The following is an 86,184-nucleotide window of genomic DNA, read 5'->3' on the forward strand; positions in this document are numbered from 1 at the left end:
CCGTCACGGCGATCCGTTCGGCAAGCTTGCGCTCCTGTTCGCGCCGCCATGCGAAGACCGCGTCGAACGAGGGGGCGGCGATCATCAGCAACAGGTCAAGCTCCGCGAACAGTGCCTGATAATCGTCGGCGAGGCGGGCGTTGACCGCGCTTCGCCAGAGCTTTTCGGTATCCTCGTCGCGCTCCAGCGCGTTGACGGGTTCGGCGAGCGCGGCCTCGTCCTGGGGGCGGGCGCCGACGCACCAGCCTTCGAGCAGGATGATGTCCGGCCGACCGTCGAAGACCGGCCAGCCATTCGCGGGAACCACGTCGTCGGTCGCCTTGTCGAAACGGGGCAGCTTGACCGTCGATCCGTCGGACGCGGCACGCAACTGTCCGATCGTGTCCATCGCCAGCGCCACATCATGCGTGCCGGGCACGCCGCGCGCGGCGAACAGCGGATGGATGTCTGCCGCCAGCATCGCGCGGATCCTGCGCGACACGTAGAAATCGTCGATCGAGAGATTGGCGACCCTGAGCCCGGCCGCCCGGTCGAGCGCGGCGGCGAGCGCGAGGCTCATCGTCGATTTGCCGCTGCCCTGCGCGCCGCAGATCCCCAGGATCAGCGGTCCGCTCCAGCCTGCGCGCTTCGCCGCCAGCCAGTCCGCGATCGCCAGATAATCGGGCAGGATCGCCGCGCCGTCGGCGGGATCGATGCGTTCGGCGGCGAAGACCGCGCGTATTGCCGTGGCCGCGGTTTCGCTCGATATGCCCATCATTCCTCCACTGCACGGATCACGCGATGACCGCTTCCATCCTCGTTACCCGGAAATGGCCGGCCGAAGTAGAGTCGCTGTTGGCCGAACGTTTCGGCGCCGCGCTGAACGATGCGGACATGGCGATGACGGCGGCGGCGCTGGGCGAGGCGATGACGCGCCATGACGTGATCTGCCCGACGGTGACCGACCGGATCACCGCCGACATGCTCGACCGGCCGGACCGGCGGGTGACGCTGCTGTGCAATTATGGCGCGGGCGTCGATCATATCGATCTCGATGCCTGCCGCCGCAACGGCGTGATCGTCACCAACACGCCCGACGTGCTGACCGAGGCGACCGCGGAGATCGCGATCCTGTTGATGCTGATGGCGGCGCGGCGCGGCGATGAGGGCGCGCGCGAGCTGCGCGAGGGACGTTGGACGGGATGGCGGCCGACGCACATGATCGGCACGCAACTGGCGGGCAAGACGCTGGGGCTGATCGGCTTCGGCCGGATCGCGCAGGCGACGGCGCGCAAGGCGCGGGCGCTGGGCATGGCCATCGTCTATCACAGCCGCCGCCGCGCCGATCCCGCGATCGAACAGGCTCTGGACGCGCGGTTCGAGGGCGAATTGGGCGGGCTGCTCGCGGCGGCGGACATGGTGTCGCTGCACATGCCCGGCGGTGCTGCGACCGAGCGTTTCATCGGCGCGGCCGAACTCGCGGCGATGAAGCCGACGGCGATTCTCGTGAACACCGCGCGCGGCAGCGTGATCGACGAGGGCGCGCTGGTCGCGGCGCTGAAGAGCGGCGGAATCGCGGGTGCCGGCCTCGACGTCTTCGTCGGCGAACCGAATATCGGGCCCGCGCTTCTCGACGCACCCAACCTCGTCATGCTGCCGCACCTCGGCAGCGCGACGCGAGAGGCGCGGGCGGCGATGGGCATGCGCGCGATCGCCAATCTGGATGCGTGGCTGGCGGGGGATGAGCCGGCGGATCGCGTGGCTTGATCCGCCATGTTGTCGTTCCGTGCGCTTCCACTGACCCGCTCATCCTGAGGAGCCGTTGAGCGAAGCCGAAACGGCGTCTCGAAGGACCTGACTGGATCCTGCGTCCTTCGATATGAGCCTTCGCTACGCCGCTTTGCGGCTACTCAGTCTCTACTCAGGATGGGCGGACAGGGATGACACCCTACCCCCGATCCGCGCCCATCGCCGGATAGCGATAGTCGGTCGGCGGCGCGAAATTCTCCTTGATCGTGCGCGGCGACACCCAGCGCGCCAGGTTCCACATCGATCCGGCCTTGTCGTTGGTGCCCGATGCGCGCGCGCCGCCAAAGGGCTGCTGGCCGACGACCGCGCCCGCCGACTTGTCGTTGACATAGACATTGCCCGCCGTGTGGCGCAGCCGGTCCAGCGCGGTGGCGATCGCGCCGGCGTCGCGCGCGAAGACCGATCCGGTCAGGCCATAGGCGCTGCCCCTGTCGATCGTGTCGAGCATGTCCTCGAACGCGTCGTCCTCATAGACGAAGGCGGTGACGATCGGGCCGAAGAACTCCTCTGTCATGAAGCGCGAGGCGGGATCGCTGGTCTCGATCAGCGTTGGCGGCACGAAATAGCCGACGCGCATGTCGGGCACGCCGCCGGCGATCAGCGCCTCGCTCGCCGAGCGTTCCGCCGCCTCGCGCGCGGCGGCTTGTTTGTGCCACGATTTCTCGTCGATCACCGCGCCCATGAAATTGGTGAAATCGGCGACGTCGCCCACGCGGATCGTCTCGATATCGGCGACCAGACGGTCGCGCAGCGCGGGCCATAGCGAGCGGGGCGCATAGACGCGCGAGGTCGCCGAGCATTTCTGCCCCTGATATTCATATCCCCCGCGCACGATCGCGGTGGCGAGCGCGGCGATGTCCGCCGAGGGGTGGGCGAGCGTGAAATTCTTGCCGCCGGTCTCGCCGACGATGCGGGGATAGTTGCGATATTTCCGGCCCGCCACGTCGCGCAGGATCGCATCGAACACGCCCGTCGATCCGGTGAAGTGAATGCCCGCCAGCTCCGGATCGGCCAGGATCTGCGCGCTCGTCGCGGCGGCGTCGCCATAGATCAGGTTGATCACGCCATCGGGCAGGCCGGCCTCCCGCAGCAGCGCCATCACGAAATGCGCCGAATACTTGGCGGTGGCGGAGGGTTTCCAGACCACCACATTGCCCATCAGCGCTGGCGCTGCGGGCAGGTTGCCGGCGATCGCGGTGAAGTTGAACGGCGTGATCGCGTAGATGAAGCCTTCGAGCGGGCGATAGTCGAGCCGGTTCCACACGCCATCCGACGACAGCGGCTGCTCGCCATAGATGCGCAGCATGAAAGACACGTTGAAGCGGAAATAATCGGCGAGTTCGGCGGCGGAATCGATCTCGGCCTGGGGCGCGGTCTTGGACTGGCCGAGCATCGTGGCGGCGTTGAGCCGGTCGCGCCACGGGCCGGAGACGAGATCGGCGGCCTTCAGGAAGATCCGCGCCCGCGTTTCCCACGGGGTGCGCGACCAGTCGTGCCAGGCGGCCTTGGCTGCGGCGATCGCCTGGCCGACCTCGTCCGCGCCCGCCAGATGCGCGTCGGCCAGGACATGCGCATGGTCGTGCGGGCTGATCGCGGCTTCGAGCCGGCCGGTGGTGACCGCCCTGCCGCCGATCACCAGCGGCAGCTCGATCCGGTCGCCCGACATGGCGGAGAGCGCGGCGCGCAGGCTGTCGCGCTCCGGCGATCCCGGCGCATAGCCGCGCACCGGTTCGTTGCGGACGTCGATCGAAGGCGAGATTGCGAACATCAATGGGCTCCTGCGCAGCGCCGAAACGCGATTCCGGCGCTTATCCAGTCTGCCGCGTCATCGCCGTCAAGTCTCGCGCGGATATCGATGCGGCCGGGCCGGATATCGCGGCATCCGGGCCTTTCTGACCCGCCGGCGACGAACTTAGTCCTGATGCGGAAGGCGGGTGACGCCGCGATCGTCGATAAGGGCGCTGCATGGCATGGCATCGGGGGCTGGAGCGGATATCGGATGACGAGCCTGACGGAGACCGGGGCAGGGCGCGTGGCAAGCTGGCCGCCGATTGTCAGCATGTGCCCCGGCGCGTGGCGATCCTCGCCGACGATTATCCGCCGGGGCATCGCGATCCGGTCCACAGGCATCGGCGCGGGCAGCTCATCTACGCGATGGACGGGGTGATGGCGGTCACCACCGACGATTTCAGCCTGATCGTGCCGCCGCAGCGCGCGGTGTGGGTGCCGCCGGGGATCGATCACACGCTGCGATGCATGGGGCCGGTCTCGCTCAGGACGCTCTATGTCGATCCCGCTGAGCGATCGCTGCCGCCGATGTGCCGCGTGATCGAGGTGTCCAAGCTCTTGCGCGAGCTGATCCTGGAGGCGGCGCGCATCCCCGTGCTGTATGACGAGGCGGGGCGTGACGGCCGGCTGGTCGCGCTGCTGCTCGACGAGATCGTCCGCACCCCGGTCACGCCGCTGTCGGTGCCGATGCCGCGCCGCGCCTGCCTGGCGCGGATCTGCCGGACGTTGCTCGACGATCCGGCGCAGGACGCGGCGCTCGATCGCTGGGCGGCGGCGGCGGGGATGAGCCGCCGCAATTTCACGCGCGCGTTCCGCGAGGAGACCGGCATGGCCTTTTCGGCCTGGGTCCGCGACGTGCGCCTGCTGAAAGCGCTGTCGCTGCTCGCCATGGGCCAGAGCGTGACGCGGGTGGCGTTCGACGTCGGCTATGGCAGCGCCAGCGCCTTCACCGAGATGTTCACCCGCACGCTCGGCCGCTCGCCGAGCCGCTATGTCGAATCCTTCGCAGGCGAATAACCACGCCGTCTTGCAAGTTCCGGCGGGCGAGCACATGGCGGCGGCGATGACCGCGCGCGACCTTCAGGAGCTTCTCGTCACCATGCTCACGCGCGAGGGCGGCAACCGCCGGCGCTGGCGGATCGTGGTCGGCGATGTGCGCGTCTACAGCCTGTCGACCCATCCCCATTGCAACTGGTCGATCACGCCCGACGGCAATGCGGGTGAGGTCGCGCGAGTGGAACGGCTGCTCGACACGCTGCGCCTGAGCCACCCCATCGTCCAGTAGAACCGGGCGCGCCGGCCGCGCGGCGGCGGCGGTAGGGGAAACTCCGTATATCTGGAACGCCGCGCCGGGATCATGAGCGGACCCGAGGGGCTGGAGCGACACCGCGTCCGGTGTGAGCGGCCCCGGGCGACCGGATCATGACCATAGAGACACTGGCTGCCGCGCAGGCACAGGCACCCGTCACCACCCGGTCGGGCTGCGACGACTGCGTCCTGAAAGTGGGCACCTTGTGCCGGCGGCTCGACCATGACGCGCGCGAGGCGCTGCACCGCTATGGCCGCCGCCGCACGCTCGCCAAGGGGCAGACCATCACCTGGCAGGGCGAGCCCGCGAGCCATGTCGCCAATGTGCTGAGCGGCGTCGTCAAGCTGAGCGCCACCACGTCGGACGGCCGCGAACAGATTCTCGACATCGTCGGGCCGGGCGGATTCCTTGGCCGGATCGACGAGCGCGCCAGCGCCTTCTCCGCCATCGCGCTCGGCCCCGTCGAGATCTGCCTGTTCCCGCGCGAGAGCTTCCTCGCCGCCGTCGAGGACAGCGCGGAGGCCGGGGCGGCGATGCTGGAACGCGCGCTGGAGGATCTGGATCGCACGCGCCGCTGGCTGCTGATGATCGCGCGCGGCACCGCGATCGAGCGCGTCGCCACGCTGCTGCTCGCCTTCGCCGAACGCGATACGTCGCCGCGCCACGTCTTCGCGCTCACGCGCGGACAGATGGCGGACCTGGCCGGCCTCACCATCGAGACGGTGAGCCGCCAGATCGGCCGGCTGAAGGCGAGCGGCATCATCGCGCTGCCGACGCGCGACAGTTTCGAGATCCGCGACGCGGAGACGCTGCGGGCGATCGCGGGCGAACAGCCCGGCAACCGCACGCATTGAACAACGCCGCGCAGAGGGAGCCGGTCGATGGATAATCTGGTGATGAAGAGCGGGGGCTGGATGCTTGTCGTCCTGCTCGCGATCGCGGGGTTCGCGCTGTCGCACGATCCCGGTTTCTCGGTGCATATGGTGATCGTCGGCCTGGCCGCGATGATCGCGCTGTGGGCGGGGCTGAGGCGCGCGGACTATGCCGCGCTGGCCAGCGGCATCCTGCCGAAGCCGGCGGACGAGGGCGTCTATGACGACGATCCGATCCGCTGGGGCGTGATCGCGACGGTCTTCTGGGGGCTCGCGGGTTTCCTCGCCGGGCTCTACATCGCGTTGCAGCTTGCCTTTCCCGCGCTTAATCTGGGGATCGAATATACCAGCTTCGGCCGGCTGCGCCCGCTGCATACATCGGCGGTGATCTTCGCGTTCGGCGGCAACGCGCTGATCGCGACCAGCTTCTATGTCGTCCAGCGCACCTGCCGCGCGCGGCTGGCCTTCCCGACGATGGCGCGCTTCGTCTTCTGGGGATACCAGCTCTTCATCGTGCTCGCCGCCACCGGCTATGTCATGGGCGTCACCGAGGCGAAGGAATATGCCGAGCCCGAATGGTATGTCGATCTGTGGCTCACCCTTGTCTGGGTCTGCTACCTGCTCGTCTTCGGCGGCACGCTGCTCCGGCGCCGGGAGCCGCATATCTATGTGGCCAACTGGTTCTACCTGTCCTTCATCATCACCATCGCGATGCTGCACATCGTCAACAATCTGGCGATCCCGGTCAGCATCGTCGGCTCCAAGAGCTACAGCGCGTTCGCGGGCGTCCAGGATGCGCTGACGCAGTGGTGGTACGGCCACAACGCCGTCGGCTTCTTCCTGACCGCCGGCTTCCTGGCCATGATGTATTATTTCGTGCCGAAGCAGGCGGAACGGCCGGTCTATTCCTATCGCCTGTCGATCATCCACTTCTGGTCGCTGATCTTCCTCTACATCTGGGCGGGTCCGCACCATCTGCACTACACCGCGCTGCCCGACTGGGCGCAGACGCTGGGCATGGTCTTCTCGGTCATGCTGTGGATGCCAAGTTGGGGCGGCATGATCAACGGCCTGATGACGCTCAACGGCGCATGGGACAAGATTCGCACCGATCCGATCATCCGGATGATGGTGATGGCGCTCGCCTTCTACGGCATGAGCACCTTCGAAGGGCCGCTGATGTCGATCAAGGCGGTCAACAGCCTGTCGCACTATACCGACTGGACGATCGGCCATGTCCATTCCGGCGCGCTGGGCTGGAACGGCATGATCACCTTCGCCGCGCTCTATTATCTGGCGCCGCGCCTGTGGGGTCGCAGCCGGCTCTATTCGCTGCGCATGGTCAACTGGCACTTCTGGCTCGCGACCGTTGGCATCGTCCTTTACGCCGCGTCGATGTGGGTCGCCGGCATCATGCAGGGGCTGATGTGGCGCGAATACGGGGCTGACGGCTACCTGGTCTACGCCTTCTCCGAAGTCGTGAGCGCGATGTTCCCGATGTACGTGATCCGCGCGGCGGGCGGCCTGCTCTACCTGGCCGGCGCGCTGGTGATGGCCTTCAACATCTGGATGACGATCGCCGGCCGGCAACGCGCCGAAAAGCCGATGCGCGACGCCGCCTATGATCCCGCGAAGGATCGCCCGCTGCCGGCCCCGGCCGCCGTTCCCGCCGAATAAGGACCCCAGTCATGGCGAGCAAATTCTTCAGCCACGCGAAGATCGAACGCAACGTCACGCTGCTCGGCGCGCTGTCGCTGGTGGTGGTCGCGATCGGCGGCATCGTCGAGATCGCGCCGCTCTTCTGGATCGACAGCACGATCGAGAAGGTGGAGGGCGTGCGGCCCTATACCCCGCTCGAACAGGCCGGGCGCAACATCTACATGCGCGAGGGCTGCTACAACTGCCACAGCCAGATGATCCGCCCGTTCCGCGACGAGGTGGAGCGCTACGGCCATTACAGCCTGGCGGCGGAAAGCATGTACGATCACCCCTTCCAATGGGGATCGAAGCGCACTGGCCCCGACCTGGCGCGCGTGGGCGGCCGCTATTCGGACGAATGGCATGTCCAGCACCTGAAGGATCCGCAGTCGGTGGTGCCGGAATCGATCATGCCCTCCTATGCCTTCCTGGCGGAGCGTGAGCTGAAGGCGGGCGACATGCGCCAGCATCTGCGCGCGCTCTACCGGGTCGGCGTGCCCTATACCGACAAGGCGATCTCGGCGGCCAATGACGACCTGCGCGCGCAGGCCGATCCCGACTTCGAATCCGAAGGCTTCAAGGATCGCTATCCCAAGGCGCAGGTCCGCGATTTCGACGGCAAGCCGGGTACGCTGACCGAGATGGACGCGCTGGTCGCCTATCTCCAGATGCTGGGCACGCTCGTCGATTTCGAGGCCGCCGCCCCGCAGGAGCAGGCGCGATGAGCCTGTACGACACCCTTCGCCACTTCGCCGATAGCTGGGGCCTTGTCTTCATGAGCGTGCTCTTCGTCACGTTCGTCGGCTGGACCTTTCGCAAAGGCGCTTCCGCCCGCCACCGCGACGCGGCGCACATGATCTTCGAGGATCGTCACAATGGCTGAAAAACGCATCGACGAAGCCACCGGCACCCAGACCATGGGGCATGAATGGGACGGGATCGAGGAACTCGACACGCCCATGCCGCGCTGGTGGCTGTGGACCTTCTACGCCAGCATCGCCTTCGCGGTCGGCTATACCGTCGCCTATCCCGCCTGGCCGCTGATCGACCGCGCGACCGGCGGCACGCTCGGCTGGTCGAGCCGCGGCGATTTCGAGAGAGAGATGGCGGCGGAGGCGAAGAAGCGCTCCCCGATCATGCTGGCGCTCGCCGCCACGCCGATCGACCGGCTGCCAGACAATCCGGAGCTGATGCACGCCGCCGTCGAGGGTGGGCGCGCCGCGTTCAAGGTGCATTGCGTCCAGTGCCACGGATCGGGCGCGGCGGGATCCAAGGGCTATCCCAACCTGAACGACGACGACTGGCTGTGGGGCGGCGACATCAAGTCGCTGCAATATACCATCGAGCACGGCATCCGGAATCCGGATCACGATCAGACCCGCATGTCGCTGATGCCCGCCTTCGGCCGTGACGGCATATTGAAGCCGGCGCAGATCGACGATCTCGCGGCGCATGTCCGCGTCATCTCCGGACAGGAGAAGCCGGGTGCCGCCGCGCGCCGGGGCGCGACGCTGTTCGCCGACAATTGCGCGGTCTGCCACGGTGCGGACGGCAAGGGGCTGCGTGATTTCGGCGCGCCCAACCTGACCGATCCGATCTGGCTCTATGGCGGCAGCCGCGAGGATATCGCGGCGACCATCACCACCGCGCGCTACGGCGTGATGCCGCGCTGGGGCGAGAAGCTGGGGCCGGTGACCGTGAAGATGCTCGCCGCCTATGTCCATTCGCTGGGCGGTGGAGAGGCGCTGCCCGCGCTCGGCGCGCTGCCCGTCTCCGATGCGCCCGCGACCCCCGTCGCGGATGCGGCGAAGTCAGATGTCAAGCGCTGAGCCGGCCGCGCCGTCGCTCTACGAGAAGCGCAAGGCCGTCTATCCCAAGGCGGTCGATGGTTTCTATCGCCGCCTGAAATGGGCGATCATGGCGGTCACCCTCGCCATCTACTACGTCACGCCCTGGCTGCGCTGGGATCGCGGCCCCTATGCGCCCGACCAGGCGGTGCTCGTCGATCTCGCCAATCGCCGCTTCTACATGTTCGCGATCGAGATCTGGCCGCACGAATTCTATTATGTCGCCGGGCTGCTGGTGATGGCGGGGATCGGGCTGTTCCTCGTCACCTCGGCGGTGGGGAGGGCCTGGTGCGGCTATGCCTGTCCGCAAACGGTGTGGACCGATCTGTACCAGCATGTCGAACGCTTCATCGACGGCGATCGCAACGCCCAGTTCCGGCTCGACAAGGCGCCATGGGGTCCGGCCAAGATCGCGAAGCGGCTGACCAAATGGAGCATCTGGCTGCTGATCGCGGTGGCGACGGGCGGCGCCTGGGTCTTCTACTTCGCCGACGCGCCGACCTTGCTGAAGGATCTGCTCGCGCTCGACGCCGCGCCGGTCGCCTATGGCAGCATCGCGGTGCTGACCGCGACCACCTTCATCCTGGGCGGCTTCATGCGCGAGCAGGTGTGCATCTATATGTGCCCCTGGCCGCGCATCCAGACCGCGATGCTCGACGAGAAATCGCTGATCGTCACCTACAAGGACTGGCGCGGCGAACCGCGCGGCCATGGCATCAAGAAAGCGCAGACGGTCGGCCTGGTCGAGACCGGCGACTGCATCGATTGCCTGCAATGCGTGTCCGTCTGCCCCACCGGCATCGACATCCGCAAAGGACCGCAGATCGGCTGCATCACCTGCGCGCTGTGCATCGACGCGTGCGACAAGGTGATGGCGCAGATCGGCAAGCCGCGCGGCCTGATCGACTATGCCTCCGCCGAGGATGCGGACCGCGAACGCGCGGGCGCGCCCGCGCGGCCGGTGATCCGGCTGCTGCTGCGGCCGCGCACCATCGCCTATCTGCTGGTCTGGACCGGAATCGGCGCGGCGATGCTGTTCGCGCTGGGCACGCGCACCCGGCTCGACATCAGCGCGCAGCAGGATCGCAACCCGCTCTACGTGCGGCTGGCCGATGGCACGATCCGCAACAGCTTCACCGTCAAGGTCCGCAACATGGAAGCGCGCCCCCGCACCGTGGAGATCGGCATGGACGGGCTGGCGGGCGCGGTGCTGTGGACGGGCGGCGCCCGCCCGGCACATGCGCGCACGCTCCGGCTCCAGGTGCCGGCGGACAGCGTCGCCAAGCAGCGCGTCTTCGTCGGCGCCGCGGCGTCGGGCACCGTCCGCGAACCCTTCGGCTTCACTGTCCGCGCGCTCGACGCCGAGGGCGGGCACGGCCGCAGCGATGCCCAGTTCGAACGTCCGGAGGCCACGCCATGACCCGTCCCGTCAATGCCCGCCCCTTCACGGGCCGCCACATGGCCGCGATCCTCATCGCCTTTTTCGCGGTGGTCATCGCGGTCAATATCACCATGGCGCGCCTCGCCGTCGGCAGCTTCGGCGGCACCGTGGTCGACAATAGCTATGTCGCCAGCCAGAAGTTCAACGGCTGGCTGAAGGACGCGGCGGCGCAGAAGGCGCTGGGCTGGACGGTGGCGATGTCCCTCGACGCGCAGCGCCATGTCCTGATCGATATCGACGCACCGGGCGCGCACGCCACCGCGACCGCGCGCCATCCATTGGGCCGCGCGCCCGATATCGCACTCGATTTCGTGCCCGTTGCACCCGGGCGGCTGCGCGCCACCCGGCCGCTGCCCGATGGGCGCTGGCTGCTGCACGCCACCGTCGGCCGCGACGGCCGTGACTTTCATGCAGTGGAGACCCTGAAATGAGCGTGGTCGATCGCCCGGCCGGCGCCGCGCCGCTCAGCGAAACCGTCTTCTCCGTGCCGGGCATCCACTGCGCCGGCTGCATCTTCAAGCTGGAGGACGGGCTGGCGCTGACCGCCGGGATCGCGGCGGCGCGCGTCAATTTCACCACGCGGCGCGTGACGATCAGCCATTTGCCCGAACTCACCATTCCCGATCTGGGCGACGCGATCGGCGCGCTCGGTTTCGAGGCGCAGCCGCTGGGCGACGCCGTGGCGGAGGCGGACGACGGCGAAAGCCGCGCACTGCTGCGCGCGCTGGCGGTTGCGGGCTTCGCGTCGATGAACGTGATGCTGTTGTCGGTCTCGGTCTGGTCGGGCGCGCAGGGTGCGACGCGCGACCTGTTCCACTGGCTTTCCGCGATGATCGCGCTGCCCACCGTCGCCTATTCGGGGCGGCCCTTCTTCAAGTCCGCCTGGACCGCGCTTCGGCACGGCCGCACCAACATGGACGTGCCGATCGCGATCGGCGTGCTGCTGACCTGCGCGATCAGCCTGTTCGAGACGATCAACAGCGGGCCGCACGCCTATTTCGACGGCGCGGTGATGCTGCTGTTCTTCCTGCTGACCGGACGCGTGCTCGACAGCGTGATGCGCGATCGCGCGCGCGACGGCGTCACCGCGCTGCTCAAGCATCGGGCGGCGGGCGCGCTCGTGCTCAACAAGAGCGGCGGCACCAACTGGCGCGACGCGCAGAGCCTGGCGCCCAACATGCGGATGATCGTCGCGGCGGGCGAGCGGCTGGCCGCCGACGGCGTGATCGAAAAGGGCGCGAGCCGCTTCGATGTCGCGCTGCTGACCGGCGAAAGCGCGCCGCAGGCGGCGGGGGAGGGCGATGCCGTCCATGCCGGCACGCTCAATATTGACGCGCCGGTGACGGTGCGGATCACCGCCGCCGGCCCGGATACCGCGATCGCCGATATCGCGCGGATGATGGAGAACGCCACCCAGTCGCGCTCGCACTATGTCCGCCTCGCCGATCGCGCGGCGCGCTATTACGCGCCCGCCGTCCACCTGCTGGCGCTGCTCAGCTTCGCGGGCTGGATGATGGCCGGGGCGGGCTGGCACCAGTCGCTGATGATCGCGGTGGCGGTGCTGATCATCACCTGCCCCTGCGCGCTGGGGCTGGCGGTGCCGGTTTCGCAGATCGTCGCGTGCGGCGCGCTGATGCGCGCGGGCGTGCTGGTGAAGGACGGGTCCGCGCTCGAACGGCTGGCGGAGGCCGATCGCGCGGTGTTCGACAAGACGGGCACGCTGACGCTCGGCAGGCCAGAGCCCGTCAACCTCTCCGTGCTGGACTGGCGGCAGAAAAGCGTGATCCTCGGCCTGGCGCGCAACAGCCGCCATCCGCTGAGCCAGGCGCTGCGCAAGGCGATCGAGCGCGAGGGCATTCCCGCCGCGCAGGTGGACGCGATCGGCGAGACGCCGGGCATGGGGCTTAGCGGGTTGTTCGAGGGCGAGGCGGTGGCGCTGGGCCGCGCGGACGAGGCGGGGGAGGCGATGGCCTGCCGCTTCGGGATTGAGGGCGAGGAACCCGTGACGATCCTGTTCGAGGATCGCCTGCGCCCCGGCGCGGAGGCGCTGCCCGCCGAACTGGCCGCGCTGGGCATCCAGAGCTCGATCCTGTCTGGCGACCGCGCCGCCGCCGTGCTGCCGGTCGCGCGCGCGCTGGGGCTGACCGCGCAGACCGGCATGCTGCCGCAGGACAAGCTCGACGCACTCGCGCGGCTGTCCGCCGGCGGCGCGCGGGTGCTGATGGTGGGTGACGGGCTGAACGACGGGCCGGCTCTCGCCGCCGCCCATGTCTCGATGGCGCCGGCCTCGGCCAGCGATGCCGGGCAGAGCGCCGCCGATACGGTGTGGCTGGGCGACGGGCTGGCGCCGGTGCCCATCGCGATCCGCGCGGCGCGCGCGACGATGCGCGTGGTGCGCCAGAATTTCGTGCTCGCGATCGGCTATAATGTGGTCGCGATCCCGCTGGCGATCGCCGGCCATGTGACGCCGCTGATCGCGGCGCTCGCCATGTCCGGATCCTCGATCATCGTCGTCGCCAACGCCCTGCGTTTAAGGAGTGCCGCCCGATGAACGGTCTTGCCCTGCTGATCCCGATCGCGCTGTCGCTGGGCCTTGCCGGGCTCGCGGCGTTCTTCTGGGCTTTGCGCGGCGGCCAGTTCGACGACATGGACGGCGCCGCGCTCCGCATCCTGATCGACGAGGACGAACCCCGCGCATAAAAAAATGGGCCGGCGAGGATCGCCGGCCCAGTTGGGAGAGCTCGTTCTGGCGGTCAGAGCCGGAAGCCGACTCCCACGCCGATGACGACGGGATTGAGATCGATCTTCACCTTCTGGGTGCCGGCGGCGGTGGTGCGCAGTGTCGCGACCGTCGAGATATCGAGATATTTGGCGTCGAGATTGAGGAAGATCTTCTTGTTGAGATCGATATCCACGCCCGCCTGCAAGGCGTAGCCGACGCTGTCGGACATCGAGACCTTCGTCTTGCCGACCGCCGCTTCCAGCCCCTTGGACGCGTCCTCCGCATAAAAGAGCGTATAGTTGATGCCGGCGCCGACATAGGGGCGCACCGGGCCGTTCGCGATCGGGTGGTATTGCACCGTCAGCGTCGGCGGCAGCACCCAGGTGGAGGCGAGCCTGCCGATGGTGCCGGTGGTGCCCGTGCGGCCCGAGGCGGCATGTTTGGTGGTCGCCGCGATCAGCTCGACGCCGACATGGTCGGTCACCATGTGGGTCACGTCGATTTCGGGCATCACGCTGTCGTTGACGCGGACTTTCTCGCCCGGAAAGCCTGGCAGCACGCTGCCCGAACGCTCGGTGGGCGTGACGGCGATGCCGCGGATACGCAGATAGGTGTCGCCCTTTTCGGCGAGGGCGGGGGGAGCGATCAGGCCGGCGGCGATCACCGGCAACACGATCAGTTTCCTCATGACACGATGGTCCTTCCTTGCTTGGTCCCCCATTCATGGGCGGACCGGGCCGGCCCTTCCTTGATCCTGGCCAAGAAGCTTTTTGACCTGCGTCAAATGCGCGCCCGCGCGCGCGCGATAGGGTGCCGGCATGTGGACCCATCACCCCGATCTGCTCGCCACGCCGGTGCCGCGCTACACCAGCTATCCCACCGCCGCCGAATTCCATGACGGCCCCGACGCGGCGGCGCTGGAGGGCGCGCTCGCGGCGATCGGGCCGGACGCGCCGGTCTCGCTTTACGTGCACATCCCCTTTTGCCGCGAGATCTGCTGGTATTGCGGCTGCAACACCGGCGCCGCGAACCGGGACCGGCGGCTCACCGCCTATCTGGAGGCGCTGACCGCCGAGATCGCGCTGGTGGGCGATCGGCTGGGCGGGCGCGGGCGGTTGCAGCGCATCTCGTTCGGCGGCGGCAGCCCCAATGCGATCGCGCCGACGGATTTCATCGCGCTGGTGGAGGCGCTGCGCGTCGCGTTCGGCGCACCGGAGGACGGGCTGTCGGTCGAGATCGATCCGCGCGGCTTCTCGCACGAATGGGCCGGCGTGCTCGGCGCGATGGGCGCCGAACGCGTCAGCCTGGGCGTGCAGACTTTCGCAGAGCCGGTGCAGCGCGCGATCGGCCGCGTCCAGCCCGCCGGGCTGATCGAGCGCACGACGCGCTGGCTGCGCGACGCGGGGATCGGCTCGATCAATTTCGACCTGATGTACGGCCTGCCGCATCAGGGGCTGGAGGAACTGGCCGAGACGCTGGAGATGGCGGTGGCGATGCAGGCCGACCGTATCGCGCTGTTCGGCTATGCGCATGTGCCGCACCTGATCCCGCGCCAGCGCCGGATCGACGGCGCGGCGCTGCCCGATGGAACGCTGCGGTTCGCGCAGGCCGGGCTAGGCCACCGCTTGCTGGCGGAAAGCGGCTATGCGCCGATCGGCTTCGATCATTTCGCGCTGCCCGCCGATCCGATCGCGCGCGCCGCGCGGGCGGGAGTGCTGCGCCGCAATTTCCAGGGCTTCACCGACGATCCCAGCGAGGTCGTGATCGGCCTGGGCGCCAGTTCGATCAGCATGTTCCCCGATCGCATCCTGCAGAACGAGAAGAATGCCGGGCGCTATCGCATGATGGTGAGCGCCGGGCGGCTGCCGGTTTCGCGCGGGCTGTTCCGCACCGCCGAGGACCGGCTGCGCGGGCGTATCATCGAGGCGCTGCTGTGCGCGGGTGCGGCCGATACCGCCGGCCTTTCCGATCGCGGCGAGACGGAGGCGCGGATCGCGCCCTTCGTCGCGCGCGGGCTGGCTGAATGGACGGGCACGACGCTGCGGCTGTCGGAGGACGCCGCACCCTATGCCCGCGCGATCGCCGCCGGTTTCGACACCTATCGCCAGCCGGACGCCCGGCGGTTCAGCAATGCCATCTAGATCCGGGTCGGTCGCCGCTCTCGTCGGCCTCGTCATGCTGGCGGTGCCGGCATCGGCGCTGCCGCAACGCATGGTGATGACGCGCATCTGCAGCGAAGCCGGCGCGCGGATGATGGCCTTGCCCGTCCCGGACGAAAAGCCAGCGCGCGACGAATGCATGAAGGCGTGCCACGCCACGTGCGAGGGGCGAAAAAGGGCGGGGAAGCGGCCGGGGGCTCTCTAACCCGCCATCCGGAAGAACGGCCTCGTCATCGACGGAGTCAGATCACGCCCGCGAAGGGGGACGGATCAAGCCCCGGCCTGGCCTCCGGCATCCGCCGCCGCGAAGGCGATGCGCAGCGCTTCGGACAGGCTTTTCACCTCCAGCTTGGCCATCACATTGGCGCGGTGGATCTCCACGGTGCGCGGGCTGATTCCCAGGTCATAGGCGATGGTCTTGTTCGGCAGCCCCTCCACCAGCCCGTCGAGCACGTCGCGTTCGCGCGGCGTCAGCACCTTCAGCCGCATGGCCGCTTCCTCCGCGCGCAGCAGCCGCCGGTCCGATTGTTCGAGCCTTTGCCACGCCTGTTCGAGCGCGGACATCAGCACCGCCTTTTCAAAGGGCTTCTCGATGAAATCGACCGCGCCGGCCTTCATCGCGCGCACCGCCAGATTGATGTCGCCATGCCCGGTCATGATCACCACCGGCATCGCGATGCCCTGCGCGTTCAGCCGCGCCTGCACCTCCATGCCGTCGGTGCCGGGCATGCGGATGTCGAGCAGCACGCAGCCGGGCGCGAGGCTGCCCGCCGCCTTCAGGAACGCGTCGCCCGATTCGAAGGCCTCCACCTTGTGGCCGGACGTGCGCAGCATGAATCCCGCCGAACGGCGGATCGCGTCCTCGTCATCGACCAGATAGACGATCTTCTCAGTCATTCGCGGCCTCCGCAGGCGTGCTGGCGATCAGCGTGAAGTGAAAGGCGGTGCCGCCCAGCGGCGAGGGTTCGGCCCAGATCCGCCCGCCCTGCGCCTCTATGATCGTGCGGCAGATCGACAGGCCCAGCCCCATGCCGCCATCCTTGGTGCTCAGGAACGGTTCGAACAGGCGGGCGGCGACGTCGGGATCGAGCCCGCTGCCGCTGTCCGCCACCATCATGTGGACCAGCGATTCGCCCTGCGCGCGCGATGTGATCTCCAGCCGGCGGACAGGGGCGTCGTGCATCGCCTCGATCGCGTTGCGGATCAGGTTGAGCAGCACCTGCTGCACCTGGATGCGATCGACCAGCACCTGATCGGCGGAGGGATCGAGCGACACCGTCACCTCGATGCCCTGTTCGCCCGCGCCGACCAGCGCCAGCGCATTGGCCTCGGTCACCAGCTTGCTCAGGCTCTCGATGCGTTTCTCCGCCTCGCCGCGCGCGATGAATTCGCGCAGCCGGCGCACGATCTGCCCGGCGCGCACCGATTGCTGCGCCGCCTCGTCCAGCGCCTCGCGGATCATCGCGACGGTTTCGGGATCGGTCGCACCGACCAGGTCGCGCGCGCCCTCCATGTAATTGGCGATGGCGGTCAGCGGCTGGTTCAGCTCGTGCGCGAGCGCCGCGGCGAGCGTGCCCATCGCGCTCACGCGCGAGACATGGGTGAGTTCGCCCTGCAGGTCCTGAAGCCGGCGCTCGGTCTTTTGCCGTTCGGTCAGGTCGCGGATGAAGCCGGTGAAGATCTGCCCGTCCTCCGATCGCGCTTCGCCGATCGACAGCTCGATCGGAAAGGTCGATCCGTCTCGCCGCCGCGCGGTCGTCACGCGGCCGATCCCGATGATGCGGCGTTCGCCGGTCTGGTGATAGCGTTCCAGATAGCCGTCATGCCGCTCGCGGTCTGGCGAGGGCATCAGGATGCTGACATCCTCGCCCACCACCTCATGCTCGGCATAGCCGAACATCGCCTCCGCCGCGCTGCTGAACGACAGGATCAGCCCGCGATTGTTGATCACGACCATGGCGTCGGGCACGGTGGAAAGGATCGAGCGCAGATGCGCTTCACTGATGGTTCGGCCCGTACTCACGCCCTCCTTCTAAACACGAAATCGTGCCGCTCAATGCGCAAGGAACAGCGGCAGCGGCGCATGGGCGATCAGATCGCGCGTCACCCCGCCCAGGATCGCCTCGCGCAGCCGCGAATGGCCATAGGCGCCCATGACGAGATAGCCCGCATCGACCGCGGACGCGGCGTCGCGCAGCGCCTGTCCGATGCCGCCCGCGGGCGCTTCGGCCGCCGTCAGCGCCGCGGTGACGCCGTGGCGCTGGAGATAGGCGGCGGCCAGCAGCGCCGGGAAATCCTCGTCCGGCTGGCCCACCTCGATCAGATGGACCGCGCCGGCGAGGCGGAGCAGCGGCACCGCCGAGCGCAGCGCGTGCGCGGCCTCATAGGAACCGTTCCAGGCGATCGCCACGGCGCGGCCGGCCTCGAAATAGCCCCGGTCGTGCGGCACCGAGAAAACCGGCGTGCGCGAATGGATCGCGACATCGCTCACGATATCGTCGGGCCGGGTCAGCACATTGCCGCCCAGATCGGCGCGGCTGACGATGATCGCATCGGACAGGCGGCCCAGCGCCATCAGCATATGGGCGATATCGCCGTCCTGGCTGGTCCAGTCCCAGGACAGCCCCTCCTGGGCGAGGCGCGTCTCGACCCGCGCGCGCTCCAGTTGCTCGGCCTCGCGCAGTTCCTCCAGCATCACTTCGGACACATGGACGCCGCCAAAGGTGTCGATGCCCACGAAACGGTCGAACGGGGTGATCTGGGCGCAGCGGATATGCGCGCCGGTCGCTTGGGCGAGGTCGATCGCGAAATCCAGGCGCGATGCCAGCCCCGGATCGGTCTGAATGTGCAGCAGGATCGATTTCATGGCGCATCTCCATCGAAAAGGCGGCGATGGCGACAAGGATATCGCGCCTGCCATCGCCCCGTCTCTACGCATGTTTACGGAAACGCTTGGGAGGGGGTGGCCGCATCGGCCGGCGCCGGAGCCTCCGTATCTATCCGTATTACGCGGCGGCGGGCGCTCGGGCATGCCGGAGGATATGAGCTGGAAGACCGTCCGCCTGGAACTCGCGAAAACGCCCGGATATCCGAACGGATCGGCGGTGCGCGCCTATCTGCTGCGCCTGCCGCTCGACGATGCCGGGCGGATCGACCTTGGCGAATTCCGCTCCAATCCCAAACATGCCACCGTCCGCCGCTACTGGCCCAACGAGCCCGACCGGCTCGGCCAACTCCGCCGTACGCAGGCGGGCTGGATCCTCTCCTATGGCCGTGACGGCACGGGCGGGGAGGCGGTGCTCGACACCGGATCGCAGCCGATCGTGCCCGAGGCGATATTGGGCATCACCGAGGCGGGAAGCGACGCCCTCAGCTTCCGCGTCGCGCGCTGCGAGCGGTGAGGGTCTGGCCTGCGCCGGAGGCGGGTGGCGGGATGGCGCATCAGCGCCCCCAAGCCCGAACGGTGAAGGGGGTCGCACGCTATCCTGACGCATGTCATGATCGTACCGTCCTCAAGGCAAGCGGCTGATCGTCGCGGTGCCCGTCACTTCGGTCAGCATGTACAGACCCGATCCGGTCACATGGACGCGGCCGTGCTGCGCGTGCTGGATCTCGGCCTTCAGCAGGAAACCCTTTTCGCGGCGCTCGGCGATCGCCTTGCGCGCGGCGGTCACCACCTTCTGATAATCCTTGCCGAAATCCTGGACGAGCCCGGCCTCGATCGTCGCGATCACCGTCTTGTCGAGGAATAGCCGGGCGAGCAGATCGATCACCGCGCGGTCTGTCTGTCCGTAGATCTGCAGGTCGCGCACCCGCACAACCTCCGATCCGGGTTCGTTATAGGGCAGGCCGGTCAGCCATACCTTGCCGCGTGTCGCCGAGAGCGGGCCGCGCACCGCGTCCGCCGAGGCCTCTATGCCCACCGCCAGCCGCCCGCCGGTGGTGGGGTGGATGGTGACGCCGCCAAAGGCGACGGTGACCGGGCCGATGGTCTCGAGCGTGATCGGCTTGCGCGCCAGCTTGTCGAGCGCGCGTTTCAGCACGGGTTCCAACTCGCGATAATCGGCCATCACCGGAATATGGAAATTGAGACCGCCCTGTGGCCGTTCACGCAGCGGCGCGGGCAGCGGCACGGGCACGGGATTTTCGGGGCGGCCGCCGACGAAGGTTTCGGTGATCGCGCGCGCCGCGATCCGCGCCTCCAGCACGCGGCCGGTGATCCGGTACCCTTCGAACCCCACGCCCTGCGGCGTGATCCGCATCCAGGCGGGCGGGCGTTCGCGATTGAGTTCGATCGTCGTGAACGCGTCGCGCCAGGCATCGGCGATGCCGCGGCGCAGCGCGCCCTTGGGAAAGGCGCGGGGCAGGTCGCGTTCCAGCCCGACGATCACCTTTTGCAATTCGCGGTCGGCGCGGCGAGCGAAGCGGATGCGCTGGCCCAGGAAATCGATGCCGGGCGGATCGGTCCAGTCATAATCGAGATCGACCTTGGCGGTCGGATCCCATTTGCCGTCGATGCCCAGGCGGACGGTGGCGCGCACCAGCGCGGATCCGGTCGCGGTCTCGCGCTTGATCACGCCGCCGACGTCGCGCGCCTGGATCTCTGCATGAACGGGCATGGCGAGCGCGATCACCGATCCCTTGCCGCTCAGCCGGATCGGGCCGCGCGTCACGCGGCCGACGATGCGGCAACTGATCGGCGGGGAAACGCGCAGCCGCTCGACGCCGATCTTGCAGGGTACGTTGCGGCATTCCTCGCCCTTGCACTTGCGCTCGTGCTTCACGCAGATGGTGACGCGCGCGGGCGGGATGCAGGTGGTGCGTTCGTCGATCGACCAGAGCGCGGCGGGGGCCATGCGGTTGATATCGGCCTGCAGCCGATCGAGATCGAAGCGGACGGGCACGCTGATCGTCGAGGACGGCTTGGGCGGCGTGAAATCGTCGGTCAGGCGCGGCGGCGGTTCCAGTTCCGCCCGTTTCTCGCACGCGCCCAGCAGCAGCGATAGCAGCAGGAGCGCGAGCGAAGGGAGCGACAGGAGCGATCGCGAAGCCATGCGTCCTCTTTACGGCGCCGATGGTTTCGAAATCTTCTTCGTTTCCGCGCGCTTGGCAAGCGCAAAGCGCGGATGGGCGGTCGCGGATGGGGGTCAAAGCAGGATCGAGCGGTCCCGCATCGGATATTTGAGGCCGGTGGCGCAGTTGAACAGCAGCACGCGTTCCTCCGCGCCGACAATGCCCTTGGCGAGCGCCCGGCGATAGGCGGCGTAGGTCGCGCCGCCTTCGGGGCAGAGCAAAATGCCTTCCTTGCCGCCTACCTCGTCGACCGCCGCCGCGATCGCCTCGTCGGGCACCGCCATGGCGCATCCGCCGCTTTCGCGCACCGCGTCCAGGATCATGAAATCGCCCACCGCCTGCGGCACGCGGATGCCCGACGCGATCGTCTCCGCGCCCTCCCACCGTATGGCGTGGCGCTCGCCCGCTTCGAAGGCGCGGACCATCGGCGCGCATCCCGCCGCCTGCACCGCGATCATCCGGGGACGCTCCGAACCGATCAGGCCGATCGCCTCAAGCTCCTGGAACGCCTTCCACATGCCGATCAGCCCGGTGCCGCCGCCGGTGGGGTAGAAGATCGCGTCGGGCAGCCGCCAGCCGAGCTGTTCGGCCAGTTCCAGCCCCATCGTCTTCTTGCCTTCTATCCTATATGGTTCTTTCAGTGTCGAAAGATCGAACCAGCCATGTTCCTTGGCGCCCTGTGCGACCAGCTTGCCGCAGTCGTCGATCAGGCCGTTCACGCGATAGACGCGCGCGCCCTGCGCCGCGATCTCGCGCACGTTGATCTCGGGCGTATCGGCGGGGCAGAAGATCACCGCCTCGATCCCGGCCTGGCGGGCATAGGCGGCGGCGGCCGATCCGGCATTGCCGTTGGTGGGCATCGCGATCGCCGTCACCCCCAGTTCCTTCGCCATCGAGATCGCCATCACCAGACCGCGCGCCTTGAACGATCCGGTGGGCAGCCGCCCTTCATCCTTCACCCAGAGCGCGTTCGCGCCCAGTTCGCGCCCGATCGCGCGCAGCGGCAGGATCGGCGTCGCATTCTCTCCCAGGCTGACGACGTTGCGCGTCTGGCGCACCGGCAGCAGCTCACGATAGCGCCACAGGTCGGCGGGGCGCGCGGCGAGCGCCTCGCGCGTCATCGCCGCCGCGACACCGGCGAGGTTATAGCGCACGAGCAGCGGCTTTCCGGCGCGTGACAGGCCGTGCAGCCGATCCGCCTCGTATCGCTCGCCGGTATAGGCGCATTCGAGATGGGTGACGAAGGTGGCGCGCTCGGCCGTCAGATTGTCGTCGTGCAGCATCGGTGCGGGCTCCCGTGCAAAAGGCGTGGATGGACCCGCCGGCTTCGGCCCGCAAATGGCGATTGGTGATAGCGCAATTCACGAAATGGCAAGCGCCGTGCCTGTGCCCGCCATCAACACTGGTTTATGATCAGTGCGAGTCGATAATCATCGCTTATGGAGAGGGCCGGCCATTGTCGCATTCGACCAGGGCGCTTTCGCTCCGGCATTTCCGCGCGATCATCGCGATCGCGGATACCGGCAACCTGATCGGCGCGGCGCGCGCGCTTCATCTCAGCCAGCCCGCGATCACCAAGACGCTCCAGGAGGCGGAGGCGATGATCGGTGCGCCGATCTTCGAGCGGACGAGCCGGGGCGCCCGGCCCACGATCTTCGGAGAGGCGCTGATCGGCCATGGCCGGATCATCCTGTCGCAGCTCGCTTATGCGGGCGAGGAGGTCGACGACCTGCGCGACGGGCTGGGCGGGCAGGTCGCGATCGGGGGGCTCGCCGCCGCGATGGTGGAATTGCTGCCGCTCGCGATCGCGCGGCTCAGGGCGGATCGCCCGCGCCTGTCGGTCTCGCTGGTTGAGGCGACGAACGACCGGCTGCTGCCGCTGCTGCGCGGCGGCGAGCTCGATTTCGTGGTCGGGCGATTGTCGCCGTCGCGCGATCCGGATGGGCTGGCGCAGGAGGCGCTGGTCGATGATGTCGCCTGTGTCGTCGCCGGGCCCGATCACGGCCAGCGTTCGGCGCCCCGGCTGGCGCTGCGCGATCTGATGGCGGAACGCTGGATCCTGCCGATCGCGGGATCGACGCTGCGCGCGCCGGTGGAGGCCGCGTTCAGGGCGGAGGGACTCGATCCGCCGCGCCACGCCATCGAATCGGTGTCGCTGCTCGCGAATGCGCTGCTGATCCGCGACCATGGCTATGTCGCATTCTATCCCCGCCCGCTCGCCGCGCGCGAGGTGGCGATGAAGCAGGTCTCGATCCTGCCGATCCCGCTCGACGCCACCGCCGCGACGATCGGCATCACCACGCGCCGGGGCGCCCGCCTGTCCCCCGCCGCGCAGGACGCGATCGGCTGCATCAGGGCCGTGGCGCGCGCGACCGGGAAACCCGTGTGAAGACCGCGTCGAGCGACCATGCACCGCCGCCGCGCGCGATCAGCGGCAGCAGGATCGCGGCCCAGCTCAGATGGGTCGGCCACGCATCGGGATAGACGAAAAGCTGGATGACGATCGTCATGCCGAGCAGCGCGCCGGCGGAGGCACGCGTGAACAGGCCGAGCACGAGCAGGATCGGGAACAGATGTTCGGACAGCGTCGCTGCGACGGCGGCGATGTCCGGCGGCACCAGCGGCAACCGGTATTCGGTCTGGAACAGCGCATAGGTCGTGTCGGTGATGGTCAACAGGCCCTCCACCTTGGTCCGGCCGGACAGGAAGAAGATGCCGGCGATGCCGAGCCGCGCGACGAGCAGCAGCAGCGCGTCCGGAACCAGCGCGCCGATGCGCGCGACGAACGATCGCGATAACGTCATTGGGGAAACCTCCCGGAACTGGGGGGCGGGGGCCGCCGGCTGGCTGCCCCCGCGACCGGGTTTTCAAGCCTTGGGCGTCAGCGAGCCGGGGCCCTTGGGCGTCTTGATGCCGGTGCAGGTGCCGGCCTTCACCAACGTCCAGGCGTTGCCCTGATAATCGACCTTCGAGGTGCCGGCGCAGCTTGTCCCGGCGCCCGCCTTGCAGTCATTCTTGCCGGCGAGCGAAACGCCGTAGCATTTTTCCATCGCGGGTTTGCCCTGGGCGGAGGCGCTGGTGGCGACGGCGGTGCCGGCGATGGCGAGCGCCAGGCCGGCGGCGAGCGTTGCATGGGTGGTGCGCATATCTGTTCCTTTGTGAAATAGGCCTCGTGCGTGGCCCGATCGCCGGAAGCGGGACCGGGCCACGATGATCCGGGGGAGGCACTTCGAATCCGGATCATGCCCGGTCTTCGGAAAATGCGCGGCGCGGGTTACAGGTCGTGGCCGGAGAATATTTTTCGCCGCCGCTGTAACCGGCGGCCGGCCGGGCGCGAATATGCGTGCGGGAGCGTGAATGAGAACTGGCGAGGATCAATTGCGTGCGTGGATGGTCGGCGGCCTTGACGGCAGCGCCGCCGACCATGCCGCGCTGCTCCGCGCGCTGGTTCCGCTGCTGCGCGCCTTTTACCGTCGGCGCGCGCGCGGCGGCGAGGACGATATCGAGGATCTGGTGCAGGAAACGCTGATCGCCGTTCACACGCGGCGCGCCACTTATGATCGCGGCCGCCCGTTCAGGGCCTGGCTGTTTGCGATCGCCCGTTACAAGATGATCGATCATTTTCGCCGCGGCCACCGGCTGGTCGCGGTGGACGGGCTGGAGGACATGCTGGTCGCCGAGGATTTCGTGGAGGCGAGCCATGCGCGGATGGATGTGGAGGGATTGCTGGAGACGTTGCCGCCCAAACAGGCATCCGCCATCCGATCGACGCGCATCGACGGCCACAGCGTCGCGGAGACGGCCGCCGCGGCGGGCATCGGCGAATCCGATGTGAAGGTTTCCGTCCATCGCGGGCTGAAGGCGCTGTTCGCGCGTGTGCAGGGGGAACGGCCGTGAACACCGATCGGCTGATCGAACAGCTCGCGCGAGACGTGCCGCCGGTCAGCCGGCATCCGGTGATGCGGCGGATCGCGATCGGGCTGTTGGGCGGCGCGCTGGTCTCGGCGGCGCTGATGATCATCTTCATGGGCGTGCGGCCCGATCTGGGCGCGGCGATGCTCGGCGGCGCCTTCTGGATGAAATGGGGCTATGTGCTGTCGATCTCGCTGCTCGCGGCGGGCGCCACGCTGAAGCTCGCCAGACCGGACACGGGCGGCATACGCTGGCTGTGGCTGCTGGCGGTGCCGGTGGTGCTGCTCGCCGGTTTCGGCATCGCGGAAATGCTTCGCGCGCCCCAGGCGATGTGGCTGTCGATGTGGCTGGGCCATAGCTGGAAAACCTGCCCCTGGCGCGTGCTGGCGCTGGCGGCGCCGATCTTCATCGGCCTGCTCTGGTCATTCCGGCGCCTCGCGCCGACCCGGTTGCGCGCGGCGGGCGCGGCGGCGGGGCTGGCATCGGGCGCGTTCGCGGCGATGGTCTATTGCCTGCATTGCCCCGAAGTGTCGGCGATCTTCGTGCTGACCTGGTATTCGCTGGGCATCCTGCTCGCCGCGACGATCGGCGCGTTGCTGGGGCCGCGCCTGCTGCGCTGGTGATCGCTGATAAATCAGCGAGGCGTGTAACCGCGCGCGCGGCTGTTCCGAAGAGTCGGATGCCAGTTCGGCATAATCCGTCTTCAAGGAGTGAACAGATGATCACCGCCCGCACGGGGCTCAGCCTCGCCGCCACCGCCGCCGTCATCGCCGTGACCGCCGCGGCGCCCACCGCCCCCGCCTTCGCGAAGGCCGGCGCGGCGAAGGTCCATTGCTATGGCATCAACAGTTGCAAGGGCACGTCGGACTGCAAGACCGCGAAGAATGACTGCCGGGGCCTGAACGACTGCAAGGGGCAGGGCTTCAAGGAAGTGACTGCGAAGCAGTGCAAGGCCGGGGGCGGCAGCCTGACCGAACCGAAATGACCGGATGCGCCCGGCCGCGCCGACGCGGCCGGGCCATTCCATATCATGAGGCAAGGACATGGATATCGAATCCCCGCATCGTTTCGGGCTCGGCCTGAGGAAGCCGCATTACGAGCATTTCCTGGCGCACGAGGTCGATGTCGATTTCGTCGAGGTGATCTCGGAGAATTTCATGGTCGATGGCGGGCGCCCGCTCCAGGTGCTGCGGCGCGTGCGCGAGGCGTATCCGGTCGCGCTGCATGGCGTGTCGCTGTCCGTCGGGTCGGCGGACGGGCTCGATCCCGCTTATCTGAAGCGGCTGCGCGCGCTGTCCGACATGATCGAGCCGCTGTTCGTATCGGATCATCTGAGCTGGAGCCGGATCGAGGGCTTCAACGCGCACGACCTGCTGCCCCTGCCCTATACCCGTGAAGCGCTCGATCTGGTCTGCGCCAATATCGATCGCGCGCAGGGCGCGATGGCGCGCGCGATGCTGTTCGAGAATCCTTCCACCTATATCGACTTTCCGGGCGCCGAGATGAGCGAGTGGCAATTCCTGGACGAGATGACGCGCCGCACCGGTTGCGGCCTGCTGCTGGACGTCAACAATATCGTCGTGAGCGCCGCCAATCACGGCTTCGATCCGATCGCCTGTCTCGACGGGATTCCGATGGACCGGGTGCGCCAGATCCACCTGGCCGGCCACAGCCAGGGGCGCGGGATGCTGATCGACACGCATGACCGGCCGGTGCCGCCGTCGGTGTGGGATCTCTACGCGCAGGTCCTGCCCAGGATCGGCCCGGTTGCGACGATGATCGAACGCGACGACGATATCCCGCCGCTGCCGGACCTTCTGGCCGAACTGGACGTCGCGCGCGCCGTCGCGGCGCGCCGGCCGGTGATATGGGCATGAGCCTGATCGCGCTCCAGCGGGATTTCGCGGCCTGGCTGCGGACCGGGGACGACGCGGACATGGATCGTGTCTGGGCCGGTCATGCGGCGGGGCTTCGCGTCTACCAGAATAATTATCGCGCCCAGCTCGCCGCCTGCCTCGAAACCGGATTTCCGCGCACGCGGCAATGGATCGGCGCGGCGGCATTCCATCACGCGGTCGTCACACATGTCGATCGCGTGCCACCCAGCGCCTGGACGCTCGACGCCTATGGCCGCGACTTTCCCGGAACTCTGTCGCTGCTCCACCCCGACGACGCGGAGGTCGCCGAGCTGGCCTGGCTGGAACTGGCGCTGGAGGACGCTTTTGTCGCGCCGGACCATGATCTGTTCGATGCCGCGTCGATCGCGGATATCGATTGGGACCGGGCCGTGCTCCACCTGTCGCCGACGATCGATATCGGCGAACGCGCCACCAACGCCACGCTGATCTGGTCCGCGCTGTCGGACGGGCGGACGCCGCCGGCCGCCGAACGGTGCGACGACAGGGGCGCGACGCTGGTGTGGCGGGCGGAGGGCGTCTCGTGCTTCAGGGCGATCGATGCGCTGGAATGCGACGCGCTGGTCCTCGCGCGATCGGGCGCCGCTTTCCCCGCGATCTGCGCGCATATCGTCGCCGCGCGCGGCGAGGGCGATGGGGTCCGGATCGCGGGCGAGCAGCTCGGCCAATGGATCCGCGACGGGCTTGTCGTCCGCGTCGTCCAGGGGGAGCGGGCCGGTGCAGCCTAGGAAATGTGCTCTTCCGCACATTTCCAAACAGACTCTGAGCGCGCCCGCCGCGATCAGCGCAGCGCGGTGGGGGAGAGGCAGGGGACGGTGTCGGCCGTCCAATCGATATCATAGGTGGCCGGCACGCTCTTCCGGTCGCCGGCCGGGGCGTTGCGGCTGGCCGGATCGTAGGAGATCCAGCCCTTGCTGTTATCGAAATCCGGGATGCGGCCATTGTCGCGCTTCGCGGTGCCCGCGTCGATTTCCGGGCTGTCGACACGGGATCCACGGATCATCCGGATCGAATCGTCGCGGATTTCGAAGGCGCGATAATAGTTCCTGCCGAACATGAGCGTGTCGTAGCCGGACTTCGTCGACCAGTTGGCCGCCTTCGTCGCGGTCGGCAGGCGCACCGTCGTCACATGGCAATCAAATTCGGGCTTGCTGTAGAATGGCACTTCCTGATTCTGGTCGGAGGGCCGCATCCGCCTTTCGGGCGGGCTGAAGCCGCCGCCGGGCAGCGCCAGCGATTTGGCGCCTTCGCCGTCATCCTCCCAGTCCATCTGCGCTGTACCGCTGATCGTCAGCACGCTCGCGCCGGCCTTCTGATCGTAGCGCCATTTGACCTCGTCCACCGTCCGCCACCAATTGCCAATAAGCTGCTGGCGCAGGCCGCTCAGCAGTTGATCGTTGGTCAGGCCGGAGAACTGGACCTGTTGCTGAAGCCCGGCGATGCCGCGCATGATCATGGTGTTCGTCATCCGCGCCGGCTGGTCGAAGCCCGCGCGTGCATCGATCTCGTAAAGGCTGATCTCGTCCGGGCGCCTGGCCGGCGGCCATTCGAGGCGCTCGATCGAACCGCCCCGCTGGTTGAGCGGCAGCACCCAGCCATAGCGGAATACCGGCGTGGCGGCCGGCGGAGCGACGGGCGGAAGCGTGCCGTCCAGCCAATAGGTCGCGCCGCCGATCCGCGCCCGCACGATCACATGATCGAACATGCCGGGATTGGGCAGCCGTTCGTTCAGCCCGTCATCGCCGCCGCTGTTGTTGACGAGCACGGGCTCCGCCTCGATCCCCAGTTCGGCGAGCAGCGCCAGCAGCAGCACGGTCTTGCCCTTGCAATCGCCATAACGACGCTGCCAGGTCTCGTCCGCCGTGGCGGGCGTCAGGTTTCCGCCGTTGAGGCCGACATAGATGTAGCGGACGTCCTGCTGCACCAGCTTCAGCGCCGCGCTCGCGCGGTCGAGCGCGTCCGTATGCGCGGCGGCGATCCGGCTGGCCTCCTGCTTGATCGGCGATGCGCCGGGAAGCGCCGCCGCCTTGGCGTAGAGCGGCGCGAAGTGGCGCGATACGGCGGCCCAGTCGGCGAAGTCGCTATATTCGACGATGCGCTGCCATTGATATCGCGGCGGCGCATCCTTGGGCGGAACCAGCAGCGCCGGATTGTCGAACCGGAACTCGACGCTCCGCTCGCCCTTTTGCGCGATGTCCGTCATGTCGCGGGTCATCTTCAGATTGGGATTGCGGCTCTTGTCCCAGCTCAGCCCCAGCCGGAAACGGCCGGGCGCGGGATCGGGGCCGAGCAGGATCAGGCCGGCGTCGTTGTTGCCCAGCGTGGGATCATTCGTGGGGATGGTCAGGCCGAATTCCAGCTCGTCGCCGACGCGCAGGTCGGCGACGCGGAGCACCGCGGTCAGGTTGCCGTCGATCTTCGCGGCTTCGAGCTGATCCTCACGGCGCAGGATCTCGAACGACGCGTTCGCGAGGACGTCGATCGTCTCGCCCCCGCGATGGATCTTGATGACGTGCACCGTCGGCTTGCCGGACATGGGATTCCAGCCGATCGACAGATTGCCGAGCTGAAGCGCGTTGGGGTGGACGATCCTGATGCGATAGCCGAGATATTGCGCCTGCCCCTTTTCCCCCAGATGGATCAGCGCGTCCTGCCGGCGCACGAAGACAAGGCCGCCGGGGTTCTCGGGCACGGGCATGAGTTCGGATGGAACGGCCCAGGCCGGCGCGGGGCCGCGCTGGATCTGATCCTTCTGCGCATGAACCGGTCCGTGGGCGATCAGGACCGCCAGAGCAATCGAAACTGGAATACGCATCTTACCCCCGCGATTCCGCGCCATGATGTCCAGATTCGCCGAAGATGCAAGGCGCCTGCGCACGGGCGCGTTCCTTCGCGCGACTTGGGGGCGGGCGGCTTTCCATTCGGCGCGGCCAGTCATGATCCGGCCTGGCCCGCTTTTATTCGGGGGAGATGACGATCGGAATTGCAGGATTGTCCGCGCGGTAGACGGGGTGGCGCACCCAAGAGGATTCGAACCTCTGGCCTCTGCCTTCGGAGGGCAGCGCTCTATCCAGCTGAGCTATGGGTGCATGCACGCCGGGCGGCAAGCTTCGGCGCGCTTAGCAAAGCCTTGCGCGCTTGGCGAGGGATTTTCAGCGCTTGGGTTTGCTCTTCGCCAGCGTGACCGGCTGGAACTGGCCCAGGCCGCAGCTTGGGCCGGAAACCGAGATCGGCGTGCGGATCACCGTGATGATGTCGGTCGAGCAGAGCTGGCTGATCGAGGTCTGGTAGGAGAATCGCTCCTCGAAGCCCAGCGAGCCGCAGTCATAGGGCAGGGTGTTGCGATAGACCTTGCCGCCGGACATGTGGAAATCGATGATCCTGTCGCCGTGCACCCGCGTTTCGCGGATCTGCTGGATCGGGATGCAGCTTTGCGCCTTGCCCGCGGGCGTCGCGGCGGGGATGGCGCCCCGATCCTTGCGGGCCTGGGCGGATCCGGCGCCGAATGTGGCGGTGACGGCGAAGGCGGCGGCGGCGAAGATGATGGCGCGTGTCACGACTCGTCCTTTCCTGCTCATCCGCGAGCGTGCGCCGGCGGAGGTGTCTTTGGCCTGAACGCGCAAAGGTCGCTGACGATGCATCGCCAGCATTCGGGCTTGCGCGCCTTGCAGACATAGCGGCCGTGCAGGATCAGCAGGTGATGCGCGGGCAGGCGGAAGGGCTGGGGCGTTTTCTTCTCCAGCCCCTTTTCCACCGCGAGCACCGTCTTGCCGGGCGCGAGGCCGGTGCGGTTGCAGATGCGGAAGATATGTGTGTCGACCGCGAAGGTCTCCGCCCCGAAGGCGGTGTTCATCACGACATTGGCGGTCTTGCGGCCAACCCCCGGCAGGCGTTCCAGCGCGTCGCGGTCCGCCGGTACCTCTCCGCCATGATCGGCGATCAGCATCTCGGACAGGGCGATCACGTTCTTCGCCTTGGCGTTGAACAGGCCGATCGTCTTGATGTGCTGCTTCAGCCCCGCCTCGCCGAGCGCGACCATCTCCTCGGGCGTGGTCACCTCCTGGAACAGGCGGCGCGTGGCCTTGTTCACCCCCGCGTCGGTCGCCTGCGCCGACAGCACGACCGCGACGAGCAATGTGTAGGTGTTGACATATTCAAGCTCGGTCTCGGGCGCGGGATTATCCTCGTGCAGGCGCGAGAAGAACTCGAAGATATCGGCCTTTTTCACAGCCCGAGCACGTCCGCCATGCGGTAGCGCCCGGCCGGCTTGCCCGCCAGCCACAGCGCCGCGCGCACCGCGCCGCGCGCGAAGATCTCGCGGCTTTCGGCGCGGTGATTGAGCTCGATGCGCTCACCCTCGCCCGCGAAGACGACGAAATGGTCGCCCGCGACCGATCCGCCGCGCAGCGCCGCGAAGCCGATATGCCCCTCGGCGCGCGCGCCGGTCATGCCGTCGCGGCCGCGATCGCTGCTGGCGGCCAGATCGATGCCGCGCCCTTCGGCGGCGGCCTGCCCCAGCAGCAGCGCGGTGCCGGAAGGGGCGTCCACCTTGTGGCGATGGTGCATCTCGGCGATCTCGATATCCCAGTCCGGCCCCAGCCGTTCCGCCGCCTGGCGGACGAGCGCCGCGAGCAGCGTGACGCCCAGCGAGGTGTTGCCCGTCTGGAGCACCGCGACATGGCGCGCGGCGTCGTCGACGGTCTGGTGATCGTCCGGCCCCAGCCCGGTGGTGCCGATCACGATCGGCACGCCCGCCGCCACCGCCGCGCCGACATTGCCGACCAGCGCCCTGGGCACCGAGAAATCGACGAGCACATCGCTGGCGCGGGCCAGTTCCAGCGCATCGCCGCCCGCGTCGATGCCGCCCGCCAGCGTCGCGCCCGTGGCGGCGATCGCATCGGCGATGGCCTTGCCCATCCGCCCCGCGCTTCCGATGATTCCGATCCGTGTCATGCCTTAAGTCCCGCGTGCCCGTGTGTCGGCTGCTTCATGGGCGACATCGCGGGCATCCGCAACCGGACACAAAAAAGGCGGCGGCCGAAGCCGCCGCCGGGGAATGGATCCGCCGCCCATGGGGGCAGACGGCGGACGCCAGTCACTTCTTGCCAGGGTGCGGGGATGCCGACGCATCCGCACCCTGGAACGCTCAGACGCCGCGCGGGCTTAGAACGACACGCGGACGCCGCCGATGAACTGCCGGCCGATCACGTCATAGACGTGACGCGCCGTCGCCCAGTCGTAACCGGTGATCGGCGGATCGGTGTTGAGCAGGTTCAGGATCGTACCGAACAGCGCGATCTTGCTGTCGCTGCCCGCCGGACGGAACAGCGTCACTTCGCCCGAAAGGTCGAGATAGAGCCGGCCGTTGACATAGAGCTTGTCGGTGATCTGCGCGGGATAGGGCTTGGTCGCCACCGGCTTGTCGCGGGTGACGATGCCGCCGCCGACATAGCGGCCGGTCAGGTTCACGTTGAACTGATCGGTGCTGTAGCCGGCATTGGCGGTGACGCGCACATGCGGCGATCCGTTGATGCCGTCGATGAACACCTGCGACAGCGCGCCCGCCATTTCGGTCTTCACGCCGCCGTCGCCGATCAGCGTCAGCTTGTTGACGTAGTTGGCCAGCACGCGGAAGTCGAGATTGCCGTCCCAGAAGCTGGTCCGGTAACGCGCCTCGATATCCATGCCCTCGGTCTTGATCGACTGGAAGTTGACCGGGGCCAGCTTCACGCCGGAGATGCGGCCGCCGCCGGCGTCACGCGTGATGAGCAGACAGGCGCCGACATCCGCCTGATCGTTGCAGCGCGTGATGATCTGCTGCGCGCTGAGCGCCGCGACCGCGCCCTCGATGCTGATATTGTAATAGTCGATCGAGATCTGGAGGTTGCGCGCCGGCGACAGCACCAGGCCGCCGGTGAAGGTGTTCGCGATCTCCGGCTTCAGGAACGGGTTGCCCGACGAGGTGCCGGACACCGAATAGTTCTCGCCGCGCGCCGAGTCGGTGATCGTGTAGATCAGCGTCTGGCCCTGAGCGAACAGTTCCTGGATGTTAGGCGCGCGGATGTCGCGCGAACGCGTGGCGCGCAGGCGGACGACGTCGTTGACGGTGTAGTTGGCGCCGATCTTCCAGGTCTCCACCTGGCCCGACGTGCGATAGTCAGTGATACGGCCGGCGAGGTTCAGGTCGAAATTCTTCGCCCAGGGCTGATCGCGGAAGATCGGGATCAGCACTTCGCCGAAGGCTTCCTTCACTTCCTCGGTGCCCGAGAAGGGAATGGTGTTGCCGACGCGGAACACGGTGGCGCCGCCCGGGCGGCTCGCCGAAAGCGGATCCGCCTTCACGTCCACGTCGAACTTGCGCCAGTGCACGCCCGCCGCGATGGCGAACGGACCGGCGGGAAGCTCGAAGGGCGTGCCGCGGATGATGAAGTCCGCGGTCTGCTGCTTCATGTGCCAGTCGCGGATCGAGTTGCCCGTGATGTAATCGAGCGCGGCGGTCTGCTCGCCGGGCAGGATCTCGCCGAACAGGTTGAGCGGAACGCAGCCATTGGACGGGTCGGTCAAGGTCGAGCGGCAGATCGGATCGACCACGCCCGGCGTGCGCGGATCGTCGATCGCGTCGACGGCGCGCTGCCAGTTGGCGGTGATGCGGGCGCCGGCGAAATCGGTATAGTCGCGACCCTTGCCGTACGCATAGGACGCATCATAGCTCCATCCGCCGCCGATATTGCCGCGCAGGCCGATGATGCCCTGCCAGTTCGTCGCCTTCTTGTTGATATAGCCGCGCGCATAGTCCTGAAGGGCGCGGCCCATCACGAAGTTGGTGATCGTCGGGTTGGCGTTCAGGATGTTGCGCACCGACGTCGGGATATAGACGTTGTCGCGCTGGATCGTGATCTGGTCGTTGCCGGTGATCGAGGGTGCGTTCTTGATGTCCGAACGCGCATAGCTGCCGGTGGCGTAGAGCGTCGCCGCGTCCGAGAATTCGAACTCGCCCGATGCGATGGCGGACCAGCGTTCATAGGGCTGTTTCAACACCGCGTCGCAGATGCCGCAGACGCCGTCGCCGCCCGAGTGCGAGTTGGCGCTCTGCACCGTGCCATAGTTGAACGCGGAGGTCTGGCCGCCGCGCAGGAACTGCGTGCCGCGCAGCAGCGCGGTGCCGTTGCCGGTGGCGCTGTTGATCAGGCCGCCATAGGACGCGATCGAGCTGCGCGGCTGGTTGACGAGCACGAAGCTCGGCTCGCCGTTGGTCGTGGTGCTGGCGGGGTTGGTGATGACCGCATAGTCGCCCCATTCGCGGCCGGCATAATCGGGAATGCCCTTGCTGCCCGCGATTTCGCCGCCGACGATGATGTGGCCGCGCCCGTCGGCGAAGCTGGTGCCCGCCGCGAAGCTGCCGAGATAGCTCTTGTTGTCGCCATAGTCGCTGAGGCCGTACTGGCCGCTCGCGCGCACGCCCTGCAGCTTGTGGTCGATCTTGAAGTTGACGACGCCCGCGACCGCGTCCGAACCATAGGCGGCCGATGCGCCGCCGGTCACGACTTCGGCGCCGCTGATCACCGATTGCGGGACGTTGTTGATGTTGACGACGCCTTCGGGCGACGACGGCGTCGGGCGCTTGCCGTCGACCAGCGTCAGCGTGCGCAGATAGGTGAGGCCGCGAAGATCGAGATAGTTGCCGCCCGACAGCTTCGACAGGTTCGTCGTCGCTTCGGGGGTGACGCTGGCCTTCAGCGCGGGAAGCTGGTTCAGCGCATCGGCGATGTTGGGGGCGCCGACGCGTTCGAAGTCGGCGGTGCTGACGACGGTGACGGGGGTTGGCGTATCGAAGCCGGTACGGGCGATCTGCGAGCCGGTGACGATGATGTCCTCACCGGTTTCGACCTCGGCCGCCTGTGGCTGCTGTGCATGGGCCTGGCCTGCGATGCCCAGCGCGGCGCCCGCCGCGAGCATCATGAGCGAGCGCGAAAGCCGCTGCACCCCGAAATCCCCGGCGAGGGCCGTGCCCGCCATCATCGCGCCAGCGGCGCGGCGCCTGTCGGCCGAAACAATCTTAGTCATCTTCATTATCCCCCTTTTTTCGATTTTACGCCGATCAAGCCTCCTCCGGCCGTTCACCCCTGTTGTGAAACCGGCGCATTTTCGATTCTGAAAACTTTTTCTCAATTTGAAGAATGGGCGTCAAGTGCTAAACGCGCTTTATTGTGCAATGCCGAAAAACCGCCAAAAGCCAAGGATTTCGGTGTTTGCGCGGCGTTCGCGGCGCAATGGGGCGGGCCTGATCGGCATGATCGGGGATGATCACGTCCCAACCGCCGATGAAAAGTCCGGATGCGAGAAAATCCAGTAAATCCGGGCCTTTCGTGGCGATATTTTCAAAGATCGAAAATCATCCGCACGACCCTTGCGGCGTGCGCGGCGATGGCGCCCGCTTTGCGGTGGTCGACCGATCGTCTATTCCCGGCGCCATGTCCGACATCCGCAACATCGTCATCCTCACCGGCGCGGGGATTTCCGCCGAAAGTGGGCTCGCCACCTTTCGCGGGCCGGACGGGCTGTGGGAAGGGCATCGGGTGGAGGATGTCTGCACGCCCCAGGCGCTGGCGCGCGATCCCGACACGGTGCACCGTTTCTACGATGCGCGCCGCGCCGCGCTCGCGACGGTTTCGCCCAATCCCGCGCATGACGCGCTGGCGCGGCTTGACGCCGAATGGCCGGGCGAACTGCTGATCGTCACCCAGAATGTCGACGACCTGCACGAACGCGCGGGCGCGAGGCGGCTGCTGCACATGCATGGCGAGCTGCGATCGGCGCTGTGCACGGCCTGCGGCCGTGCCGAGCCCTGGGACGGGCCGATGGGGCAGGGGCGGCGCTGCGGCGGCTGCGGCACGCCGGCGCTGCGCCCCGACATCGTCTTTTTCGGCGAGATGCCGTACGAGATGGAGCGGATCGAACGGGCGCTGTCGGTGGCGGACCTGTTCGTCTCGATCGGGACCTCCGGCGCCGTCTATCCCGCCGCCGGCTTCGTCCAGACCGCGCGCCACCATGGCGCCCGCACCCTCGAGCTCAACCTCGATCCCTCCGCCGGCAGCTTCCTGTTCGAGGAGACGCGCCAGGGGCCGGCGAGCCTGCTGGTGCCGCGATGGGTGGACGAGCTTTTCGCCGCGCGCTGAGCAGGATCGGGCGCGCCGCGCGGGTTGACGTCATGGCGGCGAACCCGCCTGCATGATTCATGGGGCTTGCATTTCCGTACGAATGGGGAAACTATCCTCCAAAATAGTCTGGGGACGAGGATAGATGCGCTCATTGTTGCGCCGGCAAGGCGACTGTATTCTGATCGGCACCTTCGCGGCCATTGCCTGGGTCGCGTTGATCGGAACGATCGTCCTGAAATTCTGACCGGCTGAAATCCCGCCGAACCATGATCCCGCGCGCCGGGAAGCCTGAACGGCTGGCGCGTCAGTCGACCCAGTCCAGCCCGATATCGCGGTAGACGCCGCGATCCTCTTCCCAATCGGGCTTCACCTTGACGTGCAGATACAGATGGACGCGCACGCCCAGCAGCGTCGACAGTTCGGCGCGGGCGCGGCTGCCGATCTCCTTCAGCCGCTGGCCGCCCTTGCCGAGGATGATCGCGCGCTGGCTGGTACGGCCGACCAGGATCTGCTGGTGGATCTCGACCGATCCGTCCTTGCGTTCCTCGTATTTCTCGGTTTCGACGACACAGGCATAGGGCAGCTCCGCATGGAGCTGGAGGTAGAGCTGCTCGCGCGTCACCTCGGCCGCGAGCATCCGGTCGGTCGCGTCGGACACCTGATCCTCGGGGAAATGCCACGGCCCCTCGGGCATCGCCGCGCCCAGCGCGGATTTGAGGTCGGACAGGCCGTCGCCCGTCGTCGCGCTGATCATGAAGATCTCGTCGAAACCGAGCTGCGCGTTCAGCCGCTCGGCATGGACGAGCAGCCGCGCCTTGTCCGCGATATCGACCTTGTTGAGGATCAGGATCTTGCGCTCTGACCGGCCCTTTAGCACCTCGACGATGCTCGTCACCTTGGGGCCGAGCCCGGCCTTCGAATCGACGACCAGCGCGATCAGGTCCGCGTCCTGCGCGCCGCCCCAGGCGGCGGCGACCATCGCGCGGTCCAGCCGGCGGCGCGGTTCGAAGATGCCGGGCGTATCCACCAGCATGATCTGGTTGGCGCCGTCGATGGCGACGCCCATCAGCCGGGTGCGCGTCGTCTGCGCCTTCGGGCTGACGATCGCCACCTTCTGCCCGACGAGCGCGTTGACCAATGTCGACTTGCCCGCATTGGGGGCGCCGACCACGGCGACGAGGCCGCAACGTTGTTGATTGATGTCGTTCACGGAACCCGCCTTCGCGCGAAACCGCGCGCGAGGCAAGGAAGCGCTGACGATCAATCGGCCCGGTGCCGCGTCAGTCGCCTGATTTCAGCTTCGCCAGCAGCGTTTTCGCGGCGGCGGTCTCCGCCTCCTGCTTCGACGTGCCGGTCGCGCTCGCCTCCGCCAGCTTGCCGATCGAGACGGTGACGGTGAACACGGGCGCGTGATGCGGGCCGGACCGATCGGTGACGGTATAGGTGGGTGGGCGACGGTTATGCGCGGCCGCCCATTCCTGCAGCGCGGACTTGGGATGGCGCGGCGCGCTTGTCTGCGTGTCGATCAGATCGGCCCAGGCGCGGCGGATGAAGGCGCGCGTCGCGCCCAGCCCCGCTTCCAGCCACAGCGCGCCGATCAGGGCCTCCGCCATGTCGCCCAGGATATTGTCGCTTTGCGCGGCGCCGTCGTCGCGCGCCTGCTTGCCCAGCCGCATATGCGGCACCAGCCCGATCCGCCGCGCCACCTCCGCGCAGGTCTCGCCTGCCACCAGCGCGTTGAAACGGGGGGAGAGCTTGCCTTCGGGTTCGTCGGGGAAGCGTTCGAACAGCCAGTCGGCCATGACGAGGCCGAGCACGCGATCGCCCAGGAATTCCAGCCGTTCGTAATTGGTCGTGCTCTGGCTGCCATGCGTTACCGCGCGCGCGAACAGCGCGGGATCGACCGGGCGGTGGCCCAGCGTGGCTTCGACCCAGTCGGAAAGATCGGGCGCGCTCAGAACCGTTCCCCGATCCGTTCCCAGCGCGCGGCGGTGAACCAGGTCCAGGGCAGCAGCCACGATGCCGAACCGTCGGTGGAAAAGACGCTGATCCAGGCGCGGCCGACCAGATTGGCCTCCGGCACCATGCCGATCGCCTCTCCGTCCTTGGCGGCGAAGCGGCTGTCCGCGCTATGATCGCGATTGTCGCCCATCAGGAACAACATGCCCTTGGGGACGGTGAAAACCTCGGTGTCGTCGCCGGGCGTGTCCTGTGCCGTGTCGAGCACCTCATAGCTTTTCCCGTTCGGCAGCGTCTCGCGATAGCGCGTGTAGCGGCACTGGCGGCCGCCCGGCGCCGTTTCCATCGACGCGTCGGTCAGGCATTTATTGTACGGTTTTTCGGGCAGCACGAAGTCCGCGATGCGCTCGCGCGGGATCGCGACATCGTTCAGGAACACCTGACCCTCGCGCACCTGGATCCTGTCTCCCGGCAGGCCGATCACGCGCTTGATATAATCCTGGCGCTGATAGGGCGGCGCCTTGAACACCACCACGTCGCCGCGCTCGGGCGTGCTCGCCAGGATGCGGCCGGGGATCAGCGGCACGCTGAACGGCAGCGAGTAGCGCGAATAGCCATAGCTCCATTTGGAGACGAGCAGATAATCGCCGACCAGCAGCCGCGGCATCATCGATTCGGACGGGATGTTGAACGGCGCCGCGAAGAAGCTGCGGAACACGAAGACGAAGATTCCCAGCTTCAGCAGGAAGATCATGAAGTCGGCGGTTTCCGACCGCTTCTTCTTGCGAGGTCCGGTCTTGGTGGTCTGGTCGCTCATGTTCGTGCTTTGCGGCGCGCCCGCCGAGGCGTCAAGCGACGCGGTGCATGGTTATACGCGATCTCGAAGATGCTGGCGCATCCTCGATCGGTTCGCTCAAGCGCCGCGCGGGCTGATACCGGGTCTCGGCGAGTCAGGCTCGTCGAGACCCGGTATCACAGGCAATAGAGGATCGCGCCCTGCAGCCAGATCATCACGCCCTGGCTGCGCCACAACAGCCAGCCCGTGGCGATCAGCGGCGCCGCGATCGCGGCGGCGACGAGCGCGCCCCGCCGCGTCATGCGGCAAGCGGGCGGCGCACCAGCGGCGCGTCGCGGATCGGCAGATGGACGATCGCGGCCATCGCGGCGAGCGCGACCGAGGCGATCCAGGCGGCGTCGTACGATCCCATGCGATCGAACATATTGCCCGCCGCCCAGGCGCCGAAGAAGCTGCCGACCTGATGCGACAGGAAGACGATGCCGCCGAGCATGGAAAGATGCCGCACGCCGAAGATCTGGCTGACCAGCCCGTTGGTGAGCGGCACCGTGCCCAGCCACAGGAAGCCCATCGCGGCAGCGAAGGCGAGCGCCGTCACATTGGTGAGCGGCAGCGCCAGGAACAGCACGAACACCAGCCCGCGCGCGGCATAAAGGCCGGCGAGCAGATAATGTTTGGGATAGCGATCACCCGACAGGCCGAAGGCATAGGATCCAAAGATGTTGAACAGCCCGACCAGCGCCAGCGCGGTCGCGGCGATCGCGGGCGGGATCTGCTTGTCCGCCAGATAGGCGGGGAAATGCGTGGCGATGAAGGCGATGTGGAAACCGCAGACGAAGAAGCCGGCATTGAGCAGCCAGAAGCTGCGCACGCCCGACGCCTCGCGCAGCGCCTCGCCCACGCTTTGCGCGGGGCCGTCGCTGTCCAGCGCGCGCGGCTTGCCCGCCACGCCGATCGCGAGCACGGCGGCCAGCCCGATCAGCCCCGCCAGCGCGATGAACGCCATGTGATAGCCGAGCTGGCCGAGCAGGAGCTGCGCGCCGGGCACGACCAGGAACTGGCCCACCGATCCGCCCGCCGTGACGATGCCGAACGCCATCGTCCGCCGTTCGGGCGGGACGACGCGGCCGACCGCGCCGAGCATCACGGTGAAGGTGACGCCGGTCATGGCGAGGCCGACCATGAAGCCCAAGGTCAGGTGGATGCCCATCGCGTCGGTGGCGTATGCCGCACCGACGAGCCCGGCGACATAGAGCAGCGCGCCCGCCAGCGTGACGCGGCCTGCGCCATGCTTGTCGGCGATCGCGCCGACAAAGGGCTGGGCAAGGCCGAGCATCAGGTTCTGGATTGCCAGCGCCAGCCCGAAATCGGACCGGCCGATATCGAGCGCCGGCCCCATCTGCGGCAGGAACAGGCCAAAGGACTGGCGCACGCCCATCGCCAGCGTGACGACGGCGGCGGCGCAGATCACCACCGTCCAGGGGGAACGGGTGTTCACGGGCGAATCTCCTCGATCCGGTCGAGCAGCGCGAACAGCGCCTTCCGATCCGCCCCCAGCAGCGTGTCGATACGATGTTCCGCCGCTTCCCAGGCGGGCAGGCAGCGCGCGATCGCGTCCTTGCCCGCCGGCGCGATCTCCACGATCCGCGCGCGCTGGTCGCCGCCGTCGGCCGCGCGCACCAGCCCCTGTTCGCGCAGCGCGCCGACGGTGCGGCTGATCGTCGTCCGGTCATGCCCGGTGCGTTCGGCGAAGGCGGTCAGCGAGCATGGGCCGGAGCGGTCGAGCAGGCGCAGCAGCGAGAATTGCGGCGTCGACAGCCCCGATCCTTCGAGCGCGGCGTCGTAAAAGGCCGTGACCGCGCGCGCGGAGCGGCGCAGCTTCGTACAGGCGCAAACGGTGGGCAACATGATTCGTGCATATACACGCATGTTCGCGGCGATCAATGGTCGCGATACGATCAATGGACGTTTCCACCGGCGGGCACAAAATCTATTGTCGCGCCGCAGCAAGGAGAATCGAAGATGGGTGAAGCCGCAGCGAATGGGGCAGCGAACTGGGCGGCGATCGACGGCGCGGGACGGCCCACGCTCGCCGAGATCTTCACCGCCGAGCCCGACCGGCTCTCGCGCCTCGCGCTCGACGAGGCGGGCATCCGCTTCGACTGGTCGAAGACGCATCTGACCGCCGGGCTGATCGACGATTTCGCGGCGCTGGCCGATGCCGCCGGGCTGGCCCGCGCCCGCGACGCGATGTTCGCCGGAAAGCCCGTCAACGTCACCGAGGGGCGCGCGGCCGAACATTGCGCCGAACGCGGAGAGGGCGCGCCCGAAAGCGTGATGCGCGCGCGTGCGCTCCATGCCCGGATGCGCGCGCTGATCGACGCGATCGAGGCCGAGGCCTTCGGCCCGATCCGCCATATCCTGCATATCGGCATCGGCGGTTCGGCGCTCGGGCCCGATCTGATCGTTGACGCGCTCGGCCGCGATTCGAACCGCTACGACGTCGCGATCGTCTCCAATGTCGACGGCGCGGCGCTGGAGGAGGCGTTCGCGCGCTTCGATCCGTCGGCCACCCTGCTCGCGATCGCATCCAAGACCTTCACCACCACCGAGACGATGCTCAACGCCGAAAGCGCCATCGAATGGATGGCCGAAGCCGGGGTGGAGGATCCCTTCGGCCGGATCGTCGCGCTCACCGCCGCGCCCGACAAGGCGGTGGCCTGGGGTGTCGACGAGACGCGTGTGCTGCCCTTTTCCGAAAGTGTCGGCGGGCGCTATTCGCTCTGGTCGTCGATCGGCTTTCCCGCCGCGCTCGCGCTGGGCTGGAACGCGTTCGAGGAATTGCTGGAGGGGGCGGCGGCGATGGACCGCCATTTCCGGCTCGCGCCCTGGTCGGCCAACGCGCCGGTGCTCGCCGCCTTCGCCGATCTCTATTATGCGCAGGTGCGCGGCTGCGAGACGCGCGCGGTGTTCGCCTATGACGAGCGGCTGCGCCTGCTGCCCAGCTATCTCCAGCAGCTCGAGATGGAATCGAACGGCAAGCGCGCCACGGCGGACGGACGGCCGCTCGAACGGGCGAGCGCGCCGATCACCTGGGGCGGGGTGGGCACCGATGCGCAGCATGCGGTGTTCCAGCTTCTCCACCAGGGCACGCATCTGGTGCCCGTCGAGTTCGTCGCCGCGATCGAGCCGGGCGATGCGCTGGCGGAGGATCATCACCGCCAGTTGCTGATCAACTGTTTCGCGCAAGGGGCGGCGCTGATGGCGGGCCGCGCCAGCGATGATGCGGCGCGCGACTATCCCGGCGATCGCCCGTCGAGCACGATCCTGCTCGATCGGCTCGATCCCACGACGCTGGGCGCGCTCATCGCCTTTTACGAGCACCGCACCTTCGCCAACGCGGTGATGATCGGGATCAACCCCTTCGACCAGTTCGGCGTCGAGCTGGGCAAGGAGATCGCGCGATCGATCGGCAGCGAGGGCACGGCGCGCTTCGACGCATCGACACGCGCGCTGATCCAGCGTGCCGGCCTGGATACCTGATGCGCCTCGATACATGATACGGCTCGGGACATGACCGGAGGGGAGAGGGGCCGATGACGACGCGACGCGAACTGATGGCGGCGGGCATCGCCGCCGCCCTGCTGCCCAACGTTGCTCATGCGCGGATGACACCGGTGGCAAGTGCACCCTGGGGCGATTTCGAGGGCGAGCGGGCCAATGGCGTCGAGCGTTACCTGGGCATCCGCTATGCCCGCGCGCGCCGTTTCGAGGCGCCGGTGGCGGTGCCCGCCGCGCCGGGCGAGGCGGTGGCTGCCCGCGCCTTCGCCGCGTCCTGCCCGCAGCGCGGCGGCCGGTACGACATGGTTTCCGAGGATTGCCACTTCCTCAATATCTGGACGCCCGCCGCCGAACCGCGCGCGCGCCGCCCCGTGATGGTCTATTTCCATGGCGGCGCCTATTCGACGGGCAGCGTCGTCACCCCGCTCAACGACGGCGCCGCGCTCGCCGCCGCGCAGGACGTGGTGGTCGTCACCGTCAACCACCGGCTCAACGCCTTCGGCTATCTCTATCTCGCGCGGCTGGATCCGCGTTTTCCCGACAGCGGCAATCTGGGCCAGCTCGACCTGATCGTCGCGCTTCGCTGGATTCGCGACAATATCGCGGCGTTCGGCGGCGATCCCCGGCGCGTGATGGTGTTCGGCCAGTCGGGCGGCGGCGCGAAGATCGCGACGCTGATGGGCATGGCCGCCGCCGCCGGCCTGTTCCATGCCGCCGCCACGATGAGCGGCCAGCAGGTGACCGCATCCGGCCCGCTCAACGCCACGGCCCGCGCGCGGGCCTATCTCGCGCGGCTGCGCGTGGCGGAGGGAGACCTGTCGCGGCTGGCGGCGATGCCGGCCGAACGGCTGGTGGAGGCGCTGGACGCGGAGGATCCGATCCTGGGCGGCGGCGTCTATTTCGGGCCGGTACTCGACATGAAATGGCTGGTCCGCCATCCGTTCTGGCCTGACGCCGACCCCCGTTCGAACGCGATCCCGATGATCCTGGGCAATACGCGCGACGAGACGCGCGCCTTCGTCCCGCCCGATTCGGAAAAGCTGAAGGGGCTCGACTGGAGCAATCTGGCGGCGCGCATGGCGCCCGAGCTGCGCATGGACATCCTGCCCGAATGGGTGATCGCCCAATATCGCGCGCATTTCCCGGCCGATACGCCGCTGGACATCTTCTATCGCGCGACCACGGCGGGGCGGAGCTGGCCGGGCCAGGTGATCGAGGCCGATGCCCGCGCCGCCGCCGGCGCGCGCGCCACCTGGGTCTATCAGCTCGATTTCGCGTCGCCGGTCGATCCCGCGCGGGGCGCCGGTCATGCGCACGACATTCCGCTGGTGTTCGGCACGCTGGGCGCCGCCGGATCGCTCACCGGAACCGGCGCGGCGGCGCGGCGGGTGAGCGGAGCGATGATGGCGGCGTGCGCGGCGCTGGCGCGCACGGGCCGGCCGGTGGCGCGGGGCGTGCCGGCATGGCCCGCCTATCGCCTGCCGCACCGGACGACGATGATCTTCGACGCCGTCACGCGCGCCGAGGACGATCCGCGCCGCTGGGAACGCGAACTGTTCGCGCGTGTCCCCTATATCCAGCCGGGAAGCTGATCGCGGATCACCGGCTCGATCGCGACGATGCGGAAAAGCCGTTTGTTCGATCAGGCGGCAATCCCTAGATAACCCCCATCATCGTCGTCCCGCCTTCGCGGAGATGACACCGGAAGGAAGCCCCGATGCCCAGCTACGACTATGACCTGTTCACGATCGGCGCGGGATCGGGGGGCGTGCGCGCCTCGCGCGTCGCCTCGGCGCATGGTGCGAAGGTCGCGGTGGCGGAGGAATATCGCGTGGGCGGCACCTGCGTGATCCGGGGCTGCGTGCCCAAGAAGCTGCTCGTCTATGGCGCGCATTTCGCGGAAGACCTGAAGGACGCGCGCCGCTTTGGCTGGAACGTGCCCGATTGCAGCTTCGACTGGAGCGTGCTGCGCGACAATGTGCTCGCCGATGTCGACCGGCTCGAGAAAGCCTATACCGAGACGCTGGGCAACCATAAGGTGGAGGTGATCCGCGAGCGCGCGGTGGTGAAGGGGCCGCACGAGATCGAACTGGTATCGGGCCGGAAGGTGACCGCCGGCAAGATCCTGATCGCGACCGGCGCCTGGCCGCTGATCCCCGACGTGCCCGGCGCGGAACATGGCATCACCTCCAACGAGGTGTTCAACCTGCCCGAACTGCCCAGGCGCGTGGTGATCGCGGGCGGCGGCTATATCGCCAACGAGTTCGCCGGCATCTTCAACGAATTCGGCAGCAAGGTGACGATCGTCAACCGCTCCGACGCGATCCTGCGCGGCTATGACGAACAGATCCGCGACCGGCTGCTCCAGATCTCGATGATCAAGGGCATCGAATTCCGCTTCAACGCGCCGTTCGAGAAGATCGAGAAGCTGGAAGACGGATCGCTGCGCATCTTCATGCAGGGCTGCGATCCGATCGAGGCCGATTGCCTGCTCTTCGCCACCGGCCGCCGCCCCAAGAGCGACGGCATCGGGCTGGAGGACGCGGGCGTCGCGCTGAACGAGAAGGGCGCGGTGATCGTCGACGAGGACAATCGCACCAGTGTCGACAGCATCTATGCGGTGGGCGACGTCACCGATCGGGTGCAACTCACTCCGGTCGCGATCCGCGAGGGCCAGGCCTTTGCCGACACCGTGTTCGGCGAGAAACCGCACCGCGTGGATTATGGCTGCATCCCCAGCGCCGTGTTCAGCCATCCGCCGCTGGCGGGCGTGGGCATGACCGAGGGGCAGGCGCGCAACAAGCTCGGCTCTATCAAGGTCTACCAGTCCGATTTCCGGCCGATGAAGAATGTGCTGGCGGGCCGCAACGAACGCTCGCTCTACAAGATGATCGTCGATGCCGCGAGCGACCGCGTCGTCGGCCTGCACATGATCGGCCCCGACGCGCCGGAGATCCTGCAGGCCGCGGCGGTGGCGGTGAAGGCGGGGCTGACCAAACAGGCGTTTGACGATACCGTGGCGCTCCACCCCAGCATGGCCGAGGAACTGGTGTTGCTGAAATAAGTTGCTGATCGCAACCTAGTGAACTATCCTCCGCCGATCGGGGACGGAGGGCGCGATGGCGGCTGGCACGGTTCTGGTGACGGGCGGGAGCGGCTATCTTGCCGGCTTCCTGATCAGGCGGCTGATCGCGGACGGCTGGTCCGTCCATGCGACGATCCGCGATCTCGCACGTGAAGGCGATGTGCGCCGCGCGCTTTCAACCGACGATAGCCGGCTGCGCTTCTTCGCCGCCGATCTGATGCGCGACGATGGCTGGGCGGACGCGGCGGCGGGCTGTGCGCTGGCCGCCCATGTCGCATCCCCCTTTCCCGCGACCGCGCCCAGGCATGAGGATGATCTGATCGTGCCGGCGCGCGAGGGCAGCTTGCGCGTGCTGAGGGCGGCGCGCGACGCGGGTGTGGCCCGCGTGGTCGTGACATCGTCTGCCGCCGCCATCGCCTATGGCCATGGCAAGGGGAACCGGACCTTCAGCGAGCGCGACTGGACCAACATCGATGCGCCGGGCGTCTATCCCTATATCAAGTCGAAGACGATCGCCGAGCGCGCCGCGCGCGACTGGATGGCGGCCGAGGGCGGCGGGATGGAATTCTGCTCGATCAATCCCACCGCGATCCTGGGGCCGGTGTTGGGGAATGATTATTCCACCTCGCTCGAACTGGTGAAGAAGCTGCTCGAAGGCGCCTTTCCCGGAACGCCCGATTTCGGTTTCGGCATCGTCGATGTGCGCGACCTCGCCGATCTGCACGCGATGGCGCTGACCGTGCCGGGGCTGGATGGAGAGCGGTTCGCGGCCTCCGGGCGCTTCATGAAGCTGAACGATATCGCGCATGTGCTGAAGGCGCGGCTGGGCGCGGAGGCGCGCAAGGTGCCGACGCGCAAGCTGCCCGACTGGCTGGTGCGCATCGTCGCGCGCTTCGATCCGATGGTGCGACAGGTGGTGTCCGAACTCGGCAATGTCCGCGACATCGATGCGAGCCATGCCCAGGCCGTGTTCGGCTGGCGGACGCGCGACGAGGCCGACACGATCGAGGACACCGCGCGCAGCCTGATCGCGCGGGGGCTGGTGAAGGTCTGACGTCCTCTAGACCTGTTTCTTGCGGACCGACCAGACGAAGCCGTCATACCAGAAATGGAGCAGCGAGCAGGCGACGAAGGGCACGATCAGCGCCTTGTAGGGCTCGGCGAGCGTATAGCCGATGCCGAACATCGCGCAGAAACCCAGGAAGATCGGGATGGCCCGCCGGGCGATGCGCGGGCGCGACGCGGCCAGCGCTTCCATGCGCTTGCCCTCCTTCAGCCAGACCAGCGCGAAATACTGGACGGCGTGGAAGATGTTGATCGAGATGAAGGCGAGCACGGGGGGCGCGAAGCCCCAGGCCAGGATCGAGACGATGCCGGTGATGACGAGCAGCGCCGCCTTGTGCGCGGGCATCGCATAGCCGGCGTTGATCGCGCGGCGATATTCCCAGGCGGCAACGCCCGTCACCGCGATCCAGGCGGCGACCGCGCCCAGCCGGATCCAGCCCGCCACGCCCTGCGCGAAGCCGGGCACTTCGGTCAGCAGCGTCCAGCCGATCCGGTCGAACTTCCCGAAGGCGCCGATATGCGCCATCAGCGACGCACCGAACGCGATCGGCCCAACATAGAGCGCCCAGTTGAGCATCAGATCGACCCGGCGGAGCTGGCGCGGATCATTGCCCGCCTTCATGTCGTAAATGCGGCCGAGCCCGAAGGTTTGCAGCGCCGAATGATGCACGTCCCAGAAGACGTTCACCACCAGCGCGATCACCAGCACCGTATCCGAAAGCCACAGGCCCGCGATCAGCAGCACGGGCACGACGGTCAGCTTCAGCCGGTGATCCTCGAACACCTGCTTGTTGAAATAGGCGCGCGGCACCACCGCGATCAGATGCGCATAGGTCAGGATGCCGCCGAGCAGCACCAGCAATTTGGTCGCCTGTTCGGCGTCATGCCGGGGCAGGAAGGATGCGAGCAGCACCCAGATGGTGCAGAAGACGAGCGCGATCGCGGGCGCGCCCCAGAAACAGAGCGCGTCGATGCGCGGGCTCGCGATCGCGAGCGCCGGATTGGCGAGCGCCTCGCGAAACGCGTCGCGCCGCACGCCTTCGGCCGGATAGATCGATGCCATGTGCGTTCCCACCCCTGGTGGGGCGCTTGTGCCCGATCGCGTTTAAGAACGCGTTAAGTCCGCCTCTTCAGCGCGTGACGCGATTGGCCACCAGATCCTCGACCACCGCCGGATCCGCCAGCGTGCTGGTATCGCCAAGGGCCTGGGGGGAGACGTCGCCTTCGGCGATCTTGCGCAGGATGCGGCGCATGATCTTGCCGGAGCGGGTCTTGGGCAGGCCGGGGGCGAACTGGATGGCGTCCGGGGTGGCGATCGGGCCGATCTCGGTGCGCACCCATTGCCTCAGTTCGGCGCGCAACGCCTCGCTGGCCTCGCAATTGGCGTTGAGCGTCACATAGGCGTAGATGCCCTGGCCCTTGATGTCGTGCGGCATGCCGACGACAGCGGCTTCCGCCACCTTTTCGTGCAGCACCAATGCGCTTTCGACCTCGGCGGTGCCCATGCGGTGGCCGGAGACGTTGATGACGTCGTCAACGCGGCCGGTGATCCAGTAATAGCCGTCCTCGTCGCGGCGGCAGCCGTCGCCGGTGGTGTATTTGCCGGGGAAGGTGGTGAAATAGGTCTGGAAGAACCGCTCATGGTCGCCCCACACCGTGCGCATCTGGCCCGGCCAGCTCCGCGCGATCACCAGATTGCCCTCGGTCGCGCCGTTGAGCACCGTGCCCTCGCCGTCGACGATCTGCGGCTCCACCCCGAACATCGGCTTGGTCGCCGAACCGGGCTTGAGCGCGGTCGCGCCGGGCATCGGCGTGATCATCGCGCCGCCCGTCTCGGTCTGCCACCAGGTGTCGACGATGGGGCAGCGTTCCTCGCCCACCACCGAATGATACCAGCGCCACGCCTCGGGATTGATCGGCTCGCCGACGGTGCCGAGCAGTTTCAGCGAGGCGCGGCTGGTGGACGTGACGAAATCGTCGCCCTCCTTCATCAGCGCGCGCAGCGCCGTCGGCGCGGTGTAGAGGATCTCCACCTTGTGGCGATCGACCACCTGCCAGATGCGGCTGGGCGTCGGCCAGTTGGGCAGGCCTTCATACATCAGCGTGGTCGCGCCGTTGGCGAGCGGGCCATAGACGATATAGCTGTGCCCGGTGACCCAGCCGATATCGGCCGCGCACCAGTAGATCTGGCCGGGGCGATAATCGAAGACCAGTTCGTGCGTCAGGCTGGCCCATAGCAGATAGCCGCCGGTGGAATGGAGCACGCCCTTGGGCTTGCCGGTCGAGCCCGAGGTGTAGAGGATGAACAGCGGATCCTCCGCGCCCATCGGCTCGACGGGGCAGTCGGCGGAGACGCTTTCGGCAGCCTCGTGATACCAGATGTCGCGGCCGTCCTGCATCGCGACGTCGCCGCCCGTCGCCTTCACGACCACCACCTTGTCGAGGCAGCGGACATGCTTCGCCGCTTCGTCGACATTGGCCTTCAGCGGTACATGCTTGCCGCCGCGCCGGCCCTGATCGGCGGTGACGACGATGGTTGAATCGCAATCGGTGATCCGCCCGGCCAGCGCCTCGGGCGAGAAGCCGCCGAACACCACCGAGTGGATCGCGCCGATCCGCGTGCAGGCCAGCAGCGCGAAGGCGGCTTCCGGGATCATCGGCATATAGATGGTGATGCGGTCGCCCTTGCGCGCGCCCGCCGCCTTCAGCACATTGGCGAAGCGGCAGACTTCGGCGTGGAGCTGCCTGTAGGTGTAGCTGCGCGGCGCCTCGTCCGGGCTGTCGGGCTCCCACAGGATCGCGACCTGGTCTCCGCGTGTCTTCAGATGCCGGTCGATGCAGTTGGCGGAGACGTTCAGCTTGCCGTCGGCGAACCAGCGGATGCGGAAATCCGCCTCGTTGAACGACCAGTCGCCCGCGATCTCCGGGCGCTTGATCCAGTCCAGCCGCTTCGCCTGATCGAGCCAGAAACTGCCCGGATCGGCGAGCGCGAGGCCATAGAGCTGATCGTAGCGCTTCGCGTCGACCCTCGCCTTTTCGGCCCATTCGGCGGGAACGGGATAGGTCGACGGCTCGGTCATTTCGGGAATCCTCCGGATCACTTTCGCGCGGCGCCCCTGTGCCAAAGATCGGCGTGCAGGGGAAGCTGGAGTCTTGTTTGAGAAAGCGCGGAAGAGCGCTTTCCGGCGGTACCAGCCCGCTCCCCCGCCCAACCACCCGACAGGATCATACTGGATCGGGAGGTTGGGCGGGGGAGCGGGCTGGTACCGTACCTCGCAAACACGCTTTCAACCGACGCGATAGGGCACAATATCGCGTCGATCGGGATCGATGCGGATGGTGCGGTCGGCCGGGGGGAAGGCGCGCTGGTCGCAATCGGTGCGCGGGCACAGCCGGCAGGAGATGCCGATCGGCGTCGCCGCGCCCGGCGCCGCGATGTCGATGCCGTCGGCATAGATGAAGTCGCGCGCATGTTCGACCTCGCAGCCCAGCGCCACCGCGTAGCGGCGGGGGCTGCGCGCGTAGCTGCCCGATGGCTTCACCAGCCCCTTCGCCATCTGGACATAGCGCAGCCCGTCGGGCGTTTCGGCGAGCTGGACGAGGATGCGATCGGGAATCGCCACCGCCTCATGCACGATCCAGAGCGGACAGGCGCCGCCGAAGCGCGCGAACTGGAGGCGCGTGGCCGAGTGCCGCTTGGTGATGTTGCCCGCCATGTCGACGCGGCAGAAGAAGAAGGGGATGCCGCGTGCGCCGGGGCGCTGGAGCGTCGACAGCCGGTGGCACGCCTGTTCGAAGCTGACCGAGAAGCGGCGGCACAGCCGGTCGATATCGTGGCGCAGGCTGCGCGCCGCGCCGCGAAACGCCTCATAGGGCATCAGCAGCGCGCCGGCGGCATAGTTGGCGAGGCCGATCGAGAGCAGCCGCCGCGATTCGGCGCTGCGCAGCGACGCGCTTTCGGTGATCGCGCTGATCGCATCCTCCATCTCCAGCGCGACGAGCTGGTGCGCGAGCATGAAGCGCCGGCTTTCGGGCGGCAGCGCGGGCGACAGGGAAAGCCGCCGCGTGGCGCGGTCCAGCGCGCGCAGCGGCGCGTCGATCGCGTCGCCGCCGGTATCGATGCCGACGCCGTGCGCGGTGCGCAGCCGGCCGATCAGCGCGGGTTCGCCCGGCCCGATCGCGGCGGCGAGGCCTTCGGCGCGGCGATCGAGCAGGTCGACATAATTGCCCGCCTCGTGAAACCAGTCGCGGATCTCCTCCCAGGGCAGGCGGCCGCCGTCGGAGACGCCGCTCGACATCGCCTCCTCCATCATCTGCAGCCGCTCCTCGCTGTCGCGATAGGCGGCGTGGAGCGCCACGAAACGCTCCGCGAACTGCGGCTGCTGCTCGACGAGCCGGGCGAGCATGTCGGGCGGCAGCGGCGCCTCCGCGAACAGGGGATCGTCGAGCGCGGCGCGCGTGGCGGAGAAGCGGCGGGCGTCGTCATCATCCTCCAGTTCGTCCAGCTCGCGGGGGTGATGCCGCCCCAGCGCCGCCAGCACCGCCGATGTCAGCGGACGATCGTCATTTTCAAGCTGGCTCAGATAGCTGACCGAGATGCCGAGCCGCGCCGCCATCGCGCCCTGGCCCAGGCCCGCGCGCTGCCGCAGCGCGCGGAGCCGTTCGCCGGCGAAGAATCTGCGCCTTGTGTTCATAGGTGCTCCAGACCGCTCATCCTGAGTAGCCGTTGAGCTTGTCGAAACGGTGTATCGAAGGATCGGCTCGGTGCGTCCTTCGATACGGGCTCTCGGCTTCGCTCGATCCCTACTCAGGATGGGCGGCTAGTGGAGAGTATCGAATTTTGCAAATCATCCGTTCGCAACTTCGCAAGTTCGCATTTGCAATGCGGCATGAAAGGCGGAAAGGGGAAAGCTCGGTTACGCAGGAAGCACGGAATGCAGACGATCATCGACACGCTCGAAGACAAGCGCGCGGCCGCGCGGCTGGGCGGCGGGCAGAAGCGCATCGACGCGCAGCACGCCAAGGGCAAGCTCACCGCGCGCGAACGCGTGGAAGTGCTGCTCGACGAAGGCTCGTTCGAGGAGCTCGACATGTATGTCGAGCATAATTGCGTCGATTTCGGCATGCAGGACCAGGTGATCCCCGGCGACGGCGTCGTCACCGGATCGGGCACGATCAACGGCCGCCTCGTCTATGTCTTCAGCCAGGACTTCACGGTGTTCGGCGGCTCGCTGTCCGAACGGCACGCGCAGAAGATCTGCAAGATCATGGACATGGCGCTGAAGGTGGGCGCGCCCGTCATCGGCCTCAACGATTCGGGCGGCGCGCGCATCCAGGAGGGCGTGGCGTCGCTGGGCGGCTATGCCGAGGTGTTCCAGCGCAACGTGCTGGCGTCGGGCGTGGTGCCGCAGCTTTCGGTGATCATGGGGCCGTGCGCGGGCGGCGCGGTCTATTCGCCGGCGATGACCGACTTCATCTTCATGGTGAAGGACAGTTCCTACATGTTCGTGACCGGGCCGGACGTGGTGAAGACCGTCACCAACGAGGTCGTGACGCAGGAGGAGCTGGGCGGCGCCGTCACCCACACCACCAAGTCCGGCGTGGCCGACGTCGCGTTCGAGAACGATATCGAGGCCCTGTGGGCGGCGCGCACGCTGATCGACTATCTGCCGCTCTCCAACCGCGAGGACGTGCCCGAGCGGCCGACCGCCGATCCGTTCGACCGGATCGAGGAAAGCCTGGACACGCTGATCCCGGCCAGCGCCAACCAGCCCTATGACATGCACGAGCTGATCCGGAAGGTCGTCGACGAAGGCGATTTCTTCGAACTCCAGCCCGCGCACGCCGCCAACATCATCATCGGCTTCGGCCGGATCGAGGGCCGCACCGTCGGCATCGTCGCCAACCAGCCGATGGTGCTGGCCGGTTGCCTGGACATCAACTCGTCTAAAAAGGCGGGCCGCTTCGTCCGCTTCTGCGACGCGTTCGAGATCCCGATCGTCACCTTCGTCGACGTGCCCGGCTTCCTGCCCGGCACCGCGCAGGAACTGAACGGCATCATCAAGCACGGCGCGAAGCTGCTGTTCGCCTATGCCGAGGCGACGGTGCCCAAGATCACCGTCATCACGCGCAAGGCCTATGGCGGTGCGTACGACGTCATGGCCTCCAAGCATCTGCGCGGCGACCTCAACTATGCCTGGCCGACCGCCGAGATCGCGGTGATGGGCGCCAAGGGCGCGGTGGAGATCATCTTCCGCCAGGACATCAAGGATCCCGAGAAGATCGCGGCGCGCACCCGCGAATATGAGGATCGCTTCGCCAATCCGTTCGTGGCGGCCAGTAAGGGCTTCATCGACGAGGTGATCGCGCCGCACGCCACCCGCCGCCGCATCGCGCTGGGCCTGCGCAAGCTGCGCAACAAGAGCCTCGAGAACCCCTGGAAGAAGCACGACAATATCCCGCTCTGATGGCCGGGCGATTGCTTGGAAGGACACTGAAGTGACGATCGGACGCCTGAACCATGTCGGCATCGCGACGCCGTCGATCGAGAAGTCGATCGCGCTTTATCGCGACCTGCTCGGCGCGACGAAGATCCATGAACCGTTCGACCTGCCGCCGCAGGGCGTGCGCGTCTGCTTCGTCGACACGCCCAACAGCCAGATCGAGCTGATCGAACCCTATGGCGAGGACAGCCCGATCCACGCCTTCCTCGCCAAGAACCCGTCGGGCGGGCAGCATCATGTCTGTTTCGAGGTGGCCGATATCCATGCCGCCAAGGCCGATATGGAAGCCAAGGGCGCCAAGGTGCTGGGCGAGCCCCGGATCGGCGCGCACGGCACGCCGGTGATCTTCGTCCATCCCCGCGACATGGGCGGCGTGCTGGTCGAGCTGATGGAAACACCGAAGGGAGACGGGCATTGAGCGCTTACGAGATGATCCGCCTGGACGTGGCCGACGCGGTCGCGACGATCACGCTGGCGCGGCCCGAACGGCTCAACGCCGCGCCGCCCGCGATGTTCGACGAGATCGCCGCCGCGCTGAAGTCGCTGCCAGAGGCCGGCGCGCGCGCGGTGCTGATCACCGGCGAGGGCCGGGCCTTCTGTTCGGGCGCCGACCTCGCCGCGAAGGCGGGGGCGTCGGTCGCGGACGGCGAGGGCGCTTATCAGGCGCTGACGCGCAGCTACAATCCGGCGATGCTGCTGCTTTCCCAATTGCCGATTCCGATCGTCACCGCCGTCAACGGCGCGGCGGCGGGCATCGGCTGTTCGCTGGCGCTGGCGGGCGATTTCGTGTTCGCCGGCCAGTCCGCCTATTTCCTCCAGGCCTTCGTCAATATCGGGCTGGTGCCGGACGGCGGCGCGAGCTGGACGCTGCCGCGCCTGATCGGCAAGGCGCGCGCCACCGAGATGATGCTGCTGGGCGAACGTATCTCCGCCGAGAAGGCAGCCGACTGGGGGCTGATCCACAAGGCGGTGAGCGATGAAACGCTGATTGCCGAGGCGACGGCGCTCGCGCGCCGGCTGGCGCAGGGGCCGACCCTGGCGCTGGGGTTGGCGCGCCGCGCGATCGCCGCCGGGCAGGAACTCGATTATGCGGCGGCGCTGGCCGGGGAAGCCGCCAACCAGCGCGAGGCTGGCGGCAGCGCCGACGCGGCCGAGGGCATCCGCGCCTTCCTGGAAAAGCGCGCGCCGTCCTTCACGGGGAAATGAGATGACCGATACGTCCAGCATCGCCGACTGGCAGGCCCTGGCCGCAAAGGAGGTCAAGGGCAAGGACCTCGACTGGCATACGCCCGAGGGCATCGTGGTGAAGCCGCTCTACACGGCCGACGACGTCGCGGACCTCGATCCCGGCCTGCCCGGCTTCGCGCCCTTCACGCGTGGCGTGCGCGCCAGCATGTATGCCGGCCGGCCCTGGACGATCCGGCAATATGCGGGCTTTTCGACCGCCGAGGAATCCAACGCCTTCTATCGCCGCAACCTGGCGGCGGGGCAGAAGGGGCTTTCGGTCGCCTTCGATCTCGCCACCCATCGCGGCTATGACAGCGATCATCCGCGCGTGACCGGCGATGTCGGCAAGGCGGGCGTGGCGATCGACACGATCGACGACATGAAGATCCTGTTCGACGGCATCCCGCTCGACAAGATGTCGGTCAGCATGACGATGAACGGCGCGGTCATCCCGATCCTCGCCTTCTTCATCGTCGCGGGCGAGGAGCAGGGCGTCGCCCAGGCCGATCTGGACGGGACCATCCAGAACGACATCCTCAAGGAGTTCATGGTCCGCAACACCTATATCTACCCGCCCGAGCCGAGCATGCGGATCATCTCGGACATCTTCGGCTACACGTCGCGCAACATGCCGAAGTTCAACAGCATCTCGATTTCCGGCTATCACATGCAGGAAGCGGGGGCGACACAGCTTCAGGAACTGGCCTTCACCATCGCCGACGGCGCGGAATATGTCCGTTATGGCGTCGCATCGGGCCTGGACATCGACAAGTTCGCCGGGCGGCTGAGCTTCTTCTTCGCGATCGGCATGAACTTCTTCATGGAGATCGCCAAGCTGCGTGCCGCGCGCGTGCTGTGGCACCGGGTGATGACCAATCTCGGCGCGAAGGACGAGCGCAGCAAGATGCTGCGCACGCACTGCCAGACCTCGGGCGTCTCGCTGACCGAGCAGGATCCGTACAACAATGTGATGCGCACCACGATCGAGGCGATGGCGGCGATGCTGGGCGGCACCCAGTCGCTCCACACCAACGCGCTCGACGAGGCGATCGCGCTGCCCACCGATTTTTCCGCCCGGATCGCGCGCAACACGCAGATCGTGATCCAGGAGGAGACGGGGATGACCAAGGTCGTCGATCCCCTGGGCGGATCCTATTATATCGAGGCGCTGACCCAGGAACTGGTCGACAAGGCGTGGGAGATCATCGAGCGGATCGAGCGCGAGGGCGGCATGGCAAAGGCGGTGGCCGCCGGCTGGCCCAAGGCGATGATCGAGGAAGCCGCCGCCGCGCGCCAGGCGCGCGTCGATCGCGGCGAGGACGTGATCGTCGGCGTCAACAAATACCGGCTGGCGAACGAGGATCTGCTCGAAACGCTGGAGGTGGATAACGAGAAGGTCCGCCAGGGCCAGATCGCGCGCATCGCGAAGGTGAAGGCCGAACGCGACGCCGCTGCGTGCGAGGCCGCGCTGCAGGCGCTGCGCGACGGCGCGGCCCAGCCCGCGAGCATCGACAACAACCTGCTGGCGCTCGCGGTGGACGCGGCGCGCGCGCGGGCGACGCTGGGCGAGATTTCCGCCGCGATGGAGGAAAGCTTCAACCGCTACGGCACGCAGCCGACGCCGGTGAAGGGCGTCTATGCGGCGCCCTATGAAGGCGACAGCCGCTGGCAGCAGGTGCTCGACGGCGTCAAGGCGGTGGAACGGCGCATGGGGCGCAAGCCGAAACTGCTCGTCGCCAAGATGGGGCAGGACGGCCATGATCGCGGCGCCAACGTCATCGCCTCCGCCTTTGGCGACATGGGCTTCGACGTCGTCTCCGGTCCGCTGTTCCAGACGCCCGAGGAAACCGTGGTGCTGGCGCTCGAAACCGGCGTCGATGTCGTCGGCGCGTCGAGCCTCGCCGCCGGACACAAGACGCTGATCCCCGAACTGATCGGCAAGCTGCGCGAACGCGGCCGCACCGATATCAAGGTGATCGCAGGCGGCGTCATCCCGCCGCAGGACTATGATTATCTGCGCGACGCGGGCGTGCAGGGCATTTATGGGCCGGGCTCCAATGTCGTGGAATGCGCCGCCGACGTGCTGCGCCTCCTCGGCCACAACATGCCCCCGCTGGAGGAAGCCGCATGACGAACGCGACCACCGATCATCTCCCCTCCCGCTTGCGGGAGGGGGCGGGGGTGGGCCTGTCCGGTACCACGCGCGTATCCCGATCCCACCCCCAGCCCCTCCCGCAAGCGGGAGGGGAGCTCCGTACCGACTGGACCCGCGACGAGATCGCCGCGCTGTTCGACCTGCCGTTCAACGACCTGCTGTTCGACGCGCAGACGATCCATCGCGCCAATCACCCGCGCAACGAAGTGCAATTGTCGACATTGCTGTCGATCAAGACCGGCGGCTGCGCCGAGGATTGCGGCTATTGCAGCCAGTCCGCCGCCAACAATACCGGGTTGAAGGCCAGCAAGCTGATGGACGTGCGGGCGGTGCTCCAGTCCGCTGCGCAGGCCAAGGACAACGGCTCCGGCCGCTTCTGCATGGGCGCCGCCTGGCGCAGCCCGAAGGACAAGGACATGCCCGCCATCATCGAGATGGTGAAGGGCGTGCGCCAGATGGGCATGGAAACCTGCATGACGCTGGGGATGCTCAGCAAGAAGCAGGCGGCCCAGCTCGCCGAGGCCGGGCTGGATTACTACAATCACAATATCGACACGAGCCCCGAGAACTACGCCAACGTCATCTCGACGCGGACCTTCGAGGATCGCATCGACACGCTGGAGACGGTCCGCGCGGCGGGCATCAACGTGTGCAGCGGCGGGATCGTCGGCATGGGCGAGACGCGGAGCGACCGGATCGGCTTCCTCCACGCGCTCGCCACCATGCCGCATCCCGAAAGCGTGCCGATCAACGCGCTGGTGCCGGTGAAGGGCACGCCGCTGGGCGACATGCTGGCCGACACGCCGATGGCCAGGATCGACGAGATCGAGTTCGTCCGCACCGTTGCCGTCGCGCGCATCCTGATGCCGCACTCGATGGTGCGCCTGTCGGCCGGCCGCGAAAGCATGAGCGAGGCGTGCCAGGCGCTGTGCTTCATGGCGGGCGCCAACAGCATCTTCACCGGAGACCGGCTGCTGACCACGCCCAATGCCGGCGACAATGCCGACGCGGCGCTGTTCGCCAAGCTGGGCGTCGTGCCGATGGAGGCCGCGCCGAACGCGCATCTCGAGGCCGTCGCGGCCGAATGATCTTTCTCCGTTCGCTTCGAGCAGGTTCGAGCTTGTCGAGAACCGTCTGTCGAGAAGGCTTCTCGACGGTCGCGTCTCGACTTCGCCCGACGCTGCTCGAACCGAACGGCTTTTTTGGGGCTCGAAGCTGATGTTCAAGAAGATCCTGATCGCCAATCGCGGCGAGATCGCGTGCCGGGTGATCCGCACCGCCAAGAAGATGGGCATCGCGACGGTCGCGGTCTATTCGGATGCCGATGCGCGCAGCCCGCATGTGATGATGGCGGACGAGGCGGTGCGGCTTGGCCCGCCGCCGGCGGCGGAAAGCTATCTGCTGGCCGATGCGATCATCGCGGCGTGCAAGGCGACGGGCGCGGAAGCGGTGCATCCGGGCTATGGCATCCTCTCCGAACGGACGAGCTTCGCTCAGGCGCTGGCGGATGCCGGCATCGCGTTCATCGGCCCGCCCCCGGGCGCGATCGCCGCGATGGGCGACAAGATCGAATCGAAGAAGCTGGCGAAGGAAGCCGGCGTCAACGTCGTGCCCGGTTTCCTGGGCGAGATCGCGGATACCGACGAGGCGGTGAAGATCGCGGGCGATATCGGCTATCCGGTGATGATGAAGGCCTCGGCCGGCGGCGGCGGCAAGGGCATGCGCCTTGCCTATAGCGAGCAGGACGTCCGCGAGGGCTTCGAGGCGACGAAGCGCGAGGGCTTGGCGAGCTTCGGCGACGATCGTGTCTTCATCGAGAAGTTCATCGAGAGCCCGCGCCATATCGAGATCCAGGTGCTGGGCGACCAGCATGGCAACATCGTCTATCTGGGCGAGCGCGAATGTTCGGTGCAGCGCCGCCACCAGAAGGTGGTGGAGGAAGCGCCGTCGCCCTTCGTCACGCCCGAGATGCGCAAGGCGATGGGCGAGCAGGCGGTCGCGCTGGCGCGCGCCGTCGGCTATTTCAGCGCGGGCACGGTCGAGCTGATCGTTTCCGGCGCGGACACGACGGGCCAGGGCTTCTACTTCCTGGAGATGAACACCCGGCTGCAGGTGGAGCACCCCGTCACCGAATGCGTGACCGGGCTCGACCTGGTCGAACAGATGATCCGCGTGGCGGCGGGCGAACCGCTCGGCTTCACCCAGGACGAGGTGACGCTGACCGGCTGGGCGATCGAGAACCGCGTCTATGCCGAGGACCCCTATCGCGGCTTCCTGCCCTCCACCGGCCGGCTGGTGCGCTACAATCCGCCCGAGGACATGGACAATGTCCGCGTCGACGACGGCGTGGCGGAGGGCGGCGAGGTCTCGATCTTCTACGATCCGATGATCGCCAAGCTGATCACCTGGGGCGACACCCGCATCGAGGCGATCGACCGGCAGATCGCCGCGCTCGACCGGTTCGAGATCGACGGGCCGGGCCATAATATCGATTTCCTCTCCGCGCTGATGCAGCATCCGCGCTTCCGCGAGGGCGCGCTCACCACCGGCTTCATCGCCGAGGAATATCCCGAGGGCTTCACCGGCGCCCCGGCCGACGCGGCGTTGCTGCGTTCGCTCGCGCCGATCGGCGCTTTTGCCGCGATGGCGGGCGCTGACCGTGCGCGGCGCGTGAGCGGCCAGCTCGGCAAGCGGCTCGCGCCGCCCAGCGAGTGGCAGGTCCGCATCGGCGAGACGATCCACGACGTCGCGATCGATGGCGACGAGGTGAGCGTGGACGGCGCGCCGATCGAGCTGGAGCTGGAATATACGCCGGGCGACCGGCTGATCGAGGCGGTGATCGACGGCGAACCGCTCGACGTGCGCATCGCAACGGTGCGTTCGGGCATAAGGCTGACAGCGCGGGGAGCGAGCCATATGCTGCGCGTGCTGCCCGCCCATGTCGCGCGCCATGCCGTGCACATGATCGACAAGCTGCCGCCCGACCTGTCCAGGTTCCTGCTCTGCCCGATGCCCGGCCTGCTCGTCGCGTTGCATGTCGGCGAAGGCGACAAGGTGGAGGCCGGCCAGCCGCTCGCGGTGGTGGAGGCCATGAAGATGGAGAACATCCTGCGCGCGGAGAAGACCGGCACGGTCAAGAGCGTCAGCGCCAAGGCGGGTGACAGCCTGGCGGTGGACGCGGTCATCCTGGAGATGGAGTAAACTCCAGCGCATTCGCATATTATTCCACCGTCACCCCAGCGAAAGCTGGGGTCCATACGGTGCCTGTTCAGGACACCAACATCGTCTGGATTCCAGCTTTCGCTGGAATGACGAGGGTGGGGAGATCTTGCGGAAGCGTCAGCCCCGCGCCGCCGCATAGGCGGCCGCAGCGCCATACAAGCCGGGCTGGGGATGCGTCACCAGCCTGACCGGCATCGCCGCCATCAGCCCCTCGAACCGGCCCTTCGCGGTGAAGCGTTCGGCGAAGCCCGAGCGGACGAGCCGGTCGGCGATGCGCAGGCCGAGGCCGCCGGCGATCACGACGCCCGCCGCGCCCTGCGCCAGCGCGATATCCCCGGCGACGGCGCCCAGGCTCTGGCAGAAACGGTCGAGCGCGGCGGTCGCCAGGCTGTCGCCGCCCTCCAGCGCCAGCGTCCACAATGCCTTGTCGTCGATCGCCGCGACCGCGCGGCCCTCGATCGCGGCGAGCGCGGCGTATATCTCCGGCAATCCCGGTCCGGAGACGATGCGTTCGGCCGAAACCCGGCGATAGCGCGTGCGCAGCCGCGCCAGGATCGCGTCCTCGATGGCGTCGAGCGGGGCGAAATCGATATGGCCGCCCTCGGTCTCGCTCACGAAATAGCGGCCGTCGCGGCGCAGCACATGCGCGACGCCCAGGCCCGTGCCCGGCCCGACGATGCTGATCACGCCCGTAGCGGGCAACGGCGCGTCCGGCCCGCACAGATGCTGGAAATGCGCGTCGCCGAGCTGCGCGACCGCATGGCCGACCGCGCCGAAGTCATTGACCAGCACATGGCCGTCCAGCCCCAGCCGTTCGTCGATCAGCGCGGGGCGGATGATCCAGGGATTGTTGGTGAACTTGATGACCTCGCCCGAAACCGGGCTGGCGATCGCGATGCCCGCCGCGCGCGGCAGCGGGCGCCCGAGCGTGGCGGCGAAATGCTCCCACGCGGTCTCCAGGCTGGCATGGTCGGCGGTCCTGAGCGTCGCCGGCTCGCCGAGCGCCGTCACGCGGCCATCGGCGATCTCGGCGATGGCGAAGCGGGCATGGGTGCCGCCGATATCGGCGGCGACGATCTCGGTCACCATGGCTCCTAGCGCTTGCGGCTCGCGACCACGGTGATCTCGATCTTGGCGCCGAGCGCGAGGGCGTTGACGCCCACCGTGGTTCGCGTCGGCCGCGCATTGCCGAACGCCGCGATATAGGCCGCGTTCATCGACTGGAAGTCGCCCATGTCCGTCAGGAAGACCTGGGACTGGACGACATGGGCGAGATCGAGGCCCTGGGTCTTCAGCAGGTTGCGGATGTTCGACAGGATCAGCGTCGTCTGCTCGGCGGTCGATTTGGCCGGGTCGAGCTTGCCGGTGGCGGGATCGATCGCGATCTGGCCGGACAGGAAGACGAGGTCGCCCGCGGTCAGCAGCGGCGAATAGGGGCCGATCGGCTTCGGCGCGGCGGCGGCCTGCGCGAAGGCCGGTGCGGCGCAGGCGAGCGCGAGCGGCAGAAGCGAGGCGATGCTGGTTCGGATGGCACGGTGCATTGGGCGGACTCCTTGGGGAGGGGTGGGGGATCGAGCGTCAGCAGCAGCGCCCGCCGCCGCCGCGATAGCGGGCGTCCTGACGGTTTCGGAAGAACGCCGTCCGGTCCATCGGCGCGCGTTCGGGATGATGCTCCGCCATGTGACGCAGATAGGCGTCGTAGCTGGGCAGGCCGACCATCAGCCGCGCCGTTTCCGCCAGCTTGGCGAACAGGCCGCTCATTCGGCGGGCACCGCGATCGCCGGGATCTCCCGCGCGGTCGGCCGGGGATCGCGCCGCGCCGCCAGGCAGGTGCGGATCGTGAAGAACAGGATCGAGACCACCACGAACATGAAGAAGGCGCACAGCCCCGCATCGACGCGATCGTTGAACACGATCGCCTGCATCTGCGCCATCGACTTGGCGGGCGCCAGCACCTCTCCGCGCGCGATCGCGGCCGAGAAGATGTCGGCATGGGCGAGGAAGCCCACCTTCGGATCGCCCGAGAAGATCTTGAGCGTGCCCGCGGTGATCGTGCAGATCAGCAGCCAGGCGGTGGGGATCATCGTCACCCAGGCATAACGGTCCTGCTTCATGCGGAACAGCACCGCCGTCGCCAGCATCAGCGCGATCGCCGCCAGCATCTGGTTGGAGATGCCGAAGACCGGCCATAGCGTGTTGACCCCGCCCAACGGATCGGTGACGCCCTGATACAGGAAGAAGCCCCAGCCGCCGACGCACAGCACGGTGGCGATCAGCCCCGGCGCGATGGCGCTGGTGTCCTTGAACGAGGGCACGGCCATGCCGATCAGATCCTGCAGCATGAAGCGGCCCGCGCGCGTGCCCGCGTCGACGGCGGTGAGGATGAACAGCGCTTCGAACAGGATCGCGAAATGATACCAGAAGGCCTTCATCGCGGGGCCGCCCAGCACATGGCTGAAGATTTCCGCCATGGCGACGGCCAGCGTCGGCGCGCCGCCGGTGCGCGAGATGATCGTCGCTTCCCCCACATCCTTCGCCGCCTGGGTCAGCATGTCGGGCGCGATCGGGAAGCCCATGGCGGTGACGGCGGCGGCGGCGCTGGCGGCATCGGCGCCGAGCACGGCGGCCGGGCTGTTCATCGCGAAATAGATGCCGGGATCGAGGATCGATGCGCCGACCAGCGCCATGATCGCCACGAACGCCTCCATCAGCATCGCGCCATAGCCGATAAAGGGCGCGTGCGCCTCGCTCGCGATCAGCTTGGGCGTGGTGCCGCTGGAGATCAGCGAGTGGAAGCCGGAGACCGCGCCGCAGGCGATGGTGATGAACAGGAAGGGGAACAGGCTGCCCGACCAGACCGGGCCGCCGCCGCCCGCGAACTGCGTGATCGCGGGCATCTTCAGCGGCGGCGCCATGATGACGATGCCGATGGCGAGCGCGACGATCGCGCCGATCTTGAGGAAGGTGGAAAGATAGTCGCGCGGCGCCAGCAGCAGCCAGACCGGCAGGATCGAGGCGACGATGCCATAGCCGATCAGGATCCAGCAGAGCTGGACGGGGGTGAAGGTGAAGAACGGCCCCCAGACCGGCGACTGGGCGACGCTTTGCCCCACCACGATCGCCAGGATCAGCCCGACCAGCCCGAACAGGGAGACCTCCCCGATCCGGCCCGGCCGTATCCAGCGCGTATAGATGCCCATCGCCATGGCGAGCGGCACCGTCACCGCCACGGTGAACATGCCCCATGGGCTTTCGGCGAGCGCGCGCACGACGATCAGCGCGAGCACGGCGAGCAGGATCGTCATGATGACGAAGGCGCCGGCCAGCGCGATGGTGCCGGCGACCGGCCCCATCTCCATGCGGACAAGCTCGCCCAGCGACCGCCCGTCGCGGCGCATCGAGACGAACAGGATCATGAAATCCTGCACCGCGCCCGCCAGCACCACGCCCGCGATGATCCACAGCGTGCCGGGCAGATAGCCCATCTGCGCCGCGAGCACCGGCCCCACCAGCGGCCCCGCGCCTGCGATCGCTGCGAAATGATGGCCGAACAGCACGGTCCGGTCGGTCGGCACATAATCGAGCCCGTCGCCGCGCCGGATGGCCGGCGTGGGCCGCGCGGGATCGAGCCGCATCACCGTGCGCGCGATGAACAGCGCGTAATAGCGGTAACCGACCAGGAAAATGCACACCGCCGCCGTCACGATCCACAGCGCGTTGATCGTCTCGCCCCGGCTGGTCGCGACCACCGACAGCGAAAGGGCGCCGATGATCGCGAAGGCGATCCACAGGGCGTGCTTCTTCATCAACATCTCCTCCACGGGATTCGCCGGCTGGTTACGCGTCCCTGTTCGATCGATAGTCGGAAGATCCCGCCGATGTCAGCTTTTTTGAACGGATGCGCCGCGCGGGCAATCATTGATTACGCGCGGGCGGGTTTTCGGGCGTAAGACGCCCGCCTGAAAATGCGCCTTCGGCGCATTGCCGCACCGCCCTCCACAGGCATTCCATCGATGCTTCGCATCGCCGGAACCTTGGCCTGTTCCGCCCGCTCCCCCACAAGATACTGCCGTTGGAAGGTCGGGTGGGGGAGCGGGCCGGTGCGGCTCCGGAAATCTGCTCTTCCGCACATTTCCGAAAAAGGCTCTAAGACGCCGACTCCCATTTGGTTCGAGGTGCCTCATGTCCATTTCGCTTCACGACGCCAGCATCGCCGTCTTCATCCGCGGCTTCGCGAATCTGTCGGCGATCCTGGAGAAGGGGCGCGCTTATGCCGACGAGAATGGCATCGACCATGCCGAACTGCTGGAAGCGCGGCTCTATCCCGACATGGCGCCGCTGACCGGGCAGATCCAGCGCGCGAGCGACACCGCGCGCTTCACCGCCGTGCGCGTCGGCCAGGTGGAGCCGGTCGCCATGCCTGATACGGAGGTGAGCTTCGACGACCTTCAGGCGCGGATCGCGGCGACCGTCGATTTCCTGAAGGCGGTGCCGGCGGACGCGATGGACGGACGCGAGGATGCGCATGTCGAACTGAAGACGCCGACCGCATCGATCGACTTTACCGGAACCAGCTATGTGCTCGGCTTCGCGGTGCCCAATTTCTATTTCCATGTGACGACCGCCTATGCGCTGCTGCGCATGAAGGGCGTGCCGGTGGGCAAGCTGGATTTTCTCGGGCGGCGGTGAGGGATCCGGTGTTCCGGAAGGATAAGGCGCTCGATCAAATTCCGTTTGGACTGAGCCTGTCGAAGTCCTGTCCTTTCTTCGGCACCGTGTTCAGGAAGGGCAGGGCTTCGACAAGCTCAGCCCGAACGGTGGCGGGGGCATGCCTTGTGTGGTGACAGCCCTCACCCGAACGGCCGGTCGATCGATTGAATCGGGCCGGAGAAATAGCGCGGGCCGGCGGGCGTCATGTGGAAGCAATCCTCCAGCCTGATGCCGAAGGCGCCGGGGATGTAGATGCCCGGTTCGTTGGAAAAGCACATGCCCGCCGCCAGCCTGGTCGTCTCGCCATGGACGAGGTTGACGGGCTCGTGCCCGTCCATGCCGATGCCGTGGCCGGTGCGGTGCGAGGTGCCGGGCAGTTTATAGCCGGGGCCATAGCCGAGCGTCGCATAATAGGCGCGGACGGCGTCGTCGACCGATCCCGCCTCCGCGCCGATCCGCGCGGCGGCGAAGGCGACGGCCTGGCCCTGCCGCATCTGTTCGAACACCGCGCGCTGCCGCCGGGTCGCTGCGCCGAACACCATGGTGCGCGAGATATCGGCCTGATAGCCGTGCACCGAGACGCCGGCATCGAACAGGATCACCGTGCCGTCGGCCACGCGCTGCGGCTTGTCGCTGCCATGGGGATAGGCGCTGGATTCGCCGATCAGCACCAGCCCGCCATCGGTCTGCCCGCCGAGCGCGCGGCTGGCCGCGATCACCATCGCGTCGATATCGCCCTGGCTCATGCCCGCGACGATGCGGGGATGGACGTGGCGGAAGGCGGCGACCTGCACGTCGTTGGCGATCTGCATCAGCGCGATCTCGGCGGCGGACTTGATCATCCGGCAGCCGCGCACCACCGCCGATCCGTCGACGATGTGCGCGTCCGGCGCGGCATTGCGCAGCCCGTCGACCGCGAAGAAGCGCACCGTCTCCTCGATCCCGATCGATCCGGCGCTCAGCCGGTGTTCCTTCAGCCAGCCCGCGATCAGTGCGAAGGGGCTTTCATCCTCCTGCCAGACGCGGACATCGCCGGGCACGGCCAGGCTTTCGCGGATCGACGGTTCCTCGAACGCGGGCGTCACCACCAGCACATCCCCCTCCACCGGGATCACGGCGGCGGTCAGCCTTTCGCTGCGCCACCAGCGGATGCCGGTGAAATAGTCGAGCGACGATCCCGCCTCCACCAGCAGGGCGGAAAGCCCCCGCGCCTTCATCAGCGCCTGCGCTTTCGCGATCCGCGCCTGCCGTTCGGCCAGCCCAATCGGTTTCGCGCCGCCCGTCATCGGCGCGAGCGTGGCGGTTTCGGCGGTGGCCCAGGCAGGCAGCACGGGCAGCGCGGCGGCGATGCCCGCCATGGCCAGGAAGTGTCGGCGGTTGCTGTGCATTGGATCCCCCGGTTGCGCGCATAGCTTGCGGCTATGGGCTGCCCATGTCTTTGTTCTGGCGCTCTGCCCTGCGGACGGGACTAATCCGCGCGCGCCGCCGGGGAAAGCCATGATGGCGGATGGCGCGCGCGGATCACGAAAAAGAGGGAGCGGGCATGGCAAGATTTGTCACGGCATTGGTGATGGCGGCGCTCGCGTCGTCGGCGCAGGCGGCGCCGGCACCCTCCGCGCAGGCGGACAGGATCCGCGCGCTGATCGGCAATAGCAAGGGGCTGGACGCGCCGGGCTGCGCGATCGCGGTGCTGCGCGACAGCAAGATCCAGACCTTCGTCGCGGCGGGCGCGGCCGATATCGCGATCAGGCGTCCGCTCGACGCGGATACGCAGGTCTACACCGCATCGGTCGCCAAGCAGTTCACCGTGCTCGCGATCGCGCAGCTCGTGGTGGCGGGCAAGGTGGGGCTGGACGACGATATCCGCAAATATCTGCCCGAAATGCCCGTCTATCGCGTGCCGGTGACGGTGGCGATGCTGATCCATCACACATCGGGCGTGCGCGACATGCTCGAACTGGGCACCTATGCCGGCTATGCGATCGCGACCGATGTGAGCCGCGCGGACTCGCTGAAACTGGTGATGTCGCAGCCCGACACCGCCTTCACCCCCGGCACGCAATATCGCTATTCCAACGGTGGCTATCTGCTGCTGTCCGAAATCGTCGAGCGCGTCTCCGGCACGCCCTTCGCCGACTATATGAAGACGAACATCTTCGCGCCGATGGGCATGAAGCGCACCTTCGTGCTGACCGGCGCGCGGTCCGCCGACGCCAATGCCGCGCATGGCTATGTGCCGGAAGGGGAAGGGTTTCGCCTGGCCGACACCCATCCGCTTTACGGCGGCGCGGGCGGGGCGGTGTTCACGATCAACGACCTTGCCCGCTACGATCACGACTTCAATTTCGGCCACAAGGTCTGGACCCCCGCGATCCGCAAGATCATGCTGGAACCGGGCAGGCTCACCGACGGGCGGCCCGCCAACCAGCCCGACGCCATCTATGCCGGCGGGGTGATGCTGAACGGCGGCTGGGTGCAGCATGGCGGATCGGGCGAAGGCTTCAAGAACGCGGTCGCCTGGCTGCCCGACCGCAAGGTCGCGATCCATGCGCTGTGCAACAACGGTGCGGCGCGGCCGGACAAGATGGTGGAGGATATCGTCGATCTGCTCGGCGGGCTGCCCACCATCCGCGAGGCCGAACCGACGCTGGCGGGGCGCTATGCCAGCCCGGACCTGCCGGTCTTCTACACGCTGGCCCCCGAGGGCAAGGACAAGCTGACCGTGACGATCGAGCCGAAGCCCGGCGGGCCGGGCGCGCGGCGCACGATCGCGCTGACCAAGGCGGCGGACGGATCCTTCACCGGCAAGATGTTCAAGATCGTGCCCGACAATGACAGCCGCGGCTTCGCGCTGGGCGATGATCGCCGCCGCGCGGGCCTGTTCCGCTTCCGGCGGGTCGATTGAACGAAATCCAAGAAGAAAGTGGTGACATCCTGATGCGTACCCGTTGGCTTTTGACCGCGCTGCTGATCGCGGCCGCCCCCGCCGCGACCGCCGCCGCCGATCGCGGGGCGGCCAGGGTCGAGGTGTTCGAGGCATCGATCCCCGATCTGCAATCGGCGATGACGGAACGGCGCGTCACGTCGCGCCAGCTCGTCCAGGCCTATCTGGACCGCATCGCCGCCTATGATCATCGCGGACCGGCGCTCAATTCGATCGTGACGCTGAACCCGAACGCGCTGGAGGAAGCGGCGGCGCTCGACCGCGAGCGCGCCGAAAAGGGGCCGCGCGGTCCGCTGCACGGCATTCCGGTGCTGGTGAAGGACAATTACGCGACCGCCGGCATGCCGACATCGGCGGGCACGCTCGCGCTCGCCACCTACCGGGTGAAGGACGACGCCTTTCAGGTGAAGCGGCTGCGCGATGCGGGCGCGATCATCCTGGGCAAGACGACGATGCACGAACTGGCGATGAGCGTGATGACGGTGGCGTCGCTCACCGGCGAAACGCGCAATCCCTATGATCCGCGCCGATCGCCGGGCGGATCGAGCGGCGGCACCGGGGCGAGCATCGGCGCCAGCTTCGCGGCGGCCGGCATGGGCAGCGACACCTGCGGATCGATCCGCGTGCCCGCCGCCTATCAGAATCTGTTCGGCATGCGCGGCACCGCCGGGCTCTCCAGCCGCGCGGGCGTGATCCCGCTCTCCTCCACGCAGGACGAGGCCGGGCCGATGACGCGCAGCGTGACCGACCTTGCGATCATGATGGACGCGACGGTGGGCGCCGATCCCGCCGATCCGGTGACCGCGATCATGAACGGGCGGCCCGCGCCCGGCTATGTCGCGGGGCTGCGGCCCGGTGCGCTGAAGGGCGCGCGCATCGGCGTGCTGCGCGCGCTGCTGACGCCCGAGCTGTTCGACGGTGCGATGCGCGACAAGACCAACGAGGCGCTGGAGACGATGAAGGCGCAGGGCGCGGAACTGGTCGACGTGGCGCTGCCCGATCTCGATCCCGTGCTGAAGGCGGCGAGCGTGATCGCGCATGAATTCCGCTTCGATTTCGCCGATTATCTGGCGAAGCATCCCGGCGCGCCGGTGAAGTCGATCGCGGACATGGCGGGCAAGGGGCTTACCCACGAGGCGATCGACGCCCGACTGAAGATCCGCGCCACCACCGACAAGCGCGACGACAAGGCCTATGCCGAGGCACTGGCCAAGCGCGACGTGGCGCGCAAGATGATCCTTGACGCGATGGAAAAGGCGAAGGTTGACGTGCTCGTCTATCCCAGCGCGATGCAGCCGCCGCTCTTCTGGGGGGCGGAGGCGTTCGGCATCGGCACCTGCGCGATGAGTTCGGAAACCGGCCTGCCGGCCATGTCGATCCCGCTGGGGCTGAGCGCCAACGCGTTGCCGGTGGGGCTCGACCTGCTCGGCCGCCCCTTCGACGAACAAAGGCTGCTCAATCTCGCCTATGGCTGGGAACAGGCCGTGCATCCGCGCACGCCGCCGTTCAGCACCCCGGCGCTGGCGAACGGCAAGGCGCCCGGCGCGTCGCGCTTCACGGTGAAGACGGTGTCGGAGAAGGCGGCGGCCACGCCGGCCGCGAACATCGCCTTCACCTATGATCCGCTGACCGCCGACCTGCGCTTCGACGCGCGGATCGTGAAGCTCGGCCGCGACGAACCCGTGGCGCTGACCCTGCAACGCAGCGACGAGGGCAAGCCGGGCGCGGTGATCGCGCTGCTGCTGCGCGCGGGCCAGAGCGCGGGGGCGTCCGAAATCCGCCTCGACACCCGCGCCCGCGCGGACCTCGCCGCCGGGCGGCTGTTCGTCCATCTCTATACGCGCGATCACCCGCTGGGCGTGGGCCGGGCGGCGCTGCCGGCGCGGTAAGTTTCGCCTCTCCACCGCCCCTCACCACCGTTCGGGCTGAGCCTGAACGGGGCCGGCGTGCCGTCCCCTGCATCCGTTCGGGCTGAGCCTGTCGGGACGAAGTCGGCCCTAGGCCAACCCCTGTCCTTCCTTGACACCAAGGTTGAAGGACAAGGGCTTCGACAGGCTCAGCCCGAACGGTGAAAAAGATCGCGGGCTATCCTGAAGTCTCCCCCTCTCTTGGGAAGGGCAAGGAAGGTCAGTTCCCGCTGCGCTCGAACGCCATGTTGTACGCCCGGCCGTCGCTGACCTTCAGGCCGGTGACCTTGCCCGCGCCGTCGCGGACGAAGCTGATCAGGCCCATCTCGCTGACGAACACGTCCTTGTAGGACGGCGTCAGCTTGAGCGGCGGCCAGCCCGGGCGGTTGATCGCGATGCCGCTGCCGTCGCCGGAGACGATCAGCTCCACCGGATTGTCGATGCTGGCGAAGCGGCCGGTGAAATCGGCGGCGCCCGGCGATGCGACCGGTTCGACCTTGCGGAAGGCGACCATGATGCCCTCGCGCGTCAGGCGGGAAAGGCTGCCGTCCTTGCCGAAGATCAGATCGCCGCCCGGCGCGTCCCACCGGCCCGGCGAGACGGGCTTGAGCGCGCGGCCGTCGGCGGTGATGCCGTCCGCCGTCGCGGCGATGCGCAGGGGAAAGCCCGTCCGGACCTCCGCATAGAGGCCGGACGGGAAGGGGCCCTTGGCGACATAGGGCCTGGCCGGTGCCGCCGGGGGCAGGAAGATGTCCGCGACGCGGTGGCCGATCTCGGTGCTGTTCACCTCGCCGGCGTTGCACAGCAGCGCGATCGACAGTTTCTGCGCGGGATAGCGCGCCGCCCAGGCGCGATAGCCGCCGGTCGCGCCCGAATGCGCGATTTCCTGAAGCCCGTTATGCTCGAGCTGGACGATGCCGGCGGCATAGGCGATCGGCTTGCCGTCGTTGAGCACGGCGCGCGTCGCCAGCTTCTCCGAAATGCCCAGCGTGTTGCGGTCGAGCGCCTCGTTCCAGATCAGCAGGTCGCCGACGGTGGTGAGCAGACCGCCATTGCCATAGGCGTCCTCGATCACGTTATCGATATAATAGCCGTCGGCGTTCCGGTCATAGGCCTTGGCGCGGCCGGGGACGAGCCGGGCGTGATCGTCGCGCCATTGCGTGTGCGTCATGCCCAGCGGCTCGAACATGCGCTTGCGCCCGAATTCGGCGAGCGTCTGCCCGCTGACGCGCTGGACGATGATCGCCATCAGGTTGAAGTTGGTGTTGCTGTAGAGATAATGGTCGCCCGGCTCGAAATTCAGCCCTTTTTGCCGGCGCGCGATCTCCAGCACATGATCGTTGGTGGCGGTGCGGCTGTTGCGCGGCCAGCCCTCCAGCGCCGCGACCGAGCCCCAGTCGCGCAGCCCGCTGATATGGCTGACCATGTGGCGAAGCTGGATGGTCTTGCCGTAATCGGGCAGTTCCGGGATGTATTTGCGGACATCGTCGTTCAGGCTTAGCTTGCCGTCGCGTTCCAGCATCAGCAGCGCGGCGGCGGCGAACTGCTTCGATGTCGATCCCGCCTCATAGATGCTGGCGGGGGTGGCGCGCACGTCCAGCTCCAGATCGGCCAGGCCATAGGCGCGCTGCAGGATGGGCTTGCCGTTCTTCGCCACGCCGATCGCGCAGCCCGGCGATGCGCCGCCTGACCAGGGCGCGAAGATCGCATCGACACGCGCTGCGCTGTCGTCGGGCGCGGCGATCGCGGGGGCGGAAAGGGCCGCGCCGGCGAGAAGCGCCGCGATCAGGGGGGATTTCAAGGCTGGCATGCGGGGCTCCCGTTCGTGATGATGGCCGCCGTCATTCGACGGGCGCGGCGCGATAGATGTCGAGGTCGATCTCGTTCTCCCAGCGCGCGACGGTGGTCGCCGCCGCCAGGTCGCTGGAGACGTTGGGGATGGTGCGGATCATGTCGAGCGGGCGATCGATCGGCAGGATGAAGCCGACGAGCAGCGCGGTCTGTTCCGGGCTGATGCCCACGCCCGACAGCACCGCGACCAGCAGGAACAGCGCGGCGGAGGGGATGGGGGCGACGCCCATGGTGACGCTGACGATCGAGAAGAACAGCAGCGCATAGTCCGAGGGCGACAGGGTGATGCCGAAGCTCTGCACCGCGAACATGCAGAGCAGGCCCATGTACATCGCCGATCCGTCCATGCACATCGTCGCGCCCAGCGGCAGCACGGTGGAGGTGACGGGCGGCTTGATCCCCAGATTATGCTCGGCGACCGACATGGCGACGGGCAGGGTGGCGGAGCTGGAGGCGGTGGAGAAGCCGACGAGCAGCGCATCCGACGACCCCTTGAAGAAGGGCAGGACGGGCAGCCATGCGCCCAGCCGGACGAGCCCGCCATGGACGAGCAATGTCTGCACCGCCGATCCCAGGATGACGCACAGCGCCAGCCAGAAGATGCTGGTGAACGCGCCGAAGCCGCTGGCGCCGACCAGCGAGGCCATCAGCGCGAACACGCCGAAGGGCGCGGCCTCCATGATGATGCCGACCAGCTTGAGCATCACCGCCGTCGCGCCGTGGAAGACGTCGGCGACGATCTTGCCGCTGGGGCCGGCGACGAGGATGCCGATCGCGAACAGGATCGCGAAGAAGATGATCGACATCATCTCGCCATCGGCGATCGCGCGGATGGGATTGAGCGGGATGATCGACATCATCTGCTCGGCGAAGGGCCTGGCCTGCTGCATCGTCGCGCTGGTCGCGCCCGACAGCGACACCCCGGCGCCCGGCTGGATCAGCGTGCCGATCGAAAGCCCGATCACCGCGCCGGTCATCGTCAGCAGCAGGAACAGGCCCAGCGTCTTGACGCCGATCGAGCCCAGCTTGCGCGGATCGCCCAGCGCCGAGATGCCCGATACGATGATGACGAAGACGAGCGGCGCCACGAGCATGCGGATCAGGCGGACGAACAGGTCGCCGATCCACTTCACCTGCGCCGCGCCCTCGCCCCACAGCCAGCCGACCAGCACGCCGACGATCAGCGCGCCCAGGATGCGCTTCCACAAAGGAATATCGAACCAGTAGCGCCGGATCGCGCTCGCCCGGCCTGTCATGGGCAGGTGCCGGCGGGCGGCGTCTTGCGCAGCGCGCGGCCGGCGGCGGCGCCGGTCGGCTTGCCGCCGTCGATCGCGAGCACGCCGTTGACGAGCAGGGTGCGCACGCCTTCGCTCAGGCGATCGGCGTTCACATAGTCAGCCCTGGGGCGATAGGCGGCGGGATCGAAGACGACGATATCGGCGAAATTGCCCGCGCGCAGATGGCCGCGCCGGTCGAGCCTGAAGGTATCGGCGACGCGGCCGCTGCTGGAATTGATGAAGTCCGCCAGCGTGATCGCCTTTTCCGCCAGCACGTAGCGCGCGTATTTCTCGGGATAAGTGGCGTACATGCGCGGATGGCCCTGCGAACCGTCCGATCCGGTCATCACCCAGGGCTGCTTCATCAGCCGGGTGATGTCGTCATTGTGCATGCCGAACGAGATGGCGGAATTGGCGCCGTCGGGATCGAGGATGACGCGCAGCGCCGCCTCGATCGGATCGACATTCCATTCGCCCGCGATCTCGGCGAGGCGCTTGCCCGTCCAGGGCTTGTTCTTGCTCGGCAGCAACATGGTGGAGGGGCCGCCGCGCAATTTCAGGCTGGCCGCCATGTCCTGCCTGATCTTCGCCGCGAGCGCGGGATCGTCGAGCCGCTTGCGGAACGCGTCCATGCCGCCGGCGACCGACCAGCGCGGCACCAGCAGCGCGGCCAGGCTGGTCTGCGAGGCGGCCCAGGGATATTGATCGGCGGTGACGTTGATGCCTTCGGCGCGCGCCGCCTCGACGGCGGCGATCATGTCGACCGACTTGCCGTGCACGCCGGGGCCGGCCGCCTTGAAATGCGAGAAATGGACGGGGATGCCGGTTTCGCGGCCGATCCGGATCACTTCCTGGACCGAATTGAGCAGGCCGATGCTGTCCGATGATTCGTCGCGCTGGTGGGTGTCGTAGAAACCGCCGCGCACCGCCGCCTCGCGGGTGACGGCGATCACCTCCTCGGTCCTGGCGAAGCTTTGCGGGGCGTAGAACAGGCCGGTCGACAGGCCCAGCGCGCCTTCGCACATGCCCTTCGCCACCATCGCCTTCATCCGCGCCAGTTCCGCGTCGTCGGGCGCGCGCGCATCGGATTTCAGCACCGCCTGCCGCACCGCGCCGAAGCCGACATAGGCGGCGACGTTCAGCCCGTGGCCGGCGCTCTCGACATGCGACAGCAGCCCGCCGACATCGACGGTGCCGCCGGGCTGGCCGTTGCCGTCCGATCCGGTGAAGATCGTCGTCACGCCCTGCATCATCCAGGGCAGGTTCAGCCGCAGCTCGGGCGTGTCGCCCATCAGGAAACGGTCCGAATGGGTATGGGTGTCGATGAAGCCGGGCGCCACGATCATGCCCGTGGCGTCGATCACGCGGGCATCGCGGACGCGCGCCTTGCCGGCGGGGCCGACGCTGACGATGCGGTCTCCCCGGATCACGACATCGCCGGTCACCGGCGTCGCCGAGGATCCGTCATAGATGGTGCCGCCCCGGATCACGATTGTTTCGCCGCGTTCCGGCGCCGCGATCGCCGGCCATGCGGCGGCGAGCAGCAGCATCGCCGGCAGACCGGCCCGCAACCCTTTCCCTGGCTTCGATCGCGTCACGCCGCAATTCCCCCTGATATCATTCTTATCCGCCGAGCATCGCCGATCGGCGCGCGCGGACAAGCGAAGATCATTCCACGCACCATAGACGAAGGCTATCGGTTGATGTCCAGCATGCTCCGGTTGCCCGGCGGCCCGACGAAATGCATAAGGAAACCACGATGGCCCTGATGAATCTCCGTCATATCGAGGTGTTTCACGCCGTTTATCAGGCCGGCTCGGTCAGCGGCGCCGCGCGCGTGCTGCAAGTCTCGCAGCCGTCGGTCAGCAAGGTGCTGCGCCATGCCGAGAGCCGCGTGGGCTTTCCGCTGTTCCGGCTGGTCAAGGGGCGGCTGATCCCGACCGACGAGGCGCATATCCTGTTCAACGACGCGCGCGACGTGCACATGCGCATCGAATCGCTGCACGAGACCGCGAAGAACCTGCGGCGCGGCGCGGAGGGGCATTTGCGGCTGGCGGTGCTCCATTCGCTGGGGCTGGATATCGCGCCCGCCGCCGTCGCCAGCTTCCGCCGCGATCACCCCGACGTCTCGTTCGACATCAAGACGCTGCATAACGAGGATATCGCGCGCGCGCTCTACGAACGGAACTGCGATATCGCCGTCGCGTACGACGCGCCGCGCAATCCGCGCCTGGCGGAGGTGAAGCTGGGATCGGGCGAGCTGGTCGTGCTCTATCATCGCGCCGACCTGCCCGATGCGCCCGAGCGCATCTCGCTCGACATGATGGGCGATCTCAACCTGATCCGGCTGGTCAATGCCGGATCGGTCGGCACGCTGTTCAACCGCTTCGTCACCGACGACGCGTTCGGCCCGTCGAGCATCCTGGTGCAGACCTATTTCGTCGCCGCCGCGCTGGTGCAGCGGCGCGCGGGCTATGCCGTTGTCGACGAATATACAGCGCTGGCGCGGCTGACGCCCGAGCTCGATTATCGCCCGCTGGCCGACCGGGTGGCGTTCGACGTGTTCGGCATCCATCTGGCGGATCGGCCACTGTCGCAGCTTGCCAGCAAATTCCTGGAGACCGTTCGCGGCGCGCTGGAAGCGGCGCGCATCCCCCGCCGCGCGATCATAACCCCCGAGGGGCACCCCCGATCATAACCCCCCGAGGGGGCACCCCCGATCATAACCGACGTCTATACTTGCTGTCCGCCTTTGGGGATTGGCGTCGACTGGATTGTGAACGAGATCATGGCCACATCCAAAACAGAAAACATTGTTCGCGAGGTTCCAGTGATTCCACATCCATATCTTCTGTATCTCGGCAGCGCGACCGACGAGCTTTCGGTCAAGACCGCGCGGGGCGTCGCCGCCTGGCGGCCCGAACTCTGCCTGGGCGAAGCGCGCGACGCGGGCGGCACCGTCAGCATCGGCCTGCCCCAGATGACCGTCGAGGAAGCGGTGGCCAAGGGCGCCAAGACCGTGATCATCGGCTTCGCCAATTCGGGCGGCTTCATGTCGGCCGAAACGATCGCCTTCGCGGTCTCCGCGCTGCGCGCCGGGCTGAACGTCGCATCGGGCCTGCACCAGCGCCTGACCGCGAGCCCGGAGATCCGCGAGGCCGCCGAAGCCGCCAATCTGAGCCTGTTCGACGTGCGCGAGCCACCCGCCAACATCCCCGTTGGCAACGGCAAGCCGCGCGCGGGCAAGCGCCTGCTGGCGGTGGGCACCGATTGCTCGGTCGGCAAGATGTACACCACGCTGGCGCTGGAGCGCGAGATGAAGGCGCGCGGGATCGCCGCCGATTTCCGCGCGACCGGCCAGACCGGCATCTTCATCGCCGGCGCGGGCGTGCCGATCGACGCGGTGGTCGCCGACTTCATCTCGGGCGGCGCCGAATGGATCTCCCCCGCGCGCGAGGATGGCGGCTGGGATCTGATCGAGGGCCAGGGATCGCTGTTCCACCCCTCCTATGCCGGCGTCTCGCTGGGCCTGCTCCACGGATCGCAGGCCGACGCGCTGGTGCTGTGCCACCAGGCGGGCCGCACGCGCATCCGTTTCCTGGAAGGGCACCCGATCCCCGATCTGCGCACCTGCCTGGATCGCAACCTGGAAGCCGCGCGGCTGACCAATCCGGACGTGGTCGCGGTGGGCGTGTCGCTCAACACCTGGGGCATGGACGCCGAAGCCGCCAAGCGCGCCTGCGCCGAGGCGGAGGACCTGCTGGGCCTGCCCGCGCAGGACCCGGTGGCGATGGGCGTCGACCGGATCGTCGACAGGATCGTGCAATGCTTCGCGGCCTGAACGCCCAGATCGAGCGCTGGCAGCTCAACAAGCCGTTCCGCATCTCGCGCGGGGTGCGGACCGCGATCGACGTCGTCTCGATCACGCTTGAACAGGATGGCGTGATCGGGCGCGGCGAATGTTCGCCCAATGCCCGTTATGGCGAGACCGCCGAAAGCGCGCTCGCCCAGATCCAGGCGGTGGGCGACGCGCTGCGCGCGGGCGCGACGCGCGAGGAGGTCGGCACGCTGCTGCCCGCGGGCGCGGCACGCAACGCGGTCGATTGCGCGCTGTGGGATCTGGACGCGGCGCTGGGCGTGCCCGACGCGGTCGCCCTGCTTTCCGCGCCGCTGCCGGCGATCCACACCGCCTTCACCGTCAGCCTCGACACGGCTGAGAAGATGGGCGAGGCGGCGAAGGAGCTGCGCGGCATCGAGCTGGTCAAGATCAAGTCCAACAGCGAGGATACGGAGGCGTGCCTGCGCGCTGTCCGCGCCTCGCTGCCCGGCTCGCGCCTGGTGGTCGACGCCAATGAGGGCTGGTCGATCGAGCTGCTCGAGCAGTTGCAGCCGGCGCTGGTGGAACTCGACATCAAGATGGTCGAACAGCCGCTGCCTGCCGACCAGGACGGCGATCTGCTGGGCTTCAAGTCGCTGGTGCCGATCTGCGCCGACGAATCCTGCCACGTCGCCGCCGATGTCGAGCGGCTGGCCGATCGCTACGACATGGTCAACATCAAGCTCGACAAGACCGGCGGCCTGACCGAGGCGCTGCGCCTGCTGGCGGCGGCGCGCGCGCGCGACATGGGCGTGATGGTCGGTTGCATGATGTCGACATCGCTGTCGATCGCCCCGGCGCTGCGCGTCGCGGCGCATGCCGATTTCGTCGATGTCGATGCGCCGCTCTGGCTGCAATCCGATCTGCCGGGCGGCATCTCGCTCGCGGAAGGGGGCAGGGTGGTCGTGCCCGCGCCCGGCTTCTGGGGCGATCGATCGGTGGTGGCGTCCTGACGGTCGAGCGCGTAACCCTCTGATCCAAGGATTCGGCGATCGGGGGGTAAGCGATGCGAAACAGGGGCTTGGGCTTGTGGCTGGTCGGTGTTGCCGCCGCCGCGCTCGTTACGGGGGCGGCGATGGCACATGGCCAGTCCGCGCCCGCGGCGGGGCCGAGCGAGACCAAGGCGCTGAACGCGGGCGTGGTGCCCGCGCCCGCCCGGCGGCCCGGCGAGGGGCTTGGCCCGTTCCGCAAGATGGTGATCCGCGGCGTCACCGTGATCGACGGCACCGGATCGCCGCCGCGCGGCCCGATCGACATCGTCGTCGAGAATAACCGCATCACCGCGATGCGGCCGGCGGGCACGCCGGGCCTGCCGCTGAAGGCGGGGCGTGCGCCGAGTGACGCGGATTACGAGCTCGACGCCACCGGCATGTACGCCATGCCTGGCTTCATCGACATGCATGCCCATGGCAGCGGCACCGACAAGGCGCCGGACTTGTCCTACTCCTACAAGCTGTGGCTGGCGCATGGCGTCACCTCCGTCCGCAGCGTGCCGCTGGCGCCGCTGGAAGTGTCGCTGAGCGAAAAGCGCCGTTCGGCCGCCAACGAGATCGCGGCGCCGCGCATCTTCGCCTGCCAGCGGCCCGGCGACGGCGCGGGCTGGGGCGGCAAGCCGATCGACGGCGAGGCGGCGGCGCGCGCCTGGACGCAATGGGCGGCCAAGCAGGGCGTCGATTGCGTGAAGATCATGCTGCCCGCCGATTTCAGCCCGGCGGCGTTCAAGGGTGTGGTGGAGGAAGCCCGCAAGCTGGGGCTGGGCACCACCGCGCACCTGACGCAGACCGGGCTGTCGCGCATCGACGCGCGCAAGGCCGGCGCGATGGGGCTGGGCACCGTCACCCATTTCTACGGCCATATGGAATCGCTGCTGAAGACCGGCGCGGTCCAGCATTATTCGACCGATTATAATTTCAACGACGAGCAATATCGCTTCGCCGAGGTCGCCGATATCTGGGACCAGACCTATGAGCCCGGATCGGACGAGTGGAAGGCCTATCTGCGCGAGCAAAAGGCCAACAACGTCACCTTCGATCCGACGATGACGATCTATGCCGCCTCGCGCGACCTGATGCGCGCGCGCAATGCCGACTGGCACGAAAGCTACACCACGCCGCAGCTCTGGGACTATTTCCAGTCGAACCGCGAGAACCACGGATCCTATTTCTTCGACTGGACGACGCGGATCGAGGTGCAGTGGCGGCGCTTCTACGAACGCTACATGCGGCTGGTGAACGATTACAAGAATATCGGCGGCCGGGTGACGATCGGCACCGATTCCGGCTTCATCTTCAAGACCTATGGCTTCGGCTATCCAGAGGAGATGGAATTGCTCCAGGAAGCCGGCTTCGATCCGCTGGAGGTGATCCAGGCGGCGACGTGGAACGGCGCGCTGACGCTGTACGAGCCCAAGGGTGTGGCGGAGCCGCCGGTCGGCGCGCTGCTCGTGGGGCGGCTGGCCGATATCGTGCTGGTGAAGGAGAATCCGCTCCAGAACTTCAAGACGCTCTACGGCACCGGCACCCCGCGCCTGAACGAGGCGACGCAGAAGCAGGAACGGGTGGGCGGCGTCAGCTACACCGTGAAGGACGGCATCGTCTATGATGCCAAGAAGCTGCTGGCCGATGTGGCGGAGATGGTCGCCGCCGAGAAGCGCCGCGCCGGCTGGCCCGACAAGGGCGTGCCCAGGCCCTGACAATCCGGCCTGATCATCCGGCCCGATAAAAATGCGGCCCGCGAAGCTGGGAGCTCCGCGGGCCGCGCGTCCTAGGCCAAGGGAAGCCTAGAAACGAACTCTGGCGTCGAATTTCGAACAGGGGTCCGTCATGTCGCGGATCGCGGTAATGCTGGCCATTCACCGTCTCCCTTTTCGATTTCGCGTATTCGCATTGGGCCGGGCGCTTGTGCGTTTCTCCGACTCTCTTCTTGCATCAGCATCGGACGATGATGCCGCGATGTCCACAAGAATATCCTGATCAGGATGAAAAATTTCTTTGCGGGCTAGAGGCTAAGGTTATGGGCGCAAAACCGCCTTTCCTGGCCTCCATCTGGAAAAAGGGCCGGCCCGCTGGGTGCGGACCGGCCCGAAAACGTCATTCTATCAGAAGTTTACCCTGACACCGGCCGTGTAATAGCGGCCGATGATGTCGAGATAGGGCGAGCTGACCGCGCCGAGCGTCGGCTGACGATCGAACAGGTTCTGCACGCTGCCATAGACCGTGAACTTGGTCTTCTCGCTGGCGCGGATGTAAGCGCGCAGGCCGAGATCGACATAGGTGTGGCTGCTGATCCGCGCGTCCTGGTTGGCCAGCACGCTGGTCGGCGCGAAGCCGCCGCCGTCGATGTAACGCGTACGGAGGTCGGCGCCCATGCCTTCGCTCTCGTAGTTCAGCGTCAGCGACCCGCGCCACTTCGGCACGAGATAGGTGGCCTGCGAACCCAGGTAACCCGCGCCGTCGATGGCGAGCACGCCGTTGTCGACCACCAGCTTGTCGACATAGTTGGCGAGCGCGCGGACCTTGAGCTGTCCGTCGAGGCCGATGCCGTCGAGCCGTGTGCGATACGACGCCTCGAAATCGAGACCCGTGTTCTTGAAGTTCGCCACGTTGATGAACGCCGCGTTGATCGTCGTCATCACGCCGCTGCCGTCACGCACGATCTGGCTGCAGGCGCCCTGGTTGTTCTGCGCATAGCAGCCATTGACGATCTGCTGCGCGCTCAGCGTGGTGATCACGTCGTCGATCTTGATGTTGTAGTAATCGACCGAGAAGTCGAAGCCCGGCAGGAAGGTCGGACGGAACACGGCGCCAACGGTGAACGTGTCCGCGATCTCCGGACGCAGGTTCGGGTTGCCGCCGGTGAACAGCGTGACGTTGGTCAGCGGGCTGTTGGGACGGCCCGAATCCGCGACGCTGGTGAACAGCGTCGAACGCTGGCTGAACAGTTCGGTGAGCGAAGGCGCGCGGATGTCACGCGAACGTGTCGCGCGGATCTTGAAGCCCTCGACCATGTCCCAGATGCCGCCCAGCTTCCACGACCAGATCGCGCCGCTGGTGCTGTAGTCGGAAACGCGGACCGCGCCGTTGAAGCTGAGCTTCTGTACGAAGGGCAGGTTGGCGAGCAGCGGGATGTCGACCTCGGCGAAGGCCTCCTTCACGTTGTTGCCGGTCTTGTTGATGTTGACGCCGTTGATCGTGTTGTAGTTGTTCGCCAGCGAGTTCGCGTCGTAGACCGTCCGGAAGGCCTCTTCGCGATATTCGACGCCCGCCGCGACCGAGACCGGAAGATCCCAGAGCGTGAAGGGTTCGCCGCTGATGTTCGCGCCGGCATGGTCCAGCCAGGTCGTCGTCACCGCGTTCCAGGTGCCGGTCGCATAGGCGACCGCCGCCGGATCCGCGCGGCCCGAACCGAACAGGTTGAGCGGACGGCAGGCCGGATCGTCGTTGGTGGTGATCGCGTCGGCATTGACCGCGCAGACGATCGATCCGCCGCTCGACACCGCGTTGATCGCCTTGGCGAACTCGGCCTTCTTGGTCAGGCCGATCAGCTTCTGGTCCTGCTCCTGCTCGCCATGCGTGAAGAACGCGCCATAACGCCACTTGCCGTCACCGAAGGTGCCGTCGAAGCCGACCGAGCCCTGCTTCGTCACGCGCGCGTAATTGTAGCGCGCAAGCGACACGTCGGTCAGCACGCGGCCCATGGTGAAGCTCGTCTCGCCCGCCGCCGCCAAGGTCGCGCGCTGCGCCGCCGTCAGATAGGGGTTCGTGGCCGAGAAGGTGAGCTGCGTCACGCCCAGATCGGGGAAGAACACGCGCTCGTCGAACACGCGGTTGTAGCTGCCCTCAACCCAGACCTTCAGATTGTCGGTCAGGTCGTAGCTGAGGCGCGCGAAGACGTTCGTGCGCTCGATCGGCGCCGAAAGCGAACGATACTGGTCGATGTTGTAGCCTTCGCCGCCGATCATCAGCGACGCCGAACCGGGGCTGATGGTGCCGAACTGGAAGGGGCGCAGGCTGCCGTCGGGATTGAAGGTCTGCCCGGCGAGCACGCCGGTGCGGATCAGGCCGCCTTCGCTGCGCGTCAGTTCGCGCAGGTTGCCGGTCGGCACCAGCTTGCCGGCCGCATTCGGGAAGAAGCCCGTCGAGCCGATGCGTGGACGCGCGTTGCCGGGGATGACGCCCTTGTCCTTCAGATAGTCGCCGCCGATCATGAAGTGGCCGCGGCCGTCGGCGAACTTGAAGCCGGCGGATGCTTCGAAAAGATATTTCTGGGCGTCACCGCGCTCGGAAACGCCGGTCTGGGCGCCGAGCTCGAAGCCTTGCTTGTTGTCGTCGAGCAGGATGTTGACCACGCCGGCGACAGCACCCGAGCCATAGGCGGCCGATGCGCCGCCGGTGACGATGTCGATCTGCTTGACCAGCGAATAGGGGATGGTCTGAAGATCGTTCGAGCTGACGCTGCGGCGGCCGTTGATCAGCACCAGCGTACGGGCCGAGCCGAGGCCGCGAAGATCGGCGGGCGACTGGCCGGAGGAGGTAACCGTGTTGGTCGAGGTCGCGCTCTGCGTCTGGCGGAACTGCGGAAGATCGGCCAGCGAGGCGGCGATGTCGGTGCGGCCGGCCTGCTGGAGTTCGGCGACGCCGATCACGGTCGTCGGGGTCGGCGCCTCGAAGCCGGCGGTGCTGATGCGCGAACCGGTGACGACGATTTCGCTCGACGTGGATTCGGTATCGTCGGCGGCTTCCTGCGCGAACGCGGGGCCGGCGAAGGCGAGTGCGATGCCGAGAGCGACGGCACTGCCGCTACGCGACAATATATGCCAACGGGGTTGGGTTGGGGAGGTCATGCAGTGGTTCCCTTTTATGCATGGCGCCATGAGCTGGATTCATCTGTGCGAATCTTGCGCTCACTAACGCCCGTTTTGGCCGAAGCCGGACATCGGGCCGAAAACCTGGCCCAATCAGGATTTAAGTTTCTAAATTAGAAAGTCACAAACGGCAAGCCGTTACGGCTTGACCAGCCGGAAAAGCACGTGCGGCTGCGAGCTGAACGACAATTTGCGGTCATCGGCGGGGCCGTAGAATTCCAGCCGCTCGAACGGGCCGCCCGCGCGCGCGCCGGTCACCTGCTCGTAGATTTCGGGGCCGATCTGTTCCCAATAGGTCTTGCTGCCGCCCATTTCGGTGACGAGGCCATGTTCGCCCTGCGCCGAGACCTTGATGTCGTAAGCGGGATTCGGCGTCTCGCTATAGGTGCGGCGATTGGTGCGGTAGGATCCCACCGTGGGCGCCGCCTTGCCCGTCCAGCGCGCCGCGGGCGCCACGGGGAAGACGCGGCCGATCATCGCGTTCATCAGCTCGGTGCGGCCGCCATAGCTGCCCTGGCCGCCGGTGGTGGAGACGAAGAAACCGAAATCGGCCTCGGGCGCGAGCACCATGTAGGAATGGAAATCGGCGGTGTTGCCGCCATGGCCGATCAGGCGCGGGCCCTGCTCGCGCACGACCATGTAGCCGTGCGCCATCGGCTGGAGCGAGGGGGCGTTGCGGGTAAGGCCGGTGCGCATCAGGCGCATCGTCTCCGGCTTCAGGATCTGGACATTGCCCAGCCGCCCGTCGCCGAGATGCGCGAGCATGAAGCGCGCCAGATCAGGCCCGGTGGCGGACACCGAACCCGCGGGCATGATGTTCGAATAGAGTTCGTAGGGCTTGGCGACGAGCTTGCCGTCGACCAGCTTGTAGCCCGTCGCCATGTTCGCGGCGCGGTCGCCGGTCAGCGGCTCGCGGAAGGTAGCGCTCTTCATGCCGAGCGGGCCGAAGATGTGCTTGTCGATATAATCCGCGAAATTCTCGCCCGAGACGCGCTGGACGATATAGCCGGCAAGCGCCGAGCCATAGTTGGAATAGGAGGTCTCGACGCCCGGCTCGCGCACGCGCGTCGGAATGTTCTTCGGATTCTTGAGGAAGCTGTCGAGCGGGATCAGGTCGGAAACGCTGTCGGCGGTGATGCCGCCCAGATCCTCGAAGCCCAGCGAGTGATCGAGGAGGTGGCGAACCAGGATCGGGCTCTTCATCCCGTTGGTCGGGATCGTGAAGTCGAGATATTTGTCGATCGGATCGTCGAGCTTCACCTTGCCGAGTTCGACCTGCTGCATCAGCGCGGTCCAGGTGAACAGCTTGGAAACCGATCCGGGGCGGAACAGCGTCTTTTCGCCATCGACGGGAATCCGGCGATCGACATCGGCGAAGCCATAGCCGCGCGAGAACAGCACCTTGCCCTTCGAGACGACGGTGACGACCGCGCCCGCGATCTCGCGCGTCGCGATCTGCTGCGCCATCACGCCGTCGACGAATTCGCCAAGGCCGGCGAGCCGCGCGGGATCGATCGCGACCCTGGCGGTCTGCGCCGGCGCGGTCTGCGACATGGCGGGGCCGGCCGCGCCGAGCAGCAGCGACAGCGCGATCGCCGTTCCCGTCAAGGATTTCGATCGTGCGCCAAACCCGTTCCTCACCCGACTCTCCCTCTTGTCGCGATAACCTTGTGCGGCGCGGACGCTACACATCGGGATGCAATTTTCCTATCAGGATATTGACAGATTGGTGAAAAATTTTCGAAACGAGATTGAAATATAATAATATCATAGTGTTACAATCGAATATTCTTTTTGTTGCAATCGCCCGTCGTTGCGGCGAATGTCCTGATCAGAGAATAATCGGGGAGCCCGACCGGCGCGGCCCGCCCGCTCACTCGCATATGCACGCCGGATTCTAGGGAGGGTTTCCATGTCGAATCAAACGCTTCGCCGCGCGTTGCTGCCGTTGTTGCTGGCCGCGACCGGAGTCGCGCAGCCGCTGGCGGCGCAGCCGGCGACTCAATCCGCGGCCACCGCCGGGCTCGATCAGCAGATCGCACGTCTCGCCAAGGGTTCGGGCGGCGTGGTCGGCGTCGCGGCGTGGCGGCTCGACGGCAAGGGGCCACGCGTGCTGTACAATGGCGGCGAGGCTTTTCCGATGGCCAGCACCTTCAAGGTCGCGGTGGCGGGCAGGATCTTCGAGCGCGTCGACAAGGGCGAACTGAAGCTCGACCAGATGCTCGACGTGCCGATGGACATGTTCTCGCCGTCCGAGGTGATCGCCGACCGGCTGATCCATCCCGGCGTGAGCCTGTCGGTCTACAACCTGCTCGAACTGATGCTGACGCAAAGCGACAACACCGCGACCGACGTGCTGACCAAGGCGGCGGGCGGCCCCGCCGCCGTCACCGCCTGGGTGCGCGCGCAGGGCGTGACCGGCCAGCGCATCGATCGCGACACCGCCGGCCTGCTGCGCGATTTCTTCGGCGTCGGCCCCGGCCCGCTGACCGAAGCGTTCGAAGCGGCGGCGAAGGCCAATCCCGATCTCGAGCGCAAGGGAAGCCTGCCCGATCCGGCGTTCGACAATGATCCGCGCGACACCAGCACGCCCGAGGCGATGGGCACGCTGCTCACCCGCATCTTTTCCGGCAAGGCGCTGTCGGCGGCGAGCACCAAGGCGCTGATCGGGATCATGGAACGCTGCCGCACCGGCGGCGCGCGCCTGCGCGGCAAGATGCCGCCGGGCACCAAGGTCGCCAACAAGACGGGCACGATCGGCGGCACCGTCAACGATACGGGCGTGCTCACCCTGCCGGACGGCGCGGGCGAGATCGTGATCGCGGTCTATGTGAAGAAGAGCGCGGCGCCCGTGGAGGACCGCGAGCGCGCCATCGCGGAGATCGCGCGATCGGTGCACGATTATTTCCTGTTCTCCGTGCCCGCGAAGTGAGGGGCCGATATATGAAGACGATGTTCCTGGCGGCCGCCGGGCTGGCCGCGCTCGCGGCCCCCGCCGCCGCGCAGCAGACCTATGACGTGGTGATCGCCAATGGCCGCGTGATGGACCCCGAAAGCGGGCGCGACGAGATCGCCAATATCGGCATCAACGGCCGCAGCATCGCGGCGATCAGCGGCGAGGCGCTGAAGGGCCGGCGCACCATCGACGCGAGAAACCTGGTGGTCGCGCCGGGCTTCGTCGATCTCCACGCGCACGGGCAGAATCCCAAGGGCGAATATTATCAGGTGCTCGACGGCGTCACGACCGCGATCGACGCGGAGGGCGGGGCGATGCCGATCGCGCCCTTCGTCGCCGCGCTGTCGGGCAAGGCGCTCGTCAATTTCGGCGCCACCGCCTCGCACCAGTGCGCGCGGATGGAAGTGATCGCCAATGCGCCCTGTCATGGCCATTTCGCGATCAACCCGGGCGGCGAGACCAGCGACCGCAGGGCCTATACCGCGCCCGCGACGCCGGAACAGCAACGCGCGATCGTCGCCGCGCTCGACCGCGAGGTCGCGGCGGGCGCGCTCGGCTATGGCCTGGGCATCGAATATACGCCGGGCGCAGGGCGGAGCGAGATCTACGACATCTTCAAGGCGGCGGCGGTGACGCGCGCGCCCGTCTTCGTGCATGTCCGCAGCCGTCCGCTCGATCCCGCGCCGGGCGTGCCGATCGCGGTGGCGCAGGAAGTGATCGCCAATGCGGCGGTGACGGGCGCGCCGCTCCAGATCGTCCATCTCCATTCGACCGGCCTGCGTGACACGCCGACGCTGATCGACATGGTGAAGCGCGCGCGCGCGCGCGGAATGGACATCACGTCGGAAGCCTATCCCTACACGGCGGGCAGCACGCTGATCGGATCGGAATTCTTCCGCGACGGCTGGCAGGAGCGCTCGGGCATCAGCTATGGCGACCTGCAATGGCCCGCGACGGGCGAGCGGCTGACCAAGGACAGCTTCGAACGCTATCGCCGCGAACAGCCCAATGCGGCGGTGGTCATCCACATGATCCCGGAGGATGTGGTCGACGCGATCATCGCGGAGCCCGAGATCTCGATCGCGTCGGACGGCATGCCCTGGGTCACCTCCGGCGAGCATCCGCGCGGCGCCGGCACCTATGGCCGCGTGCTTGGCCGCTATGTCCGCGAACGCAAGACGCTGGACCTGATGGCGGCGCTGCGCAAGATGGCGCTGATGCCCGCGCAGCGGCTGGAGGCGGTCTCGCCGCAAATGGCGAGGAAGGGGCGGCTGAAGGTGGGCGCCGATGCGGACATCGCCATCTTCGATCCCGCCACCGTCAGCGATGTCGCCACCTTCCAGAAACCGATGCAGGCCTCTGTCGGCTTCCGCCATGTGCTGGTGAACGGGCAACCCGTGGTGCGCGACGGCAAGCTGGTGGAGAAGGTCTTCCCCGGCGAGGCGATCCTGGGGACAGCGAAGGGGCGGTAACCTTCAACTGGCCTCGTCATGCCAGCGCAGGCTGGCATCTCCCGCAGAATCAAGCGCGATCTGGTTGGCAG

75 protein-coding genes and 1 tRNA gene (1 of these 76 only partly in view) are annotated in these 86,184 nt (G+C 67.5%); 41 read left to right on the forward strand and 35 right to left on the reverse strand.

Annotated elements, in window-relative coordinates; all coding sequences use genetic code 11:
- On the reverse strand, nt 1-754 hold the 5' portion of the coding sequence (locus tag ACODTA_RS21980; protein ID WP_489068633.1) for a kinase. 161 nt of this gene lie to the left of the window's left edge; 754 of the gene's 915 nt are visible here — the first part of the coding sequence; its start codon is at nt 752-754; its stop codon lies beyond the left edge, outside the window.
- Between the two features lie 26 nt (nt 755-780).
- Here ACODTA_RS21980 and ACODTA_RS21985 point away from each other — a divergent pair, with 26 nt between their 5' ends.
- Nucleotides 781-1,746, forward strand: a complete 966-nt coding sequence (locus ACODTA_RS21985; RefSeq protein ID WP_489068635.1) for a 2-hydroxyacid dehydrogenase — start codon at nt 781-783, stop codon at nt 1,744-1,746.
- 181 nt (nt 1,747-1,927) lie between these two features.
- On the opposite strand, the gene pruA is transcribed toward ACODTA_RS21985, so the two are convergent.
- The gene (gene pruA / locus ACODTA_RS21990) at nt 1,928-3,556 is read right to left on the reverse strand and encodes an L-glutamate gamma-semialdehyde dehydrogenase (protein ID WP_489068637.1); all 1,629 of its coding nucleotides are present in this window, start codon (nt 3,554-3,556) and stop codon (nt 1,928-1,930) included.
- Between the two features lie 197 nt (nt 3,557-3,753).
- Between pruA and ACODTA_RS21995 the strand changes: the two genes are divergently transcribed.
- The 11 genes from ACODTA_RS21995 (at nt 3,754) to ccoS (ending at nt 13,443) form a co-directional block, all read left to right on the forward strand.
- Nucleotides 3,754-4,593, forward strand: a complete 840-nt coding sequence (locus ACODTA_RS21995; protein WP_489068639.1) for an AraC family transcriptional regulator — start codon at nt 3,754-3,756, stop codon at nt 4,591-4,593.
- A gap of 46 nt (nt 4,594-4,639) precedes the next feature.
- Entirely contained in the window at nt 4,640-4,861 is a 222-nt protein-coding gene (locus ACODTA_RS22000) for a hypothetical protein (protein WP_489068641.1), read from the forward strand.
- 137 nt (nt 4,862-4,998) lie between these two features.
- The gene (locus ACODTA_RS22005; RefSeq protein WP_489068643.1) at nt 4,999-5,739 is read left to right on the forward strand and encodes a Crp/Fnr family transcriptional regulator; all 741 of its coding nucleotides are present in this window, start codon (nt 4,999-5,001) and stop codon (nt 5,737-5,739) included.
- Nucleotides 5,740-5,766: 27 nt separating this feature from the next.
- The gene (ccoN, locus tag ACODTA_RS22010; RefSeq protein WP_489068645.1) at nt 5,767-7,434 is read left to right on the forward strand and encodes a cytochrome-c oxidase, cbb3-type subunit I; all 1,668 of its coding nucleotides are present in this window, start codon (nt 5,767-5,769) and stop codon (nt 7,432-7,434) included.
- Nucleotides 7,435-7,445: 11 nt separating this feature from the next.
- Nucleotides 7,446-8,180, forward strand: coding sequence for a cytochrome-c oxidase, cbb3-type subunit II (gene ccoO / locus ACODTA_RS22015; protein WP_489068647.1), 735 nt, complete (start codon nt 7,446-7,448; stop codon nt 8,178-8,180).
- A complete protein-coding gene (locus tag ACODTA_RS22020; protein WP_222989191.1) occupies nt 8,177-8,338 on the forward strand; it encodes a cbb3-type cytochrome c oxidase subunit 3 in 162 nt (53 codons plus the stop codon). Before ccoO ends, ACODTA_RS22020 begins: the two co-directional genes overlap by 4 nt.
- Nucleotides 8,331-9,284 carry a cytochrome-c oxidase, cbb3-type subunit III gene (gene ccoP, locus ACODTA_RS22025; protein ID WP_489068650.1) on the forward strand — a complete coding sequence of 318 codons (954 nt, stop codon included), beginning with the start codon at nt 8,331-8,333 and terminating at the stop codon, nt 9,282-9,284. The genes ACODTA_RS22020 and ccoP overlap by 8 nt, the downstream gene beginning before the upstream one ends.
- Entirely contained in the window at nt 9,271-10,722 is a 1,452-nt protein-coding gene (ccoG, locus tag ACODTA_RS22030; RefSeq protein WP_489068652.1) for a cytochrome c oxidase accessory protein CcoG, read from the forward strand. The genes ccoP and ccoG overlap by 14 nt, the downstream gene beginning before the upstream one ends.
- Nucleotides 10,719-11,174, forward strand: coding sequence for a FixH family protein (locus ACODTA_RS22035; RefSeq protein WP_489068654.1), 456 nt, complete (start codon nt 10,719-10,721; stop codon nt 11,172-11,174). Before ccoG ends, ACODTA_RS22035 begins: the two co-directional genes overlap by 4 nt.
- A complete protein-coding gene (locus ACODTA_RS22040; RefSeq protein ID WP_489068657.1) occupies nt 11,171-13,294 on the forward strand; it encodes a heavy metal translocating P-type ATPase in 2,124 nt (707 codons plus the stop codon). The genes ACODTA_RS22035 and ACODTA_RS22040 overlap by 4 nt, the downstream gene beginning before the upstream one ends.
- Nucleotides 13,291-13,443 (forward strand): cbb3-type cytochrome oxidase assembly protein CcoS, encoded by a 153-nt coding sequence (gene ccoS, locus ACODTA_RS22045; protein ID WP_489068659.1) that lies wholly within the window; start codon nt 13,291-13,293, stop codon nt 13,441-13,443. Before ACODTA_RS22040 ends, ccoS begins: the two co-directional genes overlap by 4 nt.
- A 53-nt stretch (nt 13,444-13,496) precedes the next feature.
- Here the strand turns inward: ccoS and ACODTA_RS22050 are convergent, their stop codons facing one another.
- Nucleotides 13,497-14,153, reverse strand: coding sequence for an OmpW/AlkL family protein (locus ACODTA_RS22050; RefSeq protein ID WP_222989197.1), 657 nt, complete (start codon nt 14,151-14,153; stop codon nt 13,497-13,499).
- A 130-nt stretch (nt 14,154-14,283) separates the two neighbouring features.
- On the opposite strand from ACODTA_RS22050, the gene hemN reads away from it, so the two are divergent.
- Both hemN and ACODTA_RS22060 read left to right on the forward strand, forming a co-directional pair.
- Nucleotides 14,284-15,606 (forward strand): oxygen-independent coproporphyrinogen III oxidase, encoded by a 1,323-nt coding sequence (hemN, locus tag ACODTA_RS22055; protein ID WP_489068661.1) that lies wholly within the window; start codon nt 14,284-14,286, stop codon nt 15,604-15,606.
- Nucleotides 15,596-15,829, forward strand: coding sequence for a hypothetical protein (locus tag ACODTA_RS22060; protein ID WP_489068663.1), 234 nt, complete (start codon nt 15,596-15,598; stop codon nt 15,827-15,829). The genes hemN and ACODTA_RS22060 overlap by 11 nt, the downstream gene beginning before the upstream one ends.
- A gap of 65 nt (nt 15,830-15,894) precedes the next feature.
- Here ACODTA_RS22060 and fixJ read toward each other — a convergent pair whose 3' ends face one another.
- The 3 genes from fixJ to ACODTA_RS22075 are packed head-to-tail and all read right to left on the reverse strand — an operon-like array spanning nt 15,895 to nt 18,490.
- Nucleotides 15,895-16,521: a response regulator FixJ gene (gene fixJ, locus ACODTA_RS22065; protein ID WP_489068665.1), complete on the reverse strand. Its 627-nt coding sequence runs from the start codon at nt 16,519-16,521 to the stop codon at nt 15,895-15,897.
- Nucleotides 16,514-17,647, reverse strand: coding sequence for a sensor histidine kinase (locus tag ACODTA_RS22070; protein WP_489068667.1), 1,134 nt, complete (start codon nt 17,645-17,647; stop codon nt 16,514-16,516). The genes fixJ and ACODTA_RS22070 overlap by 8 nt, the downstream gene beginning before the upstream one ends.
- Before the next feature lie 30 nt (nt 17,648-17,677).
- Nucleotides 17,678-18,490: a universal stress protein gene (locus ACODTA_RS22075; RefSeq protein ID WP_489068669.1), complete on the reverse strand. Its 813-nt coding sequence runs from the start codon at nt 18,488-18,490 to the stop codon at nt 17,678-17,680.
- 163 nt (nt 18,491-18,653) lie between these two features.
- Here ACODTA_RS22075 and ACODTA_RS22080 point away from each other — a divergent pair, with 163 nt between their 5' ends.
- Nucleotides 18,654-19,025 (forward strand): hypothetical protein, encoded by a 372-nt coding sequence (locus ACODTA_RS22080; protein ID WP_489068671.1) that lies wholly within the window; start codon nt 18,654-18,656, stop codon nt 19,023-19,025.
- A 111-nt stretch (nt 19,026-19,136) separates the two neighbouring features.
- Here the strand turns inward: ACODTA_RS22080 and ACODTA_RS22085 are convergent, their stop codons facing one another.
- Both ACODTA_RS22085 and ACODTA_RS22090 read right to left on the reverse strand, forming a co-directional pair.
- Nucleotides 19,137-20,678, reverse strand: coding sequence for a DUF4403 family protein (locus tag ACODTA_RS22085; RefSeq protein WP_489068673.1), 1,542 nt, complete (start codon nt 20,676-20,678; stop codon nt 19,137-19,139).
- Between the two features lie 93 nt (nt 20,679-20,771).
- Complete coding sequence (locus ACODTA_RS22090) at nt 20,772-21,980, reverse strand: threonine synthase (RefSeq protein ID WP_489068675.1); 1,209 nt, start codon at nt 21,978-21,980, stop codon at nt 20,772-20,774.
- A 173-nt stretch (nt 21,981-22,153) separates the two neighbouring features.
- Here ACODTA_RS22090 and ACODTA_RS22095 point away from each other — a divergent pair, with 173 nt between their 5' ends.
- Entirely contained in the window at nt 22,154-23,086 is a 933-nt protein-coding gene (locus ACODTA_RS22095) for a LysR substrate-binding domain-containing protein (protein ID WP_489068677.1), read from the forward strand.
- On the opposite strand, the gene ACODTA_RS22100 is transcribed toward ACODTA_RS22095, so the two are convergent.
- Both ACODTA_RS22100 and ACODTA_RS22105 read right to left on the reverse strand, forming a co-directional pair.
- Nucleotides 23,049-23,501 carry a DoxX family protein gene (locus tag ACODTA_RS22100; RefSeq protein WP_489068679.1) on the reverse strand — a complete coding sequence of 151 codons (453 nt, stop codon included), beginning with the start codon at nt 23,499-23,501 and terminating at the stop codon, nt 23,049-23,051. The genes ACODTA_RS22095 and ACODTA_RS22100 overlap by 38 nt on opposite strands.
- Nucleotides 23,502-23,564: 63 nt before the next feature.
- Complete coding sequence (locus tag ACODTA_RS22105; protein ID WP_489068681.1) at nt 23,565-23,843, reverse strand: BufA1 family periplasmic bufferin-type metallophore; 279 nt, start codon at nt 23,841-23,843, stop codon at nt 23,565-23,567.
- Nucleotides 23,844-24,054: 211 nt separating this feature from the next.
- On the opposite strand from ACODTA_RS22105, the gene ACODTA_RS22110 reads away from it, so the two are divergent.
- The 5 genes from ACODTA_RS22110 (at nt 24,055) to ACODTA_RS22130 (ending at nt 27,253) form a co-directional block, all read left to right on the forward strand.
- A complete protein-coding gene (locus ACODTA_RS22110; protein WP_489068683.1) occupies nt 24,055-24,594 on the forward strand; it encodes a sigma-70 family RNA polymerase sigma factor in 540 nt (179 codons plus the stop codon).
- On the forward strand, nt 24,591-25,232 hold the full coding sequence (locus ACODTA_RS22115) for a DUF1109 domain-containing protein (RefSeq protein ID WP_489068685.1): 642 nt from the start codon (nt 24,591-24,593) through the stop codon (nt 25,230-25,232). Before ACODTA_RS22110 ends, ACODTA_RS22115 begins: the two co-directional genes overlap by 4 nt.
- Nucleotides 25,233-25,327: 95 nt before the next feature.
- The gene (bufA2, locus tag ACODTA_RS22120) at nt 25,328-25,594 is read left to right on the forward strand and encodes a BufA2 family periplasmic bufferin-type metallophore (protein ID WP_489068687.1); all 267 of its coding nucleotides are present in this window, start codon (nt 25,328-25,330) and stop codon (nt 25,592-25,594) included.
- Nucleotides 25,595-25,652: 58 nt separating this feature from the next.
- On the forward strand, nt 25,653-26,486 hold the full coding sequence (bufB, locus tag ACODTA_RS22125) for an MNIO family bufferin maturase (RefSeq protein WP_489068689.1): 834 nt from the start codon (nt 25,653-25,655) through the stop codon (nt 26,484-26,486).
- A complete protein-coding gene (locus ACODTA_RS22130) occupies nt 26,483-27,253 on the forward strand; it encodes an HvfC/BufC family peptide modification chaperone (protein ID WP_489068691.1) in 771 nt (256 codons plus the stop codon). Before bufB ends, ACODTA_RS22130 begins: the two co-directional genes overlap by 4 nt.
- 53 nt (nt 27,254-27,306) lie before the next feature.
- Here ACODTA_RS22130 and ACODTA_RS22135 read toward each other — a convergent pair whose 3' ends face one another.
- From ACODTA_RS22135 to ACODTA_RS22160, 6 genes are all read right to left on the reverse strand, one after another.
- Nucleotides 27,307-29,340 carry a DUF3857 domain-containing protein gene (locus tag ACODTA_RS22135; RefSeq protein WP_489068693.1) on the reverse strand — a complete coding sequence of 678 codons (2,034 nt, stop codon included), beginning with the start codon at nt 29,338-29,340 and terminating at the stop codon, nt 27,307-27,309.
- A gap of 197 nt (nt 29,341-29,537) precedes the next feature.
- Nucleotides 29,538-29,614 (reverse strand) — tRNA-Arg (locus tag ACODTA_RS22140).
- Between the two features lie 63 nt (nt 29,615-29,677).
- Entirely contained in the window at nt 29,678-30,082 is a 405-nt protein-coding gene (locus ACODTA_RS22145; protein WP_489068695.1) for a hypothetical protein, read from the reverse strand.
- A gap of 17 nt (nt 30,083-30,099) precedes the next feature.
- Nucleotides 30,100-30,753 (reverse strand): endonuclease III, encoded by a 654-nt coding sequence (gene nth / locus ACODTA_RS22150; protein WP_222989209.1) that lies wholly within the window; start codon nt 30,751-30,753, stop codon nt 30,100-30,102.
- Nucleotides 30,750-31,478, reverse strand: a complete 729-nt coding sequence (gene dapB / locus ACODTA_RS22155) for a 4-hydroxy-tetrahydrodipicolinate reductase (protein ID WP_489068697.1) — start codon at nt 31,476-31,478, stop codon at nt 30,750-30,752. The genes nth and dapB overlap by 4 nt, the downstream gene beginning before the upstream one ends.
- 210 nt (nt 31,479-31,688) lie before the next feature.
- A complete protein-coding gene (locus ACODTA_RS22160; protein WP_489068699.1) occupies nt 31,689-34,589 on the reverse strand; it encodes a TonB-dependent receptor plug domain-containing protein in 2,901 nt (966 codons plus the stop codon).
- A 407-nt stretch (nt 34,590-34,996) separates the two neighbouring features.
- On the opposite strand from ACODTA_RS22160, the gene ACODTA_RS22165 reads away from it, so the two are divergent.
- Nucleotides 34,997-35,701, forward strand: a complete 705-nt coding sequence (locus ACODTA_RS22165) for an NAD-dependent deacylase (protein WP_489068701.1) — start codon at nt 34,997-34,999, stop codon at nt 35,699-35,701.
- A gap of 286 nt (nt 35,702-35,987) precedes the next feature.
- Here the strand turns inward: ACODTA_RS22165 and era are convergent, their stop codons facing one another.
- The 6 genes from era to ACODTA_RS22195 form a co-directional block, all read right to left on the reverse strand.
- The gene (era, locus tag ACODTA_RS22170) at nt 35,988-36,893 is read right to left on the reverse strand and encodes a GTPase Era (RefSeq protein ID WP_489068703.1); all 906 of its coding nucleotides are present in this window, start codon (nt 36,891-36,893) and stop codon (nt 35,988-35,990) included.
- A gap of 70 nt (nt 36,894-36,963) precedes the next feature.
- A complete protein-coding gene (gene rnc / locus ACODTA_RS22175) occupies nt 36,964-37,641 on the reverse strand; it encodes a ribonuclease III (RefSeq protein WP_489068770.1) in 678 nt (225 codons plus the stop codon).
- Complete coding sequence (lepB, locus tag ACODTA_RS22180; protein WP_489068705.1) at nt 37,638-38,459, reverse strand: signal peptidase I; 822 nt, start codon at nt 38,457-38,459, stop codon at nt 37,638-37,640. The genes rnc and lepB overlap by 4 nt, the downstream gene beginning before the upstream one ends.
- A 155-nt stretch (nt 38,460-38,614) precedes the next feature.
- Nucleotides 38,615-38,740 carry a hypothetical protein gene (locus tag ACODTA_RS22185; protein ID WP_489068707.1) on the reverse strand — a complete coding sequence of 42 codons (126 nt, stop codon included), beginning with the start codon at nt 38,738-38,740 and terminating at the stop codon, nt 38,615-38,617.
- Entirely contained in the window at nt 38,737-39,936 is a 1,200-nt protein-coding gene (locus ACODTA_RS22190; RefSeq protein WP_489068709.1) for an MFS transporter, read from the reverse strand. The genes ACODTA_RS22185 and ACODTA_RS22190 overlap by 4 nt, the downstream gene beginning before the upstream one ends.
- Complete coding sequence (locus ACODTA_RS22195) at nt 39,933-40,346, reverse strand: MarR family winged helix-turn-helix transcriptional regulator (protein ID WP_489068711.1); 414 nt, start codon at nt 40,344-40,346, stop codon at nt 39,933-39,935. Before ACODTA_RS22195 ends, ACODTA_RS22190 begins: the two co-directional genes overlap by 4 nt.
- Before the next feature lie 114 nt (nt 40,347-40,460).
- On the opposite strand from ACODTA_RS22195, the gene pgi reads away from it, so the two are divergent.
- From pgi to ACODTA_RS22215, 4 genes are all read left to right on the forward strand, one after another.
- Nucleotides 40,461-41,981, forward strand: coding sequence for a glucose-6-phosphate isomerase (gene pgi, locus ACODTA_RS22200; protein WP_489068713.1), 1,521 nt, complete (start codon nt 40,461-40,463; stop codon nt 41,979-41,981).
- Between the two features lie 53 nt (nt 41,982-42,034).
- On the forward strand, nt 42,035-43,591 hold the full coding sequence (locus tag ACODTA_RS22205; RefSeq protein ID WP_489068715.1) for a carboxylesterase/lipase family protein: 1,557 nt from the start codon (nt 42,035-42,037) through the stop codon (nt 43,589-43,591).
- Nucleotides 43,592-43,716: 125 nt separating this feature from the next.
- Nucleotides 43,717-45,063 carry a glutathione-disulfide reductase gene (gorA, locus tag ACODTA_RS22210; protein ID WP_489068717.1) on the forward strand — a complete coding sequence of 449 codons (1,347 nt, stop codon included), beginning with the start codon at nt 43,717-43,719 and terminating at the stop codon, nt 45,061-45,063.
- 55 nt (nt 45,064-45,118) lie between these two features.
- Nucleotides 45,119-46,138, forward strand: coding sequence for an NAD-dependent epimerase/dehydratase family protein (locus ACODTA_RS22215; RefSeq protein WP_489068719.1), 1,020 nt, complete (start codon nt 45,119-45,121; stop codon nt 46,136-46,138).
- 6 nt (nt 46,139-46,144) lie between these two features.
- Here ACODTA_RS22215 and ACODTA_RS22220 read toward each other — a convergent pair whose 3' ends face one another.
- The 3 genes from ACODTA_RS22220 to ACODTA_RS22230 all read right to left on the reverse strand — a co-directional run bounded on the left by ACODTA_RS22220 (nt 46,145) and on the right by ACODTA_RS22230 (nt 50,843).
- The gene (locus tag ACODTA_RS22220; protein ID WP_489068721.1) at nt 46,145-47,212 is read right to left on the reverse strand and encodes a hypothetical protein; all 1,068 of its coding nucleotides are present in this window, start codon (nt 47,210-47,212) and stop codon (nt 46,145-46,147) included.
- A 67-nt stretch (nt 47,213-47,279) separates the two neighbouring features.
- Nucleotides 47,280-49,229, reverse strand: a complete 1,950-nt coding sequence (acs, locus tag ACODTA_RS22225) for an acetate--CoA ligase (protein ID WP_489068722.1) — start codon at nt 49,227-49,229, stop codon at nt 47,280-47,282.
- A 207-nt stretch (nt 49,230-49,436) separates the two neighbouring features.
- Nucleotides 49,437-50,843 (reverse strand): helix-turn-helix domain-containing protein, encoded by a 1,407-nt coding sequence (locus ACODTA_RS22230; RefSeq protein ID WP_489068724.1) that lies wholly within the window; start codon nt 50,841-50,843, stop codon nt 49,437-49,439.
- Between the two features lie 240 nt (nt 50,844-51,083).
- On the opposite strand from ACODTA_RS22230, the gene ACODTA_RS22235 reads away from it, so the two are divergent.
- The 6 genes from ACODTA_RS22235 (at nt 51,084) to ACODTA_RS22260 (ending at nt 59,235) form a co-directional block, all read left to right on the forward strand.
- Nucleotides 51,084-52,616, forward strand: a complete 1,533-nt coding sequence (locus tag ACODTA_RS22235) for an acyl-CoA carboxylase subunit beta (RefSeq protein WP_222989222.1) — start codon at nt 51,084-51,086, stop codon at nt 52,614-52,616.
- A 31-nt stretch (nt 52,617-52,647) separates the two neighbouring features.
- Entirely contained in the window at nt 52,648-53,070 is a 423-nt protein-coding gene (mce, locus tag ACODTA_RS22240) for a methylmalonyl-CoA epimerase (protein WP_489068726.1), read from the forward strand.
- An 11-nt stretch (nt 53,071-53,081) separates the two neighbouring features.
- On the forward strand, nt 53,082-53,858 hold the full coding sequence (locus tag ACODTA_RS22245) for an enoyl-CoA hydratase-related protein (RefSeq protein WP_489068772.1): 777 nt from the start codon (nt 53,082-53,084) through the stop codon (nt 53,856-53,858).
- Between the two features lies 1 nt (nt 53,859).
- The gene (gene scpA, locus ACODTA_RS22250) at nt 53,860-56,010 is read left to right on the forward strand and encodes a methylmalonyl-CoA mutase (RefSeq protein ID WP_489068728.1); all 2,151 of its coding nucleotides are present in this window, start codon (nt 53,860-53,862) and stop codon (nt 56,008-56,010) included.
- Nucleotides 56,007-57,122 carry a biotin synthase BioB gene (bioB, locus tag ACODTA_RS22255; protein ID WP_489068730.1) on the forward strand — a complete coding sequence of 372 codons (1,116 nt, stop codon included), beginning with the start codon at nt 56,007-56,009 and terminating at the stop codon, nt 57,120-57,122. The genes scpA and bioB overlap by 4 nt, the downstream gene beginning before the upstream one ends.
- Before the next feature lie 127 nt (nt 57,123-57,249).
- Nucleotides 57,250-59,235, forward strand: coding sequence for an acetyl-CoA carboxylase biotin carboxylase subunit (locus tag ACODTA_RS22260; protein WP_489068774.1), 1,986 nt, complete (start codon nt 57,250-57,252; stop codon nt 59,233-59,235).
- A gap of 138 nt (nt 59,236-59,373) precedes the next feature.
- On the opposite strand, the gene glk is transcribed toward ACODTA_RS22260, so the two are convergent.
- Genes glk through ACODTA_RS22280 form a run of 4 tightly spaced genes read right to left on the reverse strand, consistent with a single transcriptional unit; the run spans nt 59,374 to nt 63,062 of the window.
- The gene (gene glk / locus ACODTA_RS22265) at nt 59,374-60,345 is read right to left on the reverse strand and encodes a glucokinase (protein ID WP_489068732.1); all 972 of its coding nucleotides are present in this window, start codon (nt 60,343-60,345) and stop codon (nt 59,374-59,376) included.
- A 5-nt stretch (nt 60,346-60,350) separates the two neighbouring features.
- Nucleotides 60,351-60,797, reverse strand: a complete 447-nt coding sequence (locus ACODTA_RS22270; RefSeq protein ID WP_489068734.1) for a RidA family protein — start codon at nt 60,795-60,797, stop codon at nt 60,351-60,353.
- A gap of 37 nt (nt 60,798-60,834) precedes the next feature.
- Nucleotides 60,835-61,017 (reverse strand): YbdD/YjiX family protein, encoded by a 183-nt coding sequence (locus ACODTA_RS22275; protein ID WP_222989228.1) that lies wholly within the window; start codon nt 61,015-61,017, stop codon nt 60,835-60,837.
- A complete protein-coding gene (locus tag ACODTA_RS22280; RefSeq protein WP_489068736.1) occupies nt 61,014-63,062 on the reverse strand; it encodes a carbon starvation CstA family protein in 2,049 nt (682 codons plus the stop codon). Before ACODTA_RS22280 ends, ACODTA_RS22275 begins: the two co-directional genes overlap by 4 nt.
- A 376-nt stretch (nt 63,063-63,438) precedes the next feature.
- Between ACODTA_RS22280 and ACODTA_RS22285 the strand changes: the two genes are divergently transcribed.
- Nucleotides 63,439-63,945 carry a DUF1993 domain-containing protein gene (locus tag ACODTA_RS22285; protein WP_489068738.1) on the forward strand — a complete coding sequence of 169 codons (507 nt, stop codon included), beginning with the start codon at nt 63,439-63,441 and terminating at the stop codon, nt 63,943-63,945.
- A 161-nt stretch (nt 63,946-64,106) separates the two neighbouring features.
- Here ACODTA_RS22285 and ACODTA_RS22290 read toward each other — a convergent pair whose 3' ends face one another.
- Entirely contained in the window at nt 64,107-65,354 is a 1,248-nt protein-coding gene (locus ACODTA_RS22290) for a M24 family metallopeptidase (protein ID WP_489068740.1), read from the reverse strand.
- A 155-nt stretch (nt 65,355-65,509) separates the two neighbouring features.
- Here ACODTA_RS22290 and ACODTA_RS22295 point away from each other — a divergent pair, with 155 nt between their 5' ends.
- Both ACODTA_RS22295 and ACODTA_RS22300 read left to right on the forward strand, forming a co-directional pair.
- Entirely contained in the window at nt 65,510-66,871 is a 1,362-nt protein-coding gene (locus ACODTA_RS22295; RefSeq protein ID WP_489068742.1) for a serine hydrolase domain-containing protein, read from the forward strand.
- Nucleotides 66,872-66,903: 32 nt separating this feature from the next.
- On the forward strand, nt 66,904-68,799 hold the full coding sequence (locus ACODTA_RS22300) for an amidase (protein WP_489068744.1): 1,896 nt from the start codon (nt 66,904-66,906) through the stop codon (nt 68,797-68,799).
- A 238-nt stretch (nt 68,800-69,037) separates the two neighbouring features.
- Here the strand turns inward: ACODTA_RS22300 and ACODTA_RS22305 are convergent, their stop codons facing one another.
- Genes ACODTA_RS22305 through ACODTA_RS22315 form a run of 3 tightly spaced genes read right to left on the reverse strand, consistent with a single transcriptional unit; the run spans nt 69,038 to nt 73,543 of the window.
- On the reverse strand, nt 69,038-70,627 hold the full coding sequence (locus ACODTA_RS22305; protein ID WP_489068746.1) for a serine hydrolase domain-containing protein: 1,590 nt from the start codon (nt 70,625-70,627) through the stop codon (nt 69,038-69,040).
- A 31-nt stretch (nt 70,628-70,658) separates the two neighbouring features.
- On the reverse strand, nt 70,659-71,924 hold the full coding sequence (locus tag ACODTA_RS22310) for a dicarboxylate/amino acid:cation symporter (protein WP_489068748.1): 1,266 nt from the start codon (nt 71,922-71,924) through the stop codon (nt 70,659-70,661).
- Complete coding sequence (locus tag ACODTA_RS22315; protein WP_489068750.1) at nt 71,921-73,543, reverse strand: N-acyl-D-amino-acid deacylase family protein; 1,623 nt, start codon at nt 73,541-73,543, stop codon at nt 71,921-71,923. Before ACODTA_RS22315 ends, ACODTA_RS22310 begins: the two co-directional genes overlap by 4 nt.
- A gap of 161 nt (nt 73,544-73,704) precedes the next feature.
- On the opposite strand from ACODTA_RS22315, the gene ACODTA_RS22320 reads away from it, so the two are divergent.
- The 4 genes from ACODTA_RS22320 (at nt 73,705) to ACODTA_RS22335 (ending at nt 78,514) form a co-directional block, all read left to right on the forward strand.
- On the forward strand, nt 73,705-74,643 hold the full coding sequence (locus ACODTA_RS22320) for a LysR family transcriptional regulator (RefSeq protein ID WP_489068752.1): 939 nt from the start codon (nt 73,705-73,707) through the stop codon (nt 74,641-74,643).
- Between the two features lie 132 nt (nt 74,644-74,775).
- Nucleotides 74,776-75,786, forward strand: a complete 1,011-nt coding sequence (gene dgcN / locus ACODTA_RS22325) for an N-acetyltransferase DgcN (RefSeq protein ID WP_489068754.1) — start codon at nt 74,776-74,778, stop codon at nt 75,784-75,786.
- Complete coding sequence (gene dgcA / locus ACODTA_RS22330; RefSeq protein ID WP_489068756.1) at nt 75,771-76,775, forward strand: N-acetyl-D-Glu racemase DgcA; 1,005 nt, start codon at nt 75,771-75,773, stop codon at nt 76,773-76,775. Before dgcN ends, dgcA begins: the two co-directional genes overlap by 16 nt.
- 53 nt (nt 76,776-76,828) lie before the next feature.
- Entirely contained in the window at nt 76,829-78,514 is a 1,686-nt protein-coding gene (locus ACODTA_RS22335; protein ID WP_489068758.1) for an amidohydrolase family protein, read from the forward strand.
- 405 nt (nt 78,515-78,919) lie between these two features.
- Here ACODTA_RS22335 and ACODTA_RS22340 read toward each other — a convergent pair whose 3' ends face one another.
- Nucleotides 78,920-81,664, reverse strand: a complete 2,745-nt coding sequence (locus ACODTA_RS22340) for a TonB-dependent receptor plug domain-containing protein (protein WP_489068760.1) — start codon at nt 81,662-81,664, stop codon at nt 78,920-78,922.
- Between the two features lie 159 nt (nt 81,665-81,823).
- Nucleotides 81,824-83,326: a serine hydrolase domain-containing protein gene (locus ACODTA_RS22345; RefSeq protein ID WP_489068762.1), complete on the reverse strand. Its 1,503-nt coding sequence runs from the start codon at nt 83,324-83,326 to the stop codon at nt 81,824-81,826.
- Between the two features lie 271 nt (nt 83,327-83,597).
- Here ACODTA_RS22345 and bla point away from each other — a divergent pair, with 271 nt between their 5' ends.
- Together bla and ACODTA_RS22355 are read left to right on the forward strand one after the other, a co-directional pair.
- The gene (gene bla, locus ACODTA_RS22350) at nt 83,598-84,617 is read left to right on the forward strand and encodes a class A beta-lactamase (RefSeq protein WP_489068764.1); all 1,020 of its coding nucleotides are present in this window, start codon (nt 83,598-83,600) and stop codon (nt 84,615-84,617) included.
- Between the two features lie 11 nt (nt 84,618-84,628).
- Nucleotides 84,629-86,113, forward strand: coding sequence for an amidohydrolase family protein (locus ACODTA_RS22355; protein ID WP_489068766.1), 1,485 nt, complete (start codon nt 84,629-84,631; stop codon nt 86,111-86,113).
- The last annotated feature ends 71 nt before the right edge of the window (nt 86,114-86,184 follow it).

Source organism: Sphingomonas sp. FG14 (genome assembly GCF_057809675.1).

What these genes read in the sequence shown, in the direction of transcription:
- ACODTA_RS21985 (WP_489068635.1), top strand. Translation starts at nt 781, where the DNA reads ATGACCGCTTCCATCCTCGTTACCCGGAAATGGCCGGCCGAAGTAGAG.
- pruA (WP_489068637.1), bottom strand. Translation starts at nt 3,556, where the DNA reads ATGTTCGCAATCTCGCCTTCGATCGACGTCCGCAACGAACCGGTGCGC.
- ACODTA_RS21995 (WP_489068639.1), top strand. Translation starts at nt 3,754, where the DNA reads ATGGCATGGCATCGGGGGCTGGAGCGGATATCGGATGACGAGCCTGAC.
- ACODTA_RS22000 (WP_489068641.1), top strand. Translation starts at nt 4,640, where the DNA reads ATGACCGCGCGCGACCTTCAGGAGCTTCTCGTCACCATGCTCACGCGC.
- ACODTA_RS22005 (WP_489068643.1), top strand. Translation starts at nt 4,999, where the DNA reads ATGACCATAGAGACACTGGCTGCCGCGCAGGCACAGGCACCCGTCACC.
- ccoN (WP_489068645.1), top strand. Translation starts at nt 5,767, where the DNA reads ATGGATAATCTGGTGATGAAGAGCGGGGGCTGGATGCTTGTCGTCCTG.
- ccoO (WP_489068647.1), top strand. Translation starts at nt 7,446, where the DNA reads ATGGCGAGCAAATTCTTCAGCCACGCGAAGATCGAACGCAACGTCACG.
- ACODTA_RS22020 (WP_222989191.1), top strand. Translation starts at nt 8,177, where the DNA reads ATGAGCCTGTACGACACCCTTCGCCACTTCGCCGATAGCTGGGGCCTT.
- ccoP (WP_489068650.1), top strand. Translation starts at nt 8,331, where the DNA reads ATGGCTGAAAAACGCATCGACGAAGCCACCGGCACCCAGACCATGGGG.
- ccoG (WP_489068652.1), top strand. Translation starts at nt 9,271, where the DNA reads ATGTCAAGCGCTGAGCCGGCCGCGCCGTCGCTCTACGAGAAGCGCAAG.
- ACODTA_RS22035 (WP_489068654.1), top strand. Translation starts at nt 10,719, where the DNA reads ATGACCCGTCCCGTCAATGCCCGCCCCTTCACGGGCCGCCACATGGCC.
- ACODTA_RS22040 (WP_489068657.1), top strand. Translation starts at nt 11,171, where the DNA reads ATGAGCGTGGTCGATCGCCCGGCCGGCGCCGCGCCGCTCAGCGAAACC.
- ccoS (WP_489068659.1), top strand. Translation starts at nt 13,291, where the DNA reads ATGAACGGTCTTGCCCTGCTGATCCCGATCGCGCTGTCGCTGGGCCTT.
- ACODTA_RS22050 (WP_222989197.1), bottom strand. Translation starts at nt 14,153, where the DNA reads ATGAGGAAACTGATCGTGTTGCCGGTGATCGCCGCCGGCCTGATCGCT.
- hemN (WP_489068661.1), top strand. Translation starts at nt 14,284, where the DNA reads ATGTGGACCCATCACCCCGATCTGCTCGCCACGCCGGTGCCGCGCTAC.
- ACODTA_RS22060 (WP_489068663.1), top strand. Translation starts at nt 15,596, where the DNA reads ATGCCATCTAGATCCGGGTCGGTCGCCGCTCTCGTCGGCCTCGTCATG.
- fixJ (WP_489068665.1), bottom strand. Translation starts at nt 16,521, where the DNA reads ATGACTGAGAAGATCGTCTATCTGGTCGATGACGAGGACGCGATCCGC.
- ACODTA_RS22075 (WP_489068669.1), bottom strand. Translation starts at nt 18,490, where the DNA reads ATGAAATCGATCCTGCTGCACATTCAGACCGATCCGGGGCTGGCATCG.
- ACODTA_RS22080 (WP_489068671.1), top strand. Translation starts at nt 18,654, where the DNA reads ATGCCGGAGGATATGAGCTGGAAGACCGTCCGCCTGGAACTCGCGAAA.
- ACODTA_RS22085 (WP_489068673.1), bottom strand. Translation starts at nt 20,678, where the DNA reads ATGGCTTCGCGATCGCTCCTGTCGCTCCCTTCGCTCGCGCTCCTGCTG.
- ACODTA_RS22090 (WP_489068675.1), bottom strand. Translation starts at nt 21,980, where the DNA reads ATGCTGCACGACGACAATCTGACGGCCGAGCGCGCCACCTTCGTCACC.
- ACODTA_RS22100 (WP_489068679.1), bottom strand. Translation starts at nt 23,501, where the DNA reads ATGACGTTATCGCGATCGTTCGTCGCGCGCATCGGCGCGCTGGTTCCG.
- ACODTA_RS22105 (WP_489068681.1), bottom strand. Translation starts at nt 23,843, where the DNA reads ATGCGCACCACCCATGCAACGCTCGCCGCCGGCCTGGCGCTCGCCATC.
- ACODTA_RS22110 (WP_489068683.1), top strand. Translation starts at nt 24,055, where the DNA reads ATGAGAACTGGCGAGGATCAATTGCGTGCGTGGATGGTCGGCGGCCTT.
- bufA2 (WP_489068687.1), top strand. Translation starts at nt 25,328, where the DNA reads ATGATCACCGCCCGCACGGGGCTCAGCCTCGCCGCCACCGCCGCCGTC.
- bufB (WP_489068689.1), top strand. Translation starts at nt 25,653, where the DNA reads ATGGATATCGAATCCCCGCATCGTTTCGGGCTCGGCCTGAGGAAGCCG.
- ACODTA_RS22130 (WP_489068691.1), top strand. Translation starts at nt 26,483, where the DNA reads ATGAGCCTGATCGCGCTCCAGCGGGATTTCGCGGCCTGGCTGCGGACC.
- ACODTA_RS22135 (WP_489068693.1), bottom strand. Translation starts at nt 29,340, where the DNA reads ATGCGTATTCCAGTTTCGATTGCTCTGGCGGTCCTGATCGCCCACGGA.
- dapB (WP_489068697.1), bottom strand. Translation starts at nt 31,478, where the DNA reads ATGACACGGATCGGAATCATCGGAAGCGCGGGGCGGATGGGCAAGGCC.
- ACODTA_RS22160 (WP_489068699.1), bottom strand. Translation starts at nt 34,589, where the DNA reads ATGACTAAGATTGTTTCGGCCGACAGGCGCCGCGCCGCTGGCGCGATG.
- ACODTA_RS22165 (WP_489068701.1), top strand. Translation starts at nt 34,997, where the DNA reads ATGTCCGACATCCGCAACATCGTCATCCTCACCGGCGCGGGGATTTCC.
- lepB (WP_489068705.1), bottom strand. Translation starts at nt 38,459, where the DNA reads ATGAGCGACCAGACCACCAAGACCGGACCTCGCAAGAAGAAGCGGTCG.
- ACODTA_RS22185 (WP_489068707.1), bottom strand. Translation starts at nt 38,740, where the DNA reads ATGACGCGGCGGGGCGCGCTCGTCGCCGCCGCGATCGCGGCGCCGCTG.
- ACODTA_RS22195 (WP_489068711.1), bottom strand. Translation starts at nt 40,346, where the DNA reads ATGTTGCCCACCGTTTGCGCCTGTACGAAGCTGCGCCGCTCCGCGCGC.
- pgi (WP_489068713.1), top strand. Translation starts at nt 40,461, where the DNA reads ATGGGTGAAGCCGCAGCGAATGGGGCAGCGAACTGGGCGGCGATCGAC.
- ACODTA_RS22205 (WP_489068715.1), top strand. Translation starts at nt 42,035, where the DNA reads ATGACGACGCGACGCGAACTGATGGCGGCGGGCATCGCCGCCGCCCTG.
- gorA (WP_489068717.1), top strand. Translation starts at nt 43,717, where the DNA reads ATGCCCAGCTACGACTATGACCTGTTCACGATCGGCGCGGGATCGGGG.
- ACODTA_RS22215 (WP_489068719.1), top strand. Translation starts at nt 45,119, where the DNA reads ATGGCGGCTGGCACGGTTCTGGTGACGGGCGGGAGCGGCTATCTTGCC.
- ACODTA_RS22220 (WP_489068721.1), bottom strand. Translation starts at nt 47,212, where the DNA reads ATGGCATCGATCTATCCGGCCGAAGGCGTGCGGCGCGACGCGTTTCGC.
- acs (WP_489068722.1), bottom strand. Translation starts at nt 49,229, where the DNA reads ATGACCGAGCCGTCGACCTATCCCGTTCCCGCCGAATGGGCCGAAAAG.
- ACODTA_RS22230 (WP_489068724.1), bottom strand. Translation starts at nt 50,843, where the DNA reads ATGAACACAAGGCGCAGATTCTTCGCCGGCGAACGGCTCCGCGCGCTG.
- ACODTA_RS22235 (WP_222989222.1), top strand. Translation starts at nt 51,084, where the DNA reads ATGCAGACGATCATCGACACGCTCGAAGACAAGCGCGCGGCCGCGCGG.
- ACODTA_RS22245 (WP_489068772.1), top strand. Translation starts at nt 53,082, where the DNA reads ATGATCCGCCTGGACGTGGCCGACGCGGTCGCGACGATCACGCTGGCG.
- scpA (WP_489068728.1), top strand. Translation starts at nt 53,860, where the DNA reads ATGACCGATACGTCCAGCATCGCCGACTGGCAGGCCCTGGCCGCAAAG.
- bioB (WP_489068730.1), top strand. Translation starts at nt 56,007, where the DNA reads ATGACGAACGCGACCACCGATCATCTCCCCTCCCGCTTGCGGGAGGGG.
- glk (WP_489068732.1), bottom strand. Translation starts at nt 60,345, where the DNA reads ATGGTGACCGAGATCGTCGCCGCCGATATCGGCGGCACCCATGCCCGC.
- ACODTA_RS22270 (WP_489068734.1), bottom strand. Translation starts at nt 60,797, where the DNA reads ATGCACCGTGCCATCCGAACCAGCATCGCCTCGCTTCTGCCGCTCGCG.
- ACODTA_RS22275 (WP_222989228.1), bottom strand. Translation starts at nt 61,017, where the DNA reads ATGAGCGGCCTGTTCGCCAAGCTGGCGGAAACGGCGCGGCTGATGGTC.
- ACODTA_RS22280 (WP_489068736.1), bottom strand. Translation starts at nt 63,062, where the DNA reads ATGAAGAAGCACGCCCTGTGGATCGCCTTCGCGATCATCGGCGCCCTT.
- ACODTA_RS22285 (WP_489068738.1), top strand. Translation starts at nt 63,439, where the DNA reads ATGTCCATTTCGCTTCACGACGCCAGCATCGCCGTCTTCATCCGCGGC.
- ACODTA_RS22290 (WP_489068740.1), bottom strand. Translation starts at nt 65,354, where the DNA reads ATGCACAGCAACCGCCGACACTTCCTGGCCATGGCGGGCATCGCCGCC.
- ACODTA_RS22295 (WP_489068742.1), top strand. Translation starts at nt 65,510, where the DNA reads ATGGCAAGATTTGTCACGGCATTGGTGATGGCGGCGCTCGCGTCGTCG.
- ACODTA_RS22300 (WP_489068744.1), top strand. Translation starts at nt 66,904, where the DNA reads ATGCGTACCCGTTGGCTTTTGACCGCGCTGCTGATCGCGGCCGCCCCC.
- ACODTA_RS22305 (WP_489068746.1), bottom strand. Translation starts at nt 70,627, where the DNA reads ATGCCAGCCTTGAAATCCCCCCTGATCGCGGCGCTTCTCGCCGGCGCG.
- ACODTA_RS22310 (WP_489068748.1), bottom strand. Translation starts at nt 71,924, where the DNA reads ATGACAGGCCGGGCGAGCGCGATCCGGCGCTACTGGTTCGATATTCCT.
- ACODTA_RS22320 (WP_489068752.1), top strand. Translation starts at nt 73,705, where the DNA reads ATGGCCCTGATGAATCTCCGTCATATCGAGGTGTTTCACGCCGTTTAT.
- dgcA (WP_489068756.1), top strand. Translation starts at nt 75,771, where the DNA reads ATGCTTCGCGGCCTGAACGCCCAGATCGAGCGCTGGCAGCTCAACAAG.
- ACODTA_RS22335 (WP_489068758.1), top strand. Translation starts at nt 76,829, where the DNA reads ATGCGAAACAGGGGCTTGGGCTTGTGGCTGGTCGGTGTTGCCGCCGCC.
- ACODTA_RS22340 (WP_489068760.1), bottom strand. Translation starts at nt 81,664, where the DNA reads ATGACCTCCCCAACCCAACCCCGTTGGCATATATTGTCGCGTAGCGGC.
- bla (WP_489068764.1), top strand. Translation starts at nt 83,598, where the DNA reads ATGTCGAATCAAACGCTTCGCCGCGCGTTGCTGCCGTTGTTGCTGGCC.
- ACODTA_RS22355 (WP_489068766.1), top strand. Translation starts at nt 84,629, where the DNA reads ATGAAGACGATGTTCCTGGCGGCCGCCGGGCTGGCCGCGCTCGCGGCC.